At 42.8% G+C, this 115,343-nt stretch carries 73 protein-coding genes, 4 tRNA genes, 1 other RNA gene and 3 pseudogenes (1 of these 81 running past the window's edge); 22 read left to right on the top strand and 59 right to left on the bottom strand.

Translation table 11 applies throughout. The annotated features are described in order from the left end of the window. On the top strand, positions 1-2,797 hold the 3' portion of the coding sequence (locus KW136_RS01365; protein ID WP_216796635.1) for a valine--tRNA ligase. The gene continues 65 nt to the left of window position 1, outside the view; the window shows 2,797 of its 2,862 coding nt (coding positions 66-2,862); its start codon lies off the left edge, out of view; it ends in the stop codon at positions 2,795-2,797. A gap of 107 nt (positions 2,798-2,904) precedes the next feature. Then, a complete protein-coding gene (galU, locus tag KW136_RS01360) occupies positions 2,905-3,786 on the top strand; it encodes a UTP--glucose-1-phosphate uridylyltransferase GalU (RefSeq protein WP_216796634.1) in 882 nt (293 codons plus the stop codon). A gap of 57 nt (positions 3,787-3,843) precedes the next feature. Here galU and KW136_RS01355 read toward each other — a convergent pair whose 3' ends face one another. Both KW136_RS01355 and alaS read right to left on the bottom strand, forming a co-directional pair. Beyond that, complete coding sequence (locus tag KW136_RS01355) at positions 3,844-4,074, bottom strand: sulfurtransferase TusA family protein (RefSeq protein WP_216797392.1); 231 nt, start codon at positions 4,072-4,074, stop codon at positions 3,844-3,846. A 695-nt stretch (positions 4,075-4,769) separates the two neighbouring features. Further along, positions 4,770-7,394: an alanine--tRNA ligase gene (gene alaS / locus KW136_RS01350; protein WP_216796632.1), complete on the bottom strand. Its 2,625-nt coding sequence runs from the start codon at positions 7,392-7,394 to the stop codon at positions 4,770-4,772. A 1,129-nt stretch (positions 7,395-8,523) separates the two neighbouring features. Between alaS and KW136_RS01345 the strand changes: the two genes are divergently transcribed. Continuing rightward, on the top strand, positions 8,524-10,308 hold the full coding sequence (locus KW136_RS01345; protein WP_216796630.1) for a glutamine--tRNA ligase/YqeY domain fusion protein: 1,785 nt from the start codon (positions 8,524-8,526) through the stop codon (positions 10,306-10,308). 1,028 nt (positions 10,309-11,336) lie between these two features. On the opposite strand, the gene KW136_RS01340 is transcribed toward KW136_RS01345, so the two are convergent. Next, positions 11,337-12,122: a tRNA threonylcarbamoyladenosine dehydratase gene (locus tag KW136_RS01340; RefSeq protein WP_246583193.1), complete on the bottom strand. Its 786-nt coding sequence runs from the start codon at positions 12,120-12,122 to the stop codon at positions 11,337-11,339. A 153-nt stretch (positions 12,123-12,275) separates the two neighbouring features. Between KW136_RS01340 and pdxH the strand changes: the two genes are divergently transcribed. Then, entirely contained in the window at positions 12,276-12,914 is a 639-nt protein-coding gene (pdxH, locus tag KW136_RS01335; protein ID WP_216796628.1) for a pyridoxamine 5'-phosphate oxidase, read from the top strand. Positions 12,915-14,716: 1,802 nt separating this feature from the next. Here pdxH and glmM read toward each other — a convergent pair. The 4 genes from glmM to KW136_RS01315 form a co-directional block, all read right to left on the bottom strand. Further along, positions 14,717-16,075 carry a phosphoglucosamine mutase gene (gene glmM, locus KW136_RS01330; protein ID WP_216796627.1) on the bottom strand — a complete coding sequence of 453 codons (1,359 nt, stop codon included), beginning with the start codon at positions 16,073-16,075 and terminating at the stop codon, positions 14,717-14,719. Between the two features lie 60 nt (positions 16,076-16,135). Beyond that, the gene (gene folP, locus KW136_RS01325) at positions 16,136-17,038 is read right to left on the bottom strand and encodes a dihydropteroate synthase (protein WP_216796625.1); all 903 of its coding nucleotides are present in this window, start codon (positions 17,036-17,038) and stop codon (positions 16,136-16,138) included. Positions 17,039-17,115: 77 nt separating this feature from the next. After that, complete coding sequence (ftsH, locus tag KW136_RS01320) at positions 17,116-19,008, bottom strand: ATP-dependent zinc metalloprotease FtsH (RefSeq protein WP_216796623.1); 1,893 nt, start codon at positions 19,006-19,008, stop codon at positions 17,116-17,118. Between the two features lie 196 nt (positions 19,009-19,204). Further along, positions 19,205-19,891 carry an RlmE family RNA methyltransferase gene (locus KW136_RS01315; protein ID WP_216797389.1) on the bottom strand — a complete coding sequence of 229 codons (687 nt, stop codon included), beginning with the start codon at positions 19,889-19,891 and terminating at the stop codon, positions 19,205-19,207. A gap of 53 nt (positions 19,892-19,944) precedes the next feature. Between KW136_RS01315 and KW136_RS01310 the strand changes: the two genes are divergently transcribed. Next, on the top strand, positions 19,945-20,427 hold the full coding sequence (locus KW136_RS01310; protein WP_216796621.1) for a YhbY family RNA-binding protein: 483 nt from the start codon (positions 19,945-19,947) through the stop codon (positions 20,425-20,427). Between the two features lie 604 nt (positions 20,428-21,031). On the opposite strand, the gene greA is transcribed toward KW136_RS01310, so the two are convergent. The 5 genes and pseudogenes from greA to gloB form a co-directional block, all read right to left on the bottom strand. Continuing rightward, positions 21,032-21,508: a transcription elongation factor GreA gene (gene greA, locus KW136_RS01305; protein ID WP_216796620.1), complete on the bottom strand. Its 477-nt coding sequence runs from the start codon at positions 21,506-21,508 to the stop codon at positions 21,032-21,034. A gap of 149 nt (positions 21,509-21,657) precedes the next feature. Then, entirely contained in the window at positions 21,658-24,912 is a 3,255-nt protein-coding gene (gene carB, locus KW136_RS01300; RefSeq protein WP_216796619.1) for a carbamoyl-phosphate synthase large subunit, read from the bottom strand. A gap of 98 nt (positions 24,913-25,010) precedes the next feature. Further along, positions 25,011-26,168 (bottom strand): glutamine-hydrolyzing carbamoyl-phosphate synthase small subunit, encoded by a 1,158-nt coding sequence (gene carA / locus KW136_RS01295; protein ID WP_216796618.1) that lies wholly within the window; start codon positions 26,166-26,168, stop codon positions 25,011-25,013. Positions 26,169-27,329: 1,161 nt separating this feature from the next. After that, positions 27,330-28,706: pseudogene (locus KW136_RS01290) on the bottom strand (transglycosylase SLT domain-containing protein); the annotation flags it as partial. A 221-nt stretch (positions 28,707-28,927) separates the two neighbouring features. Further along, positions 28,928-29,779: a hydroxyacylglutathione hydrolase gene (gloB, locus tag KW136_RS01285; protein ID WP_216796617.1), complete on the bottom strand. Its 852-nt coding sequence runs from the start codon at positions 29,777-29,779 to the stop codon at positions 28,928-28,930. A 21-nt stretch (positions 29,780-29,800) separates the two neighbouring features. Here gloB and KW136_RS01280 point away from each other — a divergent pair, with 21 nt between their 5' ends. From KW136_RS01280 to KW136_RS01265, 4 genes are all read left to right on the top strand, one after another. Then, on the top strand, positions 29,801-30,682 hold the full coding sequence (locus tag KW136_RS01280; RefSeq protein WP_216797388.1) for a class I SAM-dependent methyltransferase: 882 nt from the start codon (positions 29,801-29,803) through the stop codon (positions 30,680-30,682). Positions 30,683-30,704: 22 nt separating this feature from the next. Further along, positions 30,705-31,193, top strand: coding sequence for a ribonuclease HI (rnhA, locus tag KW136_RS01275; protein WP_216796616.1), 489 nt, complete (start codon positions 30,705-30,707; stop codon positions 31,191-31,193). A 15-nt stretch (positions 31,194-31,208) separates the two neighbouring features. Beyond that, positions 31,209-31,904, top strand: coding sequence for a DNA polymerase III subunit epsilon (dnaQ, locus tag KW136_RS01270; RefSeq protein WP_216796615.1), 696 nt, complete (start codon positions 31,209-31,211; stop codon positions 31,902-31,904). A gap of 230 nt (positions 31,905-32,134) precedes the next feature. Further along, positions 32,135-32,209: transfer RNA gene (locus tag KW136_RS01265), tRNA-Val, on the top strand. 655 nt (positions 32,210-32,864) lie between these two features. Here the strand turns inward: KW136_RS01265 and KW136_RS01260 are convergent. The 9 genes from KW136_RS01260 to pgsA form a co-directional block, all read right to left on the bottom strand. Further along, positions 32,865-33,722 (bottom strand): glycosyltransferase, encoded by an 858-nt coding sequence (locus tag KW136_RS01260; RefSeq protein ID WP_216796614.1) that lies wholly within the window; start codon positions 33,720-33,722, stop codon positions 32,865-32,867. Further along, on the bottom strand, positions 33,719-34,870 hold the full coding sequence (gene glf, locus KW136_RS01255) for a UDP-galactopyranose mutase (protein ID WP_216796613.1): 1,152 nt from the start codon (positions 34,868-34,870) through the stop codon (positions 33,719-33,721). The genes KW136_RS01260 and glf overlap by 4 nt, the downstream gene beginning before the upstream one ends. A gap of 169 nt (positions 34,871-35,039) precedes the next feature. Further along, a complete protein-coding gene (locus KW136_RS01250) occupies positions 35,040-36,896 on the bottom strand; it encodes a DUF4422 domain-containing protein (protein WP_216796612.1) in 1,857 nt (618 codons plus the stop codon). 68 nt (positions 36,897-36,964) lie between these two features. Further along, a complete protein-coding gene (locus tag KW136_RS01245; protein WP_216796610.1) occupies positions 36,965-37,693 on the bottom strand; it encodes an ABC transporter ATP-binding protein in 729 nt (242 codons plus the stop codon). Between the two features lie 14 nt (positions 37,694-37,707). Next, a complete protein-coding gene (locus KW136_RS01240; RefSeq protein ID WP_216796608.1) occupies positions 37,708-38,499 on the bottom strand; it encodes an ABC transporter permease in 792 nt (263 codons plus the stop codon). Between the two features lie 4,524 nt (positions 38,500-43,023). After that, positions 43,024-44,088 carry a glycosyltransferase family 4 protein gene (locus KW136_RS01235; RefSeq protein ID WP_216796606.1) on the bottom strand — a complete coding sequence of 355 codons (1,065 nt, stop codon included), beginning with the start codon at positions 44,086-44,088 and terminating at the stop codon, positions 43,024-43,026. Positions 44,089-46,538: 2,450 nt separating this feature from the next. After that, positions 46,539-46,612, bottom strand: a tRNA-Cys gene (locus KW136_RS01230). Positions 46,613-46,619: 7 nt separating this feature from the next. Then, positions 46,620-46,695: transfer RNA gene (locus KW136_RS01225), tRNA-Gly, on the bottom strand. A gap of 127 nt (positions 46,696-46,822) precedes the next feature. Beyond that, positions 46,823-47,419 carry a CDP-diacylglycerol--glycerol-3-phosphate 3-phosphatidyltransferase gene (gene pgsA, locus KW136_RS01220; protein WP_216796604.1) on the bottom strand — a complete coding sequence of 199 codons (597 nt, stop codon included), beginning with the start codon at positions 47,417-47,419 and terminating at the stop codon, positions 46,823-46,825. 914 nt (positions 47,420-48,333) lie between these two features. Between pgsA and earP the strand changes: the two genes are divergently transcribed. Both earP and efp read left to right on the top strand, forming a co-directional pair. After that, positions 48,334-49,515: an elongation factor P maturation arginine rhamnosyltransferase EarP gene (gene earP / locus KW136_RS01215; protein WP_216796602.1), complete on the top strand. Its 1,182-nt coding sequence runs from the start codon at positions 48,334-48,336 to the stop codon at positions 49,513-49,515. Positions 49,516-49,611: 96 nt separating this feature from the next. Then, positions 49,612-50,169, top strand: a complete 558-nt coding sequence (gene efp / locus KW136_RS01210; RefSeq protein WP_216796600.1) for an elongation factor P — start codon at positions 49,612-49,614, stop codon at positions 50,167-50,169. Between the two features lie 1,126 nt (positions 50,170-51,295). On the opposite strand, the gene nagZ is transcribed toward efp, so the two are convergent. The 8 genes from nagZ to KW136_RS01170 form a co-directional block, all read right to left on the bottom strand. After that, a complete protein-coding gene (gene nagZ, locus KW136_RS01205) occupies positions 51,296-52,300 on the bottom strand; it encodes a beta-N-acetylhexosaminidase (RefSeq protein ID WP_216797387.1) in 1,005 nt (334 codons plus the stop codon). 308 nt (positions 52,301-52,608) lie between these two features. Then, positions 52,609-53,361, bottom strand: coding sequence for a pyridoxine 5'-phosphate synthase (gene pdxJ, locus KW136_RS01200; RefSeq protein ID WP_216796598.1), 753 nt, complete (start codon positions 53,359-53,361; stop codon positions 52,609-52,611). Next, on the bottom strand, positions 53,358-54,161 hold the full coding sequence (recO, locus tag KW136_RS01195; RefSeq protein WP_216797385.1) for a DNA repair protein RecO: 804 nt from the start codon (positions 54,159-54,161) through the stop codon (positions 53,358-53,360). Before recO ends, pdxJ begins: the two co-directional genes overlap by 4 nt. Before the next feature lie 49 nt (positions 54,162-54,210). Continuing rightward, complete coding sequence (gene era / locus KW136_RS01190) at positions 54,211-55,125, bottom strand: GTPase Era (RefSeq protein ID WP_216796597.1); 915 nt, start codon at positions 55,123-55,125, stop codon at positions 54,211-54,213. Between the two features lie 127 nt (positions 55,126-55,252). Next, entirely contained in the window at positions 55,253-56,356 is a 1,104-nt protein-coding gene (gene rnc / locus KW136_RS01185; protein ID WP_216796596.1) for a ribonuclease III, read from the bottom strand. Positions 56,357-56,406: 50 nt separating this feature from the next. After that, a complete protein-coding gene (gene lepB, locus KW136_RS01180; protein ID WP_216796595.1) occupies positions 56,407-57,318 on the bottom strand; it encodes a signal peptidase I in 912 nt (303 codons plus the stop codon). A gap of 19 nt (positions 57,319-57,337) precedes the next feature. Beyond that, positions 57,338-59,131 carry a translation elongation factor 4 gene (gene lepA / locus KW136_RS01175; protein ID WP_216796594.1) on the bottom strand — a complete coding sequence of 598 codons (1,794 nt, stop codon included), beginning with the start codon at positions 59,129-59,131 and terminating at the stop codon, positions 57,338-57,340. A gap of 421 nt (positions 59,132-59,552) precedes the next feature. Next, positions 59,553-61,049 carry a DegQ family serine endoprotease gene (locus KW136_RS01170; RefSeq protein ID WP_216796593.1) on the bottom strand — a complete coding sequence of 499 codons (1,497 nt, stop codon included), beginning with the start codon at positions 61,047-61,049 and terminating at the stop codon, positions 59,553-59,555. Between the two features lie 65 nt (positions 61,050-61,114). Between KW136_RS01170 and KW136_RS01165 the strand changes: the two genes are divergently transcribed. Next, positions 61,115-61,267 carry a hypothetical protein gene (locus KW136_RS01165; RefSeq protein WP_216796591.1) on the top strand — a complete coding sequence of 51 codons (153 nt, stop codon included), beginning with the start codon at positions 61,115-61,117 and terminating at the stop codon, positions 61,265-61,267. 496 nt (positions 61,268-61,763) lie between these two features. Here the strand turns inward: KW136_RS01165 and rpoE are convergent, their stop codons facing one another. From rpoE to rpmF, 8 genes are all read right to left on the bottom strand, one after another. After that, positions 61,764-62,363 (bottom strand): RNA polymerase sigma factor RpoE, encoded by a 600-nt coding sequence (rpoE, locus tag KW136_RS01160; protein WP_216797383.1) that lies wholly within the window; start codon positions 62,361-62,363, stop codon positions 61,764-61,766. 396 nt (positions 62,364-62,759) lie between these two features. Then, positions 62,760-63,998: a beta-ketoacyl-ACP synthase II gene (fabF, locus tag KW136_RS01155; RefSeq protein ID WP_216796589.1), complete on the bottom strand. Its 1,239-nt coding sequence runs from the start codon at positions 63,996-63,998 to the stop codon at positions 62,760-62,762. 94 nt (positions 63,999-64,092) lie between these two features. Then, the gene (acpP, locus tag KW136_RS01150; protein ID WP_216796588.1) at positions 64,093-64,332 is read right to left on the bottom strand and encodes an acyl carrier protein; all 240 of its coding nucleotides are present in this window, start codon (positions 64,330-64,332) and stop codon (positions 64,093-64,095) included. Positions 64,333-64,467: 135 nt separating this feature from the next. Next, entirely contained in the window at positions 64,468-65,217 is a 750-nt protein-coding gene (fabG, locus tag KW136_RS01145; protein WP_216796586.1) for a 3-oxoacyl-ACP reductase FabG, read from the bottom strand. A 45-nt stretch (positions 65,218-65,262) separates the two neighbouring features. Continuing rightward, positions 65,263-66,195, bottom strand: coding sequence for an ACP S-malonyltransferase (gene fabD / locus KW136_RS01140; RefSeq protein ID WP_216796584.1), 933 nt, complete (start codon positions 66,193-66,195; stop codon positions 65,263-65,265). Positions 66,196-66,262: 67 nt separating this feature from the next. Continuing rightward, a complete protein-coding gene (locus KW136_RS01135; protein ID WP_216796582.1) occupies positions 66,263-67,249 on the bottom strand; it encodes a beta-ketoacyl-ACP synthase III in 987 nt (328 codons plus the stop codon). Beyond that, positions 67,246-68,388, bottom strand: coding sequence for a phosphate acyltransferase PlsX (gene plsX / locus KW136_RS01130; RefSeq protein ID WP_216796580.1), 1,143 nt, complete (start codon positions 68,386-68,388; stop codon positions 67,246-67,248). Before plsX ends, KW136_RS01135 begins: the two co-directional genes overlap by 4 nt. A gap of 121 nt (positions 68,389-68,509) precedes the next feature. Next, on the bottom strand, positions 68,510-68,689 hold the full coding sequence (gene rpmF / locus KW136_RS01125) for a 50S ribosomal protein L32 (protein WP_216796578.1): 180 nt from the start codon (positions 68,687-68,689) through the stop codon (positions 68,510-68,512). Between the two features lie 693 nt (positions 68,690-69,382). Between rpmF and KW136_RS01120 the strand changes: the two genes are divergently transcribed. Then, on the top strand, positions 69,383-70,018 hold the full coding sequence (locus KW136_RS01120) for a Maf family nucleotide pyrophosphatase (protein WP_216796576.1): 636 nt from the start codon (positions 69,383-69,385) through the stop codon (positions 70,016-70,018). Positions 70,019-71,465: 1,447 nt separating this feature from the next. Here the strand turns inward: KW136_RS01120 and KW136_RS01115 are convergent. From KW136_RS01115 to KW136_RS01105, 3 genes are all read right to left on the bottom strand, one after another. Then, positions 71,466-72,122 (bottom strand): HAD-IA family hydrolase, encoded by a 657-nt coding sequence (locus KW136_RS01115; protein ID WP_216796574.1) that lies wholly within the window; start codon positions 72,120-72,122, stop codon positions 71,466-71,468. Beyond that, positions 72,103-73,116 (bottom strand): RluA family pseudouridine synthase, encoded by a 1,014-nt coding sequence (locus KW136_RS01110; protein WP_216796573.1) that lies wholly within the window; start codon positions 73,114-73,116, stop codon positions 72,103-72,105. The genes KW136_RS01115 and KW136_RS01110 overlap by 20 nt, the downstream gene beginning before the upstream one ends. A gap of 88 nt (positions 73,117-73,204) precedes the next feature. Next, positions 73,205-73,351, bottom strand: a complete 147-nt coding sequence (locus KW136_RS01105) for a hypothetical protein (RefSeq protein ID WP_216796572.1) — start codon at positions 73,349-73,351, stop codon at positions 73,205-73,207. A 500-nt stretch (positions 73,352-73,851) separates the two neighbouring features. Between KW136_RS01105 and KW136_RS04220 the strand changes: the two are divergent. Continuing rightward, a pseudogene (locus KW136_RS04220) lies at positions 73,852-75,475 on the top strand (Rne/Rng family ribonuclease); the annotation flags it as partial. 2,664 nt (positions 75,476-78,139) lie between these two features. Here KW136_RS04220 and KW136_RS01095 read toward each other — a convergent pair. Together KW136_RS01095 and pncB are read right to left on the bottom strand one after the other, a co-directional pair. Continuing rightward, a pseudogene (locus tag KW136_RS01095) lies at positions 78,140-79,597 on the bottom strand (DNA recombination protein RmuC); the annotation flags it as partial. A 679-nt stretch (positions 79,598-80,276) separates the two neighbouring features. Further along, complete coding sequence (gene pncB, locus KW136_RS01090) at positions 80,277-81,485, bottom strand: nicotinate phosphoribosyltransferase (protein WP_216796571.1); 1,209 nt, start codon at positions 81,483-81,485, stop codon at positions 80,277-80,279. A 317-nt stretch (positions 81,486-81,802) separates the two neighbouring features. Here pncB and fdxA point away from each other — a divergent pair, with 317 nt between their 5' ends. The 4 genes from fdxA (at position 81,803) to KW136_RS01070 (ending at position 85,293) form a co-directional block, all read left to right on the top strand. Continuing rightward, positions 81,803-82,126 carry a ferredoxin FdxA gene (fdxA, locus tag KW136_RS01085; protein WP_216796570.1) on the top strand — a complete coding sequence of 108 codons (324 nt, stop codon included), beginning with the start codon at positions 81,803-81,805 and terminating at the stop codon, positions 82,124-82,126. Between the two features lie 77 nt (positions 82,127-82,203). Next, positions 82,204-82,279: transfer RNA gene (locus tag KW136_RS01080), tRNA-Asn, on the top strand. 1,520 nt (positions 82,280-83,799) lie between these two features. Further along, positions 83,800-84,636, top strand: a complete 837-nt coding sequence (locus KW136_RS01075; RefSeq protein ID WP_216796568.1) for a thymidylate synthase — start codon at positions 83,800-83,802, stop codon at positions 84,634-84,636. A gap of 159 nt (positions 84,637-84,795) precedes the next feature. Next, on the top strand, positions 84,796-85,293 hold the full coding sequence (locus KW136_RS01070; protein ID WP_216797377.1) for a dihydrofolate reductase: 498 nt from the start codon (positions 84,796-84,798) through the stop codon (positions 85,291-85,293). Positions 85,294-85,306: 13 nt separating this feature from the next. Here the strand turns inward: KW136_RS01070 and pmbA are convergent, their stop codons facing one another. Both pmbA and orn read right to left on the bottom strand, forming a co-directional pair. After that, the gene (pmbA, locus tag KW136_RS01065) at positions 85,307-86,665 is read right to left on the bottom strand and encodes a metalloprotease PmbA (RefSeq protein ID WP_216796566.1); all 1,359 of its coding nucleotides are present in this window, start codon (positions 86,663-86,665) and stop codon (positions 85,307-85,309) included. A gap of 528 nt (positions 86,666-87,193) precedes the next feature. Continuing rightward, entirely contained in the window at positions 87,194-87,799 is a 606-nt protein-coding gene (gene orn / locus KW136_RS01060) for an oligoribonuclease (protein ID WP_216796564.1), read from the bottom strand. Positions 87,800-88,910: 1,111 nt separating this feature from the next. Between orn and rsgA the strand changes: the two genes are divergently transcribed. Then, a complete protein-coding gene (rsgA, locus tag KW136_RS01055) occupies positions 88,911-89,840 on the top strand; it encodes a ribosome small subunit-dependent GTPase A (RefSeq protein WP_216797375.1) in 930 nt (309 codons plus the stop codon). Positions 89,841-90,596: 756 nt separating this feature from the next. On the opposite strand, the gene rplS is transcribed toward rsgA, so the two are convergent. The 6 genes from rplS to KW136_RS01025 all read right to left on the bottom strand — a co-directional run bounded on the left by rplS (position 90,597) and on the right by KW136_RS01025 (position 95,594). Further along, positions 90,597-90,983, bottom strand: a complete 387-nt coding sequence (gene rplS, locus KW136_RS01050; protein ID WP_216796562.1) for a 50S ribosomal protein L19 — start codon at positions 90,981-90,983, stop codon at positions 90,597-90,599. A gap of 134 nt (positions 90,984-91,117) precedes the next feature. Next, positions 91,118-91,882: a tRNA (guanosine(37)-N1)-methyltransferase TrmD gene (trmD, locus tag KW136_RS01045; protein ID WP_216796560.1), complete on the bottom strand. Its 765-nt coding sequence runs from the start codon at positions 91,880-91,882 to the stop codon at positions 91,118-91,120. 11 nt (positions 91,883-91,893) lie between these two features. Further along, complete coding sequence (rimM, locus tag KW136_RS01040; protein WP_216796557.1) at positions 91,894-92,514, bottom strand: ribosome maturation factor RimM; 621 nt, start codon at positions 92,512-92,514, stop codon at positions 91,894-91,896. A 123-nt stretch (positions 92,515-92,637) separates the two neighbouring features. Further along, the gene (rpsP, locus tag KW136_RS01035; protein ID WP_216796556.1) at positions 92,638-92,892 is read right to left on the bottom strand and encodes a 30S ribosomal protein S16; all 255 of its coding nucleotides are present in this window, start codon (positions 92,890-92,892) and stop codon (positions 92,638-92,640) included. Positions 92,893-93,870: 978 nt separating this feature from the next. Further along, positions 93,871-94,821: an electron transfer flavoprotein subunit alpha/FixB family protein gene (locus tag KW136_RS01030; RefSeq protein WP_216796554.1), complete on the bottom strand. Its 951-nt coding sequence runs from the start codon at positions 94,819-94,821 to the stop codon at positions 93,871-93,873. A gap of 23 nt (positions 94,822-94,844) precedes the next feature. Beyond that, positions 94,845-95,594 (bottom strand): electron transfer flavoprotein subunit beta/FixA family protein, encoded by a 750-nt coding sequence (locus KW136_RS01025; RefSeq protein ID WP_216796552.1) that lies wholly within the window; start codon positions 95,592-95,594, stop codon positions 94,845-94,847. Positions 95,595-96,855: 1,261 nt separating this feature from the next. Here KW136_RS01025 and mltB point away from each other — a divergent pair. Continuing rightward, positions 96,856-97,935, top strand: a complete 1,080-nt coding sequence (gene mltB / locus KW136_RS01020; protein WP_246583198.1) for a lytic murein transglycosylase B — start codon at positions 96,856-96,858, stop codon at positions 97,933-97,935. A gap of 933 nt (positions 97,936-98,868) precedes the next feature. On the opposite strand, the gene rfaD is transcribed toward mltB, so the two are convergent. The 9 genes from rfaD to gyrA all read right to left on the bottom strand — a co-directional run bounded on the left by rfaD (position 98,869) and on the right by gyrA (position 111,897). Further along, positions 98,869-99,861, bottom strand: a complete 993-nt coding sequence (gene rfaD / locus KW136_RS01015; RefSeq protein WP_216796548.1) for an ADP-glyceromanno-heptose 6-epimerase — start codon at positions 99,859-99,861, stop codon at positions 98,869-98,871. A 58-nt stretch (positions 99,862-99,919) separates the two neighbouring features. Beyond that, positions 99,920-100,993 carry a D-glycero-beta-D-manno-heptose-7-phosphate kinase gene (gene rfaE1, locus KW136_RS01010; RefSeq protein WP_246583192.1) on the bottom strand — a complete coding sequence of 358 codons (1,074 nt, stop codon included), beginning with the start codon at positions 100,991-100,993 and terminating at the stop codon, positions 99,920-99,922. Next, on the bottom strand, positions 100,932-102,332 hold the full coding sequence (locus KW136_RS01005; RefSeq protein ID WP_216796546.1) for a UDP-glucose dehydrogenase family protein: 1,401 nt from the start codon (positions 102,330-102,332) through the stop codon (positions 100,932-100,934). Before KW136_RS01005 ends, rfaE1 begins: the two co-directional genes overlap by 62 nt. 80 nt (positions 102,333-102,412) lie before the next feature. Then, positions 102,413-103,579, bottom strand: coding sequence for a lipopolysaccharide assembly protein LapB (gene lapB / locus KW136_RS01000; protein WP_216796544.1), 1,167 nt, complete (start codon positions 103,577-103,579; stop codon positions 102,413-102,415). A gap of 575 nt (positions 103,580-104,154) precedes the next feature. Beyond that, positions 104,155-104,484, bottom strand: a complete 330-nt coding sequence (locus KW136_RS00995) for an integration host factor subunit beta (RefSeq protein ID WP_216796542.1) — start codon at positions 104,482-104,484, stop codon at positions 104,155-104,157. Positions 104,485-104,493: 9 nt separating this feature from the next. Beyond that, positions 104,494-106,206 (bottom strand): 30S ribosomal protein S1, encoded by a 1,713-nt coding sequence (gene rpsA / locus KW136_RS00990; protein ID WP_216796540.1) that lies wholly within the window; start codon positions 106,204-106,206, stop codon positions 104,494-104,496. A gap of 237 nt (positions 106,207-106,443) precedes the next feature. Beyond that, positions 106,444-107,157, bottom strand: a complete 714-nt coding sequence (gene cmk, locus KW136_RS00985; RefSeq protein ID WP_216796539.1) for a (d)CMP kinase — start codon at positions 107,155-107,157, stop codon at positions 106,444-106,446. 1,443 nt (positions 107,158-108,600) lie between these two features. Further along, positions 108,601-109,197 carry a DUF2059 domain-containing protein gene (locus tag KW136_RS00980; protein WP_216796537.1) on the bottom strand — a complete coding sequence of 199 codons (597 nt, stop codon included), beginning with the start codon at positions 109,195-109,197 and terminating at the stop codon, positions 108,601-108,603. Positions 109,198-109,272: 75 nt separating this feature from the next. Beyond that, positions 109,273-111,897, bottom strand: a complete 2,625-nt coding sequence (gyrA, locus tag KW136_RS00975; protein ID WP_216796536.1) for a DNA gyrase subunit A — start codon at positions 111,895-111,897, stop codon at positions 109,273-109,275. Positions 111,898-112,328: 431 nt separating this feature from the next. On the opposite strand from gyrA, the gene KW136_RS00970 reads away from it, so the two are divergent. Together KW136_RS00970 and ssrA are read left to right on the top strand one after the other, a co-directional pair. Continuing rightward, positions 112,329-113,021, top strand: a complete 693-nt coding sequence (locus tag KW136_RS00970; RefSeq protein ID WP_216796534.1) for an OmpA family protein — start codon at positions 112,329-112,331, stop codon at positions 113,019-113,021. A 1,185-nt stretch (positions 113,022-114,206) separates the two neighbouring features. Then, positions 114,207-114,565, top strand: a transfer-messenger RNA (tmRNA) gene (gene ssrA, locus KW136_RS00965). Positions 114,566-115,343 lie beyond the last annotated feature (778 nt).

Raw genomic sequence — 115,343 nt, 5'->3', positions numbered from 1 at the left:
CCCAGAATGGGAAAAACGCGGCTACTCAAGGACAACTTTAGACCCACAGCGCCCTGATTTCGCAATTCATCTTCCACCACCGAACGTGACCGGCACGCTGCATATGGGTCATGCATTTAACCAGACTATTATAGATGTATTAGCTCGCTACCATCGAATGCGGGGCGATAATACGTTATGGGTGCCCGGTATGGATCATGCCGGCATTGCTACACAAATCGTCGTGGAACGACAACTCGATGCACAAAAAAAATCGCGGCAAGCATTAGGACAAGAGCGCTTTATTGAGTACGTCCAGCAATGGAGACAGGAATCGAGCTCTATAATCACCCAACAGATTCGGCGACTTGGTGCATCGACTGACTGGTCACGAGAATATTTTACGATGGATGAAGGCATGTCCCGGGCTGTTATTGATGTGTTTGTGCGCCTCTACCAGCAAGGACTAATCTATCGAGGAAAACGGCTTGTAAATTGGGATCCAAAGCTGAGGACTGCGGTATCAGATTTAGAGGTAGTCAGCGCAGAGGAGGATGGTAATATCTGGCGTATCCGCTACCCGCTCGCTGACGGCTCAGGCTGCTTAACCATAGCAACCACACGACCCGAAACGATGCTGGGAGACGTTGCGGTGATGGTTCATCCACAAGATGAACGTTATACAGCGCTAATCGGTAAGACCCTCATACTACCGCTAGTAGGACGTAAGATACCGGTAATCACCGATAATTATGTAGAACGCGAGTTTGGAACGGGCGTGGTTAAGGTTACACCAGCGCACGATTTTAACGACTATGAGGTTGGAAAACGCCATGGATTAGCGCAGATTATTGTGCTTACACCTGATGCAAAGATTAATAATAACGCGCCGGCCCCTTATCGAGGGCTTGACCGATTCGACGCGCGTAAGCGCATCGTCGCAGATCTCGACTCGCTCGGCATGCTTGAATCCATTCAGCCGCACCGGCTGGTTATACCGCGTGGCGATCGCACACAATCGATTATTGAACCCATGCTGACTGATCAATGGTTTGTTGCAATGAGCCGGCCAGCGCCTAAAGATACATTTTATCCAGGTCAGTCAATTACGCAAACCTCTCTTGACGTAGTAAGGCAAGGCCACATCAAGTTCGTACCAGAAAACTGGACTACTACATACTACCAGTGGCTGGAGAATATCCAAGATTGGTGCATCTCACGCCAACTTTGGTGGGGGCATCAAATTCCTGCTTGGTATGCAGATGATGGCCAAGTATTCGTCGCGCATAATGAATCTGAGGCGCTTGCACAGGCCCGCTTACAGGCTTATAACGGCAATCTTAAACGCGACTCGGATGTTCTTGACACGTGGTTCTCATCTGCACTTGTGCCGTTCTCCTCGCTTGGATGGCCAGAATTAACACCAGAACTCAAGCGCTTCCTACCGTCAGCGGTATTAGTCACAGGCTTCGATATTATTTTCTTCTGGGTTGCTAGAATGGTGATGATGACTACACATTTCACCGATAAAGTGCCGTTTCGCACTGTGTATGTACACGGCCTAGTGCGCGACTCTGAAGGCCAGAAAATGTCTAAAAGCCGCGGCAATACAATCGATCCAATTGATATTATTGATGGTATTGACCTGGAAAAACTTATCACTAAGCGCGTAACCGGGTTGATGAATCCAGGGCGGGCAGTATTAATCGAGCAAAAGACACGTAAAGCGTTTCCAAACGGGATTCCTGCCTACGGCACTGACGCACTCCGTTTTACAATGGCCTCGATGGCTACACTTGGGCGTAATGTAAACTTTGATCTGGCACGTTGCGAGGGCTATCGCAACTTTTGCAACAAATTATGGAACGCCACACGCTTTGTGCTGATAAAGTGCGAGGGACATAATTGTAGTATCGCTTCACATCAAGGCGACTGTGGGTTGCACGGCATGCTCCACTTCTCGCTGGCTGATCGATGGCTCATGTCGCTGTTACAAAGGGTTGCGTCAAACGTTGAGAAAGGTTTTTCTGATTACCGATTTGATAACATTGCAAGTGCGCTCTACAAGTTTGTCTGGGAAGAGTACTGCGACTGGTATATTGAGTTAGCCAAGGTCCAATTACAGATTGGTACACCAGCGCAGCAGTGTAGTACTCGACGCACTCTGCTTACGGTGCTCGAAATAATTCTACGGCTTGCGCACCCGTTAATACCGTTTATTACTGAATCGTTGTGGCAAAAAGTTGCGCCATTAGCAGGTCAATATCCGGCTGGCATTGCATCTGGAGATGCCTCTATAATGATGCAACCTTATCCGTGTAGCACGCCTAGGAAGATCGATAGGCAGGCGGAAGAATGGATGTCCGAACTAAAGGCAATAGTTGATGCATGCCGCAATCTACGTAGCCAGATAAACCTAGAACCAGCAACTCGAGTTCGGCTAATAGCAAGCGCTAATGCGATAAACTTGATGGAATTCGCGCCTTATCTGAAGGCTCTTGCGCGGTTATCGGAGGTCCAGATACTCGCAGACGAAACTGCGCTTAATCAACAGTCGCATGGTTCTCCTGTTGTTATGGTCGGCACAATCAAGCTAGTACTGAAGGTCGAGATTGATATTACTACCGAACGCAAGCGACTGACTCATGAAATTAGCCGAATTCTAGGCGAACTTACTAAATGCAATGCGAAGCTACAAAATAAGTATTTTATAGACCGCGCGCCGGCCGCTATTGTAAACCAAGAGCAGAAAAGATTGATGAATTTTAAGTCTATTCTAACGTCCTTGACGGACCAGCTTAGGAGACTTTCATCATAAAGTATAAGTATATGTAGGTTATAGTGTAAAAATGATTCTGACGGGCTGTCTATTTTCCTAATATCGGGCTAACCTAGTATAACCGGAAACAAACGGGGTAATTAAAGATGCTTGAAGTTACTAAGGCTGTTTTTCCAGTGGCGGGCCTTGGCACGCGGTTCCTCCCAGCCACCAAAGCAAGCCCGAAAGAAATGCTTCCAGTGGTCGATAAACCGCTGATTCAGTATGCAGTTGAGGAAGCGATTGCCGCAGGGATAACCGAGATGATTTTCGTGACAGGCCGTAGTAAGCGCGCGATCGAAGATCACTTCGATAAGTCGTATGAGATAGAATCAGAACTTGAAGCTCGTGGTAAGAATAAATTGCTCGAGTTAGTACGAGGAATTAAACCAAGCCATATTAACTGTTGCTACGTTAGACAGCCTGAAGCCCTCGGACTTGGACATGCGGTATTATGTGCGGAAAAGCTCCTCGGTGATAACCCATTCGCAGTTATCCTCGCTGATGATCTCTTGTATGGTCGGCCGCCGGTGATGCAGCAAATGATTGAGGTATTTGATCACTATCATAGCTCAGTGATTGGAATAGAAGAAGTTCCGCATGAGGAAACAAAGTCGTACGGTATTATCGATGGCAAAGAATGGGAAGATAACATCATTAAGATGTCAGGAATCGTTGAAAAGCCAGCCCCACAGGTAGCGCTATCCAATTTTGGCGTGGTCGGACGCTACGTATTCAAACCGCGTATCTTCAGTCACTTGCGTGCATTGAATCCAGGTGCGGGCAGTGAACTACAATTGACTGATGCAATTCAGTCTCTGCTCGGAGACGAGCAGGTGCTTGCATATAAGTATCACGGAACGCGATTTGACTGCGGCAGCAAGCTTGGCTATCTAAAGGCAACCGTCGAGTTTGCGTTACAGCATCCAGAGGTTTGCAACGAGTTTTCAGAATACCTTCATACTCGCTCTCCAGTGCTCGAAGGCTAAGACTGGCGACACAAAAAGGTGCCGTAAGTACAAGGTGGTAAGCTACGGCGCCTTTACTCAACGCCGGCGTATCAGGAATACAAACGTTTTATTTATACAAGCAGTAACTGCAATTAATTCATTACCAGTCTGCTTCGTAAATGCGGCGAAATCCTGATGCGAACTAGGATCCGTCGCTAGTACTTTTAGAACCTGACCACTTTGCATATCTGCTAAAGCTTTTTTCGCACGCAAGATTGGCAACGGGCAGGTTAGACCACGTGTATCAACTTCCTTATAGATTTCCATCGAATTCATATTATTTTGACCTTAAACATAATAAGGTTTTATTTGCATACCTATTAATATAGCAAAAACGGCACTGAAAGTTCATATCGTCAGCGCATCAATTTGGTAGAGTTTTTATTACACATCTTATCGACATGCATTGAGCAGAGCTACCTCAGCTCAATTTCAGAATAATTCCCGACATCAAATTAAACTCGTTGCACTTACTAATAGCGAGTAATACTCTGTAAAATTATTGCTGGTCTACCTCTAACAATGGAGACTCAGCACTTTATAACCTAAGTGTAGCGCGCGCTCCAACAATGTATCCGTAATAGTCGTCACGAGGACCCTATATTGGCAACAAGAACATTGTATCTATAGTTTTTTTATGACAGGTAAGTCAAGATGGTATATACAGTTATTTATCTGACAAGACACTAAACTTACTCCAGTAATGTTAGGGCACATTTAACTACGTATCGATTGATTAACATTACGTCGTCCGATAAGACATACATTATGTTTACCAATAAGTGTTCTCAACATAAAGTATTACTGGGAAAAAACGTTGATATTTTGCACATAATTTCATATCTCATCTTGACCCCCCCTTAGAACGAATATAGCTGTGGTGCTATGCGCATCTAACATTGAGCGTCATGCTTCTTCTAGGCTAGCCTGGCTGGCGCCTTCCTTATATCTTTGTAACGCGTTTATAGCTGTGCTTGGACCCATTCCTTAACGCTAAGAAGTGCCTCCGGAAGCTTTGACATATTAGTACCACCCGCTTGTGCTATGTACGCACCCCCCCCTCCTTTGCCATCTACTTGTCTTGCAACAAAGTTGACTAATTCACTGGCATGAATATTTTTACTTACACTGGTTGTTACACTAGCAATCAGGCTGATCTTACCGCTAGAGACAGTCGCCAGTACGATCACCGAATGACTAAGTGTATCTTTTAGCCTATCAACTATCTCGCGCAGCATCTTTATATTAGTACTCTCAACCTCAGCTGCCAATACATGCACGCCTGATACGTCGACTGTTTTGCTCAGTAACTCATTTCTCGAGCTCGTTGCGAGTTTTAATTGAATCTGTACTAGTTCCTTTTTTAGTACTCTAAGTTGATCCCAGATCTGCATAACGCGCGGAGTAAGCTCTATTGGTTGAACTTTTAATACCCTAGCAGCTCCTGAAAGTATCGCTTCTAGGCTATGCACATAGTGCACTGCACTATCGCCCGTAATAGCCTCAATGCGACGGATGTTTGCCGCTACGCTGCCCTCAAACACGATCTTAAACAAACCGATATCACCGGTACGCTGCACATGTGTACCACCACATAACTCCCGCGAGAAACCTAGGTCGATCACACGAACCTCGTCAACATACTTTTCACCGAACAACGCTGTCGCACCTAGATTAACAGCGTTATCAAATGACATTACTTGAGCAATACTCGGGGTATTAGCCAATACCTCGGCATTAACCAATACCTCGATACTATGAATCTCGGCATCACTAAGAGGCTTATTATGTAAGAAATCAAAACGAGTTTTCTCTGGACTGACTAGTGAACCCTTTTGCTGAACGTGTAGGCCCAATACCTCGCGCAGCGCTTTATGCATCAGGTGTGTCGCTGAATGATTGCGCGTGGTACGAACACGTCGCTCCACATCGATACACGCACTGATAACATCGCCGACCTTTAGTTCGCCTTTCTCAAGGATGCCTTGGTGACCAACTACGTTAGCCCGGACTGTAAATGTATCAGATACAGTAAAACGCGTTGTCGAATTAATAAGCGCCCCCTGATCTCCAACTTGGCCGCCCGCCTCTGCATAAAAAGGCGTCCGGTCAAGCACAACAATGCCCTTATGTCCTGCTTGAAGCAGTGACGCCACTGTATCATTAATATATAGCGCGACGACACTAGCATCGTTACATATGTGCTGATCATAGCCGTGAAATATAGTCTTGACACCTCTATAATCAAGCTCTTGAGCTACCTGGAACTTAGAAGTTGTACGAGCTTTCTCGCGCTGGCGCTTCATCGACTCACTAAACACTACCTCGTCAATATTAATGCCTCGCTCACGACAAACATCCGCCGTCAGATCTAGCGGAAATCCATATGTATCGTGCAACTTGAATGCAAGTTCACCATCGAAGATCTTCACTCCACGCACCTCAAGCTCAGATAACATGGCCTCTAGGATCAACATTCCCTGCTCAATCGTCTTAGAGAAACGTTCCTCTTCCTGATGTAGCACATCGGTTATACGCCGTCGTGCCGTTTTTAATTCAGGATAAGCATTCCCCATCTCATGGATAAGATCTTCGACTAGTTTATAGAAGAATGGGCGCTTACAACCAAGCTTATAGCCATGTCGGATTGCGCGGCGCACAATGCGACGTAACACGTAGTCTCGCCCATCATTACCTGGTACTACGCCATCAACAATCATAAAACTACATGCACGAATATGGTCCGCAATCACTTTTAGCGAGTTATGCTGAAGATCCGATATGCCGGTTGCCCGAGCTGCTGCGGCAATCAGCTGTTGGAACAAATCAATCTCGTAGTTGCTATGCACATGCTGCAACGCTGCAGCAAGCCTTTCCAGGCCCATGCCGGTATCGACACACTGCTGGATCAGCGGCTCAAGATTACCTTTCACATCACGGTTAAATTGCGTAAATACTAGGTTCCAGATCTCGATAAAGCGGTCACCACTCTCGTCGGTTGATCCGGGTGGCCCACCATATAGTTGTGGTCCGTGATCATAAAAGATCTCAGAACACGGGCCACAGGGACCGGTATCGGCCATTTGCCAGAAATTGTCTGAGGCATAGCGCGAACCTTTATTGTCACCAATTCGAATAATTCGATCAAGTGGCAGGCCGATTTCGTGGCTCCAGATATGGTATGCCTCATCATCCTCGTAGTACACGGTCACGGTTAGTCTCTCTGGCAGCAACTTATAGACGCGCGTGAGCAACTCCCACGCATAGTGAATCGCATCTCGCTTAAAGTAGTCGCCAAACGAGAAGTTTCCAAGCATCTCGAAGAATGTATGGTGCCGGGTGGTATAGCCAACGTTCTCCAGGTCATTATGCTTACCGCCAGCTCGTAGGCTAGGCTGTGAAGTTACAGCCCTCGAGTATGGCCTAGTTTCGGTGCTTAAAAATACATCCTTAAACTGCACCATGCCAGAATTTGTGAATAAAAGCGTTGGATCGTTGGAAGGTACTAGACTCGAGGAGCGAACGATTGTATGACCCTTTGATTCGAAGAACTTTAAAAACTTCTCACGAATTTCAGCGGCTTTCATAAGCGTGCTCCGAGTAGCCTATTGCTGATAAGCAGCATATCGAGTGAATCCGGATACGGATATATTTTGTTTAAAAGTTTGATTATACGAGATGCGCATATATGTCTTATTACCATATAATTTCTGTAACGTTATTATCATAGAATTATTGGGAGATATATTTTGTTTATAGCAGTCCTAATTTTCTTGAGCTTACCACCTGCATAAATATGCTGCTTAAAAAACTACACAATGTATCTTCAGCCAAAAGCATAGGCTTAACCACGACTTACTAAAGTCAATTAACCGCGACTTACTAAGGTTAAGATAGCTTGACCCAAGACATTGCTTAATCACACAAAGTTATGCATTAGCTTGCTGTGCAGTTCGGAAAAAACTGAGATGTTAAGAAGCTAACCCGCCAAAGATATACAGGCTGCTAATCCTCGTCTAGGATACCAATAAAGTTTTAAATAACTTATTTGGCATAAAGCCAGGCCCATCGTATGACAAAACAGGATCTGAGCTCGATTTCCGGTATTCTATGCTTCATAGAGCGGGCATTACCATGCTATGGTACTTTAATTACTTATAAGCCGAATAAGCTGAACTTTTAAAGTTACATAAGTCTTTCATAGCTAAAAACAGATAAGAAAATGCTCGACCTAATTTTTTGTTTTGTTCAGCAGTTATATATTGCCTAATTTATATAAAGAGTAAATAAAATAGTTTTTATCACTCATCGGGAGTATAGATTAGTGACACGTGCCTATTGCAGTAGCTAGCCGCGCCACACAGCTGAGCTTATTATACGCTGCTGAGCACACGATCCGATTCTAGCTAGCGCGCCAATTACTATATGTTTTTTAAAAAGCAATAACGCCTCAGAGGAGATGATACTAAAACGAGCGATAGAGGGACTACTTAGATATCGACGCTTTTAGCGTCTATTTTTTCTTTTTATGATTTATTTGGCGTATGCATACAGAAACTCTGTGAATTTTAACCGAAATATAAACAATAAATTCCTTATAGCTATAGCAGCACTACTATAATCTCGCCTCATTATATTTACTGAACTATTACATCGCATAAAATGTTGTATTACAAACATAGCTTAGCCTAAGTGGGCCTAGCTTTTATACACACTATGAATATTAAACGCAACGACTTAAAATTAAGCCCTAAATCCGATCATAAGCCTGCTGTCCACTCTAGTGCACTAATAAAGGTATCAACCAAATCGGTTGCTAGCACATCGAATTTTATCCGAAATATTATTGATAATGATAAACAGTCCGGTAAGTGGAATCAACGGGTTGAGATGCGCTTCCCGCCTGAGCCGAATGGCTACCTACATATTGGACATGCTAAAAGCATCTGCGCGAATTTCGGCATCGCACGCGACTACGGTGGTGTTTGTCACTTGCGTTTTGACGATACTAATCCAGAAAAAGAAGATATGGAGTATGTCAACTCAATCATTGACTCAGTCCGATGGCTGGGCTTTGATTGGAAAAAAGAGGATCGTGAACACCTATACTTTGCTAGCGATTACTATGATCAGTTATACACTTTCGCTGAACTGCTGATCCAGCACGGAAAGGTTTATGTGGACAGTCAAAATGCAGAACAGATCCGCATGACTCGCGGCACACTGATCGTATCAGGTACACCATCACCTTATCGTGACCGTACTCCGGAGGAAAACTTGCAACTGTTCCGCCAGATGAAGTCAGGAAAATTTCCTGAGGGCTCACATGTATTGCGAGCGAAGATCGATATGGCTTCACCGAACATTAACATGCGAGACCCGGTTATTTACCGCATTCGCTTCGCTCATCACTATCGTACTGGTGATGCATGGTGTATTTATCCGATGTACGACTATACACATTGTATCTCCGATGCGCTAGAGAATATTACGCACTCGCTGTGCACGCTTGAGTTCGAGGATCATCGGCCACTGTATAATTGGTTTCTCTCTGAGCTAATTAATGCTGGTGCTTTGACTCATCCCATGCCGCAGCAAATTGAGTTCTCAAGACTTAATCTAACGTATGTAATTACGAGCAAACGCAAGCTGTTACAACTGGTTGAGGGAAAATACGTAGACGGATGGGATGATCCGCGCATGCCAACAATCGTTGGATTGCGTCGCCGGGGTTTTACGCCAGAGAGCATCCGGCTGATGTGCGAACGTACTGGGTTAACTAAAGTTAGTTCATGGGTCGATTTCGGATTACTTGAAGCGGCGTTGCGCGAAGATCTAGACGAGAAACCTCCACGAGCGATCGCAGTACTCGATCCGCTTAAACTTATCATAGATAACTATCCAAAGGATAGCAAAGAAATATGCAGCGCGCCCGTGCATCCGCATCATATAGAGCGCGGCACGCGAACTTTTCCATTTTCTCGAGAGCTATGGATCGAGCGCACGGATTTCAACGAAACCCCCCCTAAAGGCTATTTTAGACTGTTTCCAGGTAATCGCGTGCGGCTTCGCTACGGCTTCGTTGTCGAATGCACGGGTGTTGATAAGGATATTAATAGCAATATTATTGCAGTACATTGCAACTATTTCTCAGATAGCAAATCTGGCACCCAGGGTTCTAACCATTATAAGGTTAAGGGCAATATTCACTGGGTTAGCGCCGCTCACGCCTACTGCGCTGAAGTTCGCCTATACGATAGGCTGTTTAAAGAGCCACATCCGGATGCCAATGGTCGAGATTTCCTCAAAGCGATCAACCCCAATGCTAAGCGCGTGGTAACTGCCTACCTGGAGCCTGGCGCACAGCACTTCCTACCCGAAGAGCGAGCTCAGTTTGAGCGGCATGGTTACTTCATTGCAGACCGCGTCAACTCAGTACCTGGAAAACCAGTGTTCAACCGAATTGTTAGCTTGCGCAACAGTTGGAGTACATCCGAGTAACAGTCTGTATTCCGGAGACGGACGTTCAAGCCTAAGTATCGGCGTCAGCTTTTCTTCTGGCAAGTTGCCTACCATCATTAGAAATCCACCATATTATTTATGGTCACACCGATCGAAAACTTCTTTTACTAATACAGGAGAACTACGCAAATATTGAAATTCATAGTCTTGGCATAGAAACGCTAGATCTAGAAAGCTTTGGTCTGTAGGTCTTCGTATTATAAGAATAGAGCGTATAGTGCCCCTAAATACTTAGACGGCTTGCAGCAGACGCGATCGTCGAAAAATATAATGGTTAAAACACTTGCGCGGCAAAGTAAGTTGTTGTGATGACTTACTGGGTATTGTGTACCCAGTGCGTTACAGATTACCCTGTTTGTTCAGGGGGCTACTTATATTACGTCTGACGTATTAACTTTAAAAAACCTTATGACGATATGCGAGCTACTGCTCTATATTTGCCTCGCACTATTCGCGCTTATGTACTAGTTTAGTGATTCTATGTGTAATTTTACCAGCATATTAGGTCGTCTATTATGCTATATACCTTCTACTAAGCATGGCGCTCTAGTAGATAATTAATAAAAACAGTATAAAGTATTTGGGGCGTATACTTTATCTGTTATTAACCCTGTTGTCTGTCCGACGATATACTGCCTAAGTAGCCATAATAACGTTTAGCAGATCGTATCTTAACATGACTAAGTAAGGCTTGAATCTGTTCTCATACTGGTAGTTAGTGGCTTACTTAGCATGAAGTATCTTAACTACTAGAAATCTAATTTCTAGATTATGCGGGCATGGTTGAGGGAATGCAGTAGTAATATGGCCGCATCAAATCCGTGACAATATACCCAGTAAAACTCGATACGTCCGCTGTGGAAAATTGTGCATAATGTGGGATTTATTAGTTGTGTAATACGATATTTAACTAGTCTTTATACTGCACTGGTTCTTTACATAAAATCCAAGAAAATGCCGCTCAATTAAATAAAATATTTACTACAGATATAGCATTTTGCTAGGCGCTATATCCTGATATGACTGGAGGCTAGAGCGCATAGCACATAAGCTGCCGCGGAAAAACCAAAACTGCCGGTTACGCAGACACTAGATCCAAAGCCTGAACAGTTAAGCCTACCTGCCGATGCGCTGGCTAAATTACAAGCGTCTATACGTGGATAAATTAACGGCTCATCAGAGTAAACAGCCCGAACGTTAAACTTTGTTTTCGGCTGTCTCGGGAACCCGTAATGTTTTCTCAGCTGCGCTCTCACCTTACATAATAGGGGATCTTGAATTGTACAAGATAAATCATCAATACGAATACGAGTTGGATCTAGTTGACCACCGGCGCCACCTACCGTTACTAACGGTATCTGACGCTGAACACACCATGCGATTAGAGCTGTTTTATCGCGCGAGTTATCAATAGCATCGACAATGAAGTTACAGCTAATGTCCAGAAGAGCATCTAGATTATGAGCCCCGATAAAGTCATCAACTTGCGTAATTATGCACTGTGGATGGATTGCCTCGATCCGCTCAGTCATTGCTCTGATCTTCGACTTACCATAGTTAGCATTCAATGCTTGGATCTGGCGATTTGTGTTGCTTTTAGAAACATGGTCCATATCAATTAGTGTTAGACGACCGATCGCACTGCGCGCCAGTGCTTCAGCCACCCACGAACCGACTCCTCCGATGCCTATAATCGTGACATGAGAGCGCTCAAATTTCTGCAGAGCGTCTGCGCCGTATAATCGTGCTATGCCGTTGAACCGGCGAATGTGGTCTTCTATCGTAAATTCCACGGCTTCTAGAGTTAAGTGGGATATCTCACAACTTGATAATAGAGCAAAACTAATCTGGTAGCCCTTTCCTAGGATAGACCCTTATCGTTCAGACAGACTATTATCGTCATTTTCAGATATACTGAAAGCTATATATCAAGCGACCTCAAAAAAATGATTTCCTTCGCCGGTATACGAAAAAACTATATGCTAGATACATTATTGGAGACCGATGTCGACTCTAATCCAATTGAGCAATTTAAGCGCTGGTTTGAGCAAGTTCTTCATGCTGGGCTTCCCGAACCAAGTACAATGACACTATCTACTGTTGATGATCGTTCCCATCCAAACGCTCGCACTGTATTAGTTAAGGGAGTTGATGCTCAAGGTTTTACGTTTTTTACTAACTATCAGAGTCGGAAAGGTCGCGAACTAGCGAATAATCCTCATGCTACTTTACTTTTTTATTGGATTGAACTAGAGCGTCAGGTTAGAATTTCAGGAAAAGTAGGTAAAATTATTGAGACAGAAAGCGATGCTTATTTTATCTCTCGTCCTCTTGGATCGCGCATAGGCGCATGGGCCTCTGAACAAAGCTCTATTATACATAATCGCCAAGAACTAGAGTCACGTGTCGCATACTTCTCCAAACAGTTCGGCAATAATCCGCCACGGCCCTCATATTGGGGAGGCTATCGGCTCGTTCCAGACGCAATTGAATTTTGGCAAGGACGACCTTCTCGTCTGCACGATAGAATCCAGTACTTACGCAATCCAGACAACACATGGAATATTGTACGCTTATCTCCGTGAGACTATCTTTATGCTGTATCTGTTTCGGGGTTAAACCCTACGCAAACTAATATAGCGTTAAAAAATAAATAGTAATTTTTTATATTTTTAATAGAATAGGCTTATATATTCCCTTAAAAAGTTTAACCCTTTATATCGTTTAAAACTTAAAGAAACTAATAATTCTACAGTAATTACTACATAGGAATCAAGATTAAGCTAGCTTAGATAGGCTTCTATTAAAGGCAAGATTAGTGCTAGGTTGAGTCAATTGACTGGTAGAGTCACATTGTCCCTCTACCAGCTCACAAGCTACTTACTTATACTACATGAGTTCCATATACCAGCATAGTAGTCATTCTATATATAAAAATACTACTAGCTAGTAGTAGCTAGAGGTGCGGTTTACTAATTTACCTATTGTAAAAATAATTATAAAACTTGAGACATAGTAAAAAATAAGCTTGACCACGTCATAGACTATGGTTTATTCATAACCCGAAACAGGGCAAAATTTACCATACATAATAAGCGCTACTATCTATAATTAGTTTTATTATTACTATGTAATGCCGTGAAGCTGCTAAACTATATAATAATATTAAGAGCTAGACGTTAAATACTCCTTAGTATATTTTTATTCTTTAAAAAATTAAAAAACTTATTGAGTAAATAACGCTTCTTTATAAGAAGTTATATTGTATTAGCTTCTTTGCTCACATTGCAATAATATTGCGTAATAACCGGCCATTTTATGTTAATTGCATTCTAAATATAGCATAACTTAGTTACAAAATCTATAAAATTTTTTAAAAAATCCCATATTATATATATGGGATTAGTATAAATATTAGTCATTTATATATATTTGGAATAGAGCTAAATTTATCGGATAGAATCCATACTAATATCGACATTAGTCGAATTTATTACTTGCCGACATTAAATATTTACTTATATAAACTAGGAATATATTTAAATGCTCAGCAAGATTATGATTAGAGCACCTGGTGCGTACATACTAAAATTTTCAAAGAAACGCGATAGCATTTTTATAACTCCAGTATGTTAAGAGCACTAAAAATAAGTAATCTGGCTAAGATTTTTGAATATGTAACTGCTAGTCCTATGTTTAATAAATTTATTAAACATAGGACTAGCAGTATACTAGCTCTAGTTTTAGTCGGCGGATTATAATTTTATCTATTTATTTTAATCAATTCTTAACATACTAGAACTTTCAAGTTTAACTTTAAAAATATAAATCTTAAAAAATGTAACTCAGATCCTTAAACATTACTAAAAATTTAGTGATCTAGTTCTACTAGATTAAATCTATATGTTTTTATCGGAGCTAAATACTAGTTTAGTTGGAAGATACTCTACGTACCCTCCTCATTTAAAATAAGTCATAGATATGCAGTGTATTCATATATAAAATTTCATAAATCAGAATGCAATAGATATAAGAATATTAGCTACTATTTATGAAAAATTACTATATTAAGAGCAGTAATACTATCACTAATAATGTAATTTTTTAGTACAATTATCTGAGAGAGTATCTCAATGCTCTTAGTATAAATATACTAAAACAGCGCAAGTATTGCTAATAGCTTAGCGGCTTGTCTTAAATAGATCAATTCTTTTTTCTAAATAAAGCTAGTATCTAGTCTACCCAGACTAATCTATATATTACTAACTTACTATTTTTTATAGGCATGTTCTATTATTTATAGTTTGTTTAATAATTTAAGTATTGCTTTATTAGGACTTTACTAAATGTATCTAGTATAGTTTTTATATTTTTATTGCTCTAGCACCTAGACTACCCCGCACTCTCCTCGAGCGACTTCGGCAATGGCCTGTGCATAAGCGCTAGCTTTATCTAACTGCTGGGCCTCAACCATTACTCTTAGCAATGGTTCAGTGCCAGACGCTCGAATTAATACTCGTCCAGAATGACCTAATGCGCTTTTAGCCTGCTCAACAGCTTTACGAATCGCGACGTTATTCTGCCAATCAGCACCTGGTAATATGTGTATGTTAATTAGCATTTGTGGAAATAATATAAGCCCGTTAAGTAGTTGAGCTAGCATTTGGCCGCTACGTTTAATTGCAGCAAGGACTAGTAATGCCGATACAATGCCATCACCAGTTGTGTGGTGATCTAAAGATAGGATGTGTCCTGATCCTTCGGCTCCAAGCTGCCAGCCCCGTTCGCGCAATTGTTCTAAAATATAACGATCACCTACAGGCGCACGTACAAATTTAATGCCAAGCTGCTGTAATGCAACTTCTACTGCTAGATTCGTCATTAGAGTTCCGACTGCGCCTGGCACTGATCCGTGTGTGATGATGCGATCTTTTAAAAGAACGTACAAAAGCTCATCGCCGTTATATAAACGGCCAGCTGCGTCGACAACCTTTAATCGATCTGAATCACCATCTAGTGCGATACCAAGATCAGCATGATTAGCTTGTACCGTAGCAACTAGCATATCAGGCGCAGCAGAACCTACTCCATCATTAATATTCAAACCATTTGGAGTAACACCAAGCGATATGACCTCGGCTCCAAGCTCATGGAATACATGCGGCGCGATATGATATGCTGCGCCATTTGCACAATCAACGACAAGTTTTAATCCGCGCAAATCAAATTCTGCTGGAAACGTGCTTTTACAAAACTCTATATACCGCCCTGCTGCATCATCGAGCCGATGCGCTTTGCCGAGCCGCTCGGATGGTGCACAAATTATTGGTTGTTTGATCTGACTTTCAATCGCATACTCGATCTCATCAGGTAGTTTATTGCCATGGCTCGAAAAAAATTTAATACCGTTATCGTAATAAGGGTTATGCGATGCACTGATCACAATACCAGCTGCTAGACGTAGAGCGCGTGTCAGATAGGCAATACCGGGTGTAGGCATTGGTCCAGCTAGCATTACATCGATACCGGCCGCAGAAAATCCAGCTTCTAAAGCCGCCTCAAGCATATAACCAGAAATTCGAGTGTCTTTACCGATTAATATGGTTGGCCTCGCACTGCTTATTGGACTTACTCCAGCTAGCACTTTGCCTGCTGAATATCCGAGACGGAGCATAAAATCCGGAGTAATCGGTGGCTCACCTACTTTGCCGCGGATACCATCTGTACCGAAATAGCGACGATTCATCTCGAACTCCTCTTTTTTCGTGCTGTACGATTTTTTTAGAGGCATGCCTAGCATCGTTTACTATTTATTAATGTTCATAGACTGTACATGACACCATGATCGTCCCTGCACCGCCTGCCACACTTTTAATGCATCAACTGTTGGTGCAACATCATGTACGCGTACAATCGCCGCACCTCTATCGATCGCAGCCAGCATACCAGCAAGACTGCCAGACATTCTCTGCTGTGGCATTTCACGACTAGTAGCTGCGCCGATCATTGACTTACGTGATAGCCCTACAAGAGTGGGTACGCCAGAAGGTATAGCGCGCGGCAACTCACGTAGTAGCGTAAAATTCTGCTCGGTTGTCTTTCCAAAACCGAATCCGGGATCAACACAGATCCGGTCTGTAGAGATTCCAGCCCGCTCTAGTAAGCGGATTCGCTCGTCAAGAAAGTCATGGACATGCGTTACAACATCATAATACTTTGGTTCGTGTTGCATCGTACTAGGTGAACCCTGCATATGCATCACACACAGCCCACAATAAGTGTCTCGCACTGCATCGAGAGCGCCTGGCTGACGAAGACCCCAGATATCATTAATTAAGTCGGCACCGACTTTGAGTGCAGCACGCATTACTTGCGGCTTATACGTATCAATCGATATTGGAACATTTGTATCTAGTAAATATTCGATTAGAAATAATACGCGTGCTAATTCTTTGTTAAGCGGAACCAAAGATGCGCCAGGTCGCGTCGATTCGCCACCAATATCGATTATATCTGCTCCCTCATCAATCATCTTCTGGGCCTGTGCGCGCGCAGTGTGATAGCTGACGAAATGTCCGCCATCAGAGAATGAATCTGGTGTCACGTTTAAAATACCCATTACCAAAGGCCGCGCTAGAGTAAGTCTAAAGCGACCACATTGTAATATTGTGCTATTAGCTAAACCGATTACGCTAGAGGTACTAGCCATTAAAAAATATACCCTACTATAAAGTTTTATATAAAGCCGGAGCTAGTGCGCCAGCTTTATATAAAATATAAGCTAGATTAAGCATGGGCGGTTGCACTAGTTGTGGACTTTACCTCAATGCCCTCACCCGTTCCGCTGCTTGGAACGTCACTGGATGGTGGAGGGAGATTATTCGGTGGAAGAGGGTCATTCCCAGACATAATACTATTGATTTGTTCTGCATCAATCGTTTCCCATTCGCGTAATGCTTTAACCATTCTCTCAACCTTCTCTCGGTTATCCTCGAGGAGGCTGCGAGCTATCGCATATTGCTCATCAAGGATGCGACGGATCTCTGAATCAACTTTCTGTTGAGTTGCTTCGGAGACTGAGCGAGCGGAGATACGACCAAACATGGCATCCTGCTCAGTGTCAATATAAACCATCGTTCCAAGTACATCGGACATTCCGTAGCGCGTCACCATATCACGAGCTATCTTAGTTGCTCTCTCGAAGTCATTCGATGCACCAGTAGACATCGAGTGCAAGAAAACCTCCTCTGCAGCTCTGCCGCCGAACAGGATCGCAATTTCTTCAAGCATCTTATCGCGGTATAAATTAACGCGATCATACTCAGGTAACTGCCATGTGACTCCTAGCGCCCAGCCTCGAGGCATAATTGTAACTTTGTGCACCGGATCGGCGTACGGTAGTAGTTTTGCTACGACCGCATGGCCTGATTCATGGTATGCAGTATTGCGACGTTCTTCTTCGCGCATCACAGCCGACTTGCGCTCTGGACCCATGAAGATTTTATCTTTGGCGTCTTCGAAATCTTGCATTTCGACTACTCGCTTGCTGCGACGCGCAGCAAACAGGGCCGCTTCGTTTACCAGGTTCGCAAGGTCTGCACCAGAAAAACCTGGAGTGCTGCGCGCTACTACTGAAGCATCGACATCATGCGAGATAGGTACTTTTCGTAGATGGACCTTTAAAATCTGCTCTCGTCCACGAATATCTGGTAAGCCGACATAGACCTGACGATCGAAACGTCCAGGACGTAGTAGCGCTTTGTCGAGTACATCAGAGCGATTTGTTGCAGCAATTACAATTACACCGGAATTAGCTTCAAATCCATCCATCTCGACCAGCATCTGGTTAAGTGTCTGTTCGCGTTCGTCGTTTCCACCACCCATGCCAGCACCACGATGGCGCCCAACCGCGTCGATTTCATCGATAAATACGATGCAAGGCGCGTTCTTCTTCGCTCGTTCAAACATATCGCGTACACGTGCGGCACCAACGCCCACAAACATTTCAACGAAATCTGAACCAGAAATGCTGAAAAATGGCACCTTAGCTTCACCCGCTATTGCACGCGCTAACAATGTTTTTCCAGTTCCTGGTGGCCCAATAAGTAGCACGCCACATGGAATACGCCCACCAAGCTTTTGGAACTTAAGTGGATCGCTCAGAAAATCTACTAGCTCATATACTTCATCTTTTGCCTCATCGCAGCCTGCAACGTCAGTAAAAGTCACGGTGTTGTTATTTTCATCAATTAATCGGGCGCGCGACTTACCGAATGAAAACGCACCACCTTTGCCGCCGCTCTGCATTTGACGAATTACGTAGAACCAGAAGCCAATGATTAGCATTGTCGGACCAAGATAGTACAGCGCGGACATTAGTACGTTCGGCTCACCATCAGCCCTCCCACTAACCTGAACACCATACTTCATTAGATCGCCAACCATCCAAATGTCACCAGGCGACACAATTTGATATTTGCGGCCATAGGTAGGAGTAATATCTAGATTTCGACCTTGAATAATGACGTCCTGAATTTTACCGTTTTTCGCGTCATCCATGAACTTTGAATACGTGACGCCTTCCTGGACGCGAGGCTTATCAAATTGCTTGAAAAGTGTAAACAGCACGAGTGCGATGACCAGCCAAACTGCCGCCTTGGAAAACATGTTGTTGTTCAACGCACGACTCCTTTACTCATATAGGACGGCATCCAACTCGTAGCCTAAACCTAACTACTTTAGGCATTCTAATCTAGTCCATTCCCTCTGGCCGTAGCAATTGACTCTCAAGCAGATATCAAAAAACTTCAAGCATCTCACATGCTGCGTTGCGTAATGTCGAAACAGTACACTACCTCAGGCTAATAGCCCACACTTATGCTCTCGGATACTTTAGTACTCGACCAAGGATAAATATTTCTGATGATTTATCTCGCGAAGCTTTTGGCTTACGCGGCACTACAGTCTTAAACTGATGCTTAAATCGCTCCACGATTTGACTATATTTACTGCCATGAAAACATTTAACTAACAGCGCTCCATTTGGTACCAGGTAATCTTGAGCAAATTTAAGTGCCAAATCACACACGTGTTCGATCCGCGCGGCATCAGCTACTGCGATACCCGACAGGTTGGGGGCTATATCTGAAATTACAAGGTCTATCTTGCGGCCATTAATAGCCTTTTCTAGCTGCGCTAGAGCTATATCGTTTCGAAAATCGCCCTGAATGACTTGCACGTTAGAAATTGGCTCTATCGGTAATATATCCATTGCAATAATAGTGCCATTAATTCCGCTACTAGCATGGTAGGGGTTAGCTACTAGCTTATTTCGTGCGTATTGACTCCAACTTCCTGGCGCAGCGCCTAGATCGACGATTACTTGTCCAGGCTGGATTAGATGGTCCTGTGTATCGATTTCCTTGAGTTTATATACCGCTCGAGCCCGGTATCCTTCGCGCTGTGCAAGCTTGACGTATGGATCATTAATATGATTATGCAGCCACGATTGATGAAATTTTTTTTTGACATAAAAGTTATATTTAGTTCGAGTAACGGCTATTTAGGCGGATAATGATTTTTTATCCCCTCTAATATGTCTAACATATTATCTGTATGCCAGCCCTTACTCTTTCTTCTACTAAACGTACTGCACTGCGCTCGCAAGTCCATGCGCTAAAGCCAGTCGTTTTAATTGGTGCAAACGGTTTAACAGATTCGGTCATCAACGAGATTGATGTACAGCTAAAAGCACAGCAGCTGATTATAATCCGAGTATTTAGTGGTGATCGCATCGCTCTTTGTGACATGATCTGTAATCGTCTATCAGCGGCACCCATTCAGAATATCGGTAAGTTACTCGCGATCTGGAGGCCGCAATTCGCTAATAGTACTCTTTCCCCTCTGCGCCGTAACACGTTGAGAACCAACGCTTCATCACGTGTCGTTAAGGTTGTAAAACCATCTAGCACGATACAGCGTCCAAAGCTACAATGGGTTAAAGTTCTTGGTAATGAACGTCTTACATCCAATGGCAATGTCAAAAAAGCAAAAAAGCGACAGATAAGTTCGAAGCGTCAGTACCAATTAACTAAGTAGGCACATAATTCTTACCCGATAATGTAACCTACTACTTTAACTTCAATAAGTTAGGTATACGCTCGTACACTGGCTATATCATTAGGTTGGCTAATCGCTTAGAACATTAAGCGCGTAGCACAACTGGTAAACGCCATACCAAAACCAGTGCAAGCACTCTTTTCTCCAGGTAGATCGCGTTAGATGCAAAGCGTAATACGCTAAAGCCCGCTGCATAAGTGGAGTGTTAGCTATTAGTCTAGACTTGCTAGTCTAACTAGGAATCCTCTTATGAGCGGCTGTGGTACACAATAGCTCTACTAGAGCACATAGTGGCTTGTTATTATCCAGCGCGCGGCTTGATACGACTCTTAGTCGCTGCCGCCTAAAAAACACATGGGAAAACGCCAGTAGCACTGGTGCCGGTTACGGTATTAATTATTGCCTTCATATAAAATAGTAAGGCAGCGATTGCGAACGCGCTTACAAGATTAAGAGATTCAAGCGGGCTCGGCGCAGCCCAAGAACCGATACTAACGAGACCGCCAACCTATAGCATCGCTAAAGATGGAACAGGCGTTGTGGAATCAACGCTCGAATACCACAATTAATAGAAGGATAATATTTACTCGTAATGCACTGCGATGATCTCGTACTTTCGTACCCCACTAGGTGCTTGTACTTCCGCTACATCTCCCTTGAACTTACCAATCAACGCACGAGCAATTGGTGAACTAACCGAGATTAGGCTATGTTCAAGATTTGCCTCATCATCCCCGACGATTTGATAAGTAACCTTATTACTCGAATGAAGATCTTTAAGATCAATAATAGCGCCGAATACAACTCGCCCATCTTTATCAACTGACTTTAGATCGATAATTTGAGCAGACGATAACTTCGATTCAAGTTCAGCAATACGACCCTCAATAAATGCCTGTTTTTCCTTCGCGGCATCGTACTCGGCATTTTCTGATAAATCACCTTGTGCACGAGCCTCTACAATAGCTCGAATAACTGCTGGACGCTCAACCGACTTCAATCGTTGTAATTCATCACGCAGTTGGTCGGCACCGCGCTTTGTCAATGGAATAGTGCTCATAAACAGCTCAGAATTAAAAAATTACCGCGGTTGACCGCATCCCAATTCTAGGATACCGCTCAACCGCGGCTTATAGGGCTACTTTGGTACTACTAACAAGTATAAACTTGTCTTATATTATATTGGCTTATTACGCGCCAGATTAGTAATTAGTGTAGGCGAGCGTGAAGCCCTTGTAAATTATAGACTTTAAGATTTTTTAAATAGCGCAGGCCTTCAACCGCGGCGCGAGCACCTGATATTGTCGTATAGTAAGTAACTTTATTTGCCTGCGCGCTCATACGAATTGAGCGCGAATCAGCGATCGCGGTCCGTGTTTCATCGACAGTTGTGAATACGAGCGCAATCTCGCCGTTCTTAATCATGTCAACAATATGCGGCCGCCCATCTTTAACTTTATTAACAATTTTAACCGGCACGCCTGAAGCCATAATAGCGGATGCTGTGCCTCTTGTCGCAACTAATGGGTAGCCAAGCTCATGTAACATGCGCGCCACCTCAACGGCCTTAGGCTTATCTGCCTCCATGACTGTTAGTAGTACAGTGCCCGAGGCTGGAAGCCGAGAGCCTGCGGCTAATTGAGACTTAAATAATGCCTCGCCAAATGTATATCCAATACCCATCACCTCACCAGTAGAACGCATCTCTGGGCCTAATACCGGATCAACGGCTGGGAATTTAATAAATGGAAGTACAGCTTCTTTTACGCTGAAGTAGGGCGGCTTAACCTCATGTATCACTCGTTGCATAGCCAGCGTTTGTCCGATCATGACCCGTGCGGCAATCTTAGCTAGTGGCAGACCAGTTGCCTTCGATACATACGGTACCGTACGAGATGCACGCGGATTTACTTCCAGCACATAAATAATATCACTTAACGTGCCGTCGGCTTGAGGTATCTGCTGAATCGCGAATTGTACGTTCATTAACCCTATTACGTTCAGTGCGCGTGCCATTGCTGAGGTCTGTAATTTAAGTTCATTTACGGTCGAGGTTGACAGAGAGTAAGATGGTAGCGAGCAAGCGGAATCACCAGAGTGCACGCCGGCCTGCTCAATATGCTCCATAACGCCGCCGATAAAAACCGCATTTCCATCACAGATGCAGTCTACATCACACTCAATAGCATCACTTAGAAAGTGATCAAGCAATACCGGTGAATCGTTCGATACTTTGACCGCTTCACGCATGTAGCGTTCCAAATCACGCGACTCATGAACGATCTCCATCGCACGCCCTCCTAAAACGTAGGAAGGACGCACGACCAGCGGATAGCCAATCTCTTTAGCTAGCTGTAGTGCTTCGTCCTCAGCACGCGCAGTTCGGTTTGGTGGCTGACGTAGATTGAGTGACTGCAATAGCTTCTGGAAGCGTTCACGGTCCTCAGCCGCATCTATCATATCTGGCGACGTACCTACAATCGGCACACCATTAGCCTCTAAATCTCGAGCCAGCTTTAAAGGTGTCTGGCCACCATATTGAACAATCACGCCGAGAGGTTTTTCTTTATCGACTATTTCTAGTACATCTTCCAGCGTCAGCGGCTCAAAATAGAGCCGATCCGATGTATCATAATCCGTCGATACAGTTTCTGGATTGCAGTTAACCATAATCGTTTCATAGCCGTCCTCGTGCATCGCTAGTGCGGCATGCACGCAGCAGTAATCGAATTCTATACCCTGACCAATCCGATTTGGGCCGCCACCCAATACCATAATCTTTTTATTCGTCGTTGGCTGAGCCTCACATTCCTCTTCATACGTCGAGTATAAGTATGCGGTTTTTGTAGGAAACTCTGCTGCGCAGGTATCCACACGTTTATATACTGGCCGAATATCTAACTGAATACGTCGCGCACGCACATCAGCCGGTCTTGATCCTAAGATCTTAGCTAGGCGTGGGTCTGAGAAGCCGCTTTGCTTTAAGAATAAAAGCTCGGCACGCGATAGACTAGCTAGCGAGCGTGTGGCGAGTTTTTTTTCCTTTAAGACGATCTGCTCAATTTGAGCGAGAAACCAAGAATCAATCCCTGTTTCCTTGAAGATTTCATCGCGTGATAGACCTGCTCGAAATGCGTCACCAACATACCAGATTCTGTCTGGACCTGGTGTGCTAATTTTTTCGGTTATCTCATCGCGGTCTGTAGACTTTTCATCTAGTCCATCTACGCCTACCTCCAGCCCTCGTAGCGCCTTCTGAAACGATTCTTGGAACGTGCGTCCAATTGCCATTACCTCGCCAACAGATTTCATCTGAGTGGTTAAGTGCGGATCAGCCTCTCGAAATTTCTCAAAGGCAAAGCGTGGAACTTTAGTGACTACGTAATCAATCGTCGGCTCGAATGATGCTGGCGTCTGACCACCTGTAATCTCATTTCGTAATTCATCTAGTGTATAACCGATCGCGAGCTTGGCTGCGACCTTCGCAATCGGAAAACCTGTTGCTTTCGATGCGAGAGCGGAAGATCGAGATACGCGCGGATTCATCTCGATTACGATCATACGACCATCACGTGGATTAATCGCAAATTGCACGTTAGACCCACCAGTATCAACGCCAATCTCACGCAATACAGCGAGCGACGCGTCTCGCATTAACTGGTATTCTTTATCAGTCAGCGTCTGTGCGGGCGCAACAGTGATTGAATCGCCGGTGTGTATGCCCATTGGATCAAGATTTTCGATAGAGCAGACGATAATGCAGTTATCGCGGCGGTCACGAATGACCTCCATCTCGAACTCCTTCCAACCTAGTAGAGATTCCTCGATTAGCAGCTCGCGCGTAGGCGATAGATCTAATCCGCGCTTACAGATCTCCTCGAACTCAATGCGATTGTATGCAATACCCCCCCCTGAACCCCCGAGTGTAAACGATGGTCGGATTACGATTGGATAGTCTTTATCCTCAGTTGCTTGAGCAATCTCAGCTCGGACTTTTAACGCTTCTTCCCAGGAGTGGGCAATCCCCGACTTAGCCGAGTTTAGACCTATTGATTGCATGGCTTGTTTAAACTTCTGTCGATCTTCGGCTTTATCAATTGCTGCATACGACGCACCAATTAACTCGACGCCATATTTATCTAACACACCATGCCTATATAAGTCTAAAGCGCAATTCAGTGCAGTCTGCCCACCCATCGTCGGCAAGATTGCGTCGGGACGTTCTTGGGCAAGGATCGCCTCGATAACCTCCCAGGTAATTGGCTCAATATATGTAACATCAGCCATATCCGGGTCGGTCATAATCGTTGCCGGATTACTGTTTACTAGGATTACTCTGTAACCTTCCTCGCGCAGCGCTTTGCATGCCTGCACGCCAGAATAGTCAAACTCGCATGCCTGGCCGATAATAATCGGCCCTGCGCCGATGATAAGAATACTATTGATATTTATCCGCTTTGGCATAACGCTCTACTCATTGATATGCGCGTGTATCGCGCTGATATCTATATCTTTGGTGGTACCGGGTATGACACATATTCCACGCGCACATGCGAAATGTACTAAGTGCTTGCAGAACAGCTACGATGAGCTTTATTCAACTCGATCAGGTTAACGAATTTGTCAAACAGGTAGCTAATATCATGTGGACCCGGCGACGATTCAGGATGCCCCTGAAAACAAAACGCGGGCTTATCTTGCAATGCAAACCCTTGCAGGGTGCCATCGAATAGCGAGACGTGCGTGACTTTTGCATCAGCCGGCAGTGTAGATATATCGACTGCGAAGCCATGGTTCTGCGAGGTGATTACAACTTTACCATTGTCTAGGTCCTTGACGGGGTGATTAGCGCCATGATGGCCAGTTTTCATCTTCAACGTTTTCGCACCAATAGCTAGTGCCATAATTTGATGACCTAAGCAGATACCGAACATCGGCATGCCGCGCTTGATTAATTCACGTGCCGCAGTAACCGCATAATCACACGCCTGCGGATCGCCGGGTCCGTTAGATAGAAATACACCATCCGGATTAAGTGCTAGCGCGTCAGCAGCGCTTGATTGCGCGGGTAGAACGGTAATATGGCAGCCCCGCTCCGCTAGTATTCGTAGAATGTTTCGCTTGATACCGTAGTCGAATACAACCACTCGACATCGAGTAGTTTGTTGTGATCGATAACCTATTCCTAGACGCCATTCGGTTTCAGTCCACTTATAGTGAGTGCTCGTTGATACAACTCTTGCGAGATCTATCCCAGCTAAACCCTTAAACGAGCGTGCGAATTCGACCGCCCGTTGTTCATCAGTACCAACAAAGATGCATCCGTTCTGCGTACCGCGTTCGCGCAGGATACGTGTTAATTGGCGCGTGTCTAGACCAGCAATCGCAATTATACCTTCACTTGATAGATAGTCGGACAAGGTCCGTTGAGAGCGGAAATTTGATTCTAGAACCGGCAGGTCTCGAATTACCAAGCCAGCCGCGTAGATGCGATCCGACTCCATATCCTCATCATTCACACCAACATTACCAATATGAGGATACGTCATCGTGATAATTTGGCGAGCATAGCTCGGATCAGTGAGAATTTCTTGGTAGCCAGTGATCGCAGTATTGAATACTACCTCACCAACCGTGTTGCCGATGGCACCGATCGAGTAGCCGCGTAAAATAGTGCCATCGGCAAGCGCGAGCAGAGCGGGAGAAAAAGACGGCAACACGGAAAAGCTCCTTCTAGAGATACCCTGCCGCCGACCTGTTGTCTGTACCCGAGCTGCATGATTCGCTCAAGATTTGATTAACTTTTGTACAACTTATGGTGTATAAAAGCGATCCTTGCTGCTAGCAATAGCTAAAAAGCATCGGTCTTGCGGCAGACTGCCAATTTTTAGAAGGTAGGCGATAGGGTATTGGTTAATTAACTTAAACTTTAAGAGTATAGCGCAAAATAGCGCTCACCTCAAATTTGCTTGATGCACCTTGCCTGCTTGATGCACCTTGCCTGCTTGATGCACCTTGCCTGCTTGATGCACCTTGCCTGCTTGATGCACCTTGCCTGCTTGATGCACCTTGCCTGCTTGATGCACCTTGCCTGCTTGATGCACCTTGCCTGCTTGATGCACCTTGCCTGCTTGATGCACCTTGCCTGCTTGATGCACCTTGCCTGCTTGATGCACCTTGCCTGCTTGATGCACCTTGCCTGCTTGATGCACCTTGCCTGCTTGATGCACCTTGCCTGCTTGATGCACCTTGCCTGCTTGATGCACCTTGCCTGCTTGATGCACCTTGCCTGCTTGATGCACCTTGCCTGCTTGATGCACCTTGCCTGCTTGATGCACCTTGCCTGCTTGATGCACCTTGCCTGCTTGATGCACCTTGCCTGCTTGATGCACCTTGCCTGCTTGATGCACCTTGCCTGCTTGATGCACCTTGCCTGCTTGATGCACCTTGCCTGCTTGATGCACCTTGCCTGCTTGATGCACCTTGCCTGCTTGATGCACCTTGCCTGCTTGATGCACCTTGCCTGCTTGATGCACCTTGCCTGCTTGATGCACCTTGCCTGCTTGATGCACCTTGCCTGCTTGATGCACCTTGCCTGCTTGATGCACCTTGCCTGCTTGATGCACCTTGCCTGCTTGATGCACCTTGCCTGCTTGATGCACCTTGCCTGCTTGATGCACCTTGCCTGCTTGATGCACCTTGCCTGCTTGATGCACCTTGCCTGCTTGATGCACCTTGCCTGCTTGATGCACCTTGCCTGCTTGATGCACCTTGCCTGCTTGATGCACCTTGCCTGCTTGATGCACCTTGCCTGCTTGATGCACCTTGCCTGCTTGATGCACCTTGCCTGTATGCAACACTAAAACCTTTTTAGCGGCTGGACGCTGGACTGGGACGTGTAACATTAGTCTCTGACCTGCCGTCACAGTATCTCGCCTCGTATGGTTCCACGCCTTAATTTGCGCGACCGTTACACCATAACGCAGTGCCACAGCCGCGATTGACTGCCTGCGCCGAATACGAATCAACATCTTTCGAGTATCAAGCACATCTGGTTCTATCGTGAGCACAGCACTTTCCGCGACGTCAGCGCTGATATCTTCATCATCGCCATCATCTTTAGGCACTAGCAGTGTAGAGCCGGCCTTTAGCCGCATACCGGCAGGAATTTTATTGACTGCCATCAGCATACTTGAGTCAACGCCAATTTTTTTGGCTAGCACCGCTGGCGTTGCGCGTTCGGTCACTTTATACGTCGTCCAAGATGAGAGATTTCCATCAAAGTCTTTGAGGTTGCGCTCGAACAGATTCGCGTTCTCAAACGGAAGCAAGATCTGAGGCTGAGATGCCCGGAGAATTACTGGTTGTTTAAAGCCCGGGTTTAGCGAGTAAAACTCTTCTTGCGAAAGCACTGCAAGCTTAGATGCTACTTTAATGTCAAGGTCACGCGCTGTGGTCACCATAACAAAGTATGGGTGATTTGGAATATCCGGCAACGTTAATTTATATTTCCGAGCGTCCATCACAATGTTTTTTACCGCCTGAAGCTTTGGCACATAGTTTCGCGTCTCGGAGGGCATAGGCAAGCTTTGATAGTCGGTTTTTAGCCCTCTTGCTAAGTTACGCGCAATTGCGCGTTTTACACTGCCTTCGCCCCAGTTATATGCAGCCAGCGCTAGATACCAGTTACCGAACGTACTATATAGCTTTGACAAATAATCCAGCGCTGCATTAGTAGACGCAACGACGTTACGTCGTTCATCCTGAAACAAGTTTTGCTTAAGTTTAAAAGTTCGACCTGTACCTGGCACAAACTGCCACATGCCAGCGGCTTTCGCCACAGATAGTGCGTGCGGGTTAAACGCCGACTCGACGAACGGTAACAATGCTAGTTCCATGGGCATATGCCGCTGCTCAATCTCCTCAACAATGTGATATAAGTACTTTTTTGAGCGTTCGGTCATGCGCCGAACGTATTCGGGATGTTTTGCATACCAATTGGTCTGCATATCGACTAGATGACTTTTTAAATTCGGGATCTGAAAACCGGCACGAATCCGTCTCCATAAATCATCGTTGCCCTGCAAGGTTTCTGCGCTGCCGTGATTAACGCCAATAGTATTCTGGGAAGCAGATATCTGAGTATGCTTCTGGGTCGAGTTACCTTCGAATGACCGAAAGGTTCCCACCATATTCTGACCACTGCTTGAACATGCAGCGAGTAGCAATACCAACAGCGCGCCGAATACTAATCGCATTGAACGTCTCGAATTCCAAAGGGGGCAACGGAAAATGCGATCTAATAGTATTCAGAACGTCTACGTTACGTCAACCCAAAACCGCAAAATCCCGCTAAATATAGGCCTTAAAGACTATTTAAGCCCAGAAAGAATGCTATATTTATATAATAAAATATGAGGAATTCAGAAATATATCACCACATTATAATCAGTGATAGCATTCCAATCTGATAAGACAATTAACCGCAGCAGAAAACGTTTTTCCATTCACGCAACTCAGTAAAGGTTTCGAGCCGCCCAATCGTGTACACATGCCGCTTGTCAGCTAGTCTCTGGCGAATTGCTGGTAAATGAACGCGCAAAAACAAATTAACTCGCTTTTCATGACCTATCGTAGTTGGCAAAGTCGCTTCCCCAGCAGCACGTAAATTATGAGCTTGAGCTTGCCAGGCAAGCAAGTCTATATTATCTGGTTCCACCTGAAGTGCGAATGCAATATTAGATAGTGTATATTCGTGCGCGCAATGTACTTCGGTAGCATCGGGCAGAGCCATCAGGGTATCTAGAGACGCTAGCATCTGCTGTGGAGTACCCTCAAATAGACGTCCACAGCCGCTAGAAAATAGCGTGTCACCGCACAACAAGTGCGGTGCTTGGTCTAAGGAGGTGGCATCTGAGAAATATGCAATATGTCCGCGTGTATGGCCAGGCACATGAATTATGGATAATACCAAGTCAAGTGGTTCGATATAGACTAAATCTTCGCCTATAAGTGGATTCGTAATTTCTGGGATGGGCTCGCTGCGTGGCCCGTATACTAGGACAGGACTGTTTGTACTATACATCTGGATCAACGAAGCGACCCCACCAACATGGTCAGCATGGTGGTGGGTGAGTAAAATAGCGATCAGCCGAAGGCTGTGTCGTCCTAGAAAGCCAGTAATTACTGCCGCATCGCCTGGATCGACCACTACAGCATCACATCCGTTCGTGATAACCCAGATATAGTTATCTATAAAAGCCGGAACTGGGATGTATTGCAGCCTACGATTAGTGTTACGTGTCGACTTAGCTTTTAACGGTATGCTCATCTCGCAGGATCCATGGAAACAATGTTGAACCAATCAATTATAGACTGGCCGGCCTGGGCCGAATCAGCACCGGGGCAATACATTCTCGCCTGGGAACAGAGCCAACTTGATCGCTTAGTCTCCGATATGTTTGGCTATTATGCACTTCAGTTAGGCTTGCCAAGGCTCGATGCGTTGCGGGAAAATCGCATGCCATGCCGCGGCCTAGCGTTAGATACGGCTAGCGCCGCGAGTGCGCCATATCGCTTACCAACGTTGCGGGAAAATCGCATGCCATGCCGCGGCCTAGCGTTAGGCCAAAACACTCATAGAACTATCAATGTTAGCAACTGCAACATGCTAACGCAACGCGAAACACTTTGGTGCGATTTTCTAGATTTACCATTCAAATCACGGAGCGTAGACCTATTAATTTTGCCTCACACACTTGAATTTACACATGATCCGCATCGGCTACTACGTGAAGCCGAACGGGTTCTGGTACCAGAAGGCCGGCTCGTGATTGCCGGTTTCAATTCTCTGAGCCTTTGGGGAGTACGACAGTGGATTAGCCGCTGCAGCGGTTGTGCATTCATACCAGCAGTAAACGATTTTATTGCTTTTACAAGAATAAAAGATTGGATCAAGTTACTCTGCTTTGAACTAGACCAGGGCTGCTTCGGCTGCTACCGTCCGGCATTAAATACTAAAAAATGGCTCTCTCAATATGCATTTATAGAAGCGGTCGGCGATCGCTGGTGGCCAATTTTCGGAGCTATATACATCATCACTGCAATTAAGCGAATGCATGGTATGAGGCTAATTGGACCATCTAAAGTTACAAATAAGGTGCTCGCGGTAACACTAAAACCGACTGAAGCGCAAACGCTCTCTAATGATGCTCCCAGCATAGGCTATCGTTAAGTTGTGCTTGATTAACAAACGTATGGAATACAATACTGTTATTGAGATTTACACGGACGGCGCGTGTAAAGGAAACCCAGGTCGAGGTGGCTGGGGAGCGCTGATACGCTTTGGCAAGCAAGAAAAAGAGCTATTTGGCGGGGAGCTCTCAACGACTAATAACAGAATGGAGCTGATGGCTGTCATCGCTGCTCTTGAGGTACTAAAGCGGCCATGTGAAGCAATTATTTATACCGACTCTCGCTATGTCCAAAAGGGGATCAGCGAATGGATTCACGGATGGAAAAAGAAGAACTGGATGACTACCTCAAAAACTCCTGTTAAAAATGCGGACTTATGGCATCGTCTTGATGCACTAGGTTTACTACATGAGATTAAGTGGCGCTGGGTCCGCGGCCACGCCGGCCATCCAGAAAATGAACGGGCTGACGCATTAGCTAACCGGGGTGTAACATCGCTTGAGAAAGCAATGGCCATATGCGGCCTCGAACCGCGTGCCGATCTCTTATGAATAGATAATCCCATCATGCGTCTTCTTGTACTCGATACAGAAACTACTGGTTTAAACGCCAAGGGCGGCGACCGAATTATTGAAATTGGCTGTGTTGAAATAGTAAACCGGCAACTGACTGGCAATAACCTGCACTTTTACGTTAATCCAGAGCGAGACAGCAATCCCGGCGCATTAGCGGTGCATGGATTAACTACTGAATTTCTAAGTGACAAACCAAAGTTTGCAGACATTTCTAGTGTACTAACCGATTTCGTGAAGAACGCCAGTATTGTTATACATAATGCACCATTCGACATCAGTTTTCTCGATGCAGAGTTTGCGATGCTAGCACTACCGCCATTTCGAAATTATTGTAGCGATGTAATAGATACACTTATCCAGGCCAAGGCTATGTTCCCTGGTAAGCGAAACTCGCTGGATGCACTGTGCGAACGATTCAACATCAGCAATGCCCATCGCACGCAACATGGTGCACTACTAGACGCAGAATTACTAGCCGCTATCTACCTGGCGATGACGCGCGGGCAAGAAAATTTAGTTATTGATATGCTGCCCGATACACCTGATACTAGATCGGTAGCCCGAGATCACGTACCGCTCGCTCAGTTTTCGCTACCCGTTATTAGTGCAAGCGATGACGAGCTTTCTGCCCACGCAGGTATACTCGATGAACTCATTAAAACATATAAAAAGCCCTGTGTATGGTAAGTGTCCACATATAGAGACCGTAAATTAGATACCTTTCCGAAGGTCTTATAACATAGCGCCAGATCATTATATAATAGCGTACTTCAATAAATGCACACGAAATCTAATATTTAACTCACCTGGTATTACTATAGCTTTATTTTCGTGTTGAGTTCTTAATAACGTAGGTTGGTCTGGTGAAGAATGCTTTACGAGTTACGTAAATTCTATTGGCATTTTAGATGCTTTATGGGTGGTTAGCTCAGAGGTAGAGCGCTGCCTTCACACGGCAGAGGTCGCTGGTTCGATACCAGCACTACCTACCAATTTTTTAGAAAAATCTAGTTACATATCTACGTATATATTTATAAAGTTCCGCTATTCGGGAGATATAACAGAGAAAACTGCTAGAGCAAGTAGGTTACTATAACAACGTAAGTAATTATCATCAAAAATGCCATACTCTTTAGTTCTGCGACGGAGCTGTGCTTTCAAATAGGGAACTCTGACGTTAGCGATATTAGTACAATTGCTTAGCGTGATAAGTAATCTATGTTCTACCGTTTTTCTGTAAAGAGGTACGCATGCGTTTATTATATTTGACTATGTGCGCAGTGTTTGTACACACTTTAGTGGATTGCAATAGCTAGCTACTATGAGCTATATAGTATGTGTACTACTCGATCTAATCAGCCGCTAAAATAAAAGCGACCTAACACTGCGTATACCCCCAAGAAAAAAAATTTTTTAAGAAAAATTAAATATTAATAGGTATAAATTAATTCAGAGAAACATTATTAATCTAGATAAGTCCCAAACTAGGGATAAACAACATTTTTTAATCTTCAACAACTGTTTCTTGCGCCTAAGAATTAACCTTGTCCCCGGCATATGTAATTAGTGCGTGTCCATTACACCTCAGCCATGATATAAAATCTTATAGCATAAATAAAAAGGATATTACTAGCCCAGTATAAGTACTCATAGAATTATACTTCGACTATCGCGTAGCGCTCTAAGCCAGGTGCATAAAGAGCTGATACGTAGATCTTTAGCTGCAATAAAGCCGTGAAGTATAATGGGTAACCATGCGCGCCATCTGGGTGCGGTACCATAATATCGAAAAACAGCTAGTTGATTCCGTAGATTATAATAATGCTTAGTTGCGTACGGGCCATCACGCAGGCGTCTTTTTGGATTCCGAAGATGGTTGATTACTGCGGAGGGCACAAGCCAGATAAACCAACCTGCACGACCTAGACGCAGCGAATATTCGGTATCGTCGTAAGCAAGGAAAAACGATGCATTTGGAAATCCAATCTCGCGCACTGCCTGTGTGTTTAGTAAGAATCCCACAAAAGAAGCTGTATCTACCCTCACTTTCATCCTGGAGTAATATTCGTTCGGAACAACGGGCTCCCGTAGAGTCCTTGGATCAAACATACGTCGATGCATTAGTGCAACACGACTAAACTCGAAAACGCTTGAACATAGCGCTCCTACACGCTCATCTAAAGGGCTAGGTAATGCATCTATTAGGCACTCTACAAGATCGGGTTCCGCAATAGCATCGTCGTCTAACAAAAGCACCCAATCAGATCCATGTATTGTAGCTCGCTCAACACCAGCGGCGAAACCTCCAGCTCCACCGATATTCTCTTCGAATCTCAAAATATCAATTTTTTTAAAGCCCTGCAATACGTGCATAGTTTCCGACGAGCTTGCGTTATCAACTACGATAATAAGCTGTATAGCACGAGTCTGGTCAAGAATCGCTTGTAGTACATCCTTCAGCAGTTTAGCTCGATTGTGTGTGACGATAACTGCTGCAATATTCACTGTAAGGGATCTACGAAAAAAGTTGGAATATTATTACCCCGCGCAGACGCTTCGAGGAATATGTTTGCTGCCTCAAGCGCTTCACGAATAGTCACGTGCATATCCAAATAGCGATAGGTACCTAAACGGCCAACGAAACTCACGTTGTATTCACGCATTGCAAGATTAACGTAATGTCGAAGCAATTTTTTTTCTTTCGCGAGGCAAATTGGATAGTATGGCAAGTCATTTTTGCCACAGAACCGGCTATATTCTTTAAAGATAATCGTTTGATTATGCGACTCCCACGGCATAAAATGCTTATGTTCTGAGATGCGCGTCCAGGGTACTTCAAGATCGCAGTAATTAATCACCGCGTTACCCTGATAATCGCCATTATAGCGTGATGTCTCAAAGTCGAGTGTACGATAACCTAGACGACCGTCTTTATAGTTAAACCACCCATCGATAGGGCCACTATAGAAGACATGTGAATAGTCTCCTACCTGTTTTTGATCGAAGCGTTCGTTGAGATGTACTTTGATCAAAGGATGATCAAGCAGCCTTTCAACGATATATGTATAGCCGTTCCTTGGAATACCCTGATAAAGGTTATTGTAGTAATTATCATCATAGTTAAAGCGCACTGGTAAACGCTTTAGAATACTCGCCTGAAGTTTCGTTGGGTGTATGCCCCACTGCTTAGTGGTATAGCCAAGAAGAAAGGCTCTATAGAGATCGCGCCCGATAAGCTTAAGCGCTTGCTCCTCAAGGTTCTGGGGCATATTAATAGACTTATCACTAATTGACTCGAGAAAAGCTTTTGCTTTTGATGGTGAAAATACTTTACCAAAGAAATTATTAATTGTAAGTAAATTGATTGGGAGAGTGTAGACACGTTCCTGCACGATTGCCTTAACCCTGTTTACAAATGGCATAAACTCGTCGAACTGGTTTACAAACTTCCAGACATGCTCGTTATTAGTGTGAAAAATGTGCGGGCCATATACATGAACCATCACGCCTGTCTCGCTATCACGTTTTGAGTGACAATTTCCAGCAAGATGAGACCGGTGATCGAATACGTCAATGTTATAACCTGCATGCGCGAGTCTATATGCGAGAACCGCGCCAGTAAAACCTGCTCCTACGGTTCCTATTTTTTTCACTTTCTACCTCTACAACTATTTAAAGCACTCTACTCTGTAGAATTAGTTTATCGAACGTAGCTTCAATGCAATTGGTAGTCGACTCAGTTCTTGAGGTATCTGAGGCAGGATCACATACATACCTAATAAAATTACTAAACACGCCACAACTAATAGCGCCCTTGCCCACTTACACGATCTTATCTCGTACCCAGAACAGTTGTCGCTGCAACGAATTTGGCATACACCTCCAGATCTTGCGAGCTAATCTATAACAGCGACTTCGATTTATGCCCGCGTCTAGAGTGGGTGCGGTAATCTGACGGCGCTCAACTACGGCCTCATACCAGAATGTATGCCGCAAATAATACCAGTAGAAATGCGCGAGTGGTACAGTAGGATTATTCCAAGGCTTCGCTTCAAAACCAGCGTAGTGAACTATTTGAGGAGCCGCAAATGCTTCACACACTTTTTCCGCTAGATTTGCATCTAATCCAGGTATCACATCCATCGATGCGTTAACGACATTCCAACTTAAGTCCAAAAACTTGACTCGTCCAAGTAAGCACTTGTTAAGTACGTCTTGATCGAGAAACCAGTAACGTTTTTTTATAAGTTCGTTATAGGCGTGCTCACGGAGATTCATAATACGCAGTTCCTCGAGATCTATGACAATTAGACCAGCCTGGAAATATTCTTTGCCCCGATTACCCATGCTAAGCCAGTCTCGTAGATAATCTCCCGCGCGTGCGCCACCAGCCTCTATTAGAGCTGGCACACCTTTTGCTGCAAAGCTTTGCATGATGACGTCAGGTACTGCTCCGATAACATACCCATTAAGATCGATATCATAAATCGTAGATAGATCACCAAGCACAACTGTATCTGCATCAACATAAACAACACGGTTATGATTAGCAAGTAACTCCCCAAGACTTAAGCGATACAGCGTAGCAGCAGAAAAATGTGCATGTAGCGGAATATCGACGAACATATCTGAACATGGTAAGAAGGTAAGACGCCCACCCCCATTTAACCGAACTTGCCGTTTAAGCAGCATCCGGTGATTATCGGAAATGCCGCCGTCAAGCACTACTAGATCCAGCTCCCGCTTTGGATCTAGGTTAGCCTGTAGTGACGTTACGAAGGTCGCTAAGTGCGGTACAAAGTTATCATCTGATGCCGTCACAACGCTAACCACATTAGCAGCTGGCCGCTCGGGCACAAGACACTCAACCCGTTTATCCCGAATGAATACACGCTCGAGTTCAATATAAGTGGCTGAATTAGCGAGGTGCTTTCTCGCAAATACATTAAAGAGACGTTCAGACATGTACCCAAAGACACGTTGTGCGGCCAATGAATAGTTAGTTAAATCAAGCCGGCGCTCGACCTCGAATAGAATCGAAAAGACCCATTGGCAGTATTGCTTAAAAAGATCGCGATACAGAACAAAAATATTCGTAAAGTAACCCTCATGTGCATTCATGATCAAATCAAAATGCTCTACATCCGTCGGATATAAATCAACGATAACAGCTCTCAACACATCAAGATCTGCCCCGTAATGATGGGCAGCCTTCATATAGTGTGTGCGCAATGTGCGCCTTCCCACATTGCGCACAGACCATTTTTTCGGTAACACAGCAAGCAATCCAGGCTTTGATATCAATAGCTCTTCAACACGTGCAGCTGTTAGGCCAAGGTTTTCTATGGTTTCTTTATCAAGGCTGGAATAGTTTACACATCCGTGCCTGTCGGTTGCGTGCCTTGCACCGCTAAAATCTAGAAAACGCCGATAGTGCATTAAGCCGATCCACTGGGCATCATGATCATTTTTCCAAGCCCAGTAAAGCACGGTTAATTCGCAGAAGGTTTTATTTTTATGTGAAATATTATCCCTGGAGTCATCTCGTCTGAATCCTAGATTCACAGAAGAATGACTAGCACCTACTTGGATTGGCAAGAAGCACCGATCCGACACCGATGGTAGTCCAGGTTTATGATGGCAAACATAGATATGTACTGGGCTATTCGTCGCGGACATGACGGGAAGATCCGTTAAGTAATACTTAAAAGATGAGTATAAGATACTTGACGAAACTGTGCGCCGGGCTAAAGAGATTGATCTACTGGCACTTCTGTCAGCATACCTCTCTCAAGCACGATCTTGCGATTACAGACTTTTTGAACAAGTGGAGCCGAGTGCGAAGCCATCACAAGAATAGATGACTGCTCGACAAGTAAATTTAGACGGTCGGACGCTTTCTTGTTAAATGATTCATCGCCCACTGAGAGCCATTCATCTATAAGCAGAATATCGGGGTGCACTGCTGTCGAAACTGAGAACGCGAGACGTAAAACCATCCCACTCGAATATGTCCGAGTAGGCATATCTAGATAGTTCCCTAACTCGCTGAACACGGCTATTTCCTCTATTTTCTCTTCGATCTCACTTGGGCGCAGCCCCATTACAATCCCGCGCAAGAAGATATTTTCGTATCCGGTAGCCTCAGGATCCATACCAAGAGATATGTCGAGAAGCGATCCGATCTTTCCTTGAACGTCGAGCGTGCCTGACGCTGATGCATAAACCCCAGATAAAACCCGTAGCAACGTAGTTTTTCCTGCGCCGTTATGGCCCACTAATGCAACTCTGTCACCAGCCTTAAATTCGAAGCTTGCGTCGCTCACAGCACGTACAACTACATACTTGCCAGCATCGTTCGCAACGAGACCACCGGTAGTTGCACGTAATACCGTCTTCTTCAAAGAGCGGTGCGATACATTAAAAATTGGAAATTCGACCGTGATATGTTCGGCGAAAATATGTATGGAATTCATCAACAATCCTATTGTCAAAGCCAGTATGCAATGCGCTGTCTGTAGCGAGATAGAGATAATGAAGCTATTACACCGAAAAAAACGATTGCTCCCAGCATCCAGACCCAGGACTGCAGTGGTGGCAGAGTGCCGAGTAGTGGGTCGCGTACTACACTAATAAGGTGCGTCGCTAGATTTAAATTCACAAGCCATAAGAATTGATCGCCAAGTGTCTTTGGCTGCCATAGGATAGGAGTGACATAAAAACCAATCATTATGATATTTTGGACAACTGGCTGCAGATCGCGAAAACGCGTGCACGGAATAGCAATACATAGCGAGGCAAAATAAATTGCTATGCTAGCAAGTAGTAAGCCCGGAATAGCTACAAGCGCTGTCCACGACCATCCAGGACCGATAAATGAGATTACAACTGCGACGACAAGAAAGTTGTGCGCGAAAATAATAAGATTGCGTATGACGAGCCTTAAAATGTAAGAGGGTACCGGCAAACGCGTCTGTTTCATTATTCCTGCGAATTGTGTAAAGCCTATGCACGATTCATTAATTTGCATTGAGTAAAATGACCAGACTACCTGTCCTACCGCGTAGAAAGGCAAGTATTCTTGAATCCTCATATTAAAGATCAGCGACCATACTATACCGAGCGTTGCAATCAAGATACTGGTGCTCAGCGTCATCCACAATGGCCCAAGCACTGAGCGGCGATAGCGCTGCTTAATGTCATACCACGCGAGTAAGCCCCACAGATGGGGTGCCTTCACCGTATCCCAAAGCTCGTTCCTACGAAAATTTATTGGTCTCATAAGTTGAGATATGGTTGGTTCTATTATTTTCACTCGATGATAATGAGTGCAATCTCCGCCGGAAGCAGGCTACGATTACAAGTCATGAAAATGATAAACATCTTTTTTTCTTTCACTAGCTCAAATCAGTTGAATATATCGCCGAGCCGGAAAACATTTTGATAAAATTATTTTTTATGTATGCGGCAGCCTTTGCTAGGTAACTAATGCGCGCGGCGATCAATATACGAGACGCCCAAACTTCGCAGAATCTAAGCTTGAGCAGCTCAACTCTTAAAAGAGCCGAGGTAGCATTAAATAAATTTAAACACTAGTTACAGCATACGTGCGCGAAATACACTCGCCCGGTAATATAGCTATCTTTCCATGAATTTAGTAGAAATTAAAATTATATTTAAACATCTGCTGAACAACTCGTGGAATAAAGTCTCTCGGTAGCTAATGAGCCCTTTTTGAGAAATCTCCAATACAGATACCTACTAACTACTGCCTTGTAAGCCGTAAGAACATAGATCTAACATACCCCATTACCTTGTTTATACGAGCCGCATAAACTCTACGCCTTTAGATAGAGAATTGTTTAACCGTACATCAATATTTTTTACCTAGTAGAATGCTGTTGTTGAGTAATACAGCTGCGGAGTTGTAACCCTAACTATAACTCACGTTGTTGTAGTTGAAATCCAATGAGTTCTTCTAAAGCTGAACGCTTTTGAAATACCTGGTCATATAGATTGATGAGTACATATTACTATTGTCAATAGTCTATACGCTCAAAACGACGATCAGCCAATCGCTGATCTAACTATTTATCTAACGTGTAGAGAGGCGTTTCCTTGCTAGCTAAGTAAGGAAGCTAATAAATAGCAATAGGAGTAAATACGGCATTTTAAAGCGCAGGCAAGCTTCTTATTGAGTGAATGATCAGAGACAGGTAAGCGAATATTTTGCAGCAAAAATCGCCATCTGAAACTGATAACGACTTTACAAAAAATTTTTTGCTTGTTCTATAAGCTCACTAACCTTAATATAGGCTGATAAATAGCATATGCGCATATTAGATTATTCAAGTCTCTCTGAGCAGAGTAGCATGGACCATATCGAAAAATATGAATTTTAGGCGCATATTATATAATAGTCCTCATTAATAACACTTTGTCTACTCGCTTCGATAGTCCTCCAGACTATATAAAATACTATGCCAGTATTAAACATACCTAAAATAGAGTAATACGAGATCTATCGTACTTAATGTTCATTAAGTATAAGCCCTTAACTAGGCTAAAAAATTTATAGCTAATCTCTCTGAGTGGTAATTATAAGAAACACAAAATATTTATAGATTTGCAATCTACATAAACCTTAGATGTTTTACCTACTAAGAAATACCTATAAACTGCTATCCTAAGATTAGGCTCTCTATTCAAAATATTATAAAATAGTAAATATTAGTTAAACTTATAGTTTAGATATTATATTTTTCTATAAACATATATTTTATATATTAACTTCGGTACAAAATCTAATTTCTGTTCATAAGACCCTATGGTTATAGGGAATTATATTCCGACTACGTATAGTACGGCACTATTCTTGGTAAGAAGTGACTTTATATAGGTTTATATATTTAACTCAAATAATATAATCAAGGGTTTTATATAGATTTTATCTCAAGATAAGCTGAGTAGAGATACTAAAGGTAATTACTATCAGATTTCTATTCAAAATTAGTAATACTTTTTAAGTAAGTTAGGTATAAATATTTTTCTATAAGCTTGAATTTTTAATATCAAAATTATATTTATATAACATATCTTATGCACCATAAATATAAATTTAACGCTCATCTATAAACAGCGTGTAGTGTATTTATTAAAAGTATTTAACTTATTTTAAATACTTTTAATAATCTCATTTAAAATATTGGAAAGGAAGTATTAATTACCCAAGTTTTGGGATATATTTAAACTTTTAATAGAAATTACGCTCCGAACAAAAAATAGTGTATTAACTAATGTATAGTAGACTAATGAACTACTTAGTTTGTAACTCTATTATAATTAGATATTTACAATACTTTTGCTTAGCTATAACTAGCGCCTGAATATTTATTAGAACAATATAGTACGTATTCTATCCTAGAATATATGTTATATATATACATACTTGTTTAGCGTAGTTATACGATACATACGAAAGTGTATTTCGACATGAGTCATATAGCTGCATAGCTATTTTTGCCGCCTCCAGTCTAGACTAGAGGCGGCTGTTTTATAACAGCAGTACTTATTATACATATAAATACTAATAAGTATATATATACTAATACTTTGTATTAATATTAACTATATAGTTTAAATATTTTTAAAATATATAAAGTGATTTTTTGACGATTAGTAGCGTATATTTTAATATTACAGCTTATGCGCTTAGAGAATATAAATTCTAGGCATATAGTAATTTTTCTGAAAGTCAGATGTATCTACAATATGGTGTAAATACCGCCTTATATTCAGTAGATAGCTATACTTAAAATTTATACTGCTTTATAGTAATATAAGTATAAATATTAATTTAAACATAAATAGGTTATTCGAAAATCATACAATATATTTTTTATTTAATATTTCATACTGTATAAATAACTATTTTAATTCAACAGCAAAAAATATGTTAAATATTTTATATAACATATGTCGTTTTAGTCGCTATAAATCTCTATGATTAATGTAGCTAGCATATTTTATTCTAATCTAGAATAAACAAAAATTTATAAAAATAGAAAAATTTTTTTGTGAAATACGATTTATAATCGAATTATAGCCCTTATAAATCTTCCTTAGAATATATTCAATAGTTGAACTATTGGCGGTACTGTAACTATACTACTATAGTAGTATACTAAAAATAATACTTTATTTTATAAAATAATTTTATGGGGTATAGAATCATAATTCTTGGGTTTTTATCCAACCTACTTAATTTTATTAAAAATATAATTTGAAGATTATATATTACTAATCTCTTTTCTTATTAAGATATATTTATCGAACACCGCCAACCTTAACCAAGGCATAGAATATAGAAATTTTTATATAAGTTGTTTATAAAACCTTCTCATTTTATAAATTTATATTATTGAAAGCACTTATACAATCCTTATATACTTATAATATTGTATGTATCTAAGCGATGTAGCGTACTTTAGTTAATTAATATATCTATCTGCGAATATTTACATATATTTTATGAAAATTCTTAGCACTATTTAGTGCAATATAGTATATTATCATTTATATAAATATTTTATTAACTTTTATATGCAACTTATTTAGTAGACATCTAGGAATTTTGCAAGTTTTTTAAAAAATTTAGTTTGACTTGTTAAGTAATATTACAATGTTTGTAATATTAAAGATTTATATAGGGCAAATTATACTGTTTTATATAAACATAGGTTAGTAGGTAGTTTTAAGTTGTTAAAATTACGCTTGTGTAATTTGTTTAATATTTATTAAATAATTACTTGTCGTTTACCAAAGATATTTTTATAAGTTAAATCTTATTTTTTATAACTTATACTATATTAGTAGTATATAATACTATTATATATATTTTTTAAAAATATAAATACTCATCTGGTAAAACTTTAGTAACTAAGACTATGTTAAAAACATATTTAGCACTATCTTTTAGGGATAAAAAATCTGATAAAAGAGTAATCTGTATTATTTTTGAGTAGTACCTGTATTACATATTTTTCTATATATGAATTTATTAGCGGTAGGAAATATAAATATATACTTATTAATAAGTTAATTAAAATATTTATTCTGAAAATTTATAATTTTTCTATTGCACGAGATAAACTTTCTACTTTAAATTTAAAAAAATCATGCACGTATCAATGGTAAGATTCACGAGGAAAGTGCTATATAAAAAATAGAGAATTAGAATTCTTTATTCTATCAAATTTCTATTGCTGCAATATATAGCCAAGTGATATAAACATCTACCGCTATTAAATATCGTTTAGAGTACTTATTTTAGTCCGGCAGAGTAAATAAATAATCTTCTTTATTAGACAGTAAACAAAAATAAAATAAGGAAAGCCTTATAATATATAGTATTGCTATTTAATTTGTTCCTGTTTAATAGATCTAGTAGTTACTAGAAATAGTAAATAATATACAGTTATGCTAATGGTAATAATCTATTATTAGTTATAACTGACATAAGACTTATTTGAGATGTTTAATATAACATAGCGAGTAAGTAACGCTAATCTATCGCTCGGATCTTAAAAATTTTTATAGAGCTTGCCGCAATATTAGACTTTAGCTACTTTTCTTTCGAAAGGTGTGCTACCTTCTACTAAACAGGCCGCTTTTCGTTCGGCTATTTTAATAGGAGTACATATAAAAAATCCTTGGAATATAGCATTAATCACAGCATAAAAAATATTTGTAATAGTAAACCTATAATTTTTAGAAGAGATTAAATTAATGAAATTAAAATGCCCTCTTATCGCACAGTAACTTCGCGCATTATTGTGCGATGACTGTAATGTAGTAGTTTCTCGTACACATGAACGTAATGTTGCGCCATTATCTTCGATGTAAAGCGAGCCTCGAAAGCTGCTCGCACACCAGCTCGTGATAGCGTGTGTAGCTGATTCACTGCAACGACTGCGCTTAACTCGTCTTCAACAACAAAACCCGACACGCCATTCTCTATTACTTCCGGCACTGACCCGCACTTAAACGCTATTACTGGTGTGCCACAGGCCATTGCCTCAATCATCACTAGGCCAAAAGGCTCTGGCCAGTCGATCGGAAATAATAATGCATGTGCACCTGATAGAAATTTTGCTTTTTCAGTCTCAGAGATCTCACCGATATACTCAACATGTGGTAGTGACATCAATGGCTTAATCTGTTCCTCATAATATGTACGATCAGATTTATCGAGCTTCGCAACAATTTTAATTTTCATAGCGCACTGTTGTGCGATCCGGATAGCGGTATCTAGGCGTTTTTCCGGAGAAATGCGTCCGAGAAAAGCTAGATAGCTTGGCTTAATGTCGGTACACGGCATTAATAGATCGATGGGTAGACCATGGTATACAGTTGAGAGCCAATTAGCCTGCGGTAGCGGATTGCGCTGGTTATCGGAGATTGATACAACCCGAACATTTTGAAATATGTTAAAGAGCGGCTGCAGCTCAGGCAAGTCAAGCCGGCCGTGTAATGTCGTTAAATACGGTATTAACTGGCGTGAAAATAAGGAGAATGGATAGTAGTCGATATGGAAATGTAGTACATCAAACTCTTTTGACCGTCGCCACACCTGCTCAAGCAGCAACATGTGTGGCGCCATTGTGTCGCGAATTAATGGATCTAGTCGTAAAGCCTGGGGCCATACTGCATCGAGCTTAGCCGATGTCTTCGAATCTCCACTAGCAAATAGTGTCACACTATGTCCGAGTTCAACCAAAGCCTCGGTTAAATAGGATACAACTCGCTCGGTTCCACCATATAGTTTTGGTGGAACCGCCTCGTGTAACGGCGCAATTTGAGCAATTCGCATGTCGGTAAACTCCTAAAAAGTTAGGCGCAGTGACTGCTTTAGTTTGACACGGGTTTAGAACCTAGCTTGCAACTCGGAACGAATGCTTGCACTAGTAGTTCAAGCATTCGTTCCGAGTTGCAATAGCACGGGTACAGCTTACCCTTATATTGACTTGTTTTTTATGCTCAATGGCATTGCGTATAAAATAGTATGCAAGCCATAAATCCTTAAGAGATTAAGCTATTCACTATACGGAAATACTCTAGGGCTGTTCTAGACTTGATGATCAATTAGTTATACAGCAAAACTTTGGGTCTGCATTCCAAAGTTTTTACTTATTAAAGTGTTTATGTACTTTACGGACCTTATTTTATTAGTCTGTTTTAGATTATTTTCAGAGCCGATAAAGCGAGCTGAAAGGTTAAGTTGCATGACTTAGTGCAATACACTAAACTTATTATTATTCGTTATAGGCAGATCTTCATAGTATCTTAAAATACTTTAGTAATCGTATAAATGCGATTGCGATAATTTTCTCACTCTATTATCTAGTAATTAGCCGTACTGACAGTAGTCTCCGGCATTTTAGAGAATGCACTATTTAATAAGCTAGCCCAACAAGGGATTGCCTCGCATTATATGATTTTATAATATAAAACGCTTGCTAAAGCGCCGAGCGCCAGTCGATATGATAGAGATACCAAGTTGGGGGCATGCAGTGATTATTATTTTATTAACCTTGACGAGAGCACTCACCTCAGTGACTATGGTTAGTCTACCATAAAGTATGAAGCTACACTTAATTAAAATCAACAGATGATAACAGCAATAGATTAGATAAAATAATATGTGTGGCACCGTTACTACGGTAGTAAAAGTACTTGCTCTTATATCGAGCTGCATATAAGAATATTGCCTGCGTCTAACCTAATTTTTGTCTAGCGCCGAATTTGCTTTACGTTGAGCTGAAAGCTACTCTCCCATTTTTACACAATAGCTTTGTTAAAAAAGGGGGGGCTGGAGAGAGTCCAGATACTCTTTATAGTCCACCGTATATGCAGCCTCATCCATCTAGAAATACACTAGGCTAAAATAATATAGCATCTGAGTTGGCTGCTATATGCAGAAAGTCTGTCAACAGAAAGTATATAAGAGCAATAGAATGCAGGGTAAGCTACTGTGGTACGTTATATGCCTCATAAATAGAAGCAACTTTTAAATTAAATTTAAGTAGAACTTATCACCCATGGTTTTAGCTAGTTTAATAACTATCAAGCCCCCTCTATAGGCTTAAACTAACAAAAGTTACGGCGATAGTAAAATGAGCTATAGTATCCCGTACCGAAAGTCTAAGGTAGTATTACTCAAATAGTTCAGATATGTATTACTATAAAAGTAGCTTGACCAATTAGACCGATTAATCGTATCTGCATATCTTTTACCCTAAATCAATTGTTTTATTACTAATCTTGTTTAGCAGATCTAAAAACCTCAATGATCAATGAGAGATGCAATCAAAGCGCAGAACGCACCGCACAGGGAGGTTTAGTGCTAATCCTATATAAAACCCTTCTATAAATCTTAATAGGTAAGCTACTGCATACCTTAACCATATAAAGCGTTTATTATTTATAAGATAATTACCTGCAAAATAGGTGCACAGGACTAGCATCAACGATAGCCTATCGACAAATACAAAGACAAAGCTAATTGGCTATCCACTGTAGCAGCAGGCTTCTATATTTACTACACACCCCCTATATACACGAAACTCTATTTTTTAAGCCCGCTTAGATATCTTTATAACGCACGATAGGCGCACTTCTAGGGATGCGTTGATACATAGGGGGCGTCAGTGTTTTTATCAACGCCTCAGGGTAAACAATAAATAAGGATGTAATCTGCATTATATGCAACTATATAGTTTGTAACTGTACATTATTACTTATTAACAAGGGCTTTTGTAACAATCCCCCTAAATTTTGTAGATATAGTGACTTTTAACCTAATAAATCCCGTAGATTTCATTAAATTAATTTATTTATCTTATATAGATCGTACCCCCTAGAGCGGAGGGGTTCACTGCTAGCTATTTATTAAACTGCTACTCAAGAAAATAAAGGCGAACAATGCGTTGTTCGCCTATGCTAACGCTATAATTAGCGTGGCGGCGGGAGCGCATAATGTTTTTATTAATAACCCGCATACTAGGGGCGGTTCTAAACAATAATTACAGTATTGTCTCGACAGACAGCCACACGATAACACTAGCATCGCACCTGGGTAGCCATAAACATTAGATTCGATAAATTATCTTGATACTTCCTATAAACACCTAGGATAGTTTGTACTAAAATAGTGCATGGAATTTTTATGTGGTTTTAATTTAGAACCCCCGTCTTATCATACTTAATCTATCGTTTATTCTTTTTTATTGCTGTTGAATTTATGCCTGCAGAAAAATACAATGGAGGCGCGAGCCGGAGTCGAACCGGCCTAAACGGCTTTGCAGGCCGCGGCATAACCGCTTTGCTATCGCGCCGCAATTTTGGAGCGGGAGACGAGTCTCGAACTCGCGACCTCAACCTTGGCAAGGTTGCGCTCTACCAACTGAGCTACTCCCGCACAACTCTTGTATTTATTAATGCTTTTGACTTTCCAGAACGGACTTAGCATTATGTCCAATATAGAGTGCGGTGTCAAGAATTAGGGTCGATATGAGCGTTTATGCAATCGGAATTTTTATATTCCATCATACCTTTATACTTTTTTGATCTCTGATTTGAGGCCAAGCTAGCTTCATATAATACAGCATCGACCAAATTGTCAGCAGCGCTGCTAAGTAAAGCAACAACCCTCCTAAAACACGAGTATTAACCGCAAACCATCCCAGCACCCTAATAGGCGCGTAGTACAGCAACATCGGGATTGCGATCATCTGGCACGCAGTCTTAAATTTGCCTAACGAGTTAACATATACTCTCTCAGATGCACCAACGTTCGCCATCCATTCACGCAGAGCAGAGATTGCTATTTCACGCCCTACAATCACTAAAGCAATCGACGCATCAAGTCGAATCAATTGCACTAGGACTAATAGCGTGGCGGTTACCATTAATTTATCCGCGACTGGATCAAGAAAAGCTCCGAATACAGAAGTTTGATTCAGCTTGCGCGCTAGGAATCCATCAAACCAGTCGGTTAAGGCTGCCAGGGTAAAGATAGCCGCGGCTATTTCATTTTTATCCTGCAGGGTTAGTATTATATCCGGAAGATAGTACACGCCAACGATTAACGGTATTAGAACAATCCGTAACCATGTTAAAAAAATCGGTAAATTGAAGGGCATTGGGGCAGACTGGCGATGAAAAGTTGCGCACAATTGCTATTGTGCCGCGTGATCAGACTCCCCACAAGAAAGCACCCGTCGTCGACTGTTCTGAATGTAATTAGCGATAGATTGGCTTATTAAGTATATGCGATGTGCTTTTTAGCGATAGTTAATTCCTTAACGCTGTTAGATATCACATAGTAAAGCCTATCAAAGCGCGTAAGCAATCGCCATTGACATTTACCTCGACTCTTTGGGTTCTTCTAAATACAATCGGTAACGAACCTTGGAGGGGTTGGTCCGCATTCTGGTGATAACGATGCGCTAGGACTCATCGCGGATCTGCGCAACTAATGTCAGTTTAGCACTCTCTCTACTAAAATCAAGCGATGGTCGACGGTTCAAAAAGATCAGTATCTTAATACCCGCCTTACGACCCTCACATTTTGTAGAGCCGACTAGCACTCTAATCTCTAAATTTCGTAACACTATCTTAATACTTCAATAAAATTATACTACTAATAGTAGCGCCCCCGCTTCAGAGCAAATTACTGTAATCTTAATTCGAACAACTAACTGGACCTATTTATGTAATGCGCGAGTGGTGACTGGTATCTATTACAAAATAGCCTATAATAGGCTTACGTTACTTATGTACGTACAGCACGGAGCCTTGCGTATTGTAATAGCGATATATACCTAGAAAATTCGGAAATTGTGTAGATAATACGTTTCAGGTCAAAACCCGCACTGGACTTAACAACGAACTAACGTTCAAATAATTTGAATATAAAAACAATACCAGATTAGGTCTATGCGCCGCATGGAACCTATACCTTAGAACAAGAAGATAAGAAGTCTAGATCATTTGTTAAAAGGTTTAAGCATCATGTGCGTTCTTATATCCTTCCTACCTAGCTTTGCTTATTAGCATGCGTTCAACGATCGTATGCCATATTTTTTGTACGGTTATCGACAATTTTGGCGATGCTGGTGTCTGCTGGCGGCTTGCTCGGCAGTTAGCGAGTGAATATAGCTGGAAAGTTCACCTATTTATTAATAAATTAACCGTACTCAAACACCTAGCGCCAGGGCTAGATTCTAAGTGTGAGCAGCAAGTGCTAGCTGGCGTCGCTATCGAACATTGGCATAATCTCCGGTTTACTAAACCAATCTCAACAGTACTGAGTGTTGCTAATGTTGTAATTGAGGCATTTGCCTGCCATTTACCACCACTATATCTTGCCGCGATGGAGAAATGCCCGTCACGGGTAGTTTGGATTAATCTTGAATACCTGTCGTTCGAACACTGGGTAGCAGACTTTCATTTACGCACATCGCCCCATCCTCGCTATGCGCTAACGAAAACGTTTTTCTTTCCTGGTTTCGACACGCATACCGGTGGAGTGCTTTGCGAGCAAGATTTAGACGTGCATCGTTGCAATTTTATAAAATCGTTAGCTGCAAGGGAATGCTGGTGGTCGACTCTTGGGATACCCAAGCCAGATCCAAGTGCTATAAGTGTATCCCTATTCTCTTACGAGAATCCTGCCATCGACGCTCTTCTCGAGCAATGGCGTGATGGAACAGATCAGTTAGTTCTGCTCGTTCCAGAGGGAAAAATATCTAGATCTATAGCACGGTTTTTCGGTCATCCTATAGGATCCCGAGCATTCGCAGCAGGCACAAACGTGAGCACATGCTCACTAAGCATCCATATACTTCCATTTACCGACCAGCTTGGCTACGATAAGTTGTTATGGAGCTCCGATATTAACTTTGTGCGTGGCGAGGATTCGTTTGTGCGTGCTCAGTGGGCACGAAAGCCATTTATCTGGCACATATATCCGCAGGCAAATAATGCACACCTACAAAAGTTAGATGCGGCACTTACTCGTATTGGCTTGACGTTAGAATCGCGCCCGCGCGACGCATTAATACGCTTCTGGCATGCATGGAATGGTAATCCAATGTATAAAATTCTAGATTGGCAGGATTTTATTCAGCATCGAGAAGTTTTTAGGTCACGCGCATATGCATGGGCGGATGAGCTGGCTGCTATAGGTAATCTAGCTAAAAATCTGTCTATATTTGTCCAAAATACACTAAAATAGCGAGCTTCCTAGATTTTTGGATTGCTTACCGGACTACCTTATGCGGGGCTTTCGGTTAGTCGTTCATCGTGCCCATTTATCGGATAGGATAGTCTTATGAAGACCGCTCAAGAGTTGCGTACTGGAAACATTATTATGATCAATAATGCTCCTATGGTCGTGCAAAAAACCGAATATAACAAGTCAGGCCGCAATTCCGCGGTTGTCAAGCTAAAGCTAAAAAACTTACTGACCAGCGCTGGCAATGAATCAGTATACAAAGCCGATGATAAGTTCGATATAGTCATGCTCGACCGAAAAGAAGTTACCTATTCGTATTTCTCCGATCCAATATACGTCTTTATGGACGAGAACTATAATCAGTACGAAGTTGGAAACGAAATAATGGGTAGTGCATTGTTCTATCTTGGAGATGGCATGACCTGCGAAGTCATATCTTATAACAATAAGGTGATCTCAGTTGAGTTACCAACCACACTAATACGAGAAATTGTCTATACGGAACCCGCAGTTAAAGGCGATACCTCTTCTAGTAAGATTCTTAAGAATGCTAAACTAGCTACTGGTTTTGAATTGCAAGTTCCATTATTTTGTAACATCGGTGATAAGATTGAGATTGATACTCGTACACATGAATATCGCAACCGTGCGTAATAGCTTCTTGCGCCTCTCTAATTCTATATAGATTCAAGCCGGCTAATTAGAGCAGCTCTTATACTAGAAGACTCATGACATACGTTTGTACAAAAAATTACTTGATAATTTTTTAAAGATTAAAGTAAATATTACTTATTTAAATAGTATTTATTTGCACTATTAATGCAGTGTTTAAAAAATAGAATTACATATAGCGCTATACTAAAAATCATGATCTATTAACAATAACTCAACCAGACTCTGTCAATAGCAGATAACCCTGGGTATTGAGTACTATAGTTTTGTTGACGCTAAAGTTGCGTTTATACAAACGTATATTATATATTTAGCGGCCTATTCTTAATATAGTTTTATTCGCTTGAGCGTATTGCGTAAATTAATTGTACAGCATTTAATGCTGTCAAAGCCAGAGTCCGTGTTACTACTATTATAGTAGTTTACATACTGTAATAAAGGCGAGATTAAAAATCTTATACTGCAGTATTATTTATAACTTACTAATTCGGTGAATATTTATAGATTTTAGCGTTTATTAGAAAGCATTTTGATTAATATCTCTAGAATAATACATACTATTCTAGAGATATTAATATATTTCAGTCAAAGGGTTAAAACTATTAAATAGACTGCCGAAAGAAATAATCTATTTGATAAAAATCAAGATAGTCAAGCTGAGCCGAACTATTGGTACTTATACCGATAGTAAAATGCATAAAAACACTATTCGCTTACTAACTTAGTGTATTCGACAAAAAGAATATCGAAAGCTAGAAAACACACTAGTTATTAACTGAATCAGTTTGCTTCCTATAGTTTATAAAAAATATTTTCATGAATTCTAGATGTACCTCTATTCTATCAAATAGAAGTACATCTCTACGGATCTAAGCGAAAACGTCCGAATTATTACTATAATGCTTCTTTTGAGGGTAAACTTAGTAAAAACATTAAAGCCATAGACGCTTATTTTGGAGATAAAATGCGCCGGGTCAATGCTACAATAGCTTAAATCTGTTTCTCGTCTATTGCTCTAGATTTAAATTATAGTTTCCTGTAAAATGTCAAGTAAAAACGATGTATAGTGGTAAGCCTCCCATAACAGGCCTTAATATACTCCTCTTTTTCACTCTAGACTATCGATCAGTTTGAGCGCCTGGCAATAGCTAGGTTGACGAACTAGATCACTCCATTTTAGCGGGCTACCTTGCGGTATCAGCTTTTTAATACGCCCTTGAGAGGTAGTATCAATAACACGCATACGCAAGTACTCAAGCACATCATCAGTTTCCTCTGGATGATTGCAAATAAGAACCATACCGCATCCAGCATTGAGCGCCGCATGCGCAGCTTCAGCGGTAGTGCCGACTTGGCGAGCTGCCTCCATCGATAAATCATCACTGATGATCACGCCATTAAATCTAAGTCTACCACGCAGGATTTTTTGCAGCCAAACAGATGAAAAGCCAGCTGGCTGATCGTCGACAGCGGGATAAACAACATGCGCTGGCATCACTGCATGCAGCGATAGGCTTAACCAATGATATGGCTGCATATCATAAGCGAGAATTTCGTTGAGTGTTCGAGCGTCAACAGGCATCTCAACATGGGAATCTGCTTGTACATAGCCATGCCCCGGAAAATGTTTGCCGCAAGCTGCCATTCCAGCCAATGCTAAACCATACATAACGCTTTTAGCTAAGAGCGTAACAACATGAGGATTCGGGTGGAACGCACGATCGCCAATTATTTTAGAGCACCCATAGTCTAGATCGAGTACGGGCGTAAAGCTTAAGTCGACACCGCTCGCGCGTAACTCTGCTGCTATTACATAACCAATCGCTGTAGCTATTCGCATTGCTGCAATCGCATCGTTGTTCCATGATATGCCAAGGGATCGCATCGGCGGCAACGACGTAAATCCATTACCCTGGAAACGTTGCACGCGTCCACCTTCCTGGTCTACTGCAATCATCACATCATTGCATACATCTCGGATAGCGCGGGTAAGCTCAAGAAGTTGCGCGCAGCTAGTATAATTACGGGTGAATAAAACTACTCCACCAGTCAAAGGATCACTAATTCGACGGATATCGTCATAATTTAACGAAGTACCAGCAATATCGAGCATTACTGGAGCATATTTATACTTACAATTGTTCAACTTACGTTCCTGGAACCGGTTATATGCGCGCCTATAGCAACACCGAGACTCATCTATCGATAGATGGTTTATAGATAACGAAATAACAAAAAAATACTTTACAATTAGGATGTTCTAATGCGGATATGCGTAGATTGAGTGAGAGATCCGCTTATCTGCTATTTGAGGTTCGTCATATATGGTAACAAGTCACACAGGCAATACAGAAAGCGAGTTGTGATGTTCGCTAGTTCTTTATAGGTCATGTTTTGCAGAGCGACTTTGGTATACTTTATCTACACACGTGCCTTGGTGATAATCGCCTTCATCTCATGTACAGCGTTTTCCCATCCCGTGAAGACCGCGTGCGCAACAATAGCATGACCAATATTTAACTCAGTAATGCCATTAAGAGCAGCAATAGACTGTACATTGGTATAATGTAACCCATGGCCAGCATTAATTTTTAGGCCTAGAGACTGCCCTAAGTCGACGCCCATAGCAATCCGATCAAATTCTTGCTGTCGAAGAACGTTATCGGCTGCATTGGCGTAGCGTCCGGTATGTAGCTCAATCACCAGAACACCACTTTCGTGGGCTGCCTGAATCTGTTCTGGCTCAGCATCAATAAATAGTGACACCCGTGTGCCTACATCTGCTAGCTGCCAGCACGCTGACTTCACTGCATTGAAGTGTGTCACTACGTCTAATCCACTTTCAGTAGTCAACTCGACACGCTTTTCCGGTACTAAGCAAACGTTATGTGGGCGTACATCACAGGCGATATCTAGCATTTCTCGAGTTAATGCACACTCTAAATTCATGCGGGTTTTAAGCAAGGGCCGTAATGCGTATACATCGGCATCAACGATATGTCGACGATCCTCGCGCAAATGCAGCGTAATTGCATCTGCACCAGCGGCTTCAGCTTGGAGCGCTGCGCGCAGCAGGTCAGGGTATAGGGTGCCGCGCACATTACGTAATGTGGCAATATGATCGATGTTAACCCCTAATTGAATTGGGGGGTGCAGTAATGGAGAAACATTCATAGGTTTTGAAGATCAATCAAGATATGGCGAGTAGAAAGTGGCGTATCACCAAGATAAGTATCCAATAAAAAACGCATTAAGGCTTTGCTTTGCGCAATAGTTTTCGCACTTGAATAATCATCGCGCTCCATGTCAAGTAGCGTTTGTCCAGCAATAACTGGCCCTCGAAATGCGTTCTTCTGAGTCTTAAGCATCTCTACGTCGCATAGACCTTTCTCCGGATCAAATACATATGAGCGGCCAGTTACAACACTTTGTCTAGTTACGGTCTTGTCAAGTGATGAGGCAAAGCCGGTCTCACGCAGTAAGAGGAGTTCGAACGAACGTAATACCTGTACAGCTGGTTCTTGATGTGCAAGCCTCGCTAACGTTAACAAATAATGATCAAATAGCGCAATGTGCGGATCTTCCTGTGCACAAAATCTAACAAGCAACTCGTTGACATAAAAGCCACACAGTAGTGCATCGCTAGCGAGAGGGCGCATACCGCCAACCCATTCGGCCTTAGTAAGCGTCCGCATTTTAGACTTTCCAGCCCATGATAGCGCAAGCGGCTGGAAAGTCTGCAGAACGCCGCGTAGGGCTGAATATGGTCTTTTAGCTCCCTTCGCTAGGAGTGCGAGACGACCATGTGAGCGGGTGAATGCGTCGATGATAAGACTTGTTTCTCGATAAGGATAGGTGTGCAATACGAAGCCCAACTGCTCGGCTATACGATAATCCGAATACGACTCAGTAGTACGGAAACGAGTCAGTACGCTGCAACTTTCCATCGACTTTTGTGCAGGGTCACCTGACATGGCTAACGGAACAATATCAGGAGCTTCACTGGAGTGAGGTTGTTTAGATTCATCTAGATGAATCATCCGCACCCCATTTGTACTCATGGGCGTTTAATCTCGCTTTAATGTCTATACCGACGCTCTTAATTTTAACGAATGTCTCTAGATACACTGGGGCATTAAAGAGCTTTGTCATACTAATTCGAGCCTCAGTGTTAATCTGCTTTAGCTTTTTGCCTTTTTGCCCAATAATCATCGCCTTGTGGTTATTACGATCGACAAGAATTGTCGCGAAAACCCGACGTAGGCGATTTTTTTGTTCGAACTTATCGATTAGTACTGTACTTGTGTATGGTAGTTCATCTCCAGTCCAGCGGAATATTTTTTCCCGTAGGATCTCTGCTGCCAAGAATCGCTCACTGTGGTTAGTTAGTTCATTCTTATGATAAATAGACTTACCGAGTGGTAAGAATGACTTCAGGATCGCTAATAGGCGCGTGATATCTGCCATCCGCCTAGCGCTCATCGGTATGATGTCAGGGAACATACATAGTGTTGATGTTCTTTTTAAGAATTCAAGCAGTGCGCTTCTATCCGAAAGCTTATCAAGCTTATTCACGATTAATATTACTTTTGCTGTCTTTGGGATTAATTGTTGTACTCGACACTCGTTCAGACCGTAACGGCCGGCCTCGATCACAAATAATACGATGTCTACCGAAGCCAGTGTCGACATAAGCGTGTGGTTTAGTATCGGGCTACCCTGAGTCTGGAAACCAGGGGTGTCACTAAAGATAAATTGTGCATTATCCAGTGTCCGAATACCGATAATGCGGTGCCTTGTAGTATGCGCTTTGCGTGAGGTAATACTAATTTTTTGACCAACTAAAGCGTTTATTAGCGTTGACTTTCCAACATTTGGGCACCCGACAATTGCGACAGTGCCACAGCGGAAACCGGTTGGTTCAAGAGTAAAATTCATAGCAAGCGGACCCACAAGAAATACCTGCTGCTAATATGCGTATATAATACGCGCTTATGGCGATCCATTTTAAAGTCAAGGTGAAATCAATCACCTTATATTACGATAAAAAATTAAATGGCTGCAGTTATGTACTAGTATCAGTCTTGTGAGGTAAATGCGACTCTATGTCAGGCGTCTCATGGAGTACCCGTAGGGGTTTAGTTGGTGTATTAAACGCAGTAGTCACGGGGATTGCTGGGGCTACCGTATTTAATAAGACATCTAATGTTTTAACCGCAGTGAGATTTTTATTAGTATATGTAACGTGCATAACTTCGGCATCGTTCAGACTCTTAACGTCACTTGCATACTTATCATCACAATTCGCCTGCTGCATTGCCTGCATGACTTGTTCGGCGAGCTTTTCCAGACGCTTAGCCTTTCTGCTCAACACGGGGCGGGGATTAAATACGCTGTTTAGCCTAGAGTCGTTTGGCTGTGTGTTATTAGGCGCTAAATTGGCGATGAATTTTTCTGCTTTCTTCGGTTGCTTTAACTTACCGAGCGGGCGCCGTGCTATTATCGTTATTGCTTCTTTAAGCGCCTTACTTGCAGCAGTCTGCTCGGCAGCTCGTCGACTAACACCAGTGCCGCACATATGAACATCGAGCTCAGGAACTACGCACTCGACCTCAAACTGCTGCTTATGTTCGGCGCCAGAAATCGCGATTACCGCATAGCGCGGCAATGCAATCTTATTGCTTTGAAGATACTCTTGCAAGAGCGTTTTAGCGTCCTTACCTAAGGTATGCAGATCAATTTGATCTAAAATAGGAGCATACAATCGCTGAATCACCAATTGGACTTGGTAGAATCCTCCATCTAGAAAAATAGCGCCGAGCAATGCCTCAAAAGCGTCTGCTAAGATTGATGGCCGTCGGAATCCACCGCTACGGAATTCTCCTTCACCGAGCCGCAATGCCTCTGAAATATTTAGCGTCTGAGCAATTCTGTATAGCGACTGTTCCTTAACTAAGTTTGCCCGCATTCGAGACAAATCGCCTTCGTCGAGTCTAATAAAACGTTTGAATAAAATAGCCGCTACCACGCAGTTGAGAATAGAATCGCCAAGGAATTCAAGTCGCTCATTATGCGTGATACTGTAGCTTCGATGGGTCATTGCCTGCTGTAATAATTCCGTGTTACGAAATTTATAATGCAGCCGACTTTCTAGCGGTGACAAGGACATAGATATAAGTATAGCGCAGGCCACAGCTTAAACGGAGCAATTATCTCACTTTATTCGAAGAAGCCAATTCGCTTTAAACTTGAAAAGTTTAGCCAGATGCAAAACGCGCGACCAATAAGATTGCGGTTAGGTACAAAACCCCAATACCGACTATCTGCACTATTATCTCGATTATCGCCCATGACAAAATAGTGGCCAGGTGGCACCTTACAAATCATACCGTGGCTGTTATAAAAACAATTTTTCCGATAAGGATAATCGTCCGTCTCAATTAAGAATGGGGGTATAGCCGGATCGTTTAACAACGCGTGCCGCTTATGCCCAAGCGCTTCAAGATACTGCTTCACGTACTTAGGGGTCTGCCCGAGTGATATTGGGCTATTATCTAAATAATCTGAAATAGGCGTCTTGGGTACCATCTTACCATTAATCATGAGGCGCTTATCCTGATACGAGACTATATCTCCAGGTAATCCGATAACGCGCTTGATATATGCGATTGACTCTTGAGGGGGGTATCGAAATACCACAACGTCGCCCCGCTGGGGATCTCGACCAGGGGTAATTTTTTTATCGATAATTGGTAAGCGGATCCCGTAGTTATATTTATTAACTAAAATAAAGTCGCCGACAAGCAGCGTAGGCAACATCGAACCGGACGGAATCTTAAATGGTTCGACTATAAATGAACGCAGCAAGAATGCTACTAAGAGCACTGGAAAAAAGCTCGCTGAATACTCAAGCCACCACGGCCGGCGCAGCGTTTCTTCGCAAAGCCTTGCCCGCTCTCGAGTAGCATTTTCGCTAATAAAAAGCTTCTCTAGTTTCTCTTGCTGCTGATCGAATGTATACATTACTGCATTCGCAGCCCGCTGGCGTCGAGGTAGAAAAATTAGTTTATCTGCTATCCATGCAATACTAGTTAATACAACTAAGAGGAAGAAGATCAGCGCAAAATTCATGGAGGATTCTATCCTGGGTTTATTTGTCGTCGACTTTAAGGATAGCTAGAAATGCCTCTTGAGGAATCTCGATACTACCAACCCGTTTCATCCTTTTCTTGCCCTCCTTTTGCTTTTCAAGTAACTTTTTTTTCCGAGTAATATCTCCACCATAACACTTAGCTAGCACGTTTTTACGTAACGCTTTAATATTTTCTCGTGCAATAATATTCGAACCGACGACCGCTTGTATTGAAACATCATACATTTGTCTCGGAATGATCTCGCGCATCTTTTCAGCTACTTGCCGACCACGAGACTGCGATTGAGAGCGATGTACAATCATTGATAACGCATCAACAGTATCGCCGTTGATAAGCATATCGACTTTAAGCACATCCGATGCCCGATATTCTTTAAACTCATAGTCCATAGATGCATAGCCGCGTGATATAGACTTAAGACGATCAAAAAAATCTAGAATAATCTCAGCCATCGGTATTTCATACGTGAGCTTCACCTGGCGACCATGGTATATCATGTTAATCTGATTACCACGTTTGCTTGTACATAGATTGATCACTGCACCGACATAATCCTGCGGCATATATAGGTTGATAGTCACAATCGGCTCACGAATCTCAGTAATTCTAGATGGCCCAGGCATCTTCGATGGATTTTCAACTATTACTATCGATCCATCTTTAATAAGCGCTTGATAAATAACGGTTGGTGCCGTCGTAATCAAGTTCATATTGAATTCTCGCTCGAGTCTTTCTTGAACAATTTCCATGTGTAACAAGCCTAGAAAGCCACATCGAAAGCCGTAGCCGAGCGCTTGAGAGACCTCAAGTTCATATCGCAAAGACGCATCATTGAGCTTAAGTTTTTCGAGCGACTCTCGCAGAGAGTCGTACTGGTTAGCTTGAACTGGATATAGCCCGGCGAACACCTTGGGCTTAACTTCCTTGAATCCTGGCAGTGGTTTATCTGCCGGCTGTGTCGCATGGGTAATTGTGTCCCCAACCTTCGCAGCTGTTAACTCTTTAATACCAGATATTACAAATCCGACCTCCCCAGCAGAGAGAATATTACGGTTTTGTGATTTAGGTGTAAATACACCGACGCGCTCGACCGGATACTGTGCGCCGGTTGCCATCATCCGGATTTTATCTTTCGGGTGTAACACACCATTTATAATACGCACTAGCATCACAATACCAACGTAATTATCGAACCACGAATCAATAATCAGCGCTTGCAGCCGTGCCTGTGTATCGCCAATAGGCGGTGGTACTCTAGCGATTAGCGCTTCTAGTACATCCTGCACACCTAGGCCAGTTTTTGCACTGCATTGAACCGCGTCTGCAGCAGAAATGCCAATCACATCTTCAATTTCAGCGATCGCATTATGTACGTTAGCCGCCGCTAGATCGATCTTATTAAGTACCGGAACGACCTCAATACCTAGCTCGATAGCGGTATAACAATTTGCAACAGTCTGCGCTTCAACTCCTTGGCTTGCATCAACGACTAGTATTGCACCCTCACAGGCAGACAATGAACGACTAACCTCATAGGAGAAGTCAACATGCCCGGGGGTGTCAATGAGATTCAGGTTATAAATGCGACCATCCCGAGATAGATAAGTTAATGCGGCAGTCTGTGCTTTAATCGTAATACCACGCTCCCGCTCCAGGTCCATCGAATCGAGTACCTGCGTTTCTATTTCACGAGCTGACAAGCCGCCACATAGCTGGATAATACGGTCAGCGAGCGTTGATTTACCATGATCGATGTGTGCAATGATCGCAAAATTACGAGTATCACCCATTTAATGACGATCAATAAAAAGGAGTAGGCGTAAACAAAAGTAGATTACGCGTTGTGGCAAAATCAAGGATTTGCACATTTTAATAAGAATATATCTCATTAATACTGGATAAGCACACTATAACCCAGCATGGCACTAGCTACTGCTTGTGTCATATAGAAAGGTTAGAGCGGTAGCGACTACCCCGATACCTTCTAGTAACGATATAGATATTACCTAACCCCACTTCGACTAAAACAATAAATCTCGAGCATCAATGCTAATAGCATATACTGCTATGCTATGCTACTTTTACCTAAATACGAGATATTAGGTAAGTGCCTGTATTTCGTATTTAGGTAGCGCGCTACGAAAGATCGTGCTGTATTACAGCACGACTGCTAGTGTCATAAGTTCCAGGTCATAACCGATATTATTGACTTTATTTCTGAGCTGGCTCAGCTCTTGGCCTAACTGGGATGAACTGCGTGTTATCGCCGCGGCGCACTAGTAAAGCAATGCTTTTTTGAGGCTTGAGTTTTTGCACGAGCAACTCAAATTGTTTTGTATTTAAAACATCAATATCTCCGATTCGCAAGATAATATCACCTCGCTGTAACCCGGTTCGAGTCCCCGGTCCATACACATCATCGATTTGCACCCCCCCCTTTAGATGCATCGATTTAAGTTGCTCCGGCGACAGATCGCTGATCGCTAGCCCAAGCTGATTAAATTCACGCTCTTTCTCAGGAGATCGCCGGTCTGTTTTGACCTGCATCGTTATATCCGGCTGCATCTCAGCTACGACAACAAATAAATCTTTTATTTTACCTTTACGCCAGATAGTTAACGTTACTTGGATACCTGGCTTAGTTTCACCAATCATCCGCGGTAGGTCTGTTGCTGTGCTTACATTGCGCCCATTAAACTTCAGGATAATATCTCCAGGCTGCACACCAGCTTTATCGGCTGGGCCATTTATCTCGATACTAGATACTAGTGCGCCCCTCGCTTTAGCTAGACCTAGCGAGTCTGACACCTCCTTGGTTACCTCGCTAATCGCTACTGCAATCCGACCTCGTACGACACGTCCATTGACCTTAAGTTGGTCTGCAACTCGTATTGCTTCATCGATCGGGATTGCAAACGAGATTCCCATATAACCGCCAGTACGGCTGTAGATTTGAGAGTTGATGCCAATTACCTCGCCCTTCATATTAATTAAGGGCCCGCCTGAATTGCCTGGATTAACTGCAACATCAGTTTGAATAAAAGGTAGATAATCACCAGTATCACGCCCTTTTGCACTGACAATACCCGCAGTAACTGTATTCTCTAGACCAAAGGGAGAGCCAATTGCTACAACCCATTCCCCCACTCGGACCATATTAGAATCGCTGATCATCACTGTTGGTAGATTTTTTGCATTAATCTTCACAAGTGCAACGTCTGTACGCTCATCAACGCCGATCAATTTTGCCTTGAATTCACGTTTATCAGTTAGGGTTACATAAATAGCATCCGCATCGTGAACCACGTGTGCATTGGTCATCACATAGCCATCAGCCGACAAAATAAAACCAGATCCTACGCCGCTGCTCTGCTCCGAATCTGATGGATCAACTGTACCTCCGGTGCCCCCCCCACGAGGGGAATCTGGTTTGCCTGGCTGTTGTGGCAGTGGAATACCAAAGAAACGCCTAAAGAATTCGGACATATCGCCGTCATCTAGTCCTAGGGGTGGGCTCGTTAAACCCTGTTGTTGCGCATGCGTTGCCGTACGAATATTAATAACCGCTGGACCTACTTTGTCCACTAGGTCAGTAAAATCTGGGAGATGAGAGGCGGATGGCGCACCAGCCGCGCATAGGTATACCAGCGGAATACAGATGGTTATAGCAACCGCGAGCAGGAATCTGCGCACCGGATAAATACTCATATTGTCGACAAGAAGAAAAAACCGTGCGAGACCTTGATCTCGAGGCCTTATATTCTACAGTAGAAATGAATCGTCGAAGCGTCATCATCGGCACTCCGTCTTACACGGTAGTAATTACTATTACTCTTGACCGGGATATGTATGGCCCGACTAGCGCTGGAGGTTTTCGCTCGGGAATTGTATTCACATATGGCTTAACAAAAATTGAGATCATATAAATCCTATCAGAAAATACTGCCTGATTAGCAGTAATAGTCTATGCTGATAGATTGATCGGATTCAGTTATCAGCCGACGTGGTTCCTGCGCCTTTTGAAATTCTAGAATTTCTTTCTGTAGTTCTGTAGGGGTTCCTCTCTAAAATAATCGCGATGTGATGTATCGTTATAGCCGCCTGGATTCCTAAAAAGCAATTTTCTTGAATACGGGATTATTATTGTTATCTAACTATTGCCCAAGAAACAACACACCGCTTTATTTATATATTGCGACTCGTCATTTCACATCTAGCATTGATAAGAAATTTGTAGGCTTATGCAATATACGTACACTTGTTACGTATCTACTGCTTTCCGGTAGTTTACTACCCGGTACAATAGAGAAATATGTTCGGCAGGCGCCGCATTACTTGCGGACTAATTTAGGTATTAAAGCATAGACCTGAAATGCTCTCTAGTTTAGGCAATCACCTAGTAGACTCTAAATTCCTTTTATCCTACCATCGTTTCCCTGCGGAGTGATCTATTAATGGTCGTAATCTTGTCGAAATAGCTGCGCGAGCTCGGAAAATCCGAGATCGAACGGTGCCAATTGGGCACCCCATCATCCCAGCAATTGCCTCGTAGCTTAATCCTTCAATCTCGCGCAGTGAGATTGCTATTTGCAATTTCCTAGGTAATACAGCTATAGCTGTGTTGATTGTTTGTGCGATCTGCTTGCTCATTAACACTGATTCAGGGGTGTTGACATCTCTAAGATGGGTAGCGTCAGAGGAAGTTTTATCTTCCTCAATATCTACTTTGGTTAACGTTAGCGCATGTCGCTCTTGCGCTGAAAGATAGTTTTTTACAGCATTAACTGCGATCCTATACAGCCACGTATAAAACGCAGACTCGCCTCGAAATTGTGGAAGCGCACGATATGCTCTGATAAACGTCTCTTGCGCGACGTCCTCAACTTCTGCTGGGTCGCGTACAAGCCGAGAAATCAGCCTCATAATTTTATGGTGGTATTTAGCGACTAGGAGGCCAAATGCAGCCTTATCACCTTTCTGTATGCGCTCAATTAATGCCTGGTCGATTTCTTTTTCGCTCACCTGAAAGTCCGTTATCGTATAGATTTCGACTCGAAACATTCCTATTGTATCGCCTCCCAAGTTAGGCAAGTATTTATTATATTTATAAGAGGACTCGCAAATACGCCGTATTGAGGGGTATATCCGAGGGGCGCTATGATATTAGTTACCAGTGCTTAAGATAAGCCACATCCATTGTATCTACTACGATTGGTACCTAAACTAGTCTGCACTGTAGTGCGTTTTCTATGTGTTGCTTGTACTAGGTACAAGACTAGGAGGACCGAAATACTTAAGGAGTTGATAATAGTACTCAAGATGATGCTTAGCGCTGAGAAACCTTACATAAAAAATAAGCAATGATTATATTAGAACGACGCTGTGGATATGATTTCCCGGGAAATAGCGCCCCTGTTATTACACGCGCTTAAATACTAATGTTCCATTCGTGCCACCAAAGCCAAACGAGTTTTTCAACGCGACATCGATACGCATATCCCGAGCAGTATTTGCGCAGTAATCTAAGTCACACTCTGGATCTTGATTAAAAATATTAATTGTCGGCGGCGATATTTGGTAGTAAAGAGCTAACACAGTGAATACTGATTCCAGGCCACCTGCACCGCCAAGCAAGTGTCCCGTCATCGATTTTGTTGAGTTTACGACTATATGCTTTGCGTGGTTACCGAACGCACGCTTAATGCCAATAGTCTCTGCTAGATCGCCTAACAATGTCGATGTACCGTGTGCATTCAGATAGTGAACTTCATCTAAATTTATACGCGCGTTCTTCAGCGCTGCCAGCATGCAACGGCGTGCGCCGTCGCCATCCTCAAGCGGTGACGTTATATGATAAGCGTCAGCGCTCATACCATAGCCAACGACTTCGGCATAGATCTTCGCGCCCCTCGCCTTTGCACGCTCGTATTCCTCAAGCACCAGAACACCAGCACCCTCGCCAAGCGCAAAACCGTCTCGATCTTTATCCCACGGACGACTAGAGGTAGCCGGATCGTCATTGCGACGCGACAGCGCGCGAGCCGCAGCAAAGCCACCGATTCCTAGCGGAGAAACGGCTGCTTCGGCGCCGCCAGCTAGCATCACGTCAGCATCACCGTATTCAATTAACCGCGCCGCCTCGCCAATGCAATGCAGTCCGGTCGTGCATGCGGTTACAATTGCTAAGTTCGGTCCTTTAAGGCCGTAACGTATCGATAAATGACCGGAGATCATATTAATAATTGAGGCCGGAACAAAAAAAGGAGAAATCCGACGTGGCCCACGGCTGAGCATTTCAGTTTGCGTAACTTCGATCATCGGCAAGCCGCCAATACCTGAGCCAACTATAACACCGATACGCTCTAGATCCTCACTTGCTGTGTCGATACCAGAATCTGTCATAGCTTGCACACCGGCTGCAAACCCGTAATGCATGAATGTATCCATATGTCGGGTCTCTTTTGCTAGCATATAATCTTCGATATTAAAGTTTTTAACTTCGCCAGCGAACCGCGTCGAAAAATTCGACGCGTCAAACTTTGTAATATTCGCAATCCCTGATTTACCGGCGACCAGGATCGCCCAACCGTCAGCAACGTTATTGCCAACAGGCGAAATTAGCCCCAGGCCGGTAACTACTACCCGACGACCGCCCAAGATATGTCCTTTTATAGATAACTAAAATTAAAAGCCACAGAAGCTGCACGGAAATCCGTAAGCCCTGTGGCTGTGATCCGAAAAAGCTAAAATCTTAAATCTGGACGTGAGCTTTAGCGTAGTCGATTGCCTGCTGGACTGTCGTAATATTCTCGGCCTCTTCATCTGGAATCTCGATATTGAACTCGTCTTCCAGCGCCATAACAAGTTCAACGGTATCCAGTGAGTCAGCGCCTAAATCGTTGACAAAAGAGGCCTCGTTCTTGATTTCTGCCTCAGCTGCACCGAGCTGCTCTGCGACGATTTTTTTAACGCGCTGTTCCATGTTGTCCATGCACTCCCTCCAGGGAAAATGAGTTCAAAAATGCAAGTGCGCGCATTTTATCAGGTTTATTAGGCATAATAATGAGGCACGATAGCCCCTGCTAATAATGCTTTCGAGTATTGTAGCAAGCTCTGCTAGCATCTGTTAGCACATATATATGCCACCATTAACATGTAAGGTCGTGCCTGTTATATATTGCGCCTTTGCTGATGCGAGAAATATAACTGCATGAGCAACATCTTCAGGCACACCTAGTCGGCCTAATGGAATCTGAGCATAAAGCGCTGCTCGGCGAGCCTCTGGCATGAAGCGGGTCATATCCGTATCTATAAAACCCGGTGCCACGCAGTTAACAGTAATATTTCGGCTACCAATCTCATGAGCTAACGCCCGAGTCATACCAGCTACTCCTGCTTTAGCCGCTGCATAGTTAACCTGACCCGAATTACCTACTGAGCCAACAACCGATGTTATATTAATAATACGCCCGCTACGCGCTTTAATCATCGGCCGTAGCACAGCGCGTGACAGGTAAAATACAGCTTTAAGGTTAGTATTAATTACTGCATCCCACTCGTTATCTTGCATTCGCATCGCCAGTTGGTCCTGCGTAATACCGGCATTATTTACAAGGATATTTAATGCCCCGAACTCTTTAATTACTGAGTCGATTAACGTATCGACTGCCTGTCTATCGTTGACATTTAGCATAACACCACGACCGATAATGCTCTCAGCACACAACATATCATTTATTAGCGCTGCGCTACTATTAGATCTAGAGGTGCCAATCACTGTCGCGCCAGCATGACCAAGCATGAGAGCAATCGCTCGGCCGATACCGCGCGATACACCAGTGACTAATGCAATTTGCTTATCGAGCGCTTTCTCCATTTCGTCTTAGCTCCAAATTTACATTGAATACTGAGGGGGTAGAATTCAATGCTGCAAGAGTTTTAGCGTATCGTTAAGGGACGTTGGATCAACGATCGCGCCGCTCACTAGATTCGCATCAATGCATCGCGTTATTCCAGCTAATACCTTACCGGGGCCGCACTCAATTATATGAGTAATCTTCTGTGCAGCGATTGATCGTACACATTCGACCCAGCGTACTGGCGAAGCCGTCTGGCGCACGAGTGCATCTTTTATTCTAATCGGATCTGAAACTATCGCTACGTCAACATTATTAATTAACGGGATCTGCGGCGCGCGTATGCTGACATCAGCCAAATATTCTCGTAAACGGTCAGACGCTGGTTTGAGTAGAGACGAATGAAAAGGCCCAGACACCGGTAGCAATATAGCGCGCTTAGCGCCCTTAGTTGTAGCGATCTCGCACGCCTTTTTTAGGGCCGCTATATGGCCTGCAATAACGATCTGTGTTGGTGCATTAAAATTAACCGCCTCGACGATTCCATCTGACCCTGCTTGAGAGCACACATCGAGCACGGTATTATCATCCAGCCCCAGGATTGCCGCCATCCCACCAGCCTTCATTTGTACTGCTTGCTGCATCGCCTGAGCACGAAAGTGCACTAGTAGTACTGCGTCTCGAAACGTAATCGAGTCTGCAGCGACTAGTGCCGTATATTCTCCAAGGCTGTGACCGGCAATAACTGCCGGTACCATGCCGCCAGCCTGTTTCCACACGCGGTAAATCGCATATGCGGCGGTAAGCATTGCCGGCTGTGTATGAGTGGTTAGATTTAGTTGATTAGCTGGCCCCTGCGCAATTAAGCGGCTGATATCTTGGCGTAATGCATCAGACGCTTCCTCAAACGTCTCTTTCACAACGGGATGATCTCTAAATTCATCGAGCATGCCAACTGATTGCGAGCCTTGTCCGGGAAAAACAAATGCGAACCTCATATCAGCCTTAAATAAAAAAGTGGCGGAACGACATGCAGTAAAACTGCATAACATACTATATACATATCTACATACAAATAATTACCGCTCCCCAGGTAAATCCGCCGCCAACACCTTCAATTAGCACTCGATCGCCAGACTTGATGCGTCCGTCATGCACCGCCACATCTAGTGCTAGCGGAATCGATGCAGCTGAAGTATTGCCATGCTCACTAAGAGTCACAATCATACGCTCCAATGGCAGACCAAGCTTTCGGCATATACCTCGCATAATCCGGATATTAGCCTGATGTGGAATCAGCCAATCGATTTGGTCCGCGGACATGTCAGCCTTAGCTAGCGCTTCACGCGCTACTTTTTCAAGTATGTTCACTGCGAGTTTGAATACTGCGGGCCCGTCCATATGTAGTAATGCACTGCCATGAACAATACCGCCACTAACATTACCAGGCGCACATAAAATGTGCGCATGTCTGCCGTCTGCATGGAGAGCACTAGATAGCATCCCCGGCCGGTCTGATGCGGTGAGCACGACAGCACCAGCGCCATCGCCAAATAAAATGCAGGTATTCCGATCCTTAAAATCAAGCAGCCTGGAAAACGTTTCAGCACCAATTACTAAGGCATTACGATACATGCCGCTACGGATTAACCCATCAGCTATCGCTAGCGCATAGGCGAACCCAGAGCAAACCGCTTGCACGTCGAATGCTGCGCTGCCATTATGGATGCCAAGCTTAGCTTGAACTAGGCAAGCCGTACTCGGGAATATAAAATCAGGTGTAGATGTGGCAACAATAATTAACTCGATCGCTTGTAAGTCAATGCTAGATTCTACAATCGCCCGTCGTGCGGCTATTAGCGCAAGGTCGCTAGTAGCCTGCTCGGGGGGTGCAAAGTAACGCGAATGGATCCCTGTACGCGCTACAATCCATTCGTCGCTTGTCTCAATTCCATGCTGTGCGAGCTTTTTAGCCAGCATCTGATTAGTAACGTAGATCCGAGGAAGATAGCTACCAGTACCAAGAACGCGCGAGTAGAAATGAGCCATCATGCCTTCGCAGATAGCGCAGCCAACGGTGGAAGCGCAGATTTTACAAGACCGCTGGTGGTCGTCTTAGAAAAGACTTGTACACCGGATATATCAGATCTACTGGAATTAGTAGCAGCAGCACGAGTAAGTGGGTCGGTATTTTCCTTCAAGGCCAACTTTAGACGCTGGAGAACGCCAGTCTTGACGGCGTCATACCCGCGTTTGATAGCCCACTCAAATGCGTATGCATCTGCCGAACCGTGACTTTTAATTACCAGGTTACGCAATCCGAGCAGCGCGGCACCATTATACTGACGCGTATCGACACGATTTTTAAATCGTGATAGCACTGGTAGCGCAAGTAGTGCTATCAGCCTCGTAGACCATGATCGACTAAACTCTTCATGAATTATGTTAGAAAGCATCTGAGCGAGTCCTTCGGATGCTTTCAAGGCGACGTTACCAACAAAGCCGTCGCAAACAATCACGTCGACAACACCTTTATAAATGTCGTTTCCTTCGACATTGCCTTGAAAATTAAGTGTGCTTGCACGCAGTAATTCGCCGGCGCGCTTGATAATGTCGTTTCCCTTAATCACTTCTTCACCAATGTTTAGTAACCCAATAGATGGGCGGTCCTTGCCCTCGATTGCAGACACAAGCGCATGACCCATTTCAGCAAATTGCAACAAGTTTTGAGGCCCACAGTCAATATTCGCGCCCAAGTCCAGCATTGTTGTATATCCAATCTGGTTTGGCAAGGCGAAGGCAATTGCGGGTCGATCGATGCCAGATAATGTTTTAAGCATATACCGCGACATCGCCATCAACGCCCCCGTGTTACCCGCTGAAATGCATGCTTGTGCATGCCCCTCTTTTACTAGCTGTAAGGCGACATGCATTGATGAATCTCTTTTCTTTCGTAGAGCGATCTCGATGGAGTCGTCCATCATGACTACTTCGCTTGCCTTGACGATAGATAGCTCGGGCATGTTAGGCACCTTATATTGCTTAAGTTGCGCGCTGATTGGGTCATATAAGCCCACTAACACAAGTTGTGTATCCGGGTGTGCCCGCGTGAAATTAATTGCTGCAGGAATTGTCACGGGTGGACCGTAGTCACCACCCATGCAGTCGATTGCTATTTTTATTATCGTCATGGATACGGCGAATCTTAGATATAAAAAAAGCGGCAGATTAGTGCCGCGTTTTTAACGAACTAAGGGTAATTCAATCGTAAGTGAGGGGGTAGTAGGCTACCACCGCTAAATAACTAAACACTTAGTCGCCTTTAGGCTTGACGACTTTTTTCCCACGATAGTAACCATTTGGACTAATATGGTGACGTAGATAGACTTCACCAGTGCCTGGCTCGATTGCTAGTGGCACTGCATCGAGAAAATCGTGAGATCTGTGCATACCGCGTTTTGATGGGGATTTTTTATTCTGCTGAACTGCCATAGTAGCTCCAGAAAATTTAACCTATTTTAACACAGCTTGCCGCTTCATCTACCCAAACTTTGTTCTAGATATGTCAGCTCAACTAGATTGATCTGCTAGAGCTTGTACCCAATCTATGTGTTACACGGACTTTTCTGAGCATACCTCAGTTCCTCGAGAGCAGTGCACGGGCATTTATCATAGCTTTATTTGGTAGAGCTCTAATGAGCTGATGATAGGGCTCTGATATATCTAGGGATATATACTTTAATATAGGTAATGTCTGATATTTGATCGATAGGAAAATTTCACTGTGAATGCCGCCTTACTCTCAAGTAGGACTTATCAAATCTATCGCGCTCAGGCAATAGTTCGAGCAAAGCGCAGGTTATAGTGGAAGGGAGGCATTCACTCATTTGGAAGCACTTTATCTGCTAACCAGGTAAACCTACAAACATGACTTTTATATTACTCACTAATGTGATAGCGAGAATTCTACTATATCTAGTTTGCGATAATGGACGCTACCCCTCCATCATCTGTTAAGAAAACCCCTAGATATCTCTCAAATTTTAGTCCCAGCGTTTATGGCTTTATTCATAAAAGACTACTAACATTTTTTGTTATCTTTACGTACCTAATATTTATCCAGCAGCTGGTATATGTATTAGCTGCTATCCATAGTTAATCTCGCATTCTGGACAGCTTCCACTTATGCATCTTATAACCGCTCCACTTACCGCTCGCCATATTATCCTCGCTTCTAGCTCACCATATAGGCATGCATTGCTCAAGCGGTTGCGCATAACTTTTGATATCGCAGTACCAGCTATTAATGAAACCGCGTTTCCACATGAGAAGCCGTCTGATACTGCCCTACGACTAGCTGAGGCAAAGGCCCGCGCTATAGCTGTAAGTCAGCGCAATGCATTGGTAATCGGCTCGGATCAGGTAGCTACGCTCGACGGACGGCGAATCGGCAAGCCAGGAGACCATATAAGCGCGTTAGAACAGCTGCGTATGATGCGAGGACGCAACGTTAACTTTCATACCGCGCTGTGCCTTTATGACCAGAGCAACGATACACAACGCTGTGTGGATGTCATCACACGAGTACTGTTTCGAAACCTGTCTGATATTGAGCTAGATGCTTACTTGAAATTAGAGCGGCCCTATGACGTCGCCGGCAGCACCAAATCAGAAGGACTTGGGATCGCCTTACTAGAAGAAGTTGACAGCAGCGATCCCACTGCCTTGATGGGCCTGCCGTTAATTACATTAACAGATATGCTATGCCAGGCTGGAGTAGCATTATTTAGCACTACTGAGACCGCCTCAACAGGACCATAGAAATTTTTATGAGCTCGCCTACCCCTATTGGTTAGCTCTTCTACAAATACGTTGAAAGTACTATAACCTATCGGGAGGCAGCGTCTTGCTTTAACCTGGATAAACTCATATGGAGATATTACCACGTATTGTCAAGAACTAAGAAGTGTACTAGATTTTTAAAAAATAGATGCTACATTCTAATGTGATGCATCGATATCACAAATTATATGTCAATATCTAGTTAGCACCTAGAAAGTATTAGCGATTTGCCGCTCGTACACTCGATACACAAGCGGCAAATTTACGAACACTAAAAGTCGCAGCAGGCTTTGTTCTACTACGGCTGTTGTTTCTAGCCCAGAGACTGAGGGGTATTTTCTATAATAATTACCTATCGATGGATGCGCTCTTAGCGCATAAGGAATCTGTTGAAGTCGGCATAAATCAGACAGATTCTGATCCTCAGCTCTGCTGCTGATGCGAGCATAGACACTACATATGCTAGTGCATGGGGATGAGAAAAAACATTATTCCCCTTCGGGGCGCTAGTGTTATATAAAAATCGATTAAATGCCAATGCATAGGCGATTAACTATTTTTAGATAGCGGTAGTGTGATTGTGGAATTAAACACTCTCAGCTGTAATATAAGATATAGCATGCTTTTTATCGACTATATAAGTGTCAACAGTATACGAGAACCGCTGAGTCTCATAATTAGTACTTTATAATCTATGGTTAACTCTAGTTGAGTACTTTTAGTATCGATTAGCAATAACCTATAATATGCTCTTGGCGTTTCTTGAAGTCTATTGCCACAATCTTATTGTGTCTGATCAATATACTGCGCATTGTCCCTTTATTTTACTAGAAGAGCTTATTACTCTCGCGATTGAATCGATTGGGGGGGTTACTCTCAACGAACGCTTTATATTCGCAATCTCTTATGGGTCTTGGAGATCCAGTACTCGTGAAATGCCACCTTCGCTTATATTTACACTGATTAAGTTAACGATATTAGACTAAGTGTTGTTAAAGCTAATCTTATCGATCGTAGCTACCATGCAGTGAAGGCTGAATGCCTAAATGTCTCTGGCTGCTATAAATCTCAGCAATGCTATAATAGGAAATAATTATTTCAACCGCTCAAATTTTGAGTATACCGCAATTTCCTCTGTTCAATAAAAACTTACCTAGATTTAAATCAAATTAAAAGTAAATATTACCTAATAGGTAGATATGCTTTAGGTTCGGGCAATCAGAAAATAAATTATGTTGTATCTAGTGTATAGAGCGGATGCTCTGACTCCAGCTAGAGAACGCGTCCTTTAAGCCGCCCCACCCGACTTAATGGTATATATACACCACCATATTAAATGTGTGATGGAGGGCACCGTCTTAGTAAAACACGATTGCCGACGAAATAATCGGCATGCACTCAATGGAGCTCAATAGAGCGCTAACTACTAGCACTCGCGGAGCCAATGTACTAGCGATTCGACATCTTCAGCACAAAAGTGAGGCTTTAACTTTGTTAATCTCTCGGCCGAATGAGCGCCATAGGATACCGCTACAGCAGCAATGCCGGCGTTAGCCGCCATTTGCAAATCATGTGTCGTGTCACCAATCATCAGGGTACGATTAGCGGTTTGCCCCAATTCCTGCGTCAGTTCATATAGCATTGCCGGATGTGGCTTTGAAAACGACTCATCTGCGCAGCGAGTTGCATGAAATATTGTCCTTAATCGGACTAAATCTAAAGCGCGATTTAACCCAACCCTCGATTTACCGGTTGCTATTGCTAGAAGGTAATCCGCACCGCATAATTCATCCAGCATTTCGCGTACACCAGCGAATAATTTAATATGTAGATCACTACTCAGGTAATAAAATCGGTAACGCTCCGCAAGGAGGAAATACTGGCTTGGATCAAGCGTTGGTACGGCGATCTGTAAAGCATTATGCAATTCCAGTCCTATAATATAGCTCACTAACAATGAGTCAGGCACTGGAAAGTTAAGGTCTCGACATGCCAGCTGGATGCTTCGAGTGATGTGTGTGATGGAATCTATAAGTGTTCCATCCCAATCGAATACAATCAGATCAAACTGTTTGCGTGCCATCTGCGCCTAACATATCCGTTAATTGTTGCAAAAAAATAGCGCATTCCGTCGGCAATGGCGCCTCGAACATTAGGGCTGCGCCATTAGCAGGGTGCTTAATGCTGAGCTTCCACGCATGAAGGAACATGCGACTTAATCCTGGCCGGGCGTTATAACGAGCATGATGTTTATTTAATAAATAATTACCATACTTATCGTCACCAATAATTGGTAAATGCAGATGCGCAAGATGCACACGAATCTGGTGTGTTCTGCCGGTTTTTAGTTCCCCCTCTAATAGCAAATAATTACCCAAACGCTTCCGTAGATTAAAGACTGTATGCGAGGCTAGTCCATCAAGCTGTACGCACACGCGCCTCTCCCCGTTAGCGCTTAAGTACTTACGTAGCGGCGCCTTCACTGTATAGCGCATACCCCACTCTGTCGGCCATTCTCCATATGCGCACGTTAGATAGCGCTTGTCCATACAACCTTTACGAATCTGCTTGTGTAAGCTGACAAGAGCTGCGCGCTTCTTAGCTAATAATAGAACGCCGGATGTTCCTTTATCGAGCCTGTGAACTAATTCTAGCATTCTAGCATGAGGACGCGCCGCACGCATTTGCTCGATCACACCAAAACTTACCCCACTGCCACCATGTACAGCGATATCTGCCGGCTTATTTAACACAATCATATAGTCGTCTTCGTATAGCACCGGGAACGTTGCAGCTCGCACGCATATTGGAAAAGTAGGTGATGGACGTTCTTCCCATATTGGCGGCACGCGTACGATATCACCAAATTCAAGCCGGTATGAGGCATTGATGCGGCCTTGATTGACTCGCACTTCACCGCTTCGCAAAATACGATAAATATGACTTTTAGGGATCCTTTTGTATATGCGTAGAAGAAAATTGTCGATGCGCTGGCCCGCTGACACATCGTCTATGTTCAGATGTGAAATACGGTTAGCACACGCCGTATCTCTCGAAATTTTGCCTAACTCATTCATTCTGAATATACTTTATAAGATAGGCTGTGCGCCGATAGCAACGCGCCTAGTAAGCGATAGGCTACTTCAGTGTAAGAGCCTCCGTGCGTTATTCTATCTCGTACACTAGGCCAGCTGCTCGCCTAGGGGTGAAAGCAGCAAGTTGCACGCGCATGTCGTTACGCGGAGCAGGGATACCGCCTACAGGCGAGTTCGATGTCGTCAACGACAAGCCGGTAACGGAAATTTTGATCATAAAGAGTTTTACGTCTAGCTTACGACACTGCACGTCGGCTAATATAGAACGCGTGGGCTTAGGTGGATTATGAATAGCATGCTGCAAAGCAGTGAGATCGGGCTGTACGCTCGAATAAGAAAGATACCTGGGTTGCGGAAACTAAGTGTCCACGACCCCTCAGGGTCTACTTCGGGTGCATTCTTATTAAAGCTACTAACAAGTAGCTTTAACTCATACGGTTTGATGCCGGACTTCAAGCGTTTAATTGCATGATATACCGTTGCAACTACCTACCGGGTTTTGCGGTGCCGTGCTTTTGAGTTATTCGTAAAAGATACCCGCCGCAGCACACTACTCTTTCGTTTAAGAGCGTGCCAGTCAGAGGGATTCTCACCAGACAAAGTTTCCTGCTCAGCGCTCAGCGTGCTTTTTTGATAAAAAGAGGCGGCGTATCGCTCTGCTCATCTGGATCTAATCCAGACTGTAATGGGGGGCGCATAGCCGCACTGGAGCTGTTAATGAAACGTATGTTGTTTAATGCAACGCAGCAGGAAGAATTGCGCGTAGCAATCGTCGATGGTCAAAGACTAATCGACATCGATATCGAAACCGCCGGGCGCGAACAGCGTAAAGGCAATATTTATAAAGGAGTAATTGCACGAATTGAGCCGTCGCTTGAGGCGTGCTTCGTCAACTACGGCGAGGATCGCCATGGTTTTTTGCCATTTAAAGAGGTTGACCGACGGTATTTCAAAATTAGCGCCGAAAGTCGGCCCATACGTATCCAAGACGCGCTCTATGAAAGTCAGGAACTAATCGTCCAGGTTGAGAAGGAGGAGCGTGGTAATAAAGGCGCCGCGTTAACCACGTTCATCTCATTGGCTGGGCGATATCTAGTACTAATGCCTAACAATCCGCGTGGTGGTGGCGTATCACGACGTATCGAAGGCGACGACCGAAAAGAATTGCGCGAAACTATGTCGCAGCTCGAATCACCGGACGGTATGAGTATGATCGCCCGAACGGCCGGCATCGGTCGCTCCGTTGAAGAGCTGCAGTGGGACTTGAACTACTTATTGCAATTGTGGCGTGCTATTGAAACCACGGCAAACGGCGCATGCGCACCACTACTCATCTATCTTGAATCAAGCTTAGTGATCCGCGCAATTCGGGATTGCTTTCAGCCAGATATTGGCGAGATTCTAATTGATACACAGGATATATACGATCAGGCTCGCGCGTTTATGGAAGTAGTAATGCCAGACAATCTTGGTAAGGTAAAACGTTACCATGATGATGTGCCTCTGTTCTCGAGATTTCAAATTGAGCACCAGATTGAGACAGCATATTCCCGAATCTTACCGCTGCTATCGGGCGGTGCTGTTGTGATCGATCACACAGAGGCGTTAGTGGCTATTGACGTCAATTCAGCTCGAGCTACTAGGGGTGCTGATATCGAAGAAACGGCGTTGCGCACAAACTTAGAGGCCAGTGATGAAGTTGCTCGCCAGTTGCGATTGCGTGACTTAGGCGGGTTAATTGTAATCGATTTTATCGACATGGAGTCGGTCAAAAGCCAGCGTGAAGTTGAGCAGCGGTTTAAAGATGCACTTAAACATGACCGAGCCCGGGTTCAAATGGGTAAGATCTCTCGCTTCGGACTTATGGAGCTGTCGCGCCAGCGACTGCGTCCAGCTCTGTCCGAGAGCAGCCATGTAACTTGTCCACGCTGCAACGGCACTGGCCACATCCGTGATACCGAATCGTCGGCACTGCAAGTGCTTCGACTTATTCAAGAAGAGGCGATGAAAGAGAATACCGCGGCAATTTATTGCCAGGTACCGGTTGATGTAACAGCTTTTCTTTTAAATGAAAAACGCCAGGAAATCAATAGGATTGAATCACGCTTTAAGGTTAACGTGTTGCTCATTCCAAATAAACACCTTGAAACACCGCACTACAAGCTCGAACGGCTACGCTATCACGACGCGCGACTTGAAGAACCGCGTGCATCGTGGCGTATGGCCGAAGAGGCAGCTCGCAAGCTAGAATATGAAACCGGTTACAGCAAGCGCGACAATGACATAAAGCCAAAGCAAGAAGCTGCCGTGAAGGGAATTACTCCCGAAATTCGCGCACCTAACGCCACACCTCATTTAATAGCGGAGGCGTCACGGCGTACACAAATCTCACTGTTATCGATAGTAAGAGGGCGGATTATTAGATGGCTTAATAAGTGCCTATTTAATGGAAGACTTTTTACTACTAGTACTACCCAGATTACTAGCCAAGATACTGCAGTGCAACTTATAGGGGAACGTGTTAGTAACGCAGCTCGTCAAAGCACAGAACGCAACACGTCATATCGGAGCGGCTATCAACCTAGTAGCCATACTTCGGCGACACCTTACGTTACCACTCCATTAGATCGTGTTCCTCATTGTGAGGAACGCAGTATACAAGGTGGGCGCGTAGCTAGCAACGAGCAGGATGTACGTGATACTCAAGCCTCGCACCAGGAAAAACAAGCTGAAACTCGTATGAGAGTAAAGCAACCAGTGCGTATTGAACAAATAGTGCGTTCTGCTCGTACAGAGCACGCTGAATTGGCTGATTATGCTAAGCATAGTAATGTATGTGTTAATCAACGAGAACGAGGTGAGCAAGGTACGCATCAGAGATCAGAGCCACTGCCGGTCGAAGTATTATGTGACAAGCAGGCAGCTGAACGGTCTCATCAGGAAACCATAAAAGCGACGAGTGCTAGCCCGATATCGGAAATCGGTCTCGTACGTGATGGCGAGGAACGACGGCGGCGTCGGCGTGGACGGCGTAGCGGGAGACGTGAATATAGCGAGGGGAGAGTCAATATAGCGGACGCTCCTCAAGAAGTGATCGAAGAAAAAGAAAGCATGACTAGCGTTGCATTAACAGATGACCCGGTGTCGACTTACCAGCGCATTCCAGGATTAGTGACGGCAGCCGAACCTACCCCAGGTCAATCGATTAAATCGATAAACGCTAATCCAGATGGTCAATGCCATTTAATGTTGAATACATCTGATGCTACTCAGCAACAAAAAGCGATCGCAGAACAACAGCTGGTTATCAAGTCAGCGCGTGATCTAGGTGCGAGCCATCACATCACTAATAAAGTTTCCTGGCAGGAAGCACCCATCCATCAATCATCGACGGAATCAACGGTAGTAATCACTACCACTACGGTAGATCCGATCGGATTAGCATCGGCGCAATGCGATGAGTCGGTTCTGCTGCGTAGTGATAAAATAGCACCAGTAATCTCAAATATCACAGGCACGTCGACTCATGCTGTTTATACCTCCACTGTGCCGGCTCAGGCCCTATCAACACAATCGGATAACACAGTACCCGGTAGATACGGAGAGACATGCAATAGAGAAGCTTCTGTTAGCAATACAGTGGTAGACGCACTGTCAATTAATAGTCTAGCTCTAATCCTGGAGTCTGCTGGACTAGTATGGGTTAATACAGATCCGGACAAGCTTCGCTTAGCCCAGCAGGCTACGGAACCGGACCAAAAGCTGTTGCGAGGTAGCCGTAAGCATAAGCCATTACTTATACCACCCATGGAATTAATGCAACAAGTTGAGACCCAACCGGGGCTATAATGAAAAGCCCTTGCTTCGGCGAGGGCTTTTACTTGGTCATCACGAGCGGGTTTACTTCTGGCTATAATTTCAAAACGATGCCCAGCCTAATCGGACTCAATGCATCTTAGTTTCAAAAGATAAATTGATGCGGTTATCCTATTAAAAATATGATCACCTCACGAATGTGTCTTAAGGTAGCTTTCTTGTGCCTCACAGTGAACCCTGAATATTCCAATATACTGTGCACTGGCATTTACTGCATATAGTGTTTTCAGATTACAACTAGCCTTTTATATCGATAATATGCTGTTGACCTGTGAGATAAATTGTTTTACAGGTACTTAAAACATTTTCTATGTTACCTATATGTTCTGCAAAAGCCATGTTTCTCTTTAGAGCCACTAAAGTATACGACCGCATATAACATTCGGCTCGTCCTTTATTTTGCTGATTGAAGGTAGGCGCACATATACTCTTTATGTATGCGCACATGCACTATATGCATGACATGACTATAATAAGGCACTTTACTCCACCCTATCATCGATATAACAAACCAACAGATTACTAGCTAGAATATGATTTCTGTTCGATCTGATGCGCATTAAGCTCGTAGCTAGAGTAGATCACCGTGATCAAGTGTATATTACACGTGATATACGCACTACATAGTGAAGCAATAAACGCTTTTTGCCAATTCGTGAGTTCTTAGTGTACCAATACGCTGAAATATATTATATAAACTTAAGTAATCAAACTAAAAATAATTAAAATATATATCAGTAGCTATATTCTAGCGCATTAGTGATAAGTACAATCACATGCTATGTGGGGTCAGTATAGATTAGATAGGCTCTCTCACAATGTACTAGAACACCTCCTTCATAAGAAGGATTATAGTGCTCCTGGACATGCTAGTATACGAGCTCCACCCAGATTTCGCATATAATTCGCACATGTAATACAGGCTACGGTTCACACAGAGAGATGTACAAACTGATTGCGTGTCAGGCTAGGTTAGTAGCTTACTACCGCGTGTACTACATTATTACAAACTAATTTATATGTCTGCCTCTGCAGTGCCTGGTGCATCATTAATTAGCGGTAGTACGTTATTAGCTTCTACGGATACACTGGAACTACTGTTATATTTTGGAATTTCGGGCGTTTGTTCGTCATCTCCTAGTACCTCTGTGACGCGTTCTCCAGGTAGAGCTTCGACATCGCGTAGCTTCCTATTCATCTGCCGTGTCCGAGTTTCGGCTAATTCGATAGATCTAGTAACGGTTGCGAGCTGATTCTTTGTTTTAGCTAGAACGTCGCCGAATTTTCCAAACTCAGTTTTTACTGCGCCAAGTACCTGCCATACTTCACTTGAGCGTTTTTCAATCGCTAGCGTACGAAAACCCATCTGTAAGCTGTTTAGCAATGCAGCTAGCGTAGTAGGTCCAGCAATCATGATTCGGCAATCGCGCTGCAACGTATCAGTTAGACCAGGTCGGCGCAGAATTTCTGCATAAAGTCCCTCTGTAGGCAAGAATAGAATGGCGAAGTCGGTTGTATGTGGTGGCGATATATATTTATCTGTAATTGCTTTCGCCTCTAGTTTAATGCGCATTTCCAGTGCTCGAGTAGCTTCCTCAAGACTAATAGGATCGGCTTGCTCTTGTGCTTCGATTAATCGTTCATAATCTTCACGAGGGAATTTTGCATCGACTGGTAACCATACTGGCTGCGCATTACATTGCTTGCTCTCATTCTGGCCTGGTAAACGAATAGCAAATTCGACGCGCTCACTGCTACCTGGAACCGTAGCTACATTTTTTGCATATTGATCTATTGTGAGCATTTGCTCGAGTAAAGCCTGAAGTTGAACCTCGCCCCAATTACCACGTGTTTTAACGTTTGTAAGCACCTTCTTCAGATCACCGACACCTGAAGCAAGCGTCTGCATCTCGCCTAAACCACGATGGACCTGTTCAAGTCGGTCTGATACTAGCTTAAATGACTCGCCTAGACGCTGCTCCAGTGTGGCGTGAAGCTTTTCATCAACAACGCGCCGCATTTCATCAAGTTTGGTTGCATTATTTGACTCAATATCTTTGAGCTTTTTCTCAAGCGTCTCCCGCACCTCAGAAAGACGACGCTCATTGCTTTCCGATAACGCGGCTAATTGCCGATTCAGAGTATCTCCGAATCGCTTTAATACAACAGCCTGTTCCTCGCGCGCATATTGTGCTTGCTGTTGGCCAGATAAACGAAACGCATCAAGCTGCTGCGCATTGCTCTGCGTAAGTTTAATGAGTTGCTGTGCGAAGCTATCAATCTGGTTATTTTGCACTGTAGCGATACTCGTGAGCTGTGCCGCCAGCACCCGTTGTAGTTGGATAACACCAGCCCCAGCATCAGCTCGGGACACACTAGAGCTTTCTATCAATTGTGTACGCAATTCACGCTCCAGTCTTTCCTGGGAGCGTGAATAGGTATCATCCAGTGCCCGAAATTGTTCTACAAGCGCTTGGAGCATTGCCTCTGTCGTCTTATAAAAACCGCGTTGTCGCCTCAAAGAGGCGAAAATAAAGAGCATAATAGCCACAGTAACCACTACGGCTACTAGGATAATTTTTAATATGAACATATTATCCCTAGAACATTGATGTTAATTAGTACAGGCAGGTTCTTTGTATGTGAATAGATAATCGTCGCGATTTACGTTAATATAAAATATCTTTTAATCGTTTCGATATATTCTGGAGCCGCATGCTCCACTAAAAACTCTCTAGTTTATTATTATTTTAGTCAAGATATACATCGACTATTATGCCATTATAAATAAAATAATATCTCATTATTGATGAATAACGGTATATTATGGCGGGATAACTATAAATGGCATCTAAATCATAGAGACACTTCCTTATACAAGTTCCTTTTAACCCGGCAGACAGCATCAAAGAGTAGTAAGAATATTAGTATCGGGGCTGCTGTCCTTATTCTAGAATTGCTAATTCTAGAATAAGGACAGCAGGGGAAGTAGTAGTGTAATTTATTAGGGAGGCCGCATGAAAAAAATAATCCCAATTCTAAATTGGCTGAAAATTATTAATATCACTTAATACGTAGAATCTAGATAGAGTAAAATATCTAAAAAAGATATGGTAAATTTATGCTCGTACAGAGCGCAGATAAACCGCATAGACAGTGTCTTGTATGACATATAGATATATCGTCGCCGTCACCAGCTTTCTGGGCATATACGGCTAGCCGGCCACCGTATCTAAAATAATTAGTAGGCGGCCTCGGCAATTCTATTAATACGCGCTTAGCCCCCCACCTTCTACTAACGGCTCGTCAATTTCGAACACCTGCCTTAAGTACGCGATATACGCGGGATAATCACACATATTTTTATCTGGCGAGTCTGAAAATTTCGCAACGGGCTGTCCATTACATTGGACTATTTTCATCACGATCTGCAGTGGCAAATAGCCTAAGTCGTTAGTTAGGTTAGTACCCACGCCAAATGCTAGTTGGCAACGCTTGTTGAAGCGTTTATATAATCTTAGAACCTTTGGAATATCGAGTGCATCAGAAAAAACTAGAGTCTTAGTACGAGGATCGCAGTGATTTTTCTCGTAGTGCTTTAAGAGCTGCTCGCCCCACTTAAAAGGATCTCCTGAGTCATGCCTAGCACCATCAAATAATTTACAAAAGTACATATCGAAATCGCGCAGAAATGCTTTCATACCATAGACATCAGACAACGCAATTCCTAGATCACCTCGATATTCCTTAGACCATATCTCAAAACCAAAGATCTGCGAATCACGCAATCGGGTCCCAAGCGCTTGACAAGCCTGCAAATACTCATGCGCCATTGTGCCAAGTGGTGTCAATCCATGTTTCATCGCATAGTATACATTGCTCGTGCCAGAAAACTGCTTACCGAGCCTCACTATCAGTGCCAGAACAACCTCCTCGTGCCACTGCTTCGAAAATCGGCGGCGCGTACCGTAGTCGGCAATCTTACAATCGGCATAATCAGGACTAGATCTGAGCATCTCTATTTTACCCGTCAGTCGAAAGCGGCCTTCTTTATATGCAGGCAAGCGCTGCGTATTGCGAAAATAGACCTCGTTTACAATCGCTAGAACTGGAATCTCAAATAGGATTGTATGTAGCCATGGTCCACGCACAACAATCTCGATCATGCCATGAGTCTGCCGAGAAGGTCGGACGAAAATGTATTTCTCTTGTAGCGAAAAAAGAGCAAGGAAATCGACAAAATCGCTCTTGATAAATCGCAACTGACGTAAGTAATCGAGCTCGTCATTAGTAAAGCGTAACTGGCATAAGCACTTTATTTGTTCCCTAATCTCATCCACATATGATACTAAATCAACATCTTGAGTGCGACAATGGAACCGGTACTCAACAATGGCAGCGGGAAAATGATGCAGCACGACTTGCATCATTGTAAATTTATAGAGATCAGTATCGAGTAATGAAGTAATAAGCATGATTGCTCAGACAAGACAAGCAGTAAAGGCAGATACGATATGTTTAAATAATATCAAAGTTGTATGCATATCACGTTTATTTTATTTATTCACATTCTATGCTTAGTAATGCTACTATGTTACAGCTTATAGAATTGCTCGAATATAGTAAGCTGTTAACAGCCGATCATAGGGGCCAAACATTCCTTGTAACGCTGAGAATATATAACAGAATCGTGTAACAGCGGCGAGATTAGAACGTAGTAAGCTATAATAGGAATTAGGTAGAATCATGGTATTGATTGCCTATAGGCTATACGCAGAGTGTAGGAGTTTTAATGACTCATGTTGTAACTGAAAATTGTATTAATTGCCGCCATACTGATTGCGTTGATGTATGCCCGGTTGACTGTTTTCGAGAAGGTTCAAATTTCCTTGCGATTGACCCAGATGAGTGCATTGACTGTGCTGTTTGTGTGGCGGAGTGTCCGGTTAATGCAATTTATTCGGAAGAAGATGTACCAGTAGATCAGAAACAATTTATTCAATTAAATGCGGAGCTAGCCAAAAATTGGCCTAGCATCACAAGAACTAAGCTTGCTTTACCAGACGCAGAAGTATGGAAAGATGTAAAAAATAAGCTGAAGCTACTAGAGCAATAATCCTAGTGTGTAGTCTTTGATGCTTCTGTCTATTGACAAAATGACAAGACACCAAGAGAATACTATTCTAATTCTTTTCCCCGATAGCTCAGTTGGTAGAGCGACGGACTGTTAATCCGTAGGTCCCTGGTTCGAGCCCAGGTCGGGGAGCCAAAATCATATTTTTTAGAACACTTATTGAAAGTGGGTACTTTTTCTATATTATTTCTGATCTTAATATGTAAGCACTCATAAGTAGTGCTTTATGCGTAAATACTACAGTTAAGGTTAGAAGCCAGTTATATGCTGTACGGCGTAATCTAGAAAAAGAAATCATTAATTAAACTAGCATAGTTTTAAGCATTAATAGCATAGAGATTATCTAAAATAAATAGTGTTATTACATTTAATATAATAAAAATTAGGTTCCAGATATACAGAAACTGCTCGTGCTATAAGCTTTTATTGTTAATGTCTTAATAAGAAATTAGATTTCGAACTAGCGCTTTGCTTATTATACAAAACTGTTTGCGTCGCAACTTATTTAGCGTGCTACATATGTTCGGCTATATACAAAAGAAGTGTGTAGCTAAGATCGGCGTTGATCTTAGCTACACTCGAATTGTTTATTAATATCACTAAAACCTATAAGGGTAAACAAGCATTGCCAAGGAATCTAAACTAATATATCAAGCGTATGTAGCAGATTATCACCCTTCCATTTAGGCGCTCTTGCTTCTAATAACTGGAATCTTTTAGAGAAGTTATCATAACCGACAGATATGCTATAGTCAGCCTATCAGCACTGATGTAGCACATGTGTCTATGCTAATGCTAGATATAACTTGGATAAATGGGTACAGTAGATAGAGCAGGGTACGCTGCTATATCTATAAGCACTAATTGGCACCATGCTCTTCTTTGCGAGCTCTATATCTGTAGCATCGCTACGCTAGCCTATTTTTAATGTAGCTAGAGCCGCCCGACTGGCTACGATCTTATTCGCTTAGATGGGAATTAAAAATGCTCGCCACTTTCCTTGGTTGACACATTTGCGTGATTGTTTTAAACAAACCAGCAGATTAACTAGACCTAGAGTCAATATACTGCATATAAGTGTTTACGTTTTAATGACTTCTTAGCTAACCTGCCCACAAAACAGCTATGCTATTAGTTTTAATATCTTAAATTTTTATTATATAAAAGTAGCTATGTTGTCGGCTGTTAAGGTAGGATCAACTTAATATACAGGATTTTTGAATAGAAAGTGTTAGTATCCCCCCCATACAGTTATTTACAAAGCTTTTTAGAGAGGGATTTATAAATAATTAATGTAACGCGCTTTCTAGCAAACGGTAGAAACATCCTAATCCAGATAAGCGCTTATACTAGTACTCTACTCCTCGACTTAGAGGTATTGCATACTATTTAGAATAATCTGTAGCAAGTTAAATACCATTAATTCGGTATTTCTTGGCTCCGCCTGCAGCAGCAACATGAGTAACACAGGTATTAAGTATATGCTACTTCGAATAATAAGAGCAATGAACTTTTTATAAAATAGTCTCCTGCTATCAATAACACAACAAGGACAAGATTTTGTTCTAAACGGACGCAGTTCTCATCATGTAAAATAATAAATTCGCTTTTTATAGCTACTTTTTCTGACTAGGCAAGCAATTAAGCTCCATACCATGGATATATCGTATCTATCTATTCTCAAGGATATACTCGAACATGGTGTAATCAAGAGCGATCGTACTGGAACAGGCACGCGCTCACTATTTGGTGTTTCATATCGCCATGATTTATCTAGTAGCTTTCCATTACTAACCACTAAGAAATTGCATGTGAGATCGATCCTTCATGAATTATTATGGTTTCTGAGGGGTGATACAAATATTAGCTACCTAAATAAGAATGGCGTAACAATCTGGGATGAATGGGCTACCCCTAACGGGGAGCTCGGGCCTATTTATGGCTCACAGTGGCGCGTATGGCGCAATCCTGATGGCACTTGGACTGATCAAGTACAGATACTGCTAAACTCGCTGCGTATGAATCCAGACAGCCGCCGGCATATTATTAGCGCATGGAATGTATCATTCCTACCCGACGAGTCGAAATCTCCTGTACAAAATGTATTGGATGGACGCATGTCATTGCCGCCATGCCATATCCTATATCAGTTTTACATCGCTAATAATAAGCTGAGCTGTATGCTTACCCAGCGCTCTGGCGATTGGTTTCTAGGGATCCCGTATAACTTCGCATCCCTAGCATTTCTCACTCATATGATTGCGCAACAGCTCGGCCTGAAGCCAGGAGAAATAGTTCATTCAATTGGCGATGCCCACTTATACCTAAATCACATTAACCAAGCCCAGTTACAACTTACTCGCACGCCACGGCCGCCTCCACAGCTTATTATCAAGCGATATCCGGAAACTCTATTTAATTATAATTTTGAAGACTTCGAGATTACTGGTTATGATCCCCATCCCTATATCACTGCACCTATTGCTGTATAGCTAGGCACTCCTAAGTTGTACGCTTCATGAATAACAGTTATAGCTGCCTATCCTTATACCCAGTATCTAGTCTTGTAACAGATGCTTGGCTGCATTCAACCCGCACGCATGGATAGAGAAGCGAATCTAGATCCTAAGAATCTAATTCATGGCAGAACGATGACAACCCTTTTCTTAATCGTCGCGCACGCATATAACGGTGTAATCGGCTTGAACAATAAACTGCCCTGGCAATTACCTGAAGATCTGATCCATTTCAAGCGAAAAACAATGGGTATACCTATTATCATGGGACGTAAGACTCACGAATCTATTCAACGCGCATTGCCGGGTCGTAAGAATATTGTTGTGACGCATGATGCGCGTCGTCATTTTGACGGTTGTAATACAGTCACAAGCTTAGAGGCGGCGATTGCACTGTGCGAAACGTTGAACGAGCCGTTCGCATACTTAATAGGCGGTGCCCAGTTATATCAAGAGGGCATTAAATATGCGGAGCGATTAATGGTCACCGAAATAAACCAAATATTTGAAGGCGATTCAACGTTTTTTATACCATTTCGTGAGGCATGGCGAGAGGTGTCACGCGAAACCCATCGCACATACCCACCGAACGACTTTACTTATGCATTCGTCGAATACGAAAGGATTCGCTAATTAATATAATGACTTACTGGCCCGCAATCATCATCTGATCAATTAGTATTGATCCAGTTTTTTTCGTTCCGCGGATAACTTTATCAGTACCGATCGCGACGATTTGTGAAAACATTTGTTGCAGTGTACTCGCGACTGTAATCTCTTCAACTGGATACTGTATTTGGCCGTCTTCTACCCAAAATCCTGATGCGCCTCGCGAATAGTCGCCTGTTACAAAGTTTATACCCTGTCCCATCAGCTCGGTTAATAGTAGTCCCGTTCCAAGCTTATATAACATTGCTTGGAAATTATCATCCTCGCATGTAAGCGTACTAGTTAATGATAGATTGTGCGAACCGCCGGCATTCCCTGTAGTTTTTAAGCCAAGCTTTCGAGCAGAATACGTTGATAGGAAGTACCCTTGCAGAATACCATCTCGTACAACTTCACGCTTAGTAGTACGCACACCCTCCGAATCAAATGGTGCACTACCAAGCCCTCTAAGTACATGCGGGTCTTCATAGACCTGTATATGCGGCGAAAATATAAGTTTGCCAAATGAATCAGTTAAAAAACTCATTTTACGGTACAACGCTCCGCCGCTAGTCGCCTGAACGAAAGCGTCAAGTATACTAACTGCGAGTGGCGCCTCAAATAACACTGGACATCTACGAGTACTGAGCCGTCGGGCTCCAATACGCGCTAGCGCACGCTCGGCGGCATAGCGACCTATTTCCTCAGGCATGGCTAGATCAGATGCCGAGCGGCATGTCATATACCAGTTATCACGCTGCATCTGCTGGCCACTGCCAGAGATCGGTGCACAGGAGATAGAATGACATGAGTATGGATAACCGCCGACAAAACCGCGTGAGGTGGCTAGAATAAACTGTGCATGCTGAGTGGATACGCACGCACCTTCACTATTACAGATCTGTGGATCTGTGTCGAACGCTGCTTGTTCAGCGCGGTTCGCAATATTTATGGCGCCTTCAGTATCGAGCGTCCATGGGTGAAATAAATCTAAATCCGACGGGTGCATCTCAAGTAGATCTGCTTCAGCAAGCCCAGCGCAGTTATCCTCCGCCGTAAACCGGGCAATGTCATATGCGGCGGCTACTGTATCTCGTAACGCCGTTGGCGAGAAATCGGAGGTGCTCGCATTACCACGTTTTTGACCGATAAATAGGGTCACTCCTATAATCTTATTATGGTTGTGCTCGATTGTCTCAACCTTACCTCGTCGTACTAATACTGATAAACCATCGCTCTCTGAAATCTCAGTTGCCGCATCAGTTGCCCCAAGCGTCTTTGCGTATCGCAAAATATCCGCTGCAATATTTTTTAATTGCATCTGAGTGTGTAAAAACACGTGCCGCTGTACTACCATATCAGTTTTATCCTTGTGTACGTATGTAACTCGTAAGATACGAAACGAGGTGGTAATATAGCCGAAACTGTTTTTTTAACCACCAGAGCATCTCAGTAATATATAAACTCATGACGACCGCACAAGCTTTAAACGCTTATCTAGCATACAACATAAAAATATATTGTTTAAGCGTTTCTCTACTTTAGAGACTTAGCTCGCGCTCTATAAACAAGGCGCACAATATCATACCCCTATTAGGGGAAGCGCAGAAAGTTCTAATTATATAGTAGAGTATCATCCAATCCGAAATTTGAAGAATATTAATGTAGCAGTTTTATACACTATAGTTGTATATATAAAGCAAAAAATAGAATATAAAAAGTATGCTCATCTAAGATTAAACGCATATAATGCTGGCTACTTAGCAATCTAACCCTATGTATTTTTAGAAAATTGCTCTAGTACGTCCAAAAGTAATTAATAATTTGTATCTATAAACTATGTAGTTTTAGTTGGCTGCGTTAGAGATCTCTCAAGCATTATGGCTTAACTTAGAGCCCTGGCGTTGTCAATGCGCAGGAAATTCTCTCGGTAGTACCTTAACTCATCGATTGACTCATAAATATCAGATAGTGCGCTATGTAATGCTCGCTTCTGAAGTCCCTTGTAGATTTCGGGTTTCCATCGGCGGCATAATTCTTTTAGAGTGCTTACATCTAAATTACGGTAGTGGAAAAATACCTCTAGCTCCGGCATCCAGCACGCCATAAAACGACGGTCTTGGCAAATCGAATTGCCACACATTGCCGACTTTCCAGCCGGAACATATTGTGATAAAAACTCGAGAAATTGCGATGCTGCGTCAGCTTCGGTAATTAATGAAGTACGAACTCGCTCAATTAATCCTGAGTGACTATGCGTTCTCTGATTCCATTCATCTAATGTACTTAGCGTTAAATCTGATTGATAGATTGATAGTACTGGACCCTCAATAACCACTGATAAGTTTGAATCAGTGACTGCTACAGCAACCTCAAGGATCCGATCGGTGTTTGGAATTAATCCAGTCATTTCCATATCTAACCAAATTAGATTAGAGTCACTTTTGGTTAGGGTGAGGTAGCTATCTGTTTGCCTGAACTTATAGTTCATTTAAGCACTTATAAAATAGACGTCTTGATATTCTTCCAGAAGCACCATAGTAGCAATATTTATGCTGCACAGCACGCGAATCACGATATTCTTGAAATCAAAAATTTTTAGGGAATTTTTGTCAGCACACTTTTAATAGTAACTACTGCCTAGCTATAATGCTCAGAGCTAATAAAAAACCACTTCGCTCTCCATTATAATAGGATTATAGAAGGGTTTGCTGCCAATCTTATTGCCGACTTACTAACACGCCGCATGTAATATTGAATATCGCCAACATATATCACTATGTTATATAGTATTAGTGTCTGCACTCTTGAATATTATTGGTACTAGTTTATTTGAGGTTGGAATTATGCGGGCGCTTTATTATCAAAGCATAACTCTACTTTGATATTTTATAAAATATATATTGATCAAGCGAGGGCAATATCTCTTAGTCTACGATTTAAACATAAAAAATGTTGTTCGTCACACTAACGTAATGCAGTAATCATGTTCCCATCTAATAGACCTAGATATACCTTACTTAGGTAGGGTTTATTATCGGCAGGTTACCTCTTATATCTGAATATGATTTCACTCAAGCTGCCATATAAAAAATTTCTTCGCAGGCGCATTATTAAATCTAAACGAATTAGATTCTTTGATATGCGGCTCCACCAGCATAATGGTGGCACGATTGACCTAGTTCGAGTATACGAACCTCGTTATTTTAATAAGCAGCACGTTCTAAAACACTCAAAAATTATATTTTTATTTGTATTATCTAACTCGCTATTCAAAGTCTTCGGTTCTACACAAGCTTAGACGTGATACTGTGGATAATAAACTGAAAAAATACACTTATATTAATCTTATTATTCTTAATAACCCTGGTCTCTTTATTTTTTAGAGTGCCTCTTAATGAGCTATTTTTCATAGATATGAGTTTAAAGCCTACTCTTTTCCTACAACGAAGCCATGTAAGCAAGATTTAATAAAAGCGCTAGTTAGGGGTTATTAGAATAGCATGGCGGCACTGATACCTAATCAAGTTTACCTTTCATTCTACTTATGCTCACCCGCGTCTCGGCGCGATACATCAAGCGGCTTCTGCGCACAACTAAGCATGAAAAATCGAATAAAAATAGATAACCCCAGCAAAGGTCGAGTCCTAGCTTCACATGGCCGGCATTATATGGTCCAGCCCGATAGAGGTGATTCGCTACTGCAATGCTTTACACACGGAAAAAGAAACGAAATTACTGTTGGTGACCGCGTCAGCTTTCTAACGATATCCGAGAACCAAGGGGTTATTGTTGCGATCGATACACGACGTAACTTATTCCGCCGCTCTGACCGGTTTAAATCAAAACGCTTTGCGTCTAATGTGGATCAGCTACTCATCGTATTAGCAACCGAACCGTATTTCAGCGAGGATTTTCTCGGGCGTGCACTGATAGCCGCCGAAGCCCATCAGCTTGAGTTAGTGATACTGCTAAATAAAGCCGATTTACTCGCCTCGCTACCGCTTGCCCGAGAACGCGTCGCATTTTATTCAGCACTAGGCTACTGGGTCGTCGAGGCATCTATAACCGCCGACGCTGATTGCGCGCGAGCCACGCTTATGCCTTTACTTTCACAGCGTGCTACCCTGCTACTAGGTCAATCTGGCATGGGAAAGTCAACCCTAGTCAATCTATTAGTGCCAAATGCAAATACTATGACGCTAGAAATTTCGTCTGCGCTGAATAGCGGCCGCCATACCACTACCTTCACGCGATGGTATGAATTGACAATTGGTGGAGCATTAATCGACTCACCAGGTTTCCAAGAGTTCGGGTTATATTATCTGACAGAGGGCCAGCTTGAGCGCGCATTTCCCGAGTTCCGAGCGCTGCTTGGCAGTTGTGGTTTTTACAATTGCCATCATTTAAACGAGCCGCGTTGTGCGATACTAAAAGCTCTAGCACAAGGACACATCTCGCTAACACGCTATGCGTTGTATACACAGCTTCTAAACGAAATAAGCCAACCTATTAAACGTCGAACCCGGTGATCAATAGCCTTCGATATGTAGCTTTCTCAATAAATTCTTCTAATAATAATAAATTACTACTATCTTCTCAGTTATATGACATTTAATGTACAATTTATACTATGTGGTAATGCAAAATATACTATGTGGTAATGCAAAAGATTTTTGATGCTTATCTTATCGCAGGTTTTATGCCTCTAAGTTATATGTTAACCTAGCAGCACTAAATCGAAATTTAACTACTATAGTACTGGATAATAATTAAAATCGGAAATACAGAAAAGATTATGTGAGTATTATAATACGATTTGACGACATCCCTTTAATAAAGATACCGCACAGGCAGTATAGAGCCCTAGTTTAGTAAAAATTAATAGGCAATGCTTATTGTAATGCTAACTAATGCGGGTCAAATAGTTATTTCAACTATTTAGTTCTGAAACATATCAATGTAAAAAATAGTGTTCTACATTCCTAGAATAAGAAAAATATATTTGCTTGTAAAACTCACCTATCTAATAAACCAGCAGTACTTAAGACTCTCTAGTATCCGGTGTCTATTAATTTCCAGTTAAATAAACTAGTAGATAAATACTAAGATACTTCTCCTGCATTATTTATGCTCACATCATCACATTGACTGCTGCATGTAGCTAGTTAGCATGTCTCTGACCTGTATTTAGGTCTACAGAGATTCTCTATATAATTATCGTACTCTCATATATAGTAATTTTTTAATAAAAAGCACCTGTGACTAGGTGCTTTTCTAGTTTATTCTTAATGAGAAGACACCGTGCGTTCTTTATATGAAAGCTTTTCTTTAATCCGAGCAGATTTACCTGAGCGCTCTCGCAGATAATATAGCTTTGCACGGCGCACGGCACCACGGCGCTTTACGACAATGCTAGCAATTAGTGGTGAGTACACTTGAAATGTTCGCTCAACACCCTCTCCAGATGAAATTTTGCGGACTATAAATGAAGAGTTCAGACTACGATTTCGTTTTGCGATTACTACACCTTCATACGCTTGTACACGTTTTCGATTACCTTCGACTACGCTCACATTAACTATAACCGTATCACCTGGCTCAAAGGTTGGAATACTCTTTCCTATAAGAACACGCTTAATTTCTTCCTGCTCGAGTTTTTCAATCAGATTCATGATTGGCTCCTATAACCATCTTACTGCTTATTTTCCATACCTCGATTACGATCGAGGTCTCAGTAGAGGATGGGCTGATTTTTAGCAGCCAGATTTGGCTGCTGCTTTTCTGCGCATACTAACCACTAATATTCCTATACCATAAGAGTTGCAAGCCACGCTTCATCAGCACAGCTCAGCATCTTATAACGCCGAGCGCGCTGGATAAGGTCAGGTCGCTTGACTAGCGTATTCCGTAACGCCTCACGGCGGCGCCAACATGCAATCTTCTCATGATGTCCCGTAAGTAAAATGTCAGGTACCCGTACATCTCGATATCTGCATGGGCGCGTGTAATGTGGGCATTCAAGCAGCCCATTAACAAAACTTTCCTGTACAGCTGACCTAGGATCGTTTAATACGCCAGGCAACTGCCGAATGATCGCGTCCATTAAAGCCATTGCAGGTAATTCACCGCCCGATAATACGAAATCGCCGAGACTTACTTCATCGTCTACCTCTTGATCAATTAACCGCTGATCGATCGACTCATATCGGCCGCACAACACAATTAAAGCAGGCAACGCTGCATATTCCATTACCTTTGTATGATCTAGTGGACGACCTTGAGGAGACATTAGTACAACTCGAGAATAGTCCGGCGGTGATTTATCTAAATCCGAGCATTGAGCCTCTCTGGCAGCAGCTATCGCATCAGCGAGTGGCTGGGCCAGCATTACCATACCCGGACCACCTCCATATGGACGATCATCGATTGTCTGGTGGTTATCTGTCGTAAAGTCACGGATATTCCACGTACGCAAAAAATAATATTGTTGCTTAGCAGCTCGGCTGGTGACGCCCCACTCAGTAAGAGCCTGAAACATCTTAGGGAACAGCGTTATAATATCGAATTGCATTCCTCGCTGCATTAATAGTTAACGCTCCAGTCGACCACTATATAACAGGCTGATAGATCGACCCTCTTCACATAAGCGTCAACAAACGGAATTAGTTGCTCTGCTTTCGTTATTTTCCCATTCCTTGAGACCTTATCGTATTCCACACATAAGATTGTGTGTGCACCATTATCAAGCAGGTTTACGACACGGCCAAGCGCATTATTAGATCTAGTAATGACTACTAAACCAATCAAATCTACCCAGTAGTACTCGTTATGCTCCAGCATCGGAAAATCTGAACGGCGTATGTACACTGTGGCGCCACGCAGTGTGAGTGCAGGCTCTCGATCTGCATATCCGGCAAGTTTCACTATTATAGTAGTGCCGTGTTTCTTGCCCGATATAACTTGTGCCGCACTATAGGCGCCGTCCTTGAAAAACCACCATGATGTAGTATTTAGCAGCGCACTACCACTTAGATTAATGCAGGCATGTGGCATTATCCTCAACCAGCCTTTGACACCGTAAGCACCGATAATCTTACCTACCTCGATTGCATTGTCCGGAAATAACTCCACTTTATTGACACCAGACTCAGACCAAACCGCACCCCCCCAACAGGGAGCACATAGAATGTGCCTAATAAACATTGGCTGGGTAAATATATAATATTTACCTACACTTTTAGTATTTTATCGATCTCGCAGTACAGTTTAGCAGATGCAAGTAATATTGCACTGGGTAAATTCGGATAATTTGTGCATTTTAACTGCTTACATAGACGGTTTTACAATACTCGCTTTTTTAACTAGTCTAGCTACGGTCATTGACAGCTGTGCGCCAACGCTTCGCCAGTATGTTAAGCGGTCTTGTGCAATATGCAGAGATATTCCTTTTGTTGAAAGTGGATTGTAAAAACCAATGCGCTCAATAAAACGACCATCTCGGCGATTACGAGAGTCGGTTGCAACAATGTTATAGAATGGACGCTTTTTCGAACCACCCCGAGCAAAACGGATAATAACCATGCTATATTTTGCCTAAATAATCTGTAGAAGTATCTAAATTTTTAATTTAGCGAAGAGAGCGATTATAACTTGAAATAGTTCCCTAATACTTTGAGCGTGCATGCCCACCTATTACAGGGTTTCTAGTAACCGTATCCAGGGTGGGTTACTATTGCATAGTACTATTAGGGCAATATTCTGACGGTGCTTTTGCATTTTCTTTTGAAGAAGGATGGATTATTTTTCATCAGACTTTGCACCCAAATACAGTATAGTGTACTGAATAATCTTATCTATACACTATCTAGTATATAGTTAGAAGCTACTCTATAGCCCTCAGGCTAACTTATGAGAGTTGTAAGTGCTTGAATATAACAGCAATACGCTTGCTTATCATCTACTTTATGTAGTTTTATCGATCTAAAGCTTTTTTATATGGATGAGAGTTATACAGCTTGTATTTTCTATATTATAAAGCCTTTTAAGGCACCCCGTGAGGAGAAATTACGAGGCTATCATGTGTGCGACAATACTTCCAATTAGTAGGAAGTAGCTCCATGCCATCTAATAATTATTTTTATACTAATTAGTATTGTTCAATCAAGGTTTATTCTGCTTGAAATCAGCTTATTTATACTACCAAGCTTTATTGCACAAATACATATTAACGATCTATGCTTAAGCCACTTTAAGTAGTGCAGGTGAGATCTAAGAGTATCTACGTTTCTAGATACTGGTACAACGATTATTACTAGCGGGTGATGCTTATTTTAAAAAATAGTTAAAGCATATTTGATGAAGTTCAGCATGTAGATAACGGGTATTTTTCGACGAGCTAATTTCTGCAAAAAGCGTGTTTCAATTTAAGAAAAAAATCGATTGTTTCTCGGTTGATTGGCATATAAATAGATTATAGAATATGATTAGGGTGTAGTGCCATATAGCAATGTATAAATGATCAAGGGTATATAGAGCCCGAGTCATCTATGCTGAATCATATTAATCTTTTGATAGCGCTGACAAAGCGTTAACTAACTCTGGAACAACCGTGAATAAGTCGCCCACTAGGCCATAATCAGAAACGTCAAAAATTGGCGCTTCTGGATCTTTGTTTATTGCTATAATAATCTTGCTATCCCTCATTCCAGCTAAGTGCTGGATCGCCCCAGAAATCCCTATAGCGATGTATAACTGTGGCGCAACAATCTTCCCGCTCTGTCCTACTTGATGGTCGTTAGGTGCGTACCCCTCTTCGACTGCCGCGCGCGAAGCACCTAACGCAGCCCCTAGCTTGTTAGCCAGGGGCTCAAGAATCTGCAAATAATGTTTTCTGCTACCTAGGCCTCGTCCACCTGACACAATTATCTGTGCGTTAGTCAGTTCAGGGCGCTTTGAGTTTGTCAAATCTCGATTTATGAGGCGCACGCTAGATGATGCTGCTGCAGCCTTAATTATCTGTATAGTTGCGTTACCACCATTAGCGGAGACTTGATTAAATGCCGACGCACGTATTGTAATCACCTTAATTGAATCTAGCGATTGCACGGTTACAATAGCGTTTCCAGCATAGATTGGTCGCTCAAAAGTATCTGTGCTCACTATTGTCGTAATATCGCTCACTTGAGCAACGTCTAGCTTAGCAGCAAGACGAGGTGCTACGTTCTTGCCGTATGCAGTTGCGGGCAGCACGATATGTGTGTACTCACACGCAATTGGAAGCACTGTTGTTTCAATGTTCTCAGCCAATCCCTCACCTAGCTGAGGTGCATCAGCCAGAAGTATTTTCTCGATCCCGGCCACGTTAGCTGCGGCAGTGGCTACACCGTTTGCCTTATACCCCGCTACTAGTATGTGGATTGCGCCGCTAAGTTTCCGTGCAGCTGCCACTGCATTTAATGTTACCGTCTTGAGGGCCGTGTTATCGTGTTCTGCAATAACCAGTATTGTCACATTTACCTCTTGGGTATTAGCTATTAGAGTACTTTTTCCTCGTTTCTCAGCTTATCAACTAGCATAGCAATATCCGGTACTTTTATGCCCATACCGCGTTTGTGTGGTTCGGCTACTTTGAGTGTTTTAAGTCGAATCTCTACTGTCACGCCCAACGTTTTCGGCGTTATATGCTCCAGCGGTTTTTTCTTCGCTTTTATGATGTTAGGCAACGTTATATAACGTGGTTCGTTAAGCCTAAGATCGGTAGTTACTACCGCTGGTAGAGTTAATAAAAGCGTCTCAGTACCACCGTCTATTTCACGGGCTACTATAGCAAAGCTACCTTTGATTGTTACCTTCGAAGCAAACGTAGCCTGTGACCATCCCGCTAGTGCAGCTAGCATTTGCCCAGTTTGATTCGAGTCATCGTCGATCGCTTGCTTACCAAGAATTACAAGTTTTGGGCGCTCCCGAATGACGAGCTTATTAAGTAACTTAGCAACTGTCAAGGGCTGTAGCTCCTCTTGGGTTTCGATTAAGATTGCCCGATCTGCACCGATTGCTAGCGCGGTACGTAGCGTTTCTTGGCATAAGGGCACGCCGGCAGATACAGCAATCACTTCCGTAGCTATACCCGCTTCTTTTAACCGAACCGCCTCCTCTACGGCAATTTCATCAAATGGGTTCATAGACATTTTTACGTTTTTTATGTCTATACCTGTGCCATCCGATTTAACTCGGACTTTGATATTATAATCAACCACCCTTTTAACGGGCACAAGAATTTTCATTGTTACGCTCCAAAGCTATAAATTCGGCAGAGAATTTGATTTCTTAAAACTTCGAATAGTCATGCTTTTAACAAAGAGCTGAGTAAAGCCATTAGAGTGCCCAACATGCTGTAGCCTACTATAGATTCATTATAAAAATAATAGAAAGCGTATGCATTGATCTTGTGATCGCTGCTGAAAATTCACAACAGAATTTTTCTCATGAACTCTATCTAAGGGCTATTAATATGCCGATACTATGTAGTTAAGTGACCTGTACTGATCAGCCTCTTAAGATATAATATATCGTGATTAGTCCGTTACTTAGTAAACGATGTTTATATGCGCACTTCAACTCTCCCTGCAAGGGCAATGGAAATAGCATGTTTCTGAAGATGTAAATATCTTTATAGCGATATTTGGGCCATCTCATTATTGTTGATGAACCTTAATTTTTTATATTTCAGCTAGTATTGAGCTTTACGGGTTGCCTTGAGCAAAAATAGCAGTGCTGCGACGCGCTTTCGGTTAGTTTATTCGGCGCTACGCATTCTCTCGCACTACTAGGTAAGCTGCTTGTAGCATTTAATCTCTTGTTTGAGTAGATGCCCGCCATCAGGAGCAGTGTGTAGCGCAGGTATCTTTAACGATCTTATAGCTTCGATCTTTAAGCTATGTGCCATAATAATATTATTATTAGAAATAATGCGCATAAGTTTCCTGGTAGCGACTACAGCGGTTAGGTGTATATCGAATTTATAACCGATACTAAAGCGATAACGTCATGTATCACATAAGAATCATCTTCTGATTCTAGATCTCAGATAAACACACTGAGTATACTAAAGTTCTGCCATATTTTAGCGTATGCTCCTTGCAGGAGAAGAATCTACGTAGCTAAAGCAATTGATGGTTATGGTAATACAGCTGTAATTTTTATGGAGCACCTACCCCTATAAAACCCCATCTTCCCACTACGGTTACGGCGGTTACCCTACGCGTCGTTTTTTATACTATAGTTACAGTAAGGTAATTCTACCTAACCATGCTAAGGAGATTTGGTTTCTTAGCAATATTATCTCTAGATAACGTTGCTGCACTCTTGCACACCCTATCTACCTTATTTACTATGCTTTTATAGCTGCTTATCTAACGTTATTATCTTACTGATATTCTCTCTATACTTGTAATTCAGACTGAACTATTGATGACCTGCTGGATACTATCGTTATTATTTATTCTCTCTATCTCGTATAGCGCAGTAGCTAGTGGCTCTCGCCATATGGGTGCTGATGAGACAAAACTAGAGGCATTTCCGATGCAAAGCCGGACGTTTGAAGAGGAAATTGTACCACAGCGCTACGCTGCTAATCCGGATGTCAATGCATTTATTAGTGATATGGTTGCCCGGTATGACTTCGATACGAGGGCCCTACAAAAGATTTTTAATCAAGCTGTGTATTCGAAAACCGCTGCCAAGTTTATGCTTTCCACTGCAACGTCGACACTCAAAAGTTGGCAGGCATATGAGGCACACTTTGTTGAAACGCAGCACATTAACGCGGGTGTAAAGTTTTGGCAGAAAAATGAGGCCGTATTACAGCGGGCTAGCGAAGAGTTTGGTATTCCGCCTGAAGTCATTGTTGGTATTATTGGAATTGAGACAATGTACGGGCAGAATATGGGAAACTTCCGAACTCTAGACACATTGACTACTCTCGCGTTTGATTATCCGGAAACTTCTAATCGTGCGCAACGTATGGCGTTATTCCGAAAAAACCTAGAAGATTTCTTGCTCTGGACACAGAGTTCCGGCATTGAGCCAATTACAGTGCTAGGCTCCTATAGCGGAGCAATTGGTATCCCACAGTTCTTGCCAAGTAGCATTATTAAATACGCAGTCGATTACGAAGGAAACCACTATATTGACTTGCGAAACAGCATAGCCGATGCAATAGGTAGCGTTGCGAAATATCTAAAACAGCATGGCTGGGAAAATAGACGACCGATCGTATGGCAGATTCACAAGGATGATGGCAGTATTGGTATTGCTCAAGCCGCCGAAAATGGGCGAGCCGAACCTTGCTGGCCGCTCCAAAAACTATTGCGAGCTGGTATGCTTCTCAATGAAGACAACGTCGATATAGCAAGTGAAGCTCAAACACCTGTAGCCGTAATCAGACTGCCCACCCCTAAACAACCTACAAAGTACATGCTCGGATTACGAAATTTTTATGTGTTAACCCGCTATAATCATAGTTTTTTTTATGCACTAGCAGTATATCAACTAGGCGAACAAGTCAAAGCGCAGATGCAAGCCCTTGCCGTAGTAACACCTCAACCGGCACGTCCGACACACTAGCTACACTATGCTAGTAACTATATGCAAAACACGTCTAACGTTAATACGTTAAAATAATAATCTCGTTTCGCGCTTGTCGCGCGCCGAGCGCCGAAACTCTACAAAGCTACTTCTGATAAAAGAGAAGTACACATGATCCCGCCTAATTGCAGAGTAAACTAAGTAAAGTAGTCTTATCATGCTGAATTTATTTAGCTCAGGATACGTATACAGGTTGTAGCATAATTTATGCTCACTACAGCCGGCTATTTCTAGATAAAAGATTATCTGATATTAATCAAATATCCTAGATTGCCACTACGCTTAAAATATAATATCTGCATTTACTATCTTCCTCGACTTGATTAGGATATCTCTACATATTATGTAATAATATTTGCTTATATTTCTAATTATTAGCAGCATAAAATATTTTTTTATTGCTTTTACTAGGTTGTGGTCTATTAAGCTTGGTTCAAATTATATGACCTTAGCTTAGGATATTGTCTTAAAGTGCAGTCAGTAGTTAAAGCGGTAACTTTCAGCGGTCCTATTTTTATAAAAAATATTTTAATTTTATTTAAATAAGAGAGTATTGTATGATGCCATACATAATGTGGGCTATGAATAGATTATCGACATGTACTACTATAAAGTAGTAGCAACACCGTATCAGAAGTTAGGTTTTAGTTGATTATATTTATAATCAACCTGGGTACCTACCTGCGCGAATCACTTACACAGTAAAACGATAGAGCCCATGTCTGCCTAAAATATTTTATTAAGAACGGTATATATAATCCTAGGCAGGATAACATAGCAGTCAAGTATATACTACTGCTACGCGTGGGGGGGTTCCAGTATTTATAATCATAAATTTACCCTAATAAATTTATGATTAATTAGCTGTCGTCGATACGCGATCTTAGTCTACAAAAAATCGCACGACGTTGCTCATAGTTGACTATTTAGCCAACGAACGTATCTCCCCACGCCTTTTTGCACATTCAAGAATGGAGCCTCATAGCCAGCTGTGCGTAGCTTAGTGAGATTGGCCTGTGTAAAACACTGATATTTACCGTATAGGGAGCCTGGAAATTTAATATACTCGATTATTCTGTCTTGAACTAGCTTAGAAAGTGGCAATGCTGGCTTTCCATCAAGTTCATGTACCGTATTCACTACAGTTAGTGCCATTTCGTTAAATGATTGTGCATAGCCCGTACCAAGATTAAAAATTCCCGACTTATCAGGATGATCAAAGAAAAATAGATTTACCTTAATAACATCCTCAACAAATACAAAATCCCTCGTTTGCTCACCAGCAGCATAGTCTCTATATTCCCCGAATAGCCTAATGGAATGATGCGAGCGAAACTCATGAAAGTTTCGAAATGCCGCTGACGCCATGCTCTGCTTATGCTTTTCTCGAGGACCATAGACATTAAAATAGCGCAAGCCTACAATCTGGCTTTTTGTATTGGGAATAATACGCCGTACAACCTGATCAAACAGAAATTTCGAATAGCCATAAATATTTAGTGGGCCTTCCGAACCTAGTTCTTCGACAAAACTTGTTAAGCTACCATAGATCGCAGCAGATGATGCGTACAAGAATTGTGCGCCTAGCATGATGCTGGCTTCTAGCACTGCGCGAGCATATGTGAAATTATTATGCATCATATAACGTCCGTCAGTTTCCATCGTGTCAGAGCAGGCTCCTTCATGGAATACTGCCCGCACTTTTCCAAAATCATGACGGCGCAAGCGCTCGATAAATTCATGTTTATCGATGTAGTCATCAATCTCACAATCGATAAGGTTATGGAATTTTTCTGCGCATTCCAGATTATCAACAGCAATAATCTGACGTTCCCCGCGCTTATTTAACGCTTTGACGATGTTGCTCCCAATAAAACCTGCGGCGCCGGTAACGATAATAGTCATAAAATTACTCATCTATAGAATGAGTTTAGGTATGTGATGCACATCACATAAATGTTAGCTAGTCTTGGAATAGTTCGTTATAGCTTACGGTAGCGATACCGAGCTTGCCGACTACGATGCCAGCAGCACGGTTCGCATAAAACACTGCCTCAGCAAGCGGTACACCAGAGCCGATCATAGTTGCTAGTGTAGCAATGACCGTATCGCCTGCACCAGACACGTCATACACTGCGCGAGCAAGAGCCGGCTCATGTAATACGCCAGCATCGCTAAACAGCGTCATGCCCTCCTCCGATCGAGTTAATAATAATGCGCGGAATTGAAATGAAGAGCGCAATACATCTACGCGCGCGCGCAGGTCCGACTCAGACTTCCAGTGGCCCACAACCTCAATCAATTCTCTTTTATTTGGCGTAATTAATGTAGCGCCACTATAGCGATTCCAGTCATTTCCTTTTGGGTCGACTAGCACAGGCTTTCCGGCCTCATGTGCGGTCTTGATCATCTGTCGAACGTGCGTGAGACCGCCTTTTGCGTAGTCAGATAATAATACGACATCATAGTTAGGTAGTAGAATCTCGAATTTTAATAACCCAGCTAGCAATATTTCATGTGCTGGCGTCCTTTCGAAATCAATGCGGAGCAATTGTTGCTGGCGTGATAGTATGCGAAGCTTAATTGTCGTTAGCAACGCTGGATCGCGTTCTAGATAAGCGTATACATTGCTTTTATCAAGAAGCTCAACAATGCGAGTGCCCGGTTCATCGTGCCCTACTATGCATAACAGTCCTGCCCGGGCGCCAAGTGCAGATACGTTGCATGCGACGTTAGCTGCGCCACCTAGACGATCATCAGTACTCTGTACGTGAATAACGGGCACTGGTGCCTCTGGCGAGATTCTAGTTACATCCCCAAACCAATAACGATCTAGTATTACATCGCCAATAACTAGCACTCGAGCAGTGGCAACCTGTGGAGGTTGCGTAATTGGACTCCGTTTCAACACGAATTCTTTACCGACGGTATTAGTGTTACTCTCCGTATACGGCGATAAACGCCTAATTGATTTTTTAGACACAATGCGTTTTACCAGATGAGGCATTATCAAGTACAACACCGCGACCAATTGCATAGTATTCGATGCCAAATTCAGCCATATCATTAGGCTCATACAGGTTACGTCCATCGAACACTAGTGGTGCCTTTAGAGCACGCTTGAGCACGCCGAAATCTGGACTTTTAAAGGCTTTCCATTCAGTCATAATTGCGAGTGCATCAGCGCCGTATACCGCCTCAGTCTGCGTGGAAACAAACGATAATCGCGCCCGCACTTGTCGCTCATCACGTAAATCTAACGCAAATACTCGCTTCGCCTCCCGCATTGCCACCGGATCGTAAGCACGCACTATTGCCCCGCGTCTGAGCAGTGCTACAATCAATTTTCGGCTTGGCGCCTCGCGCATATCATCTGTATTTGGCTTGAATGCTAGGCCCCATACTGCTACTATGCGCCCATTTAAGTCCTGTCCTAAACGAGCTAAAATCTTGTTTATAAGTATGCTTTTTTGTGCTTTATTTACAGTCTCTACTGCGCTTAAAATTTGAAGCGGGCGCCTATACTTATCTGCTGTACGCATCAGAGCCTGAACGTCTTTCGGAAAGCATGAGCCACCATAGCCTGTCCCTGCATATAGAAAATCACAGCCGATGCGGGGGTCCGATCCGATCCCCCGGCGTACCGCCTCGATATCGACTCCCATTTGATCCGCTAAGTTTGCTAACTCATTCATAAATGAGATTCGTGTGGCTAGCATTGCGTTAGCCGCATATTTAGTGAATTCCGCTGAGCGGGTATCCATGTATATCGTTCGCTCATGAGTCTGATTAAACGGTTTATATAGTCGCCTTATCTGTTCAAGAGCGTACTCGCCATCTTCATCGTCTTCGCTACCAATTACGATCCGGTCAGGACACATAAAGTCATCTACGGCCGCGCCTTCTTTTAAAAACTCTGGATTTGACACTACTGAGAAACTATGCTTTACCTCTCGTCTTGATAACTCCTGGGTTACTACTGCGCTTACCTGCTCAGCAGTACCTACTGGTACTGTAGACTTATTTACGATTACTTTAAAGCCTTGCATATACCGGCCAATATTGCGTGCTGATGCGAGTACATGCTGCAGATCAGCTGAGCCATCTTCATCTGCTGGCGTACCTACAGCAATGAATTGCATATCCCCATGAGCTACGCTTGCCTCTACCTGCGTGGAGAACCGCAACCTCCCTTCTACACGGTTACGATTAATCAGCTCTTTTAGCCCTGGCTCATAGAGCGTCACACCTCCAGCATTCAAAATCTTAATTTTGAGTGGATCCGTATCTAGGCAGAACACATCGTTACCTAACTCCGCTAGGCATGCGCTAGTAACTAGGCCAACATAGCCGGCGCCGATAATGGTAGTTTTCATGTTAAGTCGGATAGGATTTACGCCCCCCCCTTTTTAAAGGGCCAAGAGCTGATCAGAATCATTTTGCCATCACAATGCATTCAGTTAATCGGCTCAATCCGCTGTGGTATATAAGTTTCCCAACCTCCGCAGCTTGGGCACCGCCAATAAAATAACTTAGCCTGGAAACTGCAATTCTGACACATATATCGTGGCATATTTTTAGCGTGGCGCCGGATTAATGTGCGCATTAGTTCTAATTCGCTCTTATAAGGTTCTTCAGCAATCATAATCTGCGCCTCGAGTAATCGCTGCATAGCGACCAAGTTTGGAGACTGCTGCATTTTTACACGTATCAACGCATGCGCAGAATCTATACCACTTAACTCAGCAATATGCTGGTAAGCAACGTCCAGCAGATCACTAGAATAATACGCTTCAACATAGTGAGCTAATAACGCCACACCCTTCTGTGACTGGCCTATTGCTGTATACGCTTGCATCAGCTTGTGAGCAACTAATAATAGGTAAGCGGGGTTTTGCTGTTCAATCTGTCGCCAATAATTAATAGCCTGAACCGGTTTATTGCAAGCTATCTCGATATCTCCGCTTAAGAGCGTTACGCGAATATTTTTCGGGTTAGAGCATAACGCTTGCTTTAATGCTATACGTGCATTATCTATTTTTTTATACTGCAATGCTTCCTGCGTAAGCTCACAGTAGAATTGTGAAATTTCTTTTCTAAGAGGTAGTATGCCCATTGCCTCGATCTGCTGTGCTACTACGATCGCTTTATGCCACTCTTTTTCAATCTCAAAAATAGTTAATAGCGCCTGCAATGCACTAAGTGCGTATTCGCTACCATACAATCTCTGAAAAGCCTCTTCAGCCCGATCAAGTAGCCCAGCCTTTAAGAAGTCTTGGCCGAGCTCATATAACGTATGATGTCGCTCGTTCGGCCGTAAGTCTGCGCGCAAGAGTAAGTTTTGATGCATTTGGATTGCACAATCTATCGCGCCCCGCTGGCGAAATAAATTACCCAGAGCAAAATGAAGCTCAGTTATCTCTGGATGTAGTTTTACTGCTTCGATAAATGTATCAATTGTTTGATCGGGTTTTTTATTAAGCAAGAAATTTAAGCCCTTAAAGCAAGAACTCAGCAAATTTTCGCTCTTAGATCTAAGATATCTTAGGTTATATCGGGCTGCAGCCCAACCTAGCATGAAAACTACTGTAATGATAAGAAGCCACCAAAAAGCAAGATCCATAAATGTGCTTTGTTAAGCATGCGCATGCTAGAGTCGATTATATGAGCGGTAGCATTTACGGCTTCTATATTATTATCGGCGCTAGCTGATTCATCTTTAGCTTAGGTTTAAGCCTTTAGTCTTTTAGCCGAAGCTATAAATTAATGGCTGCACTAATACTTTCTAATCAAGGGTAAAAACCCAGTAATGATTAATGAGAGATGTACCATATATAACCGGCTAGGAGGTTTAGTGTTACGCATTTTGTGTTAAATTAACACTAGTACTAGCAAAAAACTTAAATATAATAAAAAGGATGAGCTATACAATAAGTCTAATAATAATATCGATATCAGCAGCCAGACAGTAGATCGCTGCGTATACATATCAATGAACTGAATCTTTAAATTAGCCCTAGTAAGCCGCAGACAAGGAGAATCTATACTGTAATGGAAGCGTTTATGATTATATATTGATGCGATTAAGACGATGTATATTTGACTAGTATATATGTAGCCACTGGATCTATAGGCCCTGTTTAATGCCAGTAAAGAGCGCTATAAGTGACGCTTTTAGTTACTATATAGATGTAGCCTTTATAGGCTATCTGACGAATTGTTACCGCTAGTCTTTCTTAGTTGGGGCTCTTTTTTATTAACCCGTTCGCGTAATTCTTTACCTGGTTTAAAGTGAGGAACCCATTTCTCTAGGACCTGGACCCGCTTACCAGACTTTGGATTGCGTCCGACTCTAGCCGGACGACAATTTAGTGCAAAGCTACCGAAGCCGCGTATTTCAATACGATGATTAGTGGCAAGTGCTTCAGACATCGCATCGAGCATTGCCTTGACCACAAGATCTGCATCTTTTAAGACAAGCTTCGGAAATCGTAGCGCCAGTTGAGCGACTAACTCGGATTTAGTCATGCTGCTTTACTAATTTTGCTGACTGTCTAGCTTTGCCTTGAGTAACGCACCAAAATTAGTCGTGCCACTAGCAACCACACCGCTATCGGCTGGCAAGCTACGCATTGCCTGCTGCTGTTCTGCAGAATCTTTTACCTTAATCGATAGCTGGATGCTACGTGACTTACGATCAATATTAATAATTATTGCACTGACTTTATCACCCTCTCTAAGCACATTACGCGCATCCTCTACACGATCTTGTGCTATTTCTGATGACCGTAGATAACCCTCTACTTCGGCACTTAACTGAATTACAGCACCCTTTGGGTCGACGGCTTTAACTATACCATTTACAAGAGAGCCTTTATCATTTAGGGCTATGAAGTTACTGAATGGGTCGCCTTCTAACTGCTTAATACCTAGCGAGATACGCTCTTTCTCGACATCAATTCCGAGCACCATAGCCTCGACTTCATCTCCTTTTTTGTATTTTTGGACAGCTTCTTCACCAGATTCACTCCACGATAAATCTGATAAGTGTACTAAACCATCAATCCCTCCAGGTAGTCCAACGAATACACCAAAATCTGTAATTGATCTAATCGCGCCAGAAATTTTATCACTCTTCTTAAAGTTTCGGCTGAAGTCATCCCAGGGATTTGCTTTACATTGCTTCATACCGAGGCTAATACGTCGGCGAGCCTCATCAATCTCGAGTACCATAATCTCAACTTCGTCGCCGAGCTGAACTACTTTGCTTGGTGCTACGTTTTTATTAGTCCAGTCCATCTCAGATACATGAACAAGACCTTCAATGCCTGACTCAACTTCGACGAATGCACCATAATCGGTAATGTTTGTAACCTTACCAAAAAGCCGTGTGCCTGATGGATAACGGCGTGAAATACCTTCCCATGGATCGTCACCAAGCTGCTTAATTCCAAGCGAAACACGATTCTTTTCTTGATCAAACTTTAAGATCTTTGCGGTGACTTCTTGGCCTACAGATAGCACTTCGCTTGGGTGGCGGACACGACGCCATGCAATATCAGTAATATGTAGTAAGCCGTCGATACCACCAAGATCAACGAATGCACCATAATCAGTAATATTTTTTACAATACCATTAAGGATTGCGCCTTCCATTAGTGTCTCGAGGAGCTTCGCACGCTCTTCTCCTTGCGTAGCTTCAATTACAGCTCGGCGAGATAAAACAACGTTATTGCGTTTACGATCTAATTTGATCACGCGGAACTCGAGCGTTTTACCTTCGTACGGCGTTGTATCTTTCACTGGACGGGTATCAACTAGGGATCCAGGTAAAAACGCACGGATGCTATTGACCATTACAGTCATACCACCTTTAACTTTACTAGTGATTGTACCAGTTACAAGTTCATTATTATCTAGGGCTTTTTCAAGAGCAAGCCACGAAGCAAGGCGTTTAGCTTTATCTCGTGACAAGATCGTATCACCATAGCCGTTCTCGAGGGCATCAATCGCGACTGATACAAAGTCGCCCTCTCGTACCTCAATTTCACCCTGATCGTTTAAAAACTCTTCAATCGGAATGTAGGCTTCAGACTTTAAACCAGCGTTAACAACTACGAAATTATGGTCAACACGCACAACCTCAGCAGAGATTACTTCACCTGCACGCATGTCTTGGCGGGTCAGCGACTCTTCGAAGAGAGTCGCAAAAGATTCGATATTCGGATTAGAAGTTTGCAGGTCAGACATAAAAATCGAATGGCGCACAGCCAGACTCGGCTTTATAAGCGCCGGTGGCTACATGCGAAGTTAAAGGTTAAAGACACATTCCACATAACTGAGGAATACTTATAGTACCATTTTCACTATAACCACATTAGGCGCCGAAGGCTGCTAAAACATTAGCGCCTAATGCTGCTCTATACGAAAGACGCAAAACGCTTATATTCCCTCAGAATCGGCTGCAATAATATGTCTAGAGGCTCTTCAAGAGAAAGTATTTTTTGTAACATCAGTGTGCAGATCATTTTTTTGGTACCAAACTAGTATACGATTAACCACCTCACTAATTGATAACACCGATGTATCGAGCAGGCGCGCGTCTAGTGCCGGCTTTAAGGGCGAGCTAGCTCGATTTATATCACTAGAATCACGCTCTAGCAGATCGCACAGAATTGTCTCAATTTTAGCAGGAAACCCTTGCTCTATCAATTGCTTATAACGTCTTTGTGCACGGTCCTCCGCACTTGCTGTCAAAAATACTTTCAATACTGCATCAGTAAAAATTATTGTACCCATATCACGCCCATCTGCGACTAAGCCAGGTGGCTTGCGGAATGCGTGTTGTCTGGCTAAAAGCGCACGGCGCACTGGCGCATGCACCGAAATTGCCGAAGCCAGCCTACTAACAGTCTCATGCCGAATTCCAGTGGAAACATCTACCCCATCCAATTGCACGCAGCCTTCTTGAAAAGAGAAGTGAAGACTATGAATTAATGACACAAGCGCCGAGACATCATTTTTATTTACCTGGTAGCGCTGTACGGCTAGTCCAACCAGCCTATATAAAGCACCACTATCTAGCACATGAAAACCGAGCTGCGCTGCTACAAGTTGTGCAATCGTTCCTTTGCCTGATGCTGTTGGTCCATCAATCGCAATAACCGGAACGTATTTATAATACAAACGATTAAACTTCATTACTCTATTTAAGAGTGAAATATTTTAAACGGCCTGCTACTAGCCGCATAGCACTCAATTAAATGCGCAATTAAGGAAAAGCTATCGAAATAATCTGAAAACGTTTTACTCTTTCTTCTTGACTTGTACTGCTAAAACAGACAAAAAGATTATCGTTTGGATATCGTTGATAAAAGCGCCTGCCTATTTTTAATAAAGCTATACAGCAACAACTTATCATCTATATTGATGGGGTCCGTAAACCCATCCAATAGCTCCGACAAAAATATAGTATCACTTGCTTAATCAGGAATAATTGCGTAATTAGGGATAATTCCTATCTTTTGGGAGGTTGTAACGCTAATTGTTCCAAAAATATGTTCTGCATAATAGGGTATTGTTTAAGGCATATTAATCATCGTAATTCCATTGGGTTAATAACTTTTATATTAGAGATGCTCTATCTGAGAGGATTTAAGAGCCTGAAAGGTTTTCCTCGCTAATTACGCATCTGTAGGATTTAGATCTGCAATATTCTTCGACAGACCTTAATTTTATTAAGGTTTATATTATATTATGATTAATTGCGCATCATATACGCAATTTTAGGCGCGCTAATAATACATAACACTATGAGTAGCATTCTCGTCAGGAAGAATTATAGTCAGTTTAGTGTCGGTGCGATCTAGCAGTACATCATGGGTTAATTACTCGGATATGACTATATCCTGGCGTCCAAAATCGTATTTCACTAAGTGAAGTAGCTGTATAAGATCTCAGCATATAGAAATTTTTACAGCTTGTTTCGAGCCCATTAAATTATTCTAAGAAATACAAACAACTACAAAAATATTAAGCAATATATAGCATAAAAACCCATCGCGTTACCATTTATGTTTTTATATACTTATTGAGTACAACGAGCAAATAATTCAGTTCACAATATCTACTGTTACTGCAACGCAGTTTTAGCACACGAAGCGCTAACACTAATCAACCTCTAGTTAGACAAAATACTAACAGCGAGTTTACTAAGAGAGAGGGGGGGGGCTCGTTACAATAGCGCGATGTATGACATACGCCCGCTAGGGTCAGTTTTAGTTATCCTTTATGCTGGGCTGATAGCCTATATTATAGGCTATCAGATAAAACACATGTATAACAGATTAAACAACATCTATCTGAGAATTGACGATGACTTATAGGTTTAGTAGTTTCTTCATAATTACTGATACCGTAGCTGTGCCGACCCTAAATCTAGTTAGTAGGTTATCCAGCACGCTTATATTCTACAAGCCTGAAAATTTTAATACTTGTATCTAAATTACTTTTCTAAAGTAAATATAATAAAACTTATTGCATTGAGAAATGCAATAAGCATGTTTTACATCGCACTTAATAAGTGCGATATCACTATCGTAGTACCGTAAATAACTAGATTTTGCATGTGCAGTTAACGTTATTTTATCTCTTAAGCGAAGCTAATTCTTTGTCGGCTTGATCACGCGTTACTTTAATCGATTCAGGCATGTACCTCTGTATTAAACTATCGACTATATCGCGACTAACTTGATCCTGTACCTGGATGAACCTATGACCGCTTGGGGTTTTATAAAACGTTATTAAATCTTTTATCTCTGATACTGAATAATACTTTGCATATGCCGCATACTGCGCTCTTATTGCGGCCTGGCGAAATTGATCACTTGTAAATACTGCGCCAGCAGATTCTAAGAGTTTGGGAACAGCATACTTTTGTAGTGTAGGCACAGCAGCTTGCTTTTGTTTATCGTTAAGCAACTTACTTTCAGTTAAGGCGTTAGACAGAATTACTGGAACTAGTTGCTTAGCTTGCATTTGAGCAACACTAGCAATAGCGCTAATTAGTTTAGGGGAATCGATCGCATCAAGAAGATTTTTAATGGCAGCTTGCTTGGCCGAATCAACTGGCACCATAGTAAGTGTAGAATCTGAAGTGCCTTGGGCAGGTAGTGCCTGTCCTATCGCTAGCGTCGGTACGATAGTGGCTAGTAATATCCACTGCTTAAATTGTTTTTTCATCCTGACTCTCATCAAAAGTTGTTTTATCAACCTAACACTAACTTAATTCTCGGGTAGAAAGCATTTATCTAGTAGTCATAAGTATGTTTTCTTAGCATTTATGCCGGGCTTAGCTTCATTATTAGACTCGACGCTATTTTCTACGTCAGTCTCAGCGATTTGCTGCAAGCCTGATAATTTCGTGCCCTTATCAAGAGAAATAAGTGTAACACCTTGAGTTGCTCGGCTCATCTCTCGAATTTCTGTAACTCGCGTACGTATTAATACGCCGGCAGTCGTAATTAGCATGATCTCGCTATCTGGCTCAACCAGCGTCGCGGCAACTACTCTACCATTACGTTCCGAGGTCTGAATCGCAATCATACCTTTTGTGCCGCGCCCATGTCGCGTATACTCAGCAATCGGTGTGCGCTTACCGTAGCCGTTCTCAGTAGCGGTTAGCACCGATTGTGATTTGCCTCCAGCCACAAGTAATGCAATTACTTGCTGAGTATCCTCAAGCTGCATGCCACGTACACCGCGTGCTGTCCTTCCCATCGGACGCACATCGTTTTCCTCGAATCGCACTGCCTTGCCGGCGTCGGAGAACAGCATCACATCATGCTGTCCATTTGTAATCTGCGCACCGATTAAAAAATCTTTATTATCAAGCCTAACTGCGATGATACCTTTTTTTAGGGGCCGAGAAAATTCTTTAAGCGGTGTCTTCTTTACGGTGCCAAGGGACGTAGCGAGGAATACAAACTTGTCAGATGAAAACTCTTGTACCGGTAGAACTACGTTGATCTTTTCGCCATCCCGAAGAGGAAACATATTAACGATAGGCCGTCCTCTCGAGTATCTCGAGCCCTGCGGTACCTCATAGACCTTGATCCAGTACACGCGCCCAAGATTCGAGAAGCATAAGATATAATCGTGCGTGTTCGCGATGAACAACGTTTCGGCCCAATCATCATCTTTTATTACAATAGCTTGTTTGCCACGGCCACCTCGCTTTTGTGCATAGTACTCGGACAGTGGTTGTGATTTTATATAGCCGCCGTGCGACATCGTAACAACCATATCCTGCGTCATGATTAGATCCTCAGTGCCAAGCTCAGTAGCGTTTACCTCAATCTGCGAGCGCCTCGCGTTTCCAAATTCCACCTTGATTGCAACTAGCTCTTCAGCAATAATTGTTCTAATCCGCTCAGGCTTAGCTAGAATATTTAAAAGATCCGCAATCTGCTCTGTTACCGCACAATACTCAGTAGTAATCTTATCTTTCTCTAGGCTGGTTAATCTATGAAGGCGAATTTGTAAGGTTTCTTGTGCCTGCGTGTCCGAGAGCTTATAGAGCCCTCCTTTAGATTGCATGCCGAAAATAGGCGCCAACCCATCAGGACGGAGAGCATCTCGGCCACCCGGGAGCTCGCTTGGGATTCGTGACAGCATGTCGCGCACTAGCCCAGAGTCCCATCCACATGTCATTAAATCTTGCTTCGCGATTGGTGGTGTCGGGGCTGCTTGGATAAGCGCAATAAACTTATCAATATTTGAAAGCGCGACTGCGAGGCCCTCTAGAACGTGGCCGCGCTCTCGCGCACGCCGTAACTCGTAAAAGGTGCGGCGTGTAATAACCTCACGCCGGTGTGATAGGAAGCACTCCAACAGCTCGCGTAAGTTTAATAGCTTCGGCTGCCCGTCAACTAATGCAACCATGTTCATTCCAAACGCATCCTGTAACTGTGTATTTTTGTATAAATTATTTAGGATAACCTCCGGAACCTCGCCTCGCTTAAGCTCAATCACTACGCGCATACCACTTTTATCAGACTCGTCACGAATATCCGATATACCATCAATCTTTTTCTCGTTGACTAGTTCAGCGGTGCGTTCAAGCAGGGAGCGTTTGTTTATTTGGTATGGCAATTCGTCAACGATAATCGCCATACGCTGGCCGCGGTCGATCTCCTCGAAATGACTCTTAGCACGAATCACAATGCGGCCTCGGCCAGTACGATAGCCATCTCGCACACCTTGCACGCCGTATATAATTCCCCCCGTCGGAAAATCTGGCGCTGGAAGAAGCTCAATTAGCTCATTTATTGACGCTTGTGGATGGTTGAGAAGGTACCGGCACGCGTCGACAACCTCATTCAAATTATGTGGCGGGATATTCGTTGCCATACCGACTGCGATACCGGATGAGCCATTAATTAACAGATTCGGGATTCTTGCCGGTAGCACCTGCGGCTGGGTCTCGCTGCCGTCGTAGTTCCACTCAAAGTCAACGGTTTTCTTATCGATATCAGTTAGCAACTCATGACCAATTTTTGCGAGCCTAATCTCAGTGTATCGCATGGCTGCAGCATTATCACCATCGACCGAGCCAAAATTGCCCTGCCCGTCTACCAGCATATAGCGCAGCGAGAAATCCTGGGCCATTCGCACGATTGTTTCATAAACTGCGCTATCTCCATGCGGATGGTACTTACCAATTACGTCTCCGACGATCCGCGCGGATTTTTTGTATGTTCGATTCCAGTCATTGCTGAGCTCATGCATTGCATAGAGCACGCGGCGATGCACCGGCTTAAGTCCATCTCGAGCATCGGGTAGCGCACGACCAACTATTACGCTCATTGCGTAGTCGAGGTAAGAGCGGCGCATTTCCTCTTCAAGAGAGATTGGTAGGGTCTCTTTAGCGAATTGATCCATTTATTAGCGTCTTTGACGAACTCTAGCGGTCTAGGGGGCGAGCTGTGGGTATAGCGGTGTCTCTATGCTAGCAGCAGTGATGACTCGTATCGCTTGATATTAGCATGCCACATGCATAGCACTCTACACGCGGTCGGGGGAAATAGGCCCCATCACTATGGCCCATTTCCCCCGACCGCGTCAGGAGCTCCTATTTGCAGACTTAGGCCTTTAAGCCTAATAGTATTTTTTGTAACTGTTGCGATCAAACTATAATTACCCGATGAAGACCTAGAAAGGAGTAGAAATTTATCATTGCAATGGCACTATTGTGGCAAAATGTAATAGTAAGGTTATCAGGCCACGATGCTAAATCCTACATAATCTCTAGCGTTTTTTTATTAACAGGCTAGCAGTGAGCCTATGACAGTCTCAATTTCGAGAGGAGAGATATGAATAAAATTTTAAAGCTCGCATTCATTGCAGCTACCTCGGTCATCGCTGTATCCGCATCAGCGCATCCATTGCTAGCTTCTCGACAAGTTCTTAGTGACAACTGGGTAAACAGTACCGGAGAACTTATGTGGATGAATGGCACCGGTGAGCTCTGCTGGCGTGATGCTTTTTGGACCCCCACTACCACATATACGAAGTATGACGACGGTGCGCTTCTAACTCAAGTATATGACGACGCGCCATCAGTTCCTTTACCAGCTGCACCAGGGCCAATTATAACGAGCCCAAAAGTTACATATCAGGCAGACATACTGTTTAATTTCGATAAAGCCGCACTCCCTGCTAAGGCAGAAAAACTTGATAAGTTAGTCATGAAGATTCGAGGCTTAAATCTTAAAAGAGTCGTAGCGTTAGGCTATTCTGACAAGATTGGTTCGGATAAGTATAACAATTGCCTATCTCTTCGCCGCGCACAAGCCGTAAAAACGTATCTGATTAGTAAGGGTATCCCAGCTGACCTGATCTATGCAGAAGGTAAGGGTAAGAGCAATCCATTGGTAATAACCTGCCAACAAAAAAATTGTAAACCCCTAATCGTCTGTCTAGCACCGAACCGCCGTGTAGAAGTAGAAGTCATTGCTACAACTAGTCAGCCTCAAAATAAGTTAACTCTTTCGCAGCTAAGGTAACTATCCTCGGATAAGCAAGGGTTTTAGCGCTGCAATAAGTAGCCACCGTATATCACCGTCTAATACTAGTCGAAGCAAATTCTTATGGTTTTTTTAATGCTTTATTAGCGCGCTATAATTCTTGCTACCTATGCCTAACGTTGGCTTATATAAACTAAAGGAATTTAGCTATTTTTCTGATCAGTAGTGAGATACACCGTCTGAAGCTAAACTGCTTCACAATATAAATCTACTTCGATTGTTATAGATCAACTTCCACTCTCATGTATTTAATAAGCGAGTGCTCGGAAGTTAGTGGTAATGGGGGCGTCTTATCTAAGTTAATAGCTCAGCTAGGCGCTGTCTTGGTTCAGAGAATTTATTGATACAAGAAAATACTCCGTGTTATAGACCTGTATAAATTAGAAAGTAATATTCTAAATGTCGAGTATGAAGCAATTTCTTCAGAGGCGCCTTCCAATCCAGAGCGCACATCATATGATGTGGTTACTATCCGCATGGAAACATGAAAGCACGTTCCTCGGCTAGCAGATAGCGTTTAGGAATGCGTGAAGTTGGTAAACCAAATAGCCTGAGTATTGTTTAACGCTACACAGCAGCTTAAAAGGCTATTTATTTGAAATAGTCTATGCTGAATACGTGATGCACATACTACCGGAATATACACATGATTATGTAGGCTTTACTAAGCTATCAGAGCTTGCAAAGCTTGCTTGTGCGTCTATATTATTTGTTTAAGAATTTAGAAAATAACCCATTACCCGATCAACCAGTGCTTCAAGTTAACCAGGAAAACCTATATTCATTATAGGTTTTCCTGTCTATGCGACAAGTAAACTACTAACGTAGTTGTGGGTTCCTGATTCTGTATTGCAGGCGCTTTATTAATAATTTGACATTATTATATTGCACTTAGAAAACTCACTACTACCATGACCCGTATTTTTGGAATAACTTACTTATGATATCGTTTTCATCTCAGAACTCCTATCGAGTAAACTATTACTATTAGTCCATCACCTGATAATAAGGAATAAACATTTAGTTTAAATAATGAAAATACTAAAAAACCTTATTTAGTTTAAGTAAGAATAATACTATTATAGGATATAGAGCTTCTCCATACATAAAATATAATAGATCGACTATGTTTATAGTTTATGACATAATAGATATGTATTGACAGGGGCCGACCTGGTTTCGACGTGGGTAACAAAGCAATGTAGGGCATACCGAGGACCCGTTATCTCGTAAATCAATGGGACTTTAAGTAACCGCGAACGACGAAACGTACGCACTAGCCGCTTAAAACCGGTTAGCCTCGCGCTAGCTCGCTGATGGGCTAGGGTTGCAAGACCGTGCGAGGTCATTACATCAGATAATCCATAGCGCAGTCACGGCGCTATAGCCGAAAATTTAGTGACTCACTGTAGCGAAGCGTGTTCATCCGCGTCGATGCGGTTAAATTAAAAGACTGAACTAAGTATGTAGAACTAGTTGTAAAGTGCTTGCGGACGCGGGTTCGATTCCCGCCGGCTCCACCAGTATTAACCTGGATTATTATCTATCCGATTATGCTTATGCTCTGTAAGCCCATATAAAATAGTCAGCAAATCTTGTGGACGTTGACTGCCCAGTTTGCTTTCCATCCACAGTAGCATATGATGTCTTTAGAACGCCCGCTCGTATGCTAAGAAACTGCTAGAAAATCTAAAATAATTTTTTGATTGCTTAACTGTATAATTCATTTTTTTATTATTTTCTAGGCAGATCTAGACCCTCTACCTAGAAAAAATTCTTAGCTCTTTAAGCGATCGTATTTAACGTTTGTTTATATCTTATAATCAGGGGGGTTAATATTATTCGTTACTACTAACTATTAATAATTTCTCAATATTTTGTAATCCTCCAATCAAAAACCCCCACGTATCTATTTTATAGACTAGATTCATTGGCTAATGTTAGTAAGACTAACATTTATTTTTTAGCTTAGTGCTACAATAAAGATAAAAACCTAGCCTTTCTACCGCATAATCTACTCACTTTTTTCTGTTTATTATGATCAGATGTTAAAATTCCATGGAATATCAGTTTCTCCAGAAAGTTAATTAACGAAGGGATACATATGCTCCATTAATTGACAGAAACTCTAATGTTATAAAACCTACTAGCAGTACTCACCCTACATATTATAATACACACATAGTATAGATTCGTGCTAATAATCTATATTATAGTTAGTCTGCGGTCAGCAGTATAGTATACTGTTAATATTATGTAGCTGTGTTTCTATTATTAGGTCAGTCTAATAAATAGTTATTC

Origin of the sequence: Candidatus Vallotiella hemipterorum (assembly GCF_910593725.1) — a bacterium.
Lineage (GTDB): Bacteria > Pseudomonadota > Gammaproteobacteria > Burkholderiales > Burkholderiaceae > Mycetohabitans > Mycetohabitans hemipterorum.
Note: the sequence above shows the minus strand (reverse complement) of the source record. Positions and strands in the feature narration are given on the sequence as shown.

What these genes read in the sequence shown, in the direction of transcription:
- galU (WP_216796634.1), top strand. Translation starts at nt 2,905, where the DNA reads ATGCTTGAAGTTACTAAGGCTGTTTTTCCAGTGGCGGGCCTTGGCACG.
- KW136_RS01355 (WP_216797392.1), bottom strand. Translation starts at nt 4,074, where the DNA reads ATGGAAATCTATAAGGAAGTTGATACACGTGGTCTAACCTGCCCGTTG.
- alaS (WP_216796632.1), bottom strand. Translation starts at nt 7,394, where the DNA reads ATGAAAGCCGCTGAAATTCGTGAGAAGTTTTTAAAGTTCTTCGAATCA.
- KW136_RS01345 (WP_216796630.1), top strand. Translation starts at nt 8,524, where the DNA reads ATGAATATTAAACGCAACGACTTAAAATTAAGCCCTAAATCCGATCAT.
- pdxH (WP_216796628.1), top strand. Translation starts at nt 12,276, where the DNA reads ATGATTTCCTTCGCCGGTATACGAAAAAACTATATGCTAGATACATTA.
- glmM (WP_216796627.1), bottom strand. Translation starts at nt 16,075, where the DNA reads ATGAATCGTCGCTATTTCGGTACAGATGGTATCCGCGGCAAAGTAGGT.
- folP (WP_216796625.1), bottom strand. Translation starts at nt 17,038, where the DNA reads ATGGCTAGTACCTCTAGCGTAATCGGTTTAGCTAATAGCACAATATTA.
- KW136_RS01310 (WP_216796621.1), top strand. Translation starts at nt 19,945, where the DNA reads ATGCCAGCCCTTACTCTTTCTTCTACTAAACGTACTGCACTGCGCTCG.
- greA (WP_216796620.1), bottom strand. Translation starts at nt 21,508, where the DNA reads ATGAGCACTATTCCATTGACAAAGCGCGGTGCCGACCAACTGCGTGAT.
- carB (WP_216796619.1), bottom strand. Translation starts at nt 24,912, where the DNA reads ATGCCAAAGCGGATAAATATCAATAGTATTCTTATCATCGGCGCAGGG.
- gloB (WP_216796617.1), bottom strand. Translation starts at nt 29,779, where the DNA reads ATGAGCATACCGTTAAAAGCTAAGTCGACACGTAACACTAATCGTAGG.
- KW136_RS01280 (WP_216797388.1), top strand. Translation starts at nt 29,801, where the DNA reads ATGTTGAACCAATCAATTATAGACTGGCCGGCCTGGGCCGAATCAGCA.
- rnhA (WP_216796616.1), top strand. Translation starts at nt 30,705, where the DNA reads ATGGAATACAATACTGTTATTGAGATTTACACGGACGGCGCGTGTAAA.
- dnaQ (WP_216796615.1), top strand. Translation starts at nt 31,209, where the DNA reads ATGCGTCTTCTTGTACTCGATACAGAAACTACTGGTTTAAACGCCAAG.
- KW136_RS01250 (WP_216796612.1), bottom strand. Translation starts at nt 36,896, where the DNA reads ATGTCCGCGACGAATAGCCCAGTACATATCTATGTTTGCCATCATAAA.
- KW136_RS01245 (WP_216796610.1), bottom strand. Translation starts at nt 37,693, where the DNA reads ATGAATTCCATACATATTTTCGCCGAACATATCACGGTCGAATTTCCA.
- KW136_RS01240 (WP_216796608.1), bottom strand. Translation starts at nt 38,499, where the DNA reads ATGAGACCAATAAATTTTCGTAGGAACGAGCTTTGGGATACGGTGAAG.
- KW136_RS01235 (WP_216796606.1), bottom strand. Translation starts at nt 44,088, where the DNA reads ATGCGAATTGCTCAAATTGCGCCGTTACACGAGGCGGTTCCACCAAAA.
- pgsA (WP_216796604.1), bottom strand. Translation starts at nt 47,419, where the DNA reads ATGCCCTTCAATTTACCGATTTTTTTAACATGGTTACGGATTGTTCTA.
- earP (WP_216796602.1), top strand. Translation starts at nt 48,334, where the DNA reads ATGCGTTCAACGATCGTATGCCATATTTTTTGTACGGTTATCGACAAT.
- efp (WP_216796600.1), top strand. Translation starts at nt 49,612, where the DNA reads ATGAAGACCGCTCAAGAGTTGCGTACTGGAAACATTATTATGATCAAT.
- nagZ (WP_216797387.1), bottom strand. Translation starts at nt 52,300, where the DNA reads ATGCTCGATATTGCTGGTACTTCGTTAAATTATGACGATATCCGTCGA.
- pdxJ (WP_216796598.1), bottom strand. Translation starts at nt 53,361, where the DNA reads ATGAATGTTTCTCCATTACTGCACCCCCCAATTCAATTAGGGGTTAAC.
- recO (WP_216797385.1), bottom strand. Translation starts at nt 54,161, where the DNA reads ATGTCAGGTGACCCTGCACAAAAGTCGATGGAAAGTTGCAGCGTACTG.
- era (WP_216796597.1), bottom strand. Translation starts at nt 55,125, where the DNA reads ATGAATTTTACTCTTGAACCAACCGGTTTCCGCTGTGGCACTGTCGCA.
- rnc (WP_216796596.1), bottom strand. Translation starts at nt 56,356, where the DNA reads ATGTCCTTGTCACCGCTAGAAAGTCGGCTGCATTATAAATTTCGTAAC.
- lepB (WP_216796595.1), bottom strand. Translation starts at nt 57,318, where the DNA reads ATGAATTTTGCGCTGATCTTCTTCCTCTTAGTTGTATTAACTAGTATT.
- lepA (WP_216796594.1), bottom strand. Translation starts at nt 59,131, where the DNA reads ATGGGTGATACTCGTAATTTTGCGATCATTGCACACATCGATCATGGT.
- KW136_RS01170 (WP_216796593.1), bottom strand. Translation starts at nt 61,049, where the DNA reads ATGAGTATTTATCCGGTGCGCAGATTCCTGCTCGCGGTTGCTATAACC.
- KW136_RS01165 (WP_216796591.1), top strand. Translation starts at nt 61,115, where the DNA reads ATGAATCGTCGAAGCGTCATCATCGGCACTCCGTCTTACACGGTAGTA.
- acpP (WP_216796588.1), bottom strand. Translation starts at nt 64,332, where the DNA reads ATGGACAACATGGAACAGCGCGTTAAAAAAATCGTCGCAGAGCAGCTC.
- fabG (WP_216796586.1), bottom strand. Translation starts at nt 65,217, where the DNA reads ATGGAGAAAGCGCTCGATAAGCAAATTGCATTAGTCACTGGTGTATCG.
- fabD (WP_216796584.1), bottom strand. Translation starts at nt 66,195, where the DNA reads ATGAGGTTCGCATTTGTTTTTCCCGGACAAGGCTCGCAATCAGTTGGC.
- KW136_RS01135 (WP_216796582.1), bottom strand. Translation starts at nt 67,249, where the DNA reads ATGATGGCTCATTTCTACTCGCGCGTTCTTGGTACTGGTAGCTATCTT.
- plsX (WP_216796580.1), bottom strand. Translation starts at nt 68,388, where the DNA reads ATGACGATAATAAAAATAGCAATCGACTGCATGGGTGGTGACTACGGT.
- rpmF (WP_216796578.1), bottom strand. Translation starts at nt 68,689, where the DNA reads ATGGCAGTTCAGCAGAATAAAAAATCCCCATCAAAACGCGGTATGCAC.
- KW136_RS01120 (WP_216796576.1), top strand. Translation starts at nt 69,383, where the DNA reads ATGCATCTTATAACCGCTCCACTTACCGCTCGCCATATTATCCTCGCT.
- KW136_RS01115 (WP_216796574.1), bottom strand. Translation starts at nt 72,122, where the DNA reads ATGGCACGCAAACAGTTTGATCTGATTGTATTCGATTGGGATGGAACA.
- KW136_RS01110 (WP_216796573.1), bottom strand. Translation starts at nt 73,116, where the DNA reads ATGAATGAGTTAGGCAAAATTTCGAGAGATACGGCGTGTGCTAACCGT.
- KW136_RS01105 (WP_216796572.1), bottom strand. Translation starts at nt 73,351, where the DNA reads ATGATCAAAATTTCCGTTACCGGCTTGTCGTTGACGACATCGAACTCG.
- pncB (WP_216796571.1), bottom strand. Translation starts at nt 81,485, where the DNA reads ATGCTTATTACTTCATTACTCGATACTGATCTCTATAAATTTACAATG.
- fdxA (WP_216796570.1), top strand. Translation starts at nt 81,803, where the DNA reads ATGACTCATGTTGTAACTGAAAATTGTATTAATTGCCGCCATACTGAT.
- KW136_RS01075 (WP_216796568.1), top strand. Translation starts at nt 83,800, where the DNA reads ATGGATATATCGTATCTATCTATTCTCAAGGATATACTCGAACATGGT.
- KW136_RS01070 (WP_216797377.1), top strand. Translation starts at nt 84,796, where the DNA reads ATGACAACCCTTTTCTTAATCGTCGCGCACGCATATAACGGTGTAATC.
- pmbA (WP_216796566.1), bottom strand. Translation starts at nt 86,665, where the DNA reads ATGGTAGTACAGCGGCACGTGTTTTTACACACTCAGATGCAATTAAAA.
- orn (WP_216796564.1), bottom strand. Translation starts at nt 87,799, where the DNA reads ATGAACTATAAGTTCAGGCAAACAGATAGCTACCTCACCCTAACCAAA.
- rsgA (WP_216797375.1), top strand. Translation starts at nt 88,911, where the DNA reads ATGAAAAATCGAATAAAAATAGATAACCCCAGCAAAGGTCGAGTCCTA.
- rplS (WP_216796562.1), bottom strand. Translation starts at nt 90,983, where the DNA reads ATGAATCTGATTGAAAAACTCGAGCAGGAAGAAATTAAGCGTGTTCTT.
- trmD (WP_216796560.1), bottom strand. Translation starts at nt 91,882, where the DNA reads ATGCAATTCGATATTATAACGCTGTTCCCTAAGATGTTTCAGGCTCTT.
- rimM (WP_216796557.1), bottom strand. Translation starts at nt 92,514, where the DNA reads ATGTTTATTAGGCACATTCTATGTGCTCCCTGTTGGGGGGGTGCGGTT.
- rpsP (WP_216796556.1), bottom strand. Translation starts at nt 92,892, where the DNA reads ATGGTTATTATCCGTTTTGCTCGGGGTGGTTCGAAAAAGCGTCCATTC.
- KW136_RS01025 (WP_216796552.1), bottom strand. Translation starts at nt 95,594, where the DNA reads ATGAAAATTCTTGTGCCCGTTAAAAGGGTGGTTGATTATAATATCAAA.
- mltB (WP_246583198.1), top strand. Translation starts at nt 96,856, where the DNA reads ATGGGTGCTGATGAGACAAAACTAGAGGCATTTCCGATGCAAAGCCGG.
- rfaD (WP_216796548.1), bottom strand. Translation starts at nt 99,861, where the DNA reads ATGACTATTATCGTTACCGGCGCCGCAGGTTTTATTGGGAGCAACATC.
- rfaE1 (WP_246583192.1), bottom strand. Translation starts at nt 100,993, where the DNA reads ATGCAATTGGTCGCGGTGTTGTACTTGATAATGCCTCATCTGGTAAAA.
- KW136_RS01005 (WP_216796546.1), bottom strand. Translation starts at nt 102,332, where the DNA reads ATGAAAACTACCATTATCGGCGCCGGCTATGTTGGCCTAGTTACTAGC.
- lapB (WP_216796544.1), bottom strand. Translation starts at nt 103,579, where the DNA reads ATGGATCTTGCTTTTTGGTGGCTTCTTATCATTACAGTAGTTTTCATG.
- KW136_RS00995 (WP_216796542.1), bottom strand. Translation starts at nt 104,484, where the DNA reads ATGACTAAATCCGAGTTAGTCGCTCAACTGGCGCTACGATTTCCGAAG.
- rpsA (WP_216796540.1), bottom strand. Translation starts at nt 106,206, where the DNA reads ATGTCTGACCTGCAAACTTCTAATCCGAATATCGAATCTTTTGCGACT.
- cmk (WP_216796539.1), bottom strand. Translation starts at nt 107,157, where the DNA reads ATGAAGTTTAATCGTTTGTATTATAAATACGTTCCGGTTATTGCGATT.
- KW136_RS00980 (WP_216796537.1), bottom strand. Translation starts at nt 109,197, where the DNA reads ATGAAAAAACAATTTAAGCAGTGGATATTACTAGCCACTATCGTACCG.
- gyrA (WP_216796536.1), bottom strand. Translation starts at nt 111,897, where the DNA reads ATGGATCAATTCGCTAAAGAGACCCTACCAATCTCTCTTGAAGAGGAA.
- KW136_RS00970 (WP_216796534.1), top strand. Translation starts at nt 112,329, where the DNA reads ATGAATAAAATTTTAAAGCTCGCATTCATTGCAGCTACCTCGGTCATC.